Annotated in this window: 99 protein-coding genes, 2 tRNA genes, 10 pseudogenes and 1 riboswitch (2 of these 112 cut by a window edge); of the genes and pseudogenes, 60 read left to right on the top strand and 51 right to left on the bottom strand. The window is 70.2% G+C overall.

What is annotated here, in order from left to right; translation table 11 throughout:
- A protein-coding gene (locus tag StrepF001_RS22000) for a sodium:solute symporter family protein (protein ID WP_129799927.1) crosses the window boundary here: on the bottom strand, positions 1-748 show its start. The gene continues 932 nt to the left of window position 1, outside the view; 748 of the gene's 1,680 nt are visible here — the first part of the coding sequence; the start codon lies at positions 746-748; its stop codon lies beyond the left edge, outside the window.
- 212 nt (positions 749-960) lie between these two features.
- Between StrepF001_RS22000 and galT the strand changes: the two genes are divergently transcribed.
- The 3 genes from galT to galK are packed head-to-tail and all read left to right on the top strand — an operon-like array spanning position 961 to position 4,350.
- Positions 961-2,022, top strand: a complete 1,062-nt coding sequence (gene galT, locus StrepF001_RS21995; RefSeq protein ID WP_129799926.1) for a galactose-1-phosphate uridylyltransferase — start codon at positions 961-963, stop codon at positions 2,020-2,022.
- A complete protein-coding gene (galE, locus tag StrepF001_RS21990; protein ID WP_129799925.1) occupies positions 2,019-2,981 on the top strand; it encodes a UDP-glucose 4-epimerase GalE in 963 nt (320 codons plus the stop codon). The genes galT and galE overlap by 4 nt, the downstream gene beginning before the upstream one ends.
- Before the next feature lie 28 nt (positions 2,982-3,009).
- The gene (gene galK / locus StrepF001_RS21985; RefSeq protein ID WP_240797605.1) at positions 3,010-4,350 is read left to right on the top strand and encodes a galactokinase; all 1,341 of its coding nucleotides are present in this window, start codon (positions 3,010-3,012) and stop codon (positions 4,348-4,350) included.
- Here galK and StrepF001_RS21980 read toward each other — a convergent pair.
- From StrepF001_RS21980 to StrepF001_RS21970, 3 genes are all read right to left on the bottom strand, one after another.
- Positions 4,328-5,056 carry a methyltransferase domain-containing protein gene (locus StrepF001_RS21980; RefSeq protein ID WP_240797604.1) on the bottom strand — a complete coding sequence of 243 codons (729 nt, stop codon included), beginning with the start codon at positions 5,054-5,056 and terminating at the stop codon, positions 4,328-4,330. The two genes, galK and StrepF001_RS21980, sit on opposite strands and share 23 nt — an antisense overlap.
- A 452-nt stretch (positions 5,057-5,508) precedes the next feature.
- The gene (locus StrepF001_RS21975) at positions 5,509-6,144 is read right to left on the bottom strand and encodes a M15 family metallopeptidase (protein WP_129800094.1); all 636 of its coding nucleotides are present in this window, start codon (positions 6,142-6,144) and stop codon (positions 5,509-5,511) included.
- A gap of 17 nt (positions 6,145-6,161) precedes the next feature.
- Positions 6,162-6,626, bottom strand: coding sequence for a GNAT family N-acetyltransferase (locus StrepF001_RS21970; protein WP_129800093.1), 465 nt, complete (start codon positions 6,624-6,626; stop codon positions 6,162-6,164).
- A gap of 295 nt (positions 6,627-6,921) precedes the next feature.
- Here StrepF001_RS21970 and StrepF001_RS21965 point away from each other — a divergent pair, with 295 nt between their 5' ends.
- On the top strand, positions 6,922-7,695 hold the full coding sequence (locus tag StrepF001_RS21965) for a response regulator transcription factor (protein ID WP_129799923.1): 774 nt from the start codon (positions 6,922-6,924) through the stop codon (positions 7,693-7,695).
- Here the strand turns inward: StrepF001_RS21965 and tamR are convergent.
- Positions 7,654-8,151, bottom strand: coding sequence for a MarR family transcriptional regulator TamR (gene tamR, locus StrepF001_RS21960; RefSeq protein WP_129799922.1), 498 nt, complete (start codon positions 8,149-8,151; stop codon positions 7,654-7,656). The two genes, StrepF001_RS21965 and tamR, sit on opposite strands and share 42 nt — an antisense overlap.
- 103 nt (positions 8,152-8,254) lie before the next feature.
- Here tamR and StrepF001_RS21955 point away from each other — a divergent pair.
- Positions 8,255-9,056 (top strand): annotated as a pseudogene (locus StrepF001_RS21955) (trans-aconitate 2-methyltransferase).
- Between the two features lie 27 nt (positions 9,057-9,083).
- On the opposite strand, the gene StrepF001_RS21950 reads toward StrepF001_RS21955, so the two are convergent.
- On the bottom strand, positions 9,084-9,761 hold the full coding sequence (locus StrepF001_RS21950) for a TetR/AcrR family transcriptional regulator (protein ID WP_129799921.1): 678 nt from the start codon (positions 9,759-9,761) through the stop codon (positions 9,084-9,086).
- Complete coding sequence (locus StrepF001_RS21945) at positions 9,758-10,777, bottom strand: fatty acid desaturase (RefSeq protein ID WP_129799920.1); 1,020 nt, start codon at positions 10,775-10,777, stop codon at positions 9,758-9,760. Before StrepF001_RS21945 ends, StrepF001_RS21950 begins: the two co-directional genes overlap by 4 nt.
- A 321-nt stretch (positions 10,778-11,098) precedes the next feature.
- Here StrepF001_RS21945 and ppc point away from each other — a divergent pair, with 321 nt between their 5' ends.
- Positions 11,099-13,840 carry a phosphoenolpyruvate carboxylase gene (ppc, locus tag StrepF001_RS21940; protein WP_129799919.1) on the top strand — a complete coding sequence of 914 codons (2,742 nt, stop codon included), beginning with the start codon at positions 11,099-11,101 and terminating at the stop codon, positions 13,838-13,840.
- A gap of 69 nt (positions 13,841-13,909) precedes the next feature.
- Here ppc and StrepF001_RS21935 read toward each other — a convergent pair whose 3' ends face one another.
- From StrepF001_RS21935 to StrepF001_RS21900, 8 genes and pseudogenes are all read right to left on the bottom strand, one after another.
- The gene (locus tag StrepF001_RS21935; protein WP_129799918.1) at positions 13,910-14,584 is read right to left on the bottom strand and encodes an LPXTG cell wall anchor domain-containing protein; all 675 of its coding nucleotides are present in this window, start codon (positions 14,582-14,584) and stop codon (positions 13,910-13,912) included.
- Between the two features lie 182 nt (positions 14,585-14,766).
- Positions 14,767-15,255 carry a hypothetical protein gene (locus StrepF001_RS21930; protein ID WP_129799917.1) on the bottom strand — a complete coding sequence of 163 codons (489 nt, stop codon included), beginning with the start codon at positions 15,253-15,255 and terminating at the stop codon, positions 14,767-14,769.
- Positions 15,256-15,315: 60 nt separating this feature from the next.
- A complete protein-coding gene (pth, locus tag StrepF001_RS21925; RefSeq protein WP_129799916.1) occupies positions 15,316-15,918 on the bottom strand; it encodes an aminoacyl-tRNA hydrolase in 603 nt (200 codons plus the stop codon).
- A 69-nt stretch (positions 15,919-15,987) separates the two neighbouring features.
- Positions 15,988-16,596 carry a 50S ribosomal protein L25/general stress protein Ctc gene (locus StrepF001_RS21920; protein ID WP_129799915.1) on the bottom strand — a complete coding sequence of 203 codons (609 nt, stop codon included), beginning with the start codon at positions 16,594-16,596 and terminating at the stop codon, positions 15,988-15,990.
- Positions 16,597-16,792: 196 nt separating this feature from the next.
- Positions 16,793-17,773, bottom strand: coding sequence for a ribose-phosphate diphosphokinase (locus StrepF001_RS21915; protein ID WP_129799914.1), 981 nt, complete (start codon positions 17,771-17,773; stop codon positions 16,793-16,795).
- A 134-nt stretch (positions 17,774-17,907) separates the two neighbouring features.
- Entirely contained in the window at positions 17,908-19,356 is a 1,449-nt protein-coding gene (gene glmU, locus StrepF001_RS21910; protein WP_129799913.1) for a bifunctional UDP-N-acetylglucosamine diphosphorylase/glucosamine-1-phosphate N-acetyltransferase GlmU, read from the bottom strand.
- 125 nt (positions 19,357-19,481) lie between these two features.
- Positions 19,482-19,552 (bottom strand) — tRNA-Gln (locus StrepF001_RS21905).
- 11 nt (positions 19,553-19,563) lie between these two features.
- A pseudogene (locus StrepF001_RS21900) lies at positions 19,564-20,435 on the bottom strand (hypothetical protein).
- Positions 20,436-20,601: 166 nt separating this feature from the next.
- Between StrepF001_RS21900 and StrepF001_RS21895 the strand changes: the two are divergent.
- Entirely contained in the window at positions 20,602-21,924 is a 1,323-nt protein-coding gene (locus StrepF001_RS21895; protein ID WP_129799912.1) for a histidine kinase, read from the top strand.
- A gap of 46 nt (positions 21,925-21,970) precedes the next feature.
- On the opposite strand, the pseudogene StrepF001_RS21890 reads toward StrepF001_RS21895, so the two are convergent.
- Together StrepF001_RS21890 and StrepF001_RS21885 are read right to left on the bottom strand one after the other, a co-directional pair.
- Positions 21,971-22,461, bottom strand: a pseudogene (locus StrepF001_RS21890) (SUKH-3 domain-containing protein).
- A 34-nt stretch (positions 22,462-22,495) separates the two neighbouring features.
- A pseudogene (locus StrepF001_RS21885) lies at positions 22,496-23,007 on the bottom strand (YwqJ-related putative deaminase).
- Between the two features lie 314 nt (positions 23,008-23,321).
- On the opposite strand from StrepF001_RS21885, the pseudogene StrepF001_RS50130 reads away from it, so the two are divergent.
- From StrepF001_RS50130 to StrepF001_RS21870, 5 genes and pseudogenes are all read left to right on the top strand, one after another.
- Positions 23,322-23,642, top strand: a pseudogene (locus tag StrepF001_RS50130) (HNH endonuclease); the annotation flags it as partial.
- Positions 23,585-23,809: a hypothetical protein gene (locus StrepF001_RS50125; protein WP_346656963.1), complete on the top strand. Its 225-nt coding sequence runs from the start codon at positions 23,585-23,587 to the stop codon at positions 23,807-23,809. The pseudogene StrepF001_RS50130 and the gene StrepF001_RS50125, both read left to right, overlap by 58 nt.
- Entirely contained in the window at positions 23,721-24,323 is a 603-nt protein-coding gene (locus StrepF001_RS50120) for an SMI1/KNR4 family protein (protein ID WP_346656962.1), read from the top strand. The genes StrepF001_RS50125 and StrepF001_RS50120 overlap by 89 nt, the downstream gene beginning before the upstream one ends.
- Before the next feature lie 7 nt (positions 24,324-24,330).
- Complete coding sequence (locus tag StrepF001_RS21875; protein ID WP_129799910.1) at positions 24,331-27,198, top strand: SUKH-4 family immunity protein; 2,868 nt, start codon at positions 24,331-24,333, stop codon at positions 27,196-27,198.
- 170 nt (positions 27,199-27,368) lie between these two features.
- Complete coding sequence (locus StrepF001_RS21870) at positions 27,369-28,259, top strand: cellulose-binding protein (protein ID WP_129799909.1); 891 nt, start codon at positions 27,369-27,371, stop codon at positions 28,257-28,259.
- 18 nt (positions 28,260-28,277) lie between these two features.
- On the opposite strand, the gene StrepF001_RS21865 is transcribed toward StrepF001_RS21870, so the two are convergent.
- The 3 genes from StrepF001_RS21865 to StrepF001_RS21855 all read right to left on the bottom strand — a co-directional run bounded on the left by StrepF001_RS21865 (position 28,278) and on the right by StrepF001_RS21855 (position 32,085).
- Positions 28,278-29,888, bottom strand: a complete 1,611-nt coding sequence (locus StrepF001_RS21865; protein WP_129799908.1) for a cation acetate symporter — start codon at positions 29,886-29,888, stop codon at positions 28,278-28,280.
- Positions 29,885-30,316: a DUF485 domain-containing protein gene (locus StrepF001_RS21860; protein WP_129800092.1), complete on the bottom strand. Its 432-nt coding sequence runs from the start codon at positions 30,314-30,316 to the stop codon at positions 29,885-29,887. Before StrepF001_RS21860 ends, StrepF001_RS21865 begins: the two co-directional genes overlap by 4 nt.
- Positions 30,317-30,588: 272 nt before the next feature.
- Positions 30,589-32,085, bottom strand: a complete 1,497-nt coding sequence (locus StrepF001_RS21855) for an MFS transporter (RefSeq protein ID WP_129799907.1) — start codon at positions 32,083-32,085, stop codon at positions 30,589-30,591.
- 399 nt (positions 32,086-32,484) lie between these two features.
- Here StrepF001_RS21855 and StrepF001_RS21850 point away from each other — a divergent pair, with 399 nt between their 5' ends.
- Positions 32,485-33,273 carry an ABC transporter ATP-binding protein gene (locus StrepF001_RS21850; RefSeq protein ID WP_129799906.1) on the top strand — a complete coding sequence of 263 codons (789 nt, stop codon included), beginning with the start codon at positions 32,485-32,487 and terminating at the stop codon, positions 33,271-33,273.
- Entirely contained in the window at positions 33,270-35,849 is a 2,580-nt protein-coding gene (locus StrepF001_RS21845; RefSeq protein WP_129799905.1) for an ABC transporter permease, read from the top strand. The genes StrepF001_RS21850 and StrepF001_RS21845 overlap by 4 nt, the downstream gene beginning before the upstream one ends.
- Before the next feature lie 74 nt (positions 35,850-35,923).
- On the opposite strand, the gene StrepF001_RS21840 is transcribed toward StrepF001_RS21845, so the two are convergent.
- The gene (locus tag StrepF001_RS21840; protein WP_129799904.1) at positions 35,924-36,298 is read right to left on the bottom strand and encodes a type II toxin-antitoxin system VapC family toxin; all 375 of its coding nucleotides are present in this window, start codon (positions 36,296-36,298) and stop codon (positions 35,924-35,926) included.
- Complete coding sequence (locus tag StrepF001_RS21835; protein WP_129799903.1) at positions 36,295-36,567, bottom strand: type II toxin-antitoxin system prevent-host-death family antitoxin; 273 nt, start codon at positions 36,565-36,567, stop codon at positions 36,295-36,297. Before StrepF001_RS21835 ends, StrepF001_RS21840 begins: the two co-directional genes overlap by 4 nt.
- Before the next feature lie 214 nt (positions 36,568-36,781).
- Between StrepF001_RS21835 and mfd the strand changes: the two genes are divergently transcribed.
- Positions 36,782-40,315: a transcription-repair coupling factor gene (gene mfd / locus StrepF001_RS21830; RefSeq protein ID WP_129799902.1), complete on the top strand. Its 3,534-nt coding sequence runs from the start codon at positions 36,782-36,784 to the stop codon at positions 40,313-40,315.
- Positions 40,316-40,466: 151 nt separating this feature from the next.
- Here mfd and StrepF001_RS21825 read toward each other — a convergent pair whose 3' ends face one another.
- Positions 40,467-40,652, bottom strand: coding sequence for an antitoxin (locus tag StrepF001_RS21825; RefSeq protein ID WP_129799901.1), 186 nt, complete (start codon positions 40,650-40,652; stop codon positions 40,467-40,469).
- A gap of 251 nt (positions 40,653-40,903) precedes the next feature.
- On the opposite strand from StrepF001_RS21825, the gene StrepF001_RS21820 reads away from it, so the two are divergent.
- The 3 genes and pseudogenes from StrepF001_RS21820 (at position 40,904) to StrepF001_RS21810 (ending at position 42,658) form a co-directional block, all read left to right on the top strand.
- Positions 40,904-41,629, top strand: a complete 726-nt coding sequence (locus StrepF001_RS21820) for an HNH endonuclease family protein (protein ID WP_129800091.1) — start codon at positions 40,904-40,906, stop codon at positions 41,627-41,629.
- Between the two features lie 62 nt (positions 41,630-41,691).
- Positions 41,692-41,841, top strand: a pseudogene (locus tag StrepF001_RS21815) (NTP pyrophosphohydrolase); the annotation flags it as partial.
- A 73-nt stretch (positions 41,842-41,914) separates the two neighbouring features.
- Complete coding sequence (locus StrepF001_RS21810; RefSeq protein ID WP_129800090.1) at positions 41,915-42,658, top strand: N-acetyltransferase; 744 nt, start codon at positions 41,915-41,917, stop codon at positions 42,656-42,658.
- A 206-nt stretch (positions 42,659-42,864) separates the two neighbouring features.
- On the opposite strand, the gene StrepF001_RS45685 is transcribed toward StrepF001_RS21810, so the two are convergent.
- Positions 42,865-43,134, bottom strand: coding sequence for a hypothetical protein (locus StrepF001_RS45685; RefSeq protein ID WP_165396323.1), 270 nt, complete (start codon positions 43,132-43,134; stop codon positions 42,865-42,867).
- A gap of 446 nt (positions 43,135-43,580) precedes the next feature.
- Here StrepF001_RS45685 and StrepF001_RS21800 point away from each other — a divergent pair.
- From StrepF001_RS21800 to StrepF001_RS21745, 12 genes and pseudogenes are all read left to right on the top strand, one after another.
- Positions 43,581-45,037, top strand: a pseudogene (locus tag StrepF001_RS21800) (serine/threonine-protein kinase).
- A 194-nt stretch (positions 45,038-45,231) separates the two neighbouring features.
- A complete protein-coding gene (locus StrepF001_RS21795; protein ID WP_129799900.1) occupies positions 45,232-45,876 on the top strand; it encodes a SurA N-terminal domain-containing protein in 645 nt (214 codons plus the stop codon).
- Between the two features lie 64 nt (positions 45,877-45,940).
- Complete coding sequence (locus StrepF001_RS21790) at positions 45,941-46,975, top strand: nucleoside triphosphate pyrophosphohydrolase (protein WP_129799899.1); 1,035 nt, start codon at positions 45,941-45,943, stop codon at positions 46,973-46,975.
- Between the two features lie 268 nt (positions 46,976-47,243).
- On the top strand, positions 47,244-48,383 hold the full coding sequence (locus StrepF001_RS21785) for a cytochrome P450 (RefSeq protein WP_240797603.1): 1,140 nt from the start codon (positions 47,244-47,246) through the stop codon (positions 48,381-48,383).
- Positions 48,384-48,579: 196 nt separating this feature from the next.
- The gene (locus StrepF001_RS21780) at positions 48,580-49,569 is read left to right on the top strand and encodes a transglycosylase family protein (RefSeq protein WP_129799898.1); all 990 of its coding nucleotides are present in this window, start codon (positions 48,580-48,582) and stop codon (positions 49,567-49,569) included.
- Between the two features lie 182 nt (positions 49,570-49,751).
- A riboswitch (cyclic di-AMP (ydaO/yuaA leader) is annotated at positions 49,752-49,920 on the top strand.
- A 4-nt stretch (positions 49,921-49,924) separates the two neighbouring features.
- Positions 49,925-50,620 (top strand): transglycosylase family protein, encoded by a 696-nt coding sequence (locus StrepF001_RS21775; RefSeq protein ID WP_129799897.1) that lies wholly within the window; start codon positions 49,925-49,927, stop codon positions 50,618-50,620.
- A 352-nt stretch (positions 50,621-50,972) separates the two neighbouring features.
- Positions 50,973-52,253 (top strand): phosphopyruvate hydratase, encoded by a 1,281-nt coding sequence (eno, locus tag StrepF001_RS21770; RefSeq protein WP_129799896.1) that lies wholly within the window; start codon positions 50,973-50,975, stop codon positions 52,251-52,253.
- A 91-nt stretch (positions 52,254-52,344) separates the two neighbouring features.
- Positions 52,345-52,821: a septum formation initiator family protein gene (locus StrepF001_RS21765; RefSeq protein WP_129799895.1), complete on the top strand. Its 477-nt coding sequence runs from the start codon at positions 52,345-52,347 to the stop codon at positions 52,819-52,821.
- A gap of 19 nt (positions 52,822-52,840) precedes the next feature.
- Positions 52,841-53,371, top strand: a complete 531-nt coding sequence (locus StrepF001_RS21760) for a DUF501 domain-containing protein (RefSeq protein WP_129799894.1) — start codon at positions 52,841-52,843, stop codon at positions 53,369-53,371.
- Positions 53,368-54,309 carry a Ppx/GppA phosphatase family protein gene (locus tag StrepF001_RS21755; protein WP_129799893.1) on the top strand — a complete coding sequence of 314 codons (942 nt, stop codon included), beginning with the start codon at positions 53,368-53,370 and terminating at the stop codon, positions 54,307-54,309. The genes StrepF001_RS21760 and StrepF001_RS21755 overlap by 4 nt, the downstream gene beginning before the upstream one ends.
- Before the next feature lie 70 nt (positions 54,310-54,379).
- On the top strand, positions 54,380-55,039 hold the full coding sequence (locus StrepF001_RS21750) for a hypothetical protein (RefSeq protein WP_129799892.1): 660 nt from the start codon (positions 54,380-54,382) through the stop codon (positions 55,037-55,039).
- 501 nt (positions 55,040-55,540) lie between these two features.
- On the top strand, positions 55,541-56,926 hold the full coding sequence (locus StrepF001_RS21745; protein WP_129799891.1) for an NAD(P)/FAD-dependent oxidoreductase: 1,386 nt from the start codon (positions 55,541-55,543) through the stop codon (positions 56,924-56,926).
- A 134-nt stretch (positions 56,927-57,060) separates the two neighbouring features.
- Here the strand turns inward: StrepF001_RS21745 and StrepF001_RS21740 are convergent, their stop codons facing one another.
- Both StrepF001_RS21740 and StrepF001_RS21735 read right to left on the bottom strand, forming a co-directional pair.
- Positions 57,061-57,270, bottom strand: a complete 210-nt coding sequence (locus tag StrepF001_RS21740) for a DUF397 domain-containing protein (RefSeq protein WP_129799890.1) — start codon at positions 57,268-57,270, stop codon at positions 57,061-57,063.
- Complete coding sequence (locus tag StrepF001_RS21735) at positions 57,267-58,139, bottom strand: helix-turn-helix transcriptional regulator (protein ID WP_240797602.1); 873 nt, start codon at positions 58,137-58,139, stop codon at positions 57,267-57,269. The genes StrepF001_RS21740 and StrepF001_RS21735 overlap by 4 nt, the downstream gene beginning before the upstream one ends.
- 206 nt (positions 58,140-58,345) lie before the next feature.
- Between StrepF001_RS21735 and StrepF001_RS21730 the strand changes: the two genes are divergently transcribed.
- The 4 genes from StrepF001_RS21730 (at position 58,346) to StrepF001_RS21710 (ending at position 61,617) form a co-directional block, all read left to right on the top strand.
- Positions 58,346-58,684 (top strand): hypothetical protein, encoded by a 339-nt coding sequence (locus StrepF001_RS21730; protein ID WP_129799889.1) that lies wholly within the window; start codon positions 58,346-58,348, stop codon positions 58,682-58,684.
- A gap of 322 nt (positions 58,685-59,006) precedes the next feature.
- A complete protein-coding gene (locus StrepF001_RS21720; protein WP_240797638.1) occupies positions 59,007-59,462 on the top strand; it encodes an ATP-binding protein in 456 nt (151 codons plus the stop codon).
- A gap of 129 nt (positions 59,463-59,591) precedes the next feature.
- Complete coding sequence (locus StrepF001_RS21715; RefSeq protein WP_129800088.1) at positions 59,592-60,197, top strand: Uma2 family endonuclease; 606 nt, start codon at positions 59,592-59,594, stop codon at positions 60,195-60,197.
- Between the two features lie 118 nt (positions 60,198-60,315).
- On the top strand, positions 60,316-61,617 hold the full coding sequence (locus tag StrepF001_RS21710; protein ID WP_129799887.1) for a class I SAM-dependent methyltransferase: 1,302 nt from the start codon (positions 60,316-60,318) through the stop codon (positions 61,615-61,617).
- Positions 61,618-61,697: 80 nt separating this feature from the next.
- On the opposite strand, the gene StrepF001_RS21705 is transcribed toward StrepF001_RS21710, so the two are convergent.
- Both StrepF001_RS21705 and StrepF001_RS21700 read right to left on the bottom strand, forming a co-directional pair.
- Positions 61,698-64,229 (bottom strand): ABC transporter permease, encoded by a 2,532-nt coding sequence (locus StrepF001_RS21705; RefSeq protein WP_129799886.1) that lies wholly within the window; start codon positions 64,227-64,229, stop codon positions 61,698-61,700.
- A complete protein-coding gene (locus tag StrepF001_RS21700; protein ID WP_129799885.1) occupies positions 64,229-64,999 on the bottom strand; it encodes an ABC transporter ATP-binding protein in 771 nt (256 codons plus the stop codon). Before StrepF001_RS21700 ends, StrepF001_RS21705 begins: the two co-directional genes overlap by 1 nt.
- A 422-nt stretch (positions 65,000-65,421) precedes the next feature.
- On the opposite strand from StrepF001_RS21700, the gene StrepF001_RS21690 reads away from it, so the two are divergent.
- From StrepF001_RS21690 to StrepF001_RS21675, 4 genes are all read left to right on the top strand, one after another.
- Positions 65,422-65,504, top strand: a tRNA-Leu gene (locus StrepF001_RS21690).
- Between the two features lie 188 nt (positions 65,505-65,692).
- Entirely contained in the window at positions 65,693-66,229 is a 537-nt protein-coding gene (locus StrepF001_RS21685) for a DoxX family protein (protein WP_240797637.1), read from the top strand.
- Positions 66,230-66,404: 175 nt separating this feature from the next.
- Positions 66,405-67,580 carry a 4-hydroxybenzoate 3-monooxygenase gene (locus StrepF001_RS21680; RefSeq protein ID WP_129799883.1) on the top strand — a complete coding sequence of 392 codons (1,176 nt, stop codon included), beginning with the start codon at positions 66,405-66,407 and terminating at the stop codon, positions 67,578-67,580.
- Positions 67,581-67,783: 203 nt separating this feature from the next.
- On the top strand, positions 67,784-68,683 hold the full coding sequence (locus tag StrepF001_RS21675) for a Bax inhibitor-1/YccA family protein (RefSeq protein WP_129799882.1): 900 nt from the start codon (positions 67,784-67,786) through the stop codon (positions 68,681-68,683).
- Positions 68,684-68,784: 101 nt separating this feature from the next.
- On the opposite strand, the gene StrepF001_RS21670 is transcribed toward StrepF001_RS21675, so the two are convergent.
- A complete protein-coding gene (locus StrepF001_RS21670) occupies positions 68,785-69,012 on the bottom strand; it encodes a DUF4287 domain-containing protein (protein WP_129799881.1) in 228 nt (75 codons plus the stop codon).
- Positions 69,013-69,115: 103 nt separating this feature from the next.
- Here StrepF001_RS21670 and StrepF001_RS21665 point away from each other — a divergent pair, with 103 nt between their 5' ends.
- Positions 69,116-69,427 carry a hypothetical protein gene (locus StrepF001_RS21665; RefSeq protein WP_206306905.1) on the top strand — a complete coding sequence of 104 codons (312 nt, stop codon included), beginning with the start codon at positions 69,116-69,118 and terminating at the stop codon, positions 69,425-69,427.
- Positions 69,428-69,539: 112 nt separating this feature from the next.
- Here the strand turns inward: StrepF001_RS21665 and StrepF001_RS21655 are convergent, their stop codons facing one another.
- The 4 genes from StrepF001_RS21655 to StrepF001_RS21640 all read right to left on the bottom strand — a co-directional run bounded on the left by StrepF001_RS21655 (position 69,540) and on the right by StrepF001_RS21640 (position 74,155).
- Complete coding sequence (locus StrepF001_RS21655) at positions 69,540-70,319, bottom strand: hypothetical protein (RefSeq protein WP_206306917.1); 780 nt, start codon at positions 70,317-70,319, stop codon at positions 69,540-69,542.
- A 280-nt stretch (positions 70,320-70,599) separates the two neighbouring features.
- Positions 70,600-71,820 carry an acetyl-CoA C-acetyltransferase gene (locus StrepF001_RS21650; RefSeq protein ID WP_129799878.1) on the bottom strand — a complete coding sequence of 407 codons (1,221 nt, stop codon included), beginning with the start codon at positions 71,818-71,820 and terminating at the stop codon, positions 70,600-70,602.
- 40 nt (positions 71,821-71,860) lie between these two features.
- Positions 71,861-73,000 (bottom strand): acyltransferase family protein, encoded by a 1,140-nt coding sequence (locus StrepF001_RS21645; protein ID WP_129799877.1) that lies wholly within the window; start codon positions 72,998-73,000, stop codon positions 71,861-71,863.
- A gap of 135 nt (positions 73,001-73,135) precedes the next feature.
- Entirely contained in the window at positions 73,136-74,155 is a 1,020-nt protein-coding gene (locus StrepF001_RS21640) for an SGNH/GDSL hydrolase family protein (RefSeq protein ID WP_206306904.1), read from the bottom strand.
- Positions 74,156-74,311: 156 nt separating this feature from the next.
- On the opposite strand from StrepF001_RS21640, the gene StrepF001_RS21635 reads away from it, so the two are divergent.
- Positions 74,312-75,700: a cystathionine beta-synthase gene (locus StrepF001_RS21635; protein ID WP_129799876.1), complete on the top strand. Its 1,389-nt coding sequence runs from the start codon at positions 74,312-74,314 to the stop codon at positions 75,698-75,700.
- A 353-nt stretch (positions 75,701-76,053) separates the two neighbouring features.
- Here StrepF001_RS21635 and StrepF001_RS21630 read toward each other — a convergent pair whose 3' ends face one another.
- The 5 genes from StrepF001_RS21630 to StrepF001_RS21610 form a co-directional block, all read right to left on the bottom strand.
- The gene (locus StrepF001_RS21630; RefSeq protein ID WP_165396335.1) at positions 76,054-76,479 is read right to left on the bottom strand and encodes a hypothetical protein; all 426 of its coding nucleotides are present in this window, start codon (positions 76,477-76,479) and stop codon (positions 76,054-76,056) included.
- Positions 76,480-76,552: 73 nt separating this feature from the next.
- Positions 76,553-77,491 carry an ABC transporter substrate-binding protein gene (locus StrepF001_RS21625; RefSeq protein WP_129799874.1) on the bottom strand — a complete coding sequence of 313 codons (939 nt, stop codon included), beginning with the start codon at positions 77,489-77,491 and terminating at the stop codon, positions 76,553-76,555.
- A gap of 13 nt (positions 77,492-77,504) precedes the next feature.
- Entirely contained in the window at positions 77,505-78,167 is a 663-nt protein-coding gene (locus StrepF001_RS21620; RefSeq protein WP_129799873.1) for an ABC transporter permease, read from the bottom strand.
- Position 78,168: 1 nt separating this feature from the next.
- Positions 78,169-78,810, bottom strand: coding sequence for an ABC transporter permease (locus tag StrepF001_RS21615; RefSeq protein ID WP_129799872.1), 642 nt, complete (start codon positions 78,808-78,810; stop codon positions 78,169-78,171).
- Positions 78,807-79,838 carry an ABC transporter ATP-binding protein gene (locus tag StrepF001_RS21610; RefSeq protein WP_129799871.1) on the bottom strand — a complete coding sequence of 344 codons (1,032 nt, stop codon included), beginning with the start codon at positions 79,836-79,838 and terminating at the stop codon, positions 78,807-78,809. The genes StrepF001_RS21615 and StrepF001_RS21610 overlap by 4 nt, the downstream gene beginning before the upstream one ends.
- Before the next feature lie 142 nt (positions 79,839-79,980).
- Here StrepF001_RS21610 and StrepF001_RS21605 point away from each other — a divergent pair, with 142 nt between their 5' ends.
- The 3 genes from StrepF001_RS21605 (at position 79,981) to StrepF001_RS21595 (ending at position 83,020) form a co-directional block, all read left to right on the top strand.
- On the top strand, positions 79,981-81,489 hold the full coding sequence (locus StrepF001_RS21605; protein WP_129799870.1) for an aromatic amino acid ammonia-lyase: 1,509 nt from the start codon (positions 79,981-79,983) through the stop codon (positions 81,487-81,489).
- Complete coding sequence (locus tag StrepF001_RS21600) at positions 81,486-82,340, top strand: MurR/RpiR family transcriptional regulator (protein ID WP_129799869.1); 855 nt, start codon at positions 81,486-81,488, stop codon at positions 82,338-82,340. Before StrepF001_RS21605 ends, StrepF001_RS21600 begins: the two co-directional genes overlap by 4 nt.
- 95 nt (positions 82,341-82,435) lie before the next feature.
- Positions 82,436-83,020, top strand: a complete 585-nt coding sequence (locus tag StrepF001_RS21595; RefSeq protein ID WP_129799868.1) for a hypothetical protein — start codon at positions 82,436-82,438, stop codon at positions 83,018-83,020.
- A gap of 8 nt (positions 83,021-83,028) precedes the next feature.
- Here StrepF001_RS21595 and StrepF001_RS21590 read toward each other — a convergent pair whose 3' ends face one another.
- The 5 genes and pseudogenes from StrepF001_RS21590 to StrepF001_RS21570 form a co-directional block, all read right to left on the bottom strand.
- Entirely contained in the window at positions 83,029-83,403 is a 375-nt protein-coding gene (locus StrepF001_RS21590) for a hypothetical protein (RefSeq protein WP_129799867.1), read from the bottom strand.
- Positions 83,379-83,904 (bottom strand): annotated as a pseudogene (locus StrepF001_RS21585) (roadblock/LC7 domain-containing protein). The gene StrepF001_RS21590 and the pseudogene StrepF001_RS21585 overlap by 25 nt, the downstream one beginning before the upstream one ends.
- Before the next feature lie 66 nt (positions 83,905-83,970).
- Positions 83,971-84,816 (bottom strand): transcriptional regulator, encoded by an 846-nt coding sequence (locus StrepF001_RS21580; RefSeq protein ID WP_129799866.1) that lies wholly within the window; start codon positions 84,814-84,816, stop codon positions 83,971-83,973.
- Positions 84,813-85,205, bottom strand: coding sequence for a hypothetical protein (locus StrepF001_RS21575; protein ID WP_129799865.1), 393 nt, complete (start codon positions 85,203-85,205; stop codon positions 84,813-84,815). Before StrepF001_RS21575 ends, StrepF001_RS21580 begins: the two co-directional genes overlap by 4 nt.
- Before the next feature lie 170 nt (positions 85,206-85,375).
- The gene (locus StrepF001_RS21570) at positions 85,376-86,755 is read right to left on the bottom strand and encodes a diaminopimelate decarboxylase (RefSeq protein ID WP_240797636.1); all 1,380 of its coding nucleotides are present in this window, start codon (positions 86,753-86,755) and stop codon (positions 85,376-85,378) included.
- A 162-nt stretch (positions 86,756-86,917) separates the two neighbouring features.
- Between StrepF001_RS21570 and hutU the strand changes: the two genes are divergently transcribed.
- The 4 genes and pseudogenes from hutU to hutI all read left to right on the top strand — a co-directional run bounded on the left by hutU (position 86,918) and on the right by hutI (position 92,592).
- On the top strand, positions 86,918-88,582 hold the full coding sequence (gene hutU / locus StrepF001_RS21565) for a urocanate hydratase (RefSeq protein ID WP_129799863.1): 1,665 nt from the start codon (positions 86,918-86,920) through the stop codon (positions 88,580-88,582).
- Between the two features lie 179 nt (positions 88,583-88,761).
- A complete protein-coding gene (locus StrepF001_RS21560) occupies positions 88,762-89,964 on the top strand; it encodes an allantoate amidohydrolase (protein WP_206306903.1) in 1,203 nt (400 codons plus the stop codon).
- Positions 89,961-91,300, top strand: a pseudogene (locus StrepF001_RS21555) (formimidoylglutamate deiminase). The gene StrepF001_RS21560 and the pseudogene StrepF001_RS21555 overlap by 4 nt, the downstream one beginning before the upstream one ends.
- On the top strand, positions 91,297-92,592 hold the full coding sequence (hutI, locus tag StrepF001_RS21550) for an imidazolonepropionase (RefSeq protein WP_129799862.1): 1,296 nt from the start codon (positions 91,297-91,299) through the stop codon (positions 92,590-92,592). Before StrepF001_RS21555 ends, hutI begins: the two are co-directional and overlap by 4 nt.
- Positions 92,593-92,647: 55 nt before the next feature.
- Here the strand turns inward: hutI and StrepF001_RS21545 are convergent.
- The 3 genes and pseudogenes from StrepF001_RS21545 to StrepF001_RS21535 form a co-directional block, all read right to left on the bottom strand.
- Positions 92,648-93,663: pseudogene (locus StrepF001_RS21545) on the bottom strand (DMT family transporter).
- An 84-nt stretch (positions 93,664-93,747) separates the two neighbouring features.
- Positions 93,748-95,271, bottom strand: coding sequence for an RICIN domain-containing protein (locus StrepF001_RS21540; RefSeq protein WP_129799861.1), 1,524 nt, complete (start codon positions 95,269-95,271; stop codon positions 93,748-93,750).
- A gap of 200 nt (positions 95,272-95,471) precedes the next feature.
- Positions 95,472-96,419, bottom strand: a complete 948-nt coding sequence (locus StrepF001_RS21535) for an RNA polymerase sigma factor SigF (protein WP_129799860.1) — start codon at positions 96,417-96,419, stop codon at positions 95,472-95,474.
- A 249-nt stretch (positions 96,420-96,668) separates the two neighbouring features.
- Between StrepF001_RS21535 and StrepF001_RS21530 the strand changes: the two genes are divergently transcribed.
- The 6 genes from StrepF001_RS21530 (at position 96,669) to StrepF001_RS21505 (ending at position 102,285) form a co-directional block, all read left to right on the top strand.
- Positions 96,669-97,052 (top strand): STAS domain-containing protein, encoded by a 384-nt coding sequence (locus StrepF001_RS21530; RefSeq protein WP_129799859.1) that lies wholly within the window; start codon positions 96,669-96,671, stop codon positions 97,050-97,052.
- Between the two features lie 257 nt (positions 97,053-97,309).
- Positions 97,310-97,831, top strand: a complete 522-nt coding sequence (locus StrepF001_RS21525; RefSeq protein ID WP_129799858.1) for an ATP-binding protein — start codon at positions 97,310-97,312, stop codon at positions 97,829-97,831.
- A gap of 157 nt (positions 97,832-97,988) precedes the next feature.
- Positions 97,989-98,678, top strand: a complete 690-nt coding sequence (locus StrepF001_RS21520) for an LPXTG cell wall anchor domain-containing protein (RefSeq protein WP_129799857.1) — start codon at positions 97,989-97,991, stop codon at positions 98,676-98,678.
- 315 nt (positions 98,679-98,993) lie between these two features.
- Positions 98,994-99,833 carry a hypothetical protein gene (locus tag StrepF001_RS21515; RefSeq protein ID WP_129799856.1) on the top strand — a complete coding sequence of 280 codons (840 nt, stop codon included), beginning with the start codon at positions 98,994-98,996 and terminating at the stop codon, positions 99,831-99,833.
- Positions 99,830-100,897 (top strand): hypothetical protein, encoded by a 1,068-nt coding sequence (locus StrepF001_RS21510; protein WP_129799855.1) that lies wholly within the window; start codon positions 99,830-99,832, stop codon positions 100,895-100,897. Before StrepF001_RS21515 ends, StrepF001_RS21510 begins: the two co-directional genes overlap by 4 nt.
- Before the next feature lie 80 nt (positions 100,898-100,977).
- On the top strand, positions 100,978-102,285 hold the full coding sequence (locus tag StrepF001_RS21505; RefSeq protein WP_129800083.1) for a hypothetical protein: 1,308 nt from the start codon (positions 100,978-100,980) through the stop codon (positions 102,283-102,285).
- 54 nt (positions 102,286-102,339) lie between these two features.
- On the opposite strand, the gene StrepF001_RS21500 is transcribed toward StrepF001_RS21505, so the two are convergent.
- Positions 102,340-103,851 (bottom strand): peptide MFS transporter, encoded by a 1,512-nt coding sequence (locus StrepF001_RS21500; RefSeq protein WP_129799854.1) that lies wholly within the window; start codon positions 103,849-103,851, stop codon positions 102,340-102,342.
- Positions 103,852-104,308: 457 nt separating this feature from the next.
- Here StrepF001_RS21500 and StrepF001_RS21495 point away from each other — a divergent pair, with 457 nt between their 5' ends.
- Together StrepF001_RS21495 and StrepF001_RS21490 are read left to right on the top strand one after the other, a co-directional pair.
- A complete protein-coding gene (locus StrepF001_RS21495; RefSeq protein ID WP_129799853.1) occupies positions 104,309-104,986 on the top strand; it encodes a response regulator transcription factor in 678 nt (225 codons plus the stop codon).
- Between the two features lie 56 nt (positions 104,987-105,042).
- Entirely contained in the window at positions 105,043-106,311 is a 1,269-nt protein-coding gene (locus tag StrepF001_RS21490) for an ATP-binding protein (RefSeq protein WP_129799852.1), read from the top strand.
- Between the two features lie 96 nt (positions 106,312-106,407).
- On the opposite strand, the gene StrepF001_RS21485 is transcribed toward StrepF001_RS21490, so the two are convergent.
- Positions 106,408-106,944, bottom strand: coding sequence for a GtrA family protein (locus StrepF001_RS21485; RefSeq protein ID WP_129799851.1), 537 nt, complete (start codon positions 106,942-106,944; stop codon positions 106,408-106,410).
- Between the two features lie 172 nt (positions 106,945-107,116).
- Between StrepF001_RS21485 and StrepF001_RS21480 the strand changes: the two genes are divergently transcribed.
- From StrepF001_RS21480 to StrepF001_RS21470, 3 genes are read left to right on the top strand one after another with little or no spacing between them, the layout of a single operon-like run.
- Positions 107,117-108,256, top strand: coding sequence for a 5-(carboxyamino)imidazole ribonucleotide synthase (locus tag StrepF001_RS21480; RefSeq protein ID WP_129799850.1), 1,140 nt, complete (start codon positions 107,117-107,119; stop codon positions 108,254-108,256).
- Positions 108,253-108,777 (top strand): 5-(carboxyamino)imidazole ribonucleotide mutase, encoded by a 525-nt coding sequence (gene purE, locus StrepF001_RS21475; protein WP_129799849.1) that lies wholly within the window; start codon positions 108,253-108,255, stop codon positions 108,775-108,777. Before StrepF001_RS21480 ends, purE begins: the two co-directional genes overlap by 4 nt.
- Before the next feature lie 15 nt (positions 108,778-108,792).
- Positions 108,793-109,971 (top strand): dipeptidase, encoded by a 1,179-nt coding sequence (locus StrepF001_RS21470; protein ID WP_129799848.1) that lies wholly within the window; start codon positions 108,793-108,795, stop codon positions 109,969-109,971.
- 15 nt (positions 109,972-109,986) lie between these two features.
- On the opposite strand, the gene StrepF001_RS21465 is transcribed toward StrepF001_RS21470, so the two are convergent.
- Both StrepF001_RS21465 and StrepF001_RS21460 read right to left on the bottom strand, forming a co-directional pair.
- The gene (locus tag StrepF001_RS21465; RefSeq protein ID WP_129799847.1) at positions 109,987-110,379 is read right to left on the bottom strand and encodes a VOC family protein; all 393 of its coding nucleotides are present in this window, start codon (positions 110,377-110,379) and stop codon (positions 109,987-109,989) included.
- Between the two features lie 168 nt (positions 110,380-110,547).
- Positions 110,548-111,891 (bottom strand): UDP-glucose/GDP-mannose dehydrogenase family protein, encoded by a 1,344-nt coding sequence (locus StrepF001_RS21460; RefSeq protein WP_129799846.1) that lies wholly within the window; start codon positions 111,889-111,891, stop codon positions 110,548-110,550.
- Between the two features lie 189 nt (positions 111,892-112,080).
- On the opposite strand from StrepF001_RS21460, the gene StrepF001_RS21455 reads away from it, so the two are divergent.
- Together StrepF001_RS21455 and StrepF001_RS21450 are read left to right on the top strand one after the other, a co-directional pair.
- On the top strand, positions 112,081-113,238 hold the full coding sequence (locus tag StrepF001_RS21455; protein ID WP_129799845.1) for an acyl-CoA dehydrogenase: 1,158 nt from the start codon (positions 112,081-112,083) through the stop codon (positions 113,236-113,238).
- A gap of 186 nt (positions 113,239-113,424) precedes the next feature.
- Positions 113,425-113,781: a four-helix bundle copper-binding protein gene (locus tag StrepF001_RS21450; protein WP_129799844.1), complete on the top strand. Its 357-nt coding sequence runs from the start codon at positions 113,425-113,427 to the stop codon at positions 113,779-113,781.
- Positions 113,782-113,825: 44 nt separating this feature from the next.
- On the opposite strand, the gene StrepF001_RS21445 is transcribed toward StrepF001_RS21450, so the two are convergent.
- A protein-coding gene (locus StrepF001_RS21445; RefSeq protein ID WP_129799843.1) for an HAD-IA family hydrolase crosses the window boundary here: on the bottom strand, positions 113,826-113,883 show its 3' portion. Its footprint extends 566 nt past the window's final position; only the last 58 of its 624 coding nucleotides appear in the window; its start codon lies off the right edge, out of view; the stop codon is at positions 113,826-113,828.

The raw sequence follows: 113,883 nt of genomic DNA, 5'->3' as shown, positions 1-113,883 counted from the left end.
TCGCGCCGAGCGGGTTGTCGTGGCCGATGCCGGTGCCGCCCCACGCGGTCATGAAGTTCTCGCCGCGGCGTTCGGTCAGCGTGTCGGACAGCCCGTCCCAGCCGCCGACCTTCTTCAGGCCTAGCACCGAGATCGGGATGAGCGCGGCGAGGATCACGAAGAACTGCAGCACCTCGTTGTAGATCGCCGACGACAGACCGCCCAGGGTGATGTACGCCAGCACGAAGAAGCCGGCGATCACGATCGCCACCCACTGCGGCCAGCCGAGCAGCGCCTCGACGACGATCGCGAGGGCGTAGAGGTTGACGCCGGCGATCAGGATGGAGGCGCAGGCGAACAGGATCGAGCTGAGCAGGTGCGCCCCCTTGTCGAAGCGCAGCAGCAGGAACTCGGGAACCGAGCGGACCTTGGAGCCGTAGTAGAACGGCATCATCACCAGACCGAGGAAGACCATGGCGGGGATGGCGCCGACCCAGTACCAGTGGGTGGTGTAGACGCCGTACTGCGCGCTGTTGGCGGCCATGCCGAGGATCTCGGTGGCGCCGAGGTTGGCCGCGATGAACGCCAGACCCGTGACCCAGGCGGGCAGGGAGCGGCCGGACAGGAAGAAGTCGAGGCTGGTCTTGACCGATCGGCGGGCGGCGAAGCCGATGCCGAGGACGACGACGAAGTAGATGCCGAGGATCGTGTAGTCGAGCCAGTTGGTGGGGAGCCGTAGCTCGGCGGCCAGGTATGTGGGGGTTTCCATACGCACTCGCTTCGTTGCGGGACTTCGTTGCGGGAACTGAGCCGAACCGGTTCCTGAACTGATCCAGAGCGGAACCTACGCCTCCGCGTTCGCCAATTGAACACGTCCGATGTCGAGCTTTGATTGATTGTGATGTTGACTGTCGTGGTGAGTTGTGTTTTGGTGTGTTGAGTTCTGTTGATTGCTTGGGTGGCTCGAATGGAGAGTCCGCGGTGAAGAAGACCTCGACCCGTCTCGCCGACGGTCGTGAGCTGATCTACTACGACCTGCGCGACGACGCCGTGCGCGACGCGGTCGACCGCCGTCCGCTGGACCGGACCGTCACGACCTCCGAGATCCGCCGTGACGAGCTGCTCGGCGACGCGGTCGCCATCGCCTCCCACCGCCAGGGCCGCACCTACCACCCGCCGGCCGACGAGTGCCCCCTGTGCCCGACGCAGGGCGACCGGCTGAGCGAGATCCCCGACTCGTCGTACGACGTCGTGGTCTTCGAGAACCGTTTCCCCTCGCTGGCCGGCGACTCCGGCCGCTGCGAGGTCGTCTGCTTCACCTCCGACCACAACGCCTCCTTCGCCGATCTGAGCGAGGAACAGGCCGGGCTGGTCCTGGACGCATGGACCGACCGCACCTCCGAGCTGTCCCATCAGCCCTCCGTGGAACAGGTGTTCTGCTTCGAGAATCGCGGTGCCGAGATCGGCGTCACGTTGGGTCACCCGCACGGGCAGATCTACGCCTACCCCTTTACCACCCCCCGCACCGCCCTGATGCTCCGCTCGCTCGCGGCCCACAAGGAGGCGACGGGCGGGGAGAACCTCTTCGACGCCGTCCTGGAGCGTGAACTCGCCGACGAGCGGATCGTCCTCGCGAGTGAACACTGGGTGGCCTTCGTGCCGTACGCCGCGCACTGGCCGTACGAGGTCCACCTGTACCCGCGCCGCCGGGTGCCGGATCTGCTCGGGCTCGACGAGGCGGCGCGCTCAGAATTCCCCCAGGTTTATCTGGAACTCTTGAGGCGCTTCGACCGGATCTTCGGCGAAGGTGAACCGCCCACGCCGTACATCGCGGCCTGGCACCAGGCCCCGTTCGGCCAGCTGGAGGAGTTCGAGGGCGTCAACCGTGACGACTTCGCGCTTCACCTGGAGCTTTTCACCATCCGCCGTACGTCCGGCAAGCTGAAGTTTCTCGCGGGTTCCGAATCCGGCATGAGCGTGTTCATCAACGACGTGCCGCCGGAGCGCGCGGCCGAGCGACTGCGAGAGGTAGCGAGTTCATGAGCGGGAAGTACCTGGTCACGGGTGGTGCGGGATACGTCGGTAGCGTGGTCGCCCAGCATCTGCTGGAGGCCGGTCACGAGGTGACGGTCCTCGACAACCTCTCGACCGGTTTCCGCGAGGGCGTGCCCGCCGGCGCCGCCTTCGTCGAGGGCGACATCCGGGACGCCGCCAAATGGCTGGACTCCTCGTACGACGCCGTGCTCCACTTCGCCGCGTCCTCCCAGGTCGGCGAGTCGGTCGTGAAGCCGGAGAAGTACTGGGACAACAACGTCGGCGGCACGATGGCCCTGCTCGGCGCGATGCGCGAGGCAGGCGTACGCCGGCTGGTCTTCTCCTCCACGGCGGCCACGTACGGCGAACCGGAGCAGGTCCCGATCGTCGAGACCGCGCCCACCGCCCCGACGAACCCCTACGGCGCCTCCAAGCTCGCCGTCGACCACATGATCACCGGCGAGGCGAAGGCCCACGGCCTGGGCGCGGTGTCGCTGCGCTACTTCAACGTCGCGGGCGCCTACGGCGCGTTCGGTGAGCGCCACGACCCCGAGTCGCACCTCATCCCGCTGGTCCTCCAGGTCGCCCAGGGCAGGCGCGACGCGATCTCCGTCTACGGCGACGACTACCCGACGCCCGACGGCACCTGCGTCCGCGACTACATCCACGTCGCCGACCTGGCCGAGGCGCACCTGCTGGCCCTGACGGCGGCGACCCCGGGCGAGCACCTGATCTGCAACCTCGGCAACGGCAACGGCTTCTCCGTCCGTCAGGTCATCGAGACGGTCCGGCAGGTCACCGGCCACCCGATCCCCGAGGTCGTGGCCCCGCGCCGCGGCGGCGACCCGGCGGTCCTGGTGGCGTCGGCCGACACGGCCCGCGGTCGCCTCGGCTGGAACCCGTCCCGCGCGGATCTCGCGGGAATCGTCGCGGACGCGTGGGACTTCGCGCAGCGGCACGGCAAGTAGAACGTACGGAAGGTCAGGGGTCAGGGGTATGAGCAGCGAGGCCGGCGAGATCGCCGCAGGGACTGTCGCCGAGCGGTTCAAGGAGCTGTACGGGGCCGAACCGGACGGCGTGTGGGCCGCACCGGGCCGGGTCAACCTCATCGGCGAGCACACCGACTACAACGACGGCTTCGTGATGCCGTTCGCGCTGCCGCACACCGCGGTCGCCGCGGTCTCGCGCCGCGCCGACGGCGTACTGCGTCTGCACTCGTCGGACGTCGAGGGCGGCGTCGTCGAACTGGACGTCGACGCCCTGGAGCCGGAGTCGGACAGGAACTGGACGGCGTACCCGGCGGGCGTGGTCTGGGCGCTGCGCGCGGCCGGCCACGAGGTGACCGGCGCGGACGTCCACCTGACCTCCACGGTCCCGGCGGGCGCGGGCCTGTCGTCGTCGGCGGCGCTGGAGGTGGTGATCGCCTTCGCGCTCAACGACCTCTACGAACTGGACCTGAAGGGCTGGCAGTTGGCCCGCCTGTGCCAGCGCGCCGAGAACGTCTACGTCGGCGCCCCGGTCGGCATCATGGACCAGACGGCCTCCGCCTGCTGCACCGCGGGCCACGCCCTGTTCCTGGACACCCGCGACCTCTCCCAGCGCCAGATCCCCTTCGACCTCGCGGCCGAGGGCATGCGCCTGCTGGTCGTCGACACCCAGGTCAAGCACGAACACAGCACCGGCGAGTACGGCAAGCGCCGCGCCGGCTGCGAGAAGGGCGCGGCCCTGCTGGGCGTCGACGCGTTGCGTGATGTGCCGTACGCCGAGCTGGACGCGGCGCTGGCCCGCCTGGGCGACGAGGAGGAGGTCCGCCGCCTGGTCCGCCACGTGGTCACGGAGGACGAACGCGTCGAACGAGTCGTCGCCCTGCTGGAATCGGGCGAGACCCGCGCGATCGGCCCGGTCCTCACCGAGGGCCACGCCTCGCTGCGTGACGACTTCCGCATCTCGTGCCCGGAGCTGGACCTGGTCGTTGACACGGCGTTGTCCGCAGGCGCGCTGGGCGCGCGCATGACGGGCGGCGGCTTCGGCGGCTCGGCGATCGTCCTGGCCGACGTCGCCGACGTGGACACCATCACCAAGGCGGTGGAGGAGGCCTTCGCAGCCGCCGGCTTCACCGCGCCACGGGTGTTCGAGGCGGTGCCTTCGGCGGGGGCGGCGGGTGGGGTGAGGCTCGGGGCGGATTGGTCGGCCTTGCCCGCACAGAGGTCGAGAGCAGGGCTGACTGCTGTGCAGTTCGATGTCGTTGCGGGGGACCTGGACGACGACCGCCCCGAGCAGGTCGGCGTCGCACAGCTCGGATGCCCTGCCCGGGTCAACGGGAGCAGATCACGCTGAACAGCGTGAAGGACGCGAAGAACGGGCCTTCGGCGAGAGACGTGAACCAGCGGTGACCGCGCGATTCGTCGATGCGACCGTCCTGGATCGCCTGCTGCATGTTGCGGCCGAGCCCCAGCATGTGATCGGCATCCGCGAAATCGCGAAAGAGCGGTGTCGTGGCCAGCACGGTCTCGACGACGAAGCCTGCCTGCTCCGCGTGGCGGGCGAGACTGCGGCCGATGGTGGCGTGACGGACCACTTCCGAGGTGGTGTAGCGCGTGAATGCACGGCTTGTGCCGAGGTCTTCCGAGTCGACGATCAAGGTGTCCCAATCCGGTTCGACGAGGCCGATCAGGGCGCCTGGCCGGGTGGCCAGATGCAGTTGTGCAAGCACTTCGGCTGGTTGGGCAACGTGCATGAGGACCCGATCGATCTTGGCCCGGTCCGCTGTTCCCGGTTCGACCGGGAGGGCGTGCGCGTCCCCCTCGCGGACCTCGACCACCGGCAGGCCCTCCGTGCGCCGACGGGCCTGGGCGAGCATGGCCGGATCACGGTCCACACCGATCACGGTGCCGCTGTCGCCGACGCGTTCCGCCAGCGCGGCCAGGTCTGTTCCCGGTCCGCATCCCACATCCAGCACGGTCTGACCCGGCTGAACGTCCAGCAGGTTGATCAGCTCCTGCTTGTATGCGCGGCCGGCACCGCTCGCAGCGGCTCGCAACATGTAGGAAGCCTGGTCAGGTCGGGACACACCAAGGGCCGTTGACATGCGCGAGAGTCAAACACTCCAGTCGCCAACGGCGCTACCCGATCAGAGACACCGGGACGGAAGGCTGCACCCTTCAAACCACCCACTCAGCGGCGGTCCACTGGATCGACCCGGTGAGAGACGCATGCGCTGGCTGGCCGGCACTTCGAGCACCGGCCGGTACGACGCCGTCACGTGGGCGCCGGCGTTTCCCGGAAGACGCTGTTGGCGAATCCGCTGCGGCCGGGTAGTCGGCCGTGGGAATGTGACGCTCTCCGCGAAAGTGTCACATAATCCGGGCCGTACACCGTGGCCCCCTGGGCCGCCGGCCAGTCCGCCACCCCACCGACCGGGAGTCGCCAACAGCATCTTTCCCGGAACGACGGAGGTCATGAAGGCCCAGGGAACGGCCACGAAAGCGGCTTCCGCTACAACGATTCGTACGGCCCGTAGCGAGCTGTCGCGGCGCCCGTCATCAGCGCCCAGTACCGGTCCCCGTAGGACCAGTGCCACCACTCCGTCGGGTAGTTGACCAGGCCGGCGGCGGTCAGGGCCGTGCAGAGGATTCGGCGGTTCTCCTGGGCCGCTGCGGTGATGTCGGTCGCCTGTGTGTAGCAGGCGCCCTTGCTTTCCTCGGGGCTGGCGTTGATCCATGTGCCAAGGTCGAGTTCGTGTCCGTCGGTGTCGGCGAGCGTGAGGTCGACGGCGGCGCCTGCGCTGTGCGGGGCGATGCCGGGTGGGGAGACGTAACGGCTGGCGGCGGTGTGGACCTGGGTTTCCGGCCAGTTCGGGTTGGCGGTGCGGAGCGTGGCCGCGTAGTCCTCGAAGTACGTGCGTTGCAGGGCGAGGGGGCGGTAGCCCTCGACGACGAGGAGGCGAAGTCCCGCTGGGAGCAGAGACTGGGCGGCGCGGAGGCGGTGCAGGACGCCTTCGCGCAGGTGAGCGTACGCTCCCGTCGCGTCCTGGCGCTTCCGGTCGACGAGCAGGGTGGCGTCCTGCCGTACGTCCAGGAGCCGTTGGCCGTCGTCCTCGACGGGGACGGCCGCCACCCGGGCGTCGGACATGAGGATGATGCCGGCCGTCACCGGGGTGTCCCCAAGCGCTTCGTCAGCGTGAACTCCGTGATCCCGGGGGGATAGTCCGGGATCGCGCACACCACGTCGTACCCCTGTTTCTCGTAGAACTTCGGCGCCTGGAAGTCCCACGTCTCCAGCCGGGACGCCGAGCAGCCCCGTTCCGCCCGCGCCACCCGCTCCGCCTCGGACAGCAGTCGCGAACCCAGCCCCGCACCCCGGTGGCGTTCGTCGACCCACAGGTACGTCACGTGCAGCCACGCCGCCCACGTATGCCCCACCAGCCCGCCCGCCAGGGCGTCCGAGCCGTCCAACACCCACACGTGGAGGGGGACTTCGCGTTCGGCGGGGGTGCCGCGCAGGTCGCGTAGGACGGGGGACGCGGCCGTATTGCTGTTGCGGAGCCGGGTGCGGAGAAGATCGCGCCGGGATTTGTCGACTTCTGTCTCCATACGAAACATGCGGCTCACCATAAACGCGTCGGACAACCAGTTCTGCAAATTACCTTCCGCTCCCGGTACCCGGCCGTACCCTGATGAACGGCACCGGTGGGGGCCGGTGCTGTTCAGGGGGCGAGACAAGTCGGGTACGACGCCCGAAGTGGGGGTAGCAGTGTCTGCACGGCGGCGGCCGTGCGGCTGCGGCGACCCCGTCCTGGGGAACGGCAGAAACAACAACCCGGGAGCGCTTCGGGCGTCGTACCCGCACCGGTCGGCGGCTCCCGACGATGGATCCCCTGCTCTTGGAGAGCGTGGGGAAGGGGGTTTTGTGGTTCGCATCCGAGTCCTGGTCGTCGACGACCACCGCATCTTCGCCGAGTCCCTCGCCGCGGCCCTGGCCGCCGAGCCCGACGTCGACGTCTCCGCGGCCGGCAGCGGTCCCGCCGCGCTGCGCAGCCTGGAGCGCGCGGCCGCCGAGGGCCGCCGGTTCGACGTACTGCTCGTCGACGCCGATCTGGGCGGGAACGTACCCACAGTGCGGCCCGCCGTGCCCGTGCCCGTGCAGGAGGGCGGTGTGGACGGGGTGGTGGACGGGATCTCCCTCGTCACGGCGGTCCGGTCGGCACAGCCTGCGGCGCGGATCGTCGTTCTCGCCGAGAAGGACGATCCGCGGCGTGCCGCCCTCGCCCTGCAGGCAGGGGCCGGCGGGTGGGTCGCCAAGGACTGTTCGCTGTCCCGGCTGCTCACGGTCATACGAGGTGTGCTGCGTGACGAGACGCATCTGCCGCCCGCCCTGCTCACCGGGGTGCTGCGCGAGCTGACGGCTGCTCGGAAGCACCGCACCGAGAGCGAGCGGCTGGTGGAGTCCCTCACCCCGCGGGAGCGGGAGGTGCTGCGGTGCATGGTCGCGGGGCTCGGGCGCAAGGCCGTCGCCGAGCGGCTGTATCTGTCCCCGCACACCGTGCGGACGCATATGCAGAACGTCCTCGGCAAGCTCGGCGTCCACTCCACCCTCGCCGCCGTCGCGCTGGCGCGCAGGGCGGGGGTCGGGCCAGTGGACCTAGCCGGGGATGTTGTCGAACGGGGCGGTCAACTGGCGTAGCAGCGCCGCCAGTTCGCTGCGCTGGGCGTGGGACAGCTCCGCGAGGATCGCCCGCTCCTGGTCCAGCAGGCCCGCCAGTGCCTGGTCGGCGCGGTCCCGGCCCTCGTCGGTGAGGCGGACCAGGACGCCGCGCCGGTCGCTGGGGTCGGGCAGGCGTTCCACCAGGCCCTTCTTCGCCAGGCGGTCGATACGGTTCGTCATCGTGCCCGAGGTGACCAGAGTCTGGGTCAGCAGCTGTCCGGGGGAGAGCTGGTACGGGGTGCCCGCGCGGCGCAGTGCCGTCAGGACGTCGAACTCCCAGGGCTCCAGGTGGTGCTCGGCGAAGGCCAGCCGGCGTGCGCGGTCCAGGTGCCGGGCGAGTCTGCTCACCCGGCTGAGCACCTCGAGCGGTTCCACGTCGAGGTCCGGGCGCTCCCGGCGCCATGCTGCGACCAGCCGATCGACCTCGTCCTCCATGGCGATCAGTGTAGTGGTTGTGTCGACGTGAAGTCTCTTGACGTCAAGATACCTTGAGAGGCAAGCTGGGGCCGACCTACGGTGACTTCAAGGAAGGCCCGCCATGTCTGCCGCTGCCACCTGGGACCCCGCCCAGTACCTGCGTCACGCCGGCCACCGCGCCCGCCCCTTCGCCGACCTCCTCGCTCACGTCCCCGACCTCCCGGCCGACCGCCCCCGCATCGCCGACCTCGGCTGCGGCCCCGGCAACGTCACGGCCCTGCTCGCCCGGCGCTGGCCCACCGCGCACATCACCGGCTACGACAACTCCCCGGAGATGCTTACTGACGCCCGGGCCCAGGCGGGCCCCACCCCGGCCGGCGGCCGCCTCGACTTCGCCCACGCGGACGTGCGCACCTGGACGCCGACGGAGCCGCACGAACTGATCATCAGCAACGCCACGCTCCAGTGGGTGCCCGGCCACGCCGACCGCTTCGGCGACTGGATCGCCGCCCTCGCCCCGGCGGCACCTTCGCCTTCCAGGTCCCCGGCAACTTCGACGCCCCAGCCACCGCCTGATGCGCGACCTCGCCGCCGCCCACCCCCGCCTCTCGGGCGTCCTGCGCCACGACGAGGCGGTCCTGGCGCCCGAGACCTACCTGGAGCACCTCACCGCCCTCGGCTGTACGGCCGACGTCTGGGAGACCACGTACATCCATCTGCTGACCGGCGAGGACCCCGTCCTGGACTGGGTGAAGGGCACCGGCCTGCGCCCCGTCCTCACCGCCCTCGCGGACGACCCCGCGGCGAAGGACGAGTTCCTGAACGACTACCGGACCGCCCTGCGCCGTGCCTACCCACCCGGCAGGCACGGCACCCCGTTCCCGTTCCGCCGCATCTTCGCCGTCGCCCGCAAGGAGACGTGATGATCACCGCCATCGGGCGGCCCCGAATCAGCTCTTCCGGTGCCCGATCAACCGCGGCTTCTGCTCCAGCCCGTCCAGGCCGTGCCAGGCCAGGTTCACCAGGTGGGCCGCCACCTCCGCCTTCTTCGGGCGGCGTACCTCCAGCCACCACTGGCCGGTCAGCGCGACCATGCCGACCAGGGCCTGGGCGTAGAGGGGGGCCAGCTTGGGGTCGAAGCCGCGGCTTTTGAACTCGCGGCCCAGGATGTCCTCCACCTGGGTGGCGATGTCCGAGATGAGAGAAGCGAAGGAGCCGGTCGACTGCGGGATGGGGGAGTCACGGACCAGGATGCGGAAACCGTCCGTGTACTCCTCGATGTAGTCCAGCAGCGCGAACGCCGCCTGTTCGCACAGCTCACGCGGATGGCCCGCGGTCAGCGAGCTGGTCACCATGTCCAGCAGGCGCCGCATCTCGCGGTCCACGACCACCGCGTACAGGCCCTCCTTGCCGCCGAAGTGCTCGTACACCACCGGTTTCGAGACGCCCGCCTTCGCGGCGATCTCCTCCACCGACGTGCCCTCGAAGCCCTTCGCGGCGAAGAGGGTGCGACCGATCTCCAGCAGCTGCTGGCGACGCTCCGCACCGGTCATACGGGTACGGCGCGTGCGCCGCGGCTTCTCGTTGCTGGAAGTGCTGCTGGAGTCGGTCGCCACGCCGTCAATCATGCCGCCTCAGCGGTCTCCCGCCCGCGCCGGGAGCCGTCTGCACCGGTGTTCCGGCGGGAATCGATACGCGAGCGTGACGGCCAGCGCACGTCGTAGGCCCACCCGGCCAGCTCGAACCAGCGGATCAGCCGGGCCGAGGAGTCGATCTGGCCGCGCTCCACACCGTGCCGCGCCGAGGTCGGGTCGGCGTGGTGCAGGTTGTGCCAGGACTCGCCGCAGGACAGGATCGCCAGCCACCACACGTTGCCCGAGCGGTCACGCGACCTGAACGGGCGCTTGCCGACCGCGTGGCAGATCGAGTTGATCGACCACGTCACGTGATGCAGCAACGCCACCCGGACGAGTGACCCCCAGAAGAACCCGGTGAACGCGCCCCACCAGGACATCGTCACCAGACCGCCGATCAGCGCCGGCAGGGCCAGAGACACCACCGTCCACAGGATGAACTGACGGGAGATGTTCCGCAGCGTCCGGTCCTTGATCAGGTCCGGCGCGTACTTGTCCTGCGGCGTGCGCTCCTCGTCGAACATCCATCCGATGTGCGCCCACCACAGGCCCTTCATCAGGGCCGGCACGGTCTCGCCGTAACGCCACGGCGAGTGCGGGTCGCCCTCCGCGTCGGAGAACCTGTGATGCTTGCGATGGTCGGCCACCCAGCGCACCAGGGGGCCCTCGACCGCCAGCGAGCCCGCGATCGCCAGTGCGATCTTCAGGGGTCGCTTGGCCTTGAACGAACTGTGGGTGAAATGGCGGTGGAAACCGATCGTGATGCCGTGGCAGCCGAGGAAGTAGAAGAAGACCAGCAGGCCGAGGTCCAGCCAGCTCACGCCCCACCCCCACGCCAGCGGCACCGCCGCGATCAGCGCGAGGAACGGGACGATGATGAAGAGCAGAAGCGCGATCTGCTCCGCCGAACCCTTGCGGTCACCGCCCAGGGTGCCGGCCGGCTGGGAGGCGGAGGTGTCCTGGGAGGTCGCCTTCGGGGCGTCGTCGATCACATCGGAGCTCGTGGTCATGGGGCGTCCCCTGTGGGGTTTCGAGGGTTGAGATAGGTGCCGTGGCTGGGGGAAGTCCGCGAGTGGGGCTCGAAAGAGCCTTCCCTACGGTTCCGTAACCTACGGCGTCGTAAGTATGTCAGTGCGCCGCCCGGCGGCAAGAGCCCGTGAGCTGCGCGTCCCGGCCGACACCTATCCTGGAGTCGGTCGGACAGCGCGGTCCGCTCTGTTTACTTCCCGGATGATCCGGCCCGTATGCGGCACCCCGCCGCGCGAACGGGTCATCGGGTTCCCTCCCTCACGAGCTTCAGACGAGCTTCAACACTGCAAGGAGCCGCACCTGTGAGCAGTGCCGACGACCTGACTACGCGCACCACGGCGACCAGCACCGAGTTGCGTGCCGACATCCGCCGGCTGGGCGACCTCCTCGGTGAGACACTCGTCCGCCAGGAGGGCCCTGAGCTGCTGGAACTCGTAGAGAAGGTGCGCCGCCTCACCCGCGAGGACGGCGAGGCCGCCGCCGAACTGCTGCGTGGCACCGAACTGGAGACGGCGGCCAAGCTGGTCCGCGCCTTCTCCACGTACTTCCACCTGGCCAACGTCACCGAGCAGGTCCACCGCGGCCGTGAACTGCGCGCCAGGCGCGCCGCCGAGGGCGGACTGCTCTCCCGTACGGCGGACCGGCTGAAGGACGCCGACCCGGAGCATCTGCGGGAGACGGTCCGCCACCTCAATGTTCGTCCGGTGTTCACGGCCCACCCCACGGAGGCCGCCCGCCGTTCGGTCCTGAACAAGCTGCGGCGCATCGCCGCGCTGCTGGACACCCCCGTCATCGACGCCGACCGGCGCCGCCACGACATCCGTCTGGCCGAGAACATCGACCTCGTATGGCAGACCGACGAGCTGCGGGTCGTACGCCCCGAACCGGCCGACGAGGCCCGCAACGCGATCTACTACCTCGACGAGCTGCACGCGGGCGCCGTCGGTGACGTCCTCGAGGACCTCACCGCCGAGCTGGAGCGCGTCGGTGTCAGGCTCCCCGACGACACCCGTCCGCTCACCTTCGGCACCTGGATCGGCGGCGACCGCGACGGCAACCCCAACGTGACCCCCGAGGTCACCTGGGAGGTGCTGATCCTCCAGCACGAGCACGGCATCAACGACGCCCTGGAGATGATCGACGAGCTGCGCGGCTTCCTGTCGAACTCCATCAGGTACACGGGCGCCACCGAGGAACTGCTGGACTCCCTCCAGGCGGACCTGGAGCGGCTCCCCGAGATCAGCCCCCGCTACAAGCGGCTGAACGCCGAGGAGCCCTACCGCCTGAAGGCCACCTGCATCCGGCAGAAGCTGGAGAACACCAAGCAGCGCCTCGCCAAGGGCATCCCGCACGAGGCGGGCCGCGACTACCTCGGCACCAGCGAGCTGCTCCACGACCTCAAGCTGATCCAGACCTCCCTGCGCGAGCACCGCGGCGCACTGTTCGCCGACGGCCGCCTGGACCGCACCATCCGCACGCTGGCCGCCTTCGGTCTCCAGCTCGCCACCATGGACGTACGCGAACACGCGGACGCCCACCACCACGCTCTCGGCCAGCTGTTCGACCGGCTGGGTGAGGAGTCCTGGCGGTACGCGGACATGCCGCGCGACTACCGTACGAAGCTGCTCGCCAAGGAACTCAGGTCGCGCAGGCCGCTGGCCCCGACGCCCGCGCCCGTCGACGCGGCCGGCGAGAAGACCTTCGGCGTCTTCCGGACGGTCAAGCGGGCCCTGGAGGTGTTCGGGCCCGAGGTCATCGAGTCGTACATCATCTCGATGTGCCAGGGCGCCGACGACGTCTTCGCGGCGGCGGTGCTGGCCCGCGAGGCCGGCCTGATCGACCTGCACGCCGGCTGGGCGAAGATCGGCATCGTGCCGCTCCTTGAGACGACGGACGAGCTCAAGGCCGCCGACTCCATCCTCGAGGACATGCTCGCCGACCCGTCCTACCGGCGCCTGGTCGCCCTCAGGGGCGACGTGCAGGAGGTCATGCTCGGCTACTCCGACTCCTCGAAGTTCGGCGGCATCACGACCTCGCAGTGGGAGATCCACCGCGCCCAGCGGCGGCTGCGTGACGTCGCCCACCGCTACGGCGTACGGCTGCGCCTCTTCCACGGCCGCGGCGGCACCGTCGGCCGTGGCGGCGGCCCCACCCACGACGCGATCCTCGCCCAGCCCTGGGGCACCCTGGAGGGCGAGATCAAGGTGACCGAGCAGGGCGAGGTCATCTCCGACAAGTATCTGATCCCGTCGCTGGCCAGGGAGAACCTGGAGCTGACGGTGGCCGCGACCCTGCAGGCCTCCGCCCTGCACACCGCGCCCCGCCAGTCCGGGGAGGCGCTGGCCCGCTGGGACGCGGCGATGGACGTGGTCAGCGACGCGGCGCACGCGGCGTACCGCAGGCTGGTGGAGGACCCGGACCTGCCGGCGTACTTCTTCGCCTCCACGCCGGTCGACCAGCTCGCCGATCTGCATCTGGGGTCGAGGCCGTCCCGCCGCCCCGACTCGGGCGCGGGCCTGGACGGACTGCGGGCCATCCCGTGGGTGTTCGGCTGGACCCAGTCCCGGCAGATCGTCCCCGGCTGGTTCGGCGTCGGCTCCGGCCTGAAGGCGCTGCGCGAGGCGGGCCTGGACACCGTGCTCGACGAGATGCACGAGCAGTGGCACTTCTTCCGCAACTTCGTCTCCAACGTCGAGATGACGCTGGCCAAGACGGACCTGCGGATCGCCGGGCACTACGTCGACACCCTCGTCCCCGACGAGCTCAAGCACGTCTTCGACACCATCCGCGCCGAGCACGAACTGACCGTGCGGGAGATCCTCCGCGTCACCGGCGAGGACGAACTTCTCGACGCCCAGCCCGTCCTGAAGCAGACCTTCACCATCCGCGACGCCTACCTGGACCCCATCTCCTACCTCCAGGTCGCCCTCCTGAAGCGCCAGCGTGACGCAGCGGCCGCGGGCGCCGAGCCCGACCCGCTGCTGGCGCGGGCCCTGCTGCTGACGGTCAACGGCGTCGCCGCCGGCCTGCGCAACACCGGCTGACCGGCCCGGACCCGACGGTGCCCCCGTGCTGTACGAGCACGGGGGCACCGCCGGTTTGTGCTACGGCCGTCAGCTCTGGCTTGCCTTCCGGCGCCGGAAGACCAGGTAACCGCCGGCGGCGAGCAGCGCGGCGGCGGCGCCGGACAGCAGGCCCACCGGGGCACCGTTGCCGGTCTCGGCGAGATCGCCCTCGGCGGTGCCACCCTGGGCGGACGGCGAGGAGGACGCGGTGGGAGCGGCACCCTCCTCGGCGGACGTGCTCGGGGAGGCAGCCGGAGCCTCGGTGCCGACCGTCTCCGACGGGGTGGCGGACGGCGTCGTGTCGTCGCTCTCCTCCTCGCAGTCCGTCCAGAACACCTTGTGCTTGGCCGAGCCGTGCTCGCCGTCGAAGTTCCAGAACAGTTTGTAGTGCCCGTCGGGCAGCGACAGGTCGTTCGTACGGCCGTGACCGTCGGCGTCGAGGGTGAGGGCGCCGGCCGTGACCGTCTCGCCCTTGGTGGCGGCGGTCGGGGCCCAGGCCTCGATGTGCCAGTCGATCTGCTGGCCGGCGTCGAAGCCGAAGGCGTCCAGGTAGAACGTGCAGACGTGCGGTTCGTTCTTGCGGAGTTCCTCGCCGGTGGCGGTGTCGTGGATCTTGACGGTGCCGTTGTCGCCCGGGGCGGTCGCGTGGGCGACGGCCGGGGAGGTGAGGAGAGCGGCCGTGGCGACGGCGGACAGGGCGCCGGCGCGAGTGAGGGTACGCATGGGGCAGTCCATCTTCGAGAAACCAATGGGGAAGATGTGGAGGGGGCGGCTCAGCCTCCAGCCCGACCCGCCGGCAGAACAAGCACGAACAGGCAACGCTCAGATCCTTCACAGACGTGGAGATCGGCGATGCCGGCCCAGGCCACTCCGATCCCTCAGATCGCCCGGATCGCTCAGATCGCTCAGATCACGAGAAAAGCCGCCGTGATCAGCGCGAACCCCGACCCGGCCATCACCCACGCCGCCCGCGTCCGCCCCAGCCCGCCCGCGACCACCACCGACGCGAGCAGCAGCGCCCCGCCCAGCGGCACCCAGGAGTAGAGGATCCCGGCGGGACCGGACCGGACGACCTCGCTGCTACCGGGTTTCATCACGACGGTGTACGTCTCGCCGTCCGCCACGGCGGCCGAGTTCTCGATCACGACCCGCTCCCGGGCCTGCGACCCCGCGGAGATCGGCGCGTAGGGCCCGGTGCAGGTGTCCGCACCGCACCCCGTCACCTCGATGGTCCCGCTCTCCCGGCCCTTGGTGAGCATCACGTACTGGGCGGAACTCCAGGACGCCCACACTCCTGCGATCAGGATCAGCGCGGCGACGACCCCCATCGCCGCGAGCCGCCCGAACCGCAGCACCGTGAACGCGCCCTGAGTGGAGACGACGGCAGTAGGCATGGCCGCGATCCTTGGCCATTGCCTAGCCCAAAGTCAATCTCGGCCGGACGGGAACCGACGTCAGGAGTTGTACGTCCCCTGCGCCCGCTCCAACCCCTCGATCACCAGACACTCCACCGCATCCGCCGCCCGATCCACGAAGTAGTCCAGCTCCTTGCGCTCCGCCGACGAAAAATCCTTCAACACAAAATCCGCGACCTGCTGACGACCCGGCGGACGCCCGATCCCGAACCGCACCCGGTGATAGTCCGACCCCATCACCTTCGTCATCGACTTCAGACCGTTGTGCCCGTTGTCACCACCCCCCAGCTTCAACCGCAACACCCCGTAACCGATGTCCAACTCGTCATGCACCGCCACGACATTCGCCACCGGCACCTTGTAGAAATCACGCAGCGCGTTCACCGGACCACCCGACAGGTTCATGTACGACATCGGCTTCGCCAGAACCACCCGACGACTCGCCGGCCCCGGCGGACCGATCCGGCCCTCCACCACCTGCGCCTGCGCCTTCCCCGCCCGCTTGAACCTGCCCCCGACCCGCTCCGCCAGCAGATCAGCCACCATGAACCCCACGTTGTGCCGGTTCATGGCGTACTCCGGCCCGGGATTCCCCAGCCCCACGATCAGCCAGGGCGCACCCGCATCGGTCGTCACGTTCATATCTCCTTGATACGCGCCAGCCGCTGCCCCCACAGGGAACAGCGGCTGACAAAACGAGAAAAGTGAGGATCAGGCCTCGGCAGGCGCCTCCGCGCCCTCACCCTCGGCGGCCTCCACGCCCTCCGGAGCCTCCTCGGCCTGCGCGGCCAGCACCTGCAGGACAACCGCGTCCTCGTCGACGGCCAGCGTCACACCGTTCGGCAGGGTGATGTCCTTCGCGAGGATCGAGGCACCGGCCTCCAGACCCTCCACCGACACGGTGACGGCCTCGGGGATGTGAGTGGCCTCGGCCTCGACCGGCAGCGCGTTCAGCACGTGCTCCAGCAGGTTGCCGCCCGGAGCCAGCTCACCCTCGGTCTGCACCGGAATCTCGACGTTGACCTTCTCGCCACGCTTCACCAGCAGCAGGTCGACGTGCTCCAGGAAACCCTTCAGCGGGTCACGCTGCACCGACTTCGGAATCGCCAGCTCGTTGCTCTTGCCGTCGATGTCCAGCGAAATCAGAACGTTCGGCGTACGCAGCGCCAGCAGCAGGTCGTGACCCGGAAGGGTCAGGTGCAGCGGCTGCGAACCGTGACCGTACAGAACGACGGGAACCTTGTTGTCACGGCGAATACGGCGGGCGGCACCCTTGCCGAACTCGTTGCGCGTCTCGGCGGTGAGCTTCACCTCGGACATGATCACTCCTCGTAGAGGTCAGAAACGGACGGGGTCACCCGGCCACGAACGGCCTGCTACGAAGAGCGCGTCGATAACGGACCGCCGCAACCCGTCCCAGAACGGACCACGGCCTCCCTCGCCGAGCAACTGCAACAGAGTACTCGCCGAAGAAGGCCGTAGTGAAATCGATCAGACGTGATCAGACGTGAGAGGTCTACTGCTCGTCGAACAGGCTCGTCACCGAACCGTCCTCGAACACCTCACGCACCGCACTCGCAATCGTCGGCGCGATCGACAGCACCGTGATCTTGTCCAGGTCCCCGCTCAACTCACCCGGCGTGGGCAGCGTGTTCGTGAACACGAACTCACTCACCCGGGAGTTCTTCAGCCGGTCCGCCGCCGGACCCGACAGCACACCATGCGTCGCCGTCACGATCACATCCTCCGCACCATGCGCGAACAACGCATCGGCCGCCGCGCAGATCGTGCCACCGGTGTCGATCATGTCGTCCACCAGCACACACACCCGGCCCCGAACCTCACCGACCACCTCGTGCACCGTCACCTGGTTCGCGACGTCCTTGTCACGCCGCTTGTGCACGATCGCCAACGGCGCGCCGAGACGGTCGCACCAGCGGTCGGCCACCCGCACACGGCCGGCGTCCGGGGAAACCACCGTCAGCTTCTCCCGGTCCACCTTCGCGCCCACATAGTCCGCAAGCAGCGGCAGCGCGAACAGGTGATCCACCGGACCGTCGAAAAAGCCCTGAATCTGGTCCGTGTGCAGATCCACCGTCAGGATCCGGTCCGCACCCGCCGTCTTCATCAGATCCGCGATCAGACGCGCCGAGATCGGTTCACGCCCCCGGTGCTTCTTGTCCTGCCGCGCGTAACCGTAGAAGGGCACGATGACCGTGATGGAGCGGGCCGACGCACGCTTCAGAGCATCGATCATGATCAACTGCTCCATGATCCACTGATTGATCGGAGCCGTGTGGCTCTGGATCACAAAGCAGTCCGCACCACGCGCCGACTCCTGGTAACGGACATAGATCTCACCGTTGGCGAAGTCGAAGGCCTTCGTCGGGACAACCCCGACACCCAGCTGGTGGGCGACCTCCTCGGCAAGCTCGGGGTGGGCGCGGCCGGAGAAGAACATCATCTTCTTCTCGCCGGTCGTCTTGATCCCGGTCACAGCACTGTCTCCTCAGAGGTGTCTCAGCTGGGTGTTGACACGACGTCTCAACTGGACGAAAGGCGTCGTCTCAGCTGGTGGGGTGCGGGTGTGCACTTATCACGGTACGCCGTCCCAGACGCACCTGTTTCCGGTCAGCCCTCACCATCCGACTTCCGGGACGCCACCTCGGCCGCCTTCGCCGACGCACTCCCCGGCCGCTTACGAGCCACCCAACCCTCGATATTCCGCTGCTGACCACGGGCCACAGCCAACGAACCGGGCGGTACATCCTTCGTGATCACGGACCCGGCAGCGGTGTACGCACCGTCCCCGACCGTGACAGGAGCCACAATCATGTTGTCCGCTCCGGTCTTGCAGTGCGACCCGACAGTCGTGTGGTGCTTGCTCTCCCCGTCGTAGTTCACAAACACACTCGCAGCGCCGATGTTCGTGTACTCACCGATCGTCGCGTCACCCACATACGACAGATGCGGCACCTTCGTGCCCTCACCGATCGAAGCGTTCTTCGTCTCGACGTACGTACCGATCTTGCCCTTCGCGCCGAGACGGGTACCAGGACGGAGATACGCGTACGGCCCCACGGACGCATTCGGCCCCACCTGCGCACCGTCGGCCACAGTGTTGTCCACCCGGGCACCGGCATCGACACGCGTGTCCTTGAGCCGGCTGTTCGGCCCCACCTCCGCGCCCTCGCCCAGATGGGTGGAACCCTGCAACTGGGTGCCCGGGTGGACGACCGCGTCCTGCTCGAAGGTGACGGTGACGTCGATCCAGGTGGTCGCGGGGTCGACGACGGTGACGCCGCCGAGCATGGCGCGGGTGAGGAGCCGGTCGTTGAGAATCCGGCGCGCCTCGGCGAGCTGCACACGGTTGTTGATGCCGGCGATCTCACGATGATCGCCCGCCACGGAGGCACCGACGCGATGACCGGCCTCACGGAGAATCCCGAGGACGTCGGTCAGGTACTCCTCGCCCTGGCTGTTGTCGGTACGCACCTTCCCGAGAGCGTCCGCGAGCAACTGCCCGTCGAAGGCGAACACCCCGGAGTTGATCTCACGGATCGCCCGCTGGGACTCGGTCGCGTCCTTGTGCTCGACGATCGCCGTCACGGCACCGGAGACGTCCTCCCGGACGATCCGCCCATAGCCGGCCGCGTCCGGCACCTCGGCGGTCAGCACGGTGACGGCGTTCCCGTCCTGCTCGTGGGTCGTCGCGAGTTGCTTGAGCGTCTCGCCGGTCAGCAGGGGAGTGTCACCACAGACGACCACGACGGTCCCGTCGACGACACCGCCCAGCTCCTCCAGACCCATCCGGACGGCATGACCGGTGCCGTTCTGCTCCGCCTGGACAGCGGTGCGTACGTCCGGGGCGACCTTCGCGAGATGCTCGGTGACCTTCTCCCGGGCGTGCCCGACGACCACGACGAGGTTCTCCGGCGCCAACTCACCGGCGGCGGCGAGCACATGCCCCACGAGACTGCGGCCGCAGATCTCGTGCAGGACCTTCGGTGTGGCCGATTTCATACGGGTGCCCTCACCCGCTGCGAGTACGACGACGGCTGCCGGGCGAATGGCGCTCACGGGATGCCCTTCGGCTGTGGAGGGGGTGGGTGACATCCGCAGGATACCGGGGTGTTTTGCGGGGGACATGAGAGCGGGCCCTGACTTGGCAGTCAGGGCCCGAACCGAGGTTTTGTGTTCTGTAGCTCCCGGGGAAGGAATCGAACCCTCATTCAAGAGACCAAAACTCTTTGTCCTGCCATTAGACGACCCGGGATAGTTTGCCTGCTATGTCCGATTTCCTAGATCGGCTGCAGGTGCAGCCCCTACTATGCCGCACCAGGCGCCCTCCATGCGACGGTATAGGTCGGCACTCTGTCGGACGTAGATCGCGAGGCATCCGTGATAGGAGTCGGCGGTGTTCTTGCGGACCGTCCGGGGGTTGTGCTTCTTGAGTGTCGCTTTGCTGAACGCTGACACGTCGACGCCCACGATGTCGGCCCAGAAGTTCTCGGCGGCCTTCACGTCCGCGGTCTCGTGAATGCTGACTCGGAGGGTGAGGCGGTCTCGCGTCACATCGAGTAGCTCAAGCCAGCGCAGGAAGAGCTTGATCACGTTGGGGTCGCTGTTGATGAACTGCAGGACCTCGGTGCGCCGGTATGGCTTGTCCTTGGAGCCCTCTGCCCAGTAGAGGGCGACGCCTGCGATGAACAGCTCCCGGTCCGACAGCTCCCCGATGGCTGCTGCGGCTGCCTGCTTGGTTGCTGCACGCTCATGGTCCCGGGAAGCGTGAAATCGTGCGAGCCCTGCATTCATGCGCGCTCGCTGCTCCTCCAGTGTGCACTTGGGCTCTGGGTGCGGCAGATCGCGCACCCACAGTGAGACCGAGCTCTTTGAGCACCCCAGCTCGGCTTGGATCTGGTTGTACGTCCGCCCTGCCTCCGCAGCTCGCGCGCACGCTCCCGCAGGTCGTCCTTGGCGTTCGGTCGCTTCGTCCACTCCGGCGGCGGCTCGCCCTCAACGAGGCGTTGAAGGATCTCCTTGTTGTGGACCTGAAGCGCGTCGCGGATCTGCCGAAGGCTGTAGCCCTCGCGCCGCAGCGCGACCGCCCGTTCCCGCAGCCCCTCGAAGTCCGCGTACTTGCCATGTGAATGTGCCATGTGCATACCGTCCGGCCGGAATGCGTCGTTCCGGGGTCGAACGGGTGTGGTTCAGCAGTTCGAGGGATACCAGCCGGTTTCGCTGTTATTCGATTACGGAGTGTGGTGTGAGCCGGTCGTTGAAACTCGCCGGAAAAGCGCATGCTGCCGCCCGTAGGCTGGAGGCATGACCACGACGGGGGAAGACGGCAAAGGGGACATCAGGGCCTTGACCGGGCCCTGGCGGTGGGCCAGATGGCGTAGCGCGGTGCTCGATGGGTGTCTCGCGCTGGTGTCCGCGGTGGAGTGTGCGGCGGAGGGGATTCCGTTTGCGCGGGATGCGGGGATTCCGCTGGCTGCGGGTGTGGTGTTCGGTGCGGTGGCCGGCTCGACGCTGCTGTTGCGGCGGATGTGGCCGATTGTCGTCGTGCTGGTGTCGGTGGCGATTGCGCCGGCGCAGATGGGTTTTCTGCTGACGGTTGTCGGTCTGTACACGCTCGCCGCGTCGGAGTTGCCGCGTCGGATCATTGCGTCGCTGGCGGGGATGTCGCTGGTGGGGACGTTGGTGGTGACGTTCGTGCGGGCGCGGCAGGACATGACGAATGGCGAGTTGGACATGGGGGACTGGTTCGTCCCCTTCATCTCGATTACCGCGTCTGTTGGTGTGACTGCGCCGCCGTTGTTGTTGGGCCTGTATGTGGGTGCTCGGCGTCGGCTGATGGAGAGTCTTCGGGAGCGGGCGGACAGTCTGGAGCGGGAGCTTCAGTTGCTTGCGGAGCGGGCGGAGGAGCGGGCCGAGTGGGCGCGTAATGAGGAGCGGACTCGGATCGCGCGGGAGATGCATGACGTGGTCGCGCATCGGGTGAGCCTGATGGTGGTGCATGCGGCGGCGCTTCAGGCGGTGGCTCGGAAGGATCCCGAGAAGGCGGTGAAGAACGCGGCGCTGGTGGGGGATATGGGGCGGCAGGCGTTGACCGAGTTGCGGGAGATGCTGGGGGTGCTGCGCAGTGGGGATGGTGCGGGGCCGGCGCGGGAGCGTGCGGCGGTGCCGTTGGCGGCGGTGAAGGTGGCGGCGGCTGCGGCGGCTTCGCGTGCGGCGGATGAGGGGGGCGGTTCCGCGGACGGGCCGTGTCTGTCGGAGCTGGATGAGTTGATCGGGCAGTCGGAGGCTGCGGGGATGGTCGTCCATCTGTCGGTGGAGGGTGATGCGCGGGCGTATGCGCCGGAGATCGAGCAGACCGCGTATCGCGTTGTGCAGGAGGCGTTGACGAACGTGCACAAGCATGCGGCGGGGGCGAAGACGCATGTGCGGTTGGCGCATCGGGTGTCGGAGATCGCGATGCAGGTGGAGAACGAGCCGCCGTCGGAGGTGTCGTCGGCGCGGTTGCCGTCCGGGGGGAACGGGCTGGTGGGGATGAAGGAGCGGGTTTCGGCGCTGGGTGGGGTGTTTGTGTCGGGGCCGACGGATGCGGGGGGTTTTCGGGTGTCGGCGGTGATTCCGGCGTCGTAGGCCTGTCGTGGGTCTGTCGGGGGCGGCCTGTCCTGGGCTGTCGGTCTCAGCCTGCTGTGAGGCGTACGGGTTCTGTGCCGGAGATGAGGCCGGTGAGGGCTTGGTCGATGGTGGGGCCGAGGTACCAGTCGCCGGTGTGGTCGAGGGCGTAGATGCGGCCTTCGGTGTCGATGGCGAGGATGGTCTGGGTGTCGGGTTCGGCGCCGAGGGGGCTGACGTCGGTGTCGAGGGCGCGGCCGAGGTCGGCGAGGGTGCGGGCCATGTGGAGGCCGTGCAGGGGTCGAGGTGGAGGGTTGGGGGCGATCTGGCGGCCGGGTCCGGGGGGGTGATGTGGAGGCTGCCGAATTCGGCCCAGGCTTCGACGGCGGCGGGGAAGACGGCGTGGCGGTGGCCTGCGGGTGAGGTGTGTTCGCGGAGGGTGTCGGCCCAGATTTCGGCTTGTTTGATGCCCCAGCGTCCGGGTTGCCAGCCGGCGGCGCGCAGGGCGGCGTCGACGGGTACGGCGAAGCGTGTGGTGGAGGTGCGGTCGGCGTGCATCTGCCCTCTATCTTGCGTTTGTTCGGGGTGGGGGTCAGGCGTCGGTCGCGGTGGGGTCGATGATGCGGACGCCGAAGTGGGCGCTGAGGGCGGTGCAGGCGCGGCAGGGGGTGGCGAAGCTGCCGTGGAGGGGGTCGCCGTCTTCGCGGATGCGGCGGGCGGTGAGTTTGGCCTGTTTGAGGGCTTTGCGGGCTTCGCCGTTGGTCATGGGTCTGCGGGCGGCGCGTTTACTGCGGGCGGCGTCGGCGTTGGCGATGTGCCGGGAGATGAGGATCGTTTCGGCGCAGCGGCCGGTGAAGCGGTCGCGTTGGGCGCTGGTGAGGGTGTCGAGGAAGTCCTGTACGAGTGGGTGCAGGGTGGGGGGCTGGTCGCCGCGGGCGGCGTGGTGAGGGTGGTGCCGCGGACGGAGAGGGCGGCGGCGACGGTGGGGAGTATGCCGTCGCGGCGGTGGCGGAGGGTGGGTGCCTGGTGGGTTTCGGTGGCGCTCCAGCCGGTGCGGGGGTCGCCGGATGTGCTGGTGTGTGGTCCCGTTTGCGTCGTGTTCATGATCGTATTTCCCCTCCCGTGCATCCCCCCGGCGGACACAGAGTGCCAAATGCCGTGGCTGGTGCGGAAGCTGGGGCGCTGCGACACGCCCGTGTCCGGGCTGGCTGTCACGGGAGGGTGACGGCTGGTCACGGTGGGCGGAGGGTGGGTTTCCGGTGCTGTGACCGGCGCCGGTGACCGGTTTCGTCGTACCGCATAGGCTGTCGGCACCGCGATGCGCGCGGTCAACGCGTTGGAGAGACAGTCGATACGGGGCGTAGTGGGCCTTAGGGGTTGCTACGGGTCGTACCAGAGTGCCGCAGGGGGCTACCGCCATGACGACAGGTCGGCTCGGGCAGCAAGCCGCGCCGCCGAACGCGGCCTATGCCGGGCAGGTCGTGCATTTCCCGGATCCGGTTCGGGCGGCCCGTCATCCGAGAGGGGTGCGGATCGATGAGCACGGTTACCCGGACTTCTCGCCCTATGCGCGTGCGGCGGTGGAGATTGCGGAGCCGCCGGAGGGTTTCGGTGTGGACGAGTTGCGGTTGACGGACTACGTGTCGGCGAACGCGGCGCTTGCGGCTTCGGGGCATGAGTTGTGGGACACGGTGCCGTCGGTGGCGACGCCGCACGGCTGGACGTGGCATCACGTGGTGGGGTCGCGGCGGCTGGACCTGGTGCCGGTCGAGGTGAAGGCGTTGCTGCGGCATCACGGCGGTGTCGCGACGGCGGCGGTGGACCAGAACAAGCGGGGGACGCGGCCGTTGCAGGAGACGCGGCCTGCGCATTTCGGGTTGCCGAAGTCGGGCGTGGCGGTGAGTGAGTCGCAGGTGCTGGGGGTCGAGGAGGACCTGGGGTATCGGCTGCCGGGTGCGTACCGGTCGTTTTTGAAGGCGGCGGGTGGGTGTGCGCCGGTGGGGACGGCGTTGGATGCGGAGTTGGGGCTGCTGATCGATCAGCCGTTCTTCACGGTGCGGGACGAGGCGGCGGTCAATGACCTGGTGTATGTGAACAAGTGTCTGCGCGACCATCTGACCAAGGATTATCTGGGTGTCGGCTTTGTGCAGGGCGGGTTGCTGGCCGTGAAGGTGAAGGGTGACCGGATCGGGTCGGTGTGGTTCTGCGCGTACGACGATGCGCGGGATGTGGATCCTGCGTTGCCGCCGGCGGAGCGGGTGGAGCGGTTGTTGTTGCCGTGCGGTGAGGATTTCGACGCGTTCTTGGCGCGGTTGGCGGGTTCTCCGCCGGAGTTGGAGACCGTGGCGAATCTGATGGTGGACGGTGGGTTCGCGCAGGTGGTGCCCGTCTCTTCGGCCGTGACTGCCGTGGGGGAGTGAGCTGGCGATGGTGACGTTCGCGCAGGCGCAGGAGCGCGCGGAAGAGTGGATCAACGGGGATGTGCCGTCGTACCAGCATCGTGAGGTGCGGGTGCGGGAGTTCGGGCTCGGGTTCGTGGTGTGGGCCGAGGACCGTGCGGACGGGCCGCGTTCGGACGGCGGTGCGCAGCGGCTGGTGATCGCGCGGGACAGCGGTGAGGCGACGCTGTGGCCGTCGCTGCCGGTGGGTGAGGTGATCCGCCGGTACGAGGAGGAGTACGGGGGGCGTGCGGACGCGGCCGCGGATGCGGCGCCGGCTGCTGCGGCTCGGGTGGATCTGAATCAGACGTCGTTCTTGCTGAGTCCGCCGGAGTGGTTGCAGGAGGCGGCGGACAAGTTGGGGATTCCGGAGCGGCGGACGGGTGCGGGTACCAGTGCTGGTTCCGGTGCCGGTGGGGCCGGTGCGGCTGGTAGTGGTACGGCGTGGCCGGCGGCCGGCTCCGGTGGTGACAGTGAGGCGGGCGCAGGGGCGCGTGCCGAGGGTGCCAGGGTGCCGGGTGCGCCGGCGGGGGCGACTCCGTGGGCCGGGACGGACACCAACGCGGATGCAGGTGAGGACCGTTCCGTGCCGTTGCCGGAGACGGTTTTCGCGCCGCCGTTGAGTGACGCGGACGTTGACGAGACGCCGCCCGCGACGGCGCCGGACGCGAAGACGGCGCTGATGTCGGGCGGCAGCCAGCTGCCGCCGACGGCGGTCGCACCGGCCCTCGACGATGCGCAGGCGCCGGGCGCGCAGGGTTCGCAGGGGGCGGGTGCGCCGGGCGGCGTCCCGCAGGGCAGCACGCCGCCGCCGGGGCCGGGTGCGCCGACTTACGGGTATCCGCAGGGGTCGGGTGCGGCAGGGGTTCCGGGGACGCCGCCGCCGGGGCCGTCGACTTACGGGTATCCGCAGGGTTCGGGTGCGGGGGCTGTTCCGGGGACGCCGCCTCCGACGCCGGGAGCGGGTACGCCGGCGCCGGGTGGTGCACAGGCGTACGGGTATCCGCAGGCGCCGGGCGCGCCACAGCCGCCGGTCGCTCCGGGTGGACCGGCCGGGCAGCCGCTCGCGCCGAGCGCCGGGGACATCGCCGATGCCGCGACGAGCAAGGCGGCGCCTCCGCCACGCCGTGCGCGGGGCGGCGGCGTGACTCCTCCGCCTCCGCCGGGGGCGCCCGGGGTTCCGGGTGCGCGGTCTGGGAGCACGCCTCCGCCGTCGGGTGCGCCGGGTGGGCCCGGTGCGTCGGCAGGTGGGTATGTGCCGACGCAGCTCGTGTCGGCGATCGGCCCCGACGGTCCTGAGGTGCCTGGCGTGCCGGGCGTGCCGCAGCCGCCGGGTGCCCCGACTCCTCCGGGTGCCCCGACTCCGCCTGGGGCTCCCCATCCGCCCGGGGCTCCGGGTGCGCCGGGCGGCACGCCTCCCGGTGGTGTCCACCACGCCGCCACGGTGCTGGCCGATCCGGCCCGGATGGGCCCGGGTGGAGGCGCACCGCAGCCTCCGGGTGCCCCTGGTGCGCCGGGGACCCCGCAGCCACCCGGAACCCCCGGTGCACCGCAGCCTCCCGGCACCCCGGGCACACCGCAGCCCCCCGGCGCGCAGGGCTCCGCAGGCGGCGCGCGAGGTGCCGTGCACCACGCGGAGACCGTGCTGGCCGCGCCCCCGGTCGGCGGCCCCGGTGCACCTCCGCCGCCAACTCCCGGCGCACCCGGCGTTCCAGGCGCCCCCGGCATGCCCCCCGGCGCCCCGCAGCCGATGCCCCCGGCACCGGGTGCGGTCGCGCCGCCCCCCGGCCAGCCCATGCCCGGTGCGCCTGGCCACCCCGTACCTGGCCAGCCCATGCCCGGCCAGCAGCCGCCGGCGTACGGCTACCCGCAGCCGGGCGGTCAGCCGACCGTGGGCCCCGGTTATCAGGCCGTGCTGCGCTACCGCGCGCAGGACGGCTCTGAGCAGCAGCTGATCCGGCGTTCCGCGCCGGGTACGCCGCACCCGGAGTGGCAGATCTTCCACGAGCTGCGGGCGATGAACGTGCCGCCGGGCCAGGTGCTCGAGCTGCACACCGAGTTGGAGTCGTGTGAGCTGCCGGGCGCGTACTGTGCGCGGATGATCCGGGAGCAGTGGCCGCAGGCGCGGATCACGAGCATCGCTCCGTACGGCACGGATCACGCGAGCCGGCAGCAGGGCATGCAGCAACTCCTCGTCCACCAGGGCGAGTTGCACCAGGTCGCGGACGGTCCCGCGCGGCCGGCCCCGGTACGGGCGCCGCTTTTGCCGGTGCAGCCGGCGCCGCCGGTTCCGCCGGAGGGTGTGGCGCAGGAGCTGGCGGGGGCGTTCGGGCCGGGGGTGTTCCGGTTCGAGCAGGCGGCGGTGTCCCGGCAGGGGGTGCCGCCGGTGGTGGCGCAGACGCTGGTGATGGCGGGGCTGCCGCTGGACATGGGCCCGTTCTTCTGGGCGCAGGCCCAGCCGGGGCGGCCGGTGCCGACGCTGGCGGAGCTGGCTGCCGAGCGCGGGGTGCAGCCGGCGTCGGACGCGGGCTCGTACCTGGTGATGGGCAGCGATTTCGGCAAGGCGATCTGTGTGCAGTACGGCACGGCGAACATCGTGGCGGTGCCGGTGGAGGCCGGGCCGGGTGGTGCGCCGGTGCCGCCGCAGTTCGTGAACACCGGGCTGCCGGAGTTCGTGCGCTGTCTGGCGCTGCTCGGGCGGATGTGGCGGCTGCGGTTCGGGCTGAACCAGGAGCAGGCGGGCCGTTGGACCGTCGATTTCCAGGCCCAGTTGGCCTCACTCGATCCGGCGGCGCTGGGTTCGCCGGAGAGCTGGTGGTCGGTGCTGCTGGAGCAGATGTGGGACGGCTTGCTGTGACCCTGGGGTGACGACAGGACGTGTGAAAGGGCCGGGCCCGGTCGTGTGACCGGGCCCGGCCCTTTGTTTACGTACCTTGTGCGCGGAGTGTCGCGTTATGAACGCTTCCGTCTGATCCATCAAGATGTGCGCGACATGGACGTCTTTCAAGGGGTTCGAGGGGTTCTGGAATGAGTAGTGCATCGGTGTCGTCGCATGGCTTCGTGATCGTCCGGGGGCGCGGTTATCGCCCCGAGCAGGTCGACGCGTACGCCTTCGCGCTCTCCGTGGATCGTGACGGTGCCTGGGAACGCGCGGCCCGCCTCACCGTGCTCGCCCGGGAGATGGAGGCGGAGGTGGAGCGGCTGCGGGAGACGGTCGAGCAGCTCCCTCCGCAGACGTACGAGGCGCTCGGGGAGCGCGCTCGGCTTCTTTTCCAGCTCGCGCAGGAGGAGGCGGCGGTCCTGCGCGAGGAGGCGCGGAGTGCGGTGGACGAGTGGGTTGCGGATGCCGAGTCGCACGCCCTGGAGGTGCGCCGGACCGCGCAGGAAGAGGCCGATGCGCTGCGCGCGGACGCCGAGGAACACGCCCGTCAGCGCTTGCTCGCGGCGCAGGCCGAGGCCGACGAGCTCCGGGGCACTGCCCGGCGTGAGGTGAAGGAGAGCCGTAAGGAAGCCGTCGCCGCGTTGCGTGAGGTGCGGCAGCGCACGGCGGCGATGCTGGCCGAGCAGGAGAAGGAGCACGCCCAGCGGTGGGCGTCCGCCGAGCAGGAGGCCGAGGACAGCACGGCAGCGCTGGATGCGCACTTCGCCGAACGGATGGCCCGCGCCGAGGCCGCGCTGTCCGAGGCGGAACAGGACCTGGCCGCCGCCGCGGAGTCCGACCGGCAGTGGCAGGAGCAGGCCCAGGCCCGGGCCGAGGAGGTTCTCGCTCAGGCCCGGGCCGAGGAGGACCGTATCGAGCGGGAGACGGAGGGGGTGCTGCGGGAGCACGGGGAGCAGTGGGACAAGGTGCAGGCGCACATGGACTACGTACGCAGCAGTCTCGCCAAGCTGATGGGGAACCGTGCGCAGGCGGAGTGACGTGGGGGCCGGCCGGTCTCACCCCCTGCGCCGCACCGCGCCGGCCAGGATCCACCCCTCCACCGCCTCGTACTGCCGGCGCTGCTCGTCCGACTTCTGCCGGCCGGAGGCGAGCGTGCCCAGCCAGCCGAAGGCGAAGCCGAGGGGGACGGAGATCAGGGCGGTCGTGGTGAACGGGAAGTAGTTGAAGTCGGCCTCGGGGAAGGCGGAGGCGGGGGACCCGGAGACGAGGTTGGTGCCCGGCATCAGCAGCAGGACGGACAGGGAGCCGCCGATGAGGGTGCTCAGCAGACCGGTGCGGGTGTAGCGGCGCCAGAACAGGCTGTAGACGAGGGCGGGGGCGAGGGCGGAGGCGCCCAGGGAGAAGGACAGCGTCACCAGGGGTTGCAGGCTGCGGTGCTGGACCAAGGTCGCCAGCAGGATGGCCGGGACGCCGACGGCCAGGGCGGAGATGCGGGCGAGGGCCATCTCACGGCGGGGCGACATCTCCTGTACACGGCCGGCGAAGACGTCGTGGGCCAGGGAGTTGGCGCAGGCGAGGATCATGCCCGCGACCGAGGCGAGCACGGTCAGGAACACCGCCGTGGTGATCGCTGTGAACAGGAACGTCTCGGCCGTGGACACCTCCGCGCCGAACGCGGCCTGGGAGCCCAGCAGATACGCCGAGTTCCCCTGAGGGTCCGCCCCGGCGATCGTCTCGCGGCCGATCAGCGCGGTCGCGCCGACGCCGACGACCGTGATGATCAGGACGAAGACGACGACACTCGACACCGCCCAGGACATGGACCGGCGCACCTGGCGGGCGCTGGACGCCGTGTACATGCGCATCGTGACATGCGGCAGGCAGGCCGCACCGAGGACGACCGCCAGCTGGGAGGTGATCATGTCGAGGCGGGGGGCCGGGCCGCCCGCGAACTGCAGCCCGGAGCTGAGGAAGTCGGACCCCACGCCGCTCTGCTGCGCTGCCCGGTCGAACAACGCGGCCGGATTCCAGTCGAACTTGTTCAGGACGAGTACGGCCACCACCGCGCCGGACCCGAGCAGCATCACCATCTTCAGTGTCTGGATGAGAGCGGTGCCCTTCATCCCGCCGATCGCCGCGTAGCTGATCATCAGGACGCCCAGCCCGATGATGCAGCCCGTCTTCAACTCCTCGCCGGAGAAGCCCAGCAGAAACGCCATCAACTGCCCTGTACCCGCGAGCTGCACCAGCATCATCGGCATCAGTGCGGCCAGCGTCACCGCACAGGCGGTCACCCGCACACACCGCCCCGGCATACGGCGCGCGAAGGCATCGCCCATCGTGAAACGCCCCGCGTTCCGCAGAGGTTCCGCCAGCAGGAACATCAGCAGCATCAACGACAGCGCCGTACTCAGCGCGAGGACGATCCCGTCGTAGCCGTACAGCGCGATCACCCCGCCGGTGCCCAGCACGGTCGCGGCGGAGATGTAGTCTCCCGCGATCGCCAGGCCGTTGCGCATGGGGGACAGAGAGCTGTAGCCGGTGTAGAACTCGTCGAGGTCGTCCCGGTCCGGGCCGGTCATCACGCACAGCAGCAGCGTGATCGTGACCACGGCGGAGAAGGCGACGAGGGACATCGTCTCCGCCGACTCGCTGAATCCGGTCATCGTGCCGTCCCTCGCTTCGCGTCCAGCCGGGCCTGGTGGCGGATGCGCTCCGCGAGCGGGTCGACGCGGCGCCGCGCGGTGTGCTCGTACAGCCATATCGCCAGGCAGGTGACCGGCAGTTGGGCCAGCCCGAGCAGCAGCCCGACCGGCAGACCGCCGATCCCCTCGCCCGTCATGAACCCCGGCGCGTACGCCGAAAGGACCAGGAACAGCACGAAGTAGCCGAGCGCGGTGAGCGTCGCCACGCGCCGCTGCCAGCGGTAGGCGCTGCGCAGAATGCGCAGGTCGCTGTGGTGCCCCAGCGGGGCGTGGACCGGCCTTCGCCGGGGCTCGGGTTCGGGTTCGGGCGGGGCGGCGGGTTGCCACCGGGTACTCGGGACGAGTACCGGCGGGTGCGGGGGGTTCGTCGGGTACGGGGACTGGGGCAGGTGCGAGGTGCGGCGGGTACGACGAGTACGGGTCGGACGACATCCCGTTGCTCCTTGCGTGGCTCGGGCCCGTGGCGGCGGACCGCAGGGAGTGGGGGGTGAGCGGGCCACGCACGCTACTCGGAGGGGCGGGGACGCGCGACGCTTTGGCCAAACTGAGTGGTCGGTATGCGCTTACTTCGATGAACTGCACGGTTCCCCACGCTGTTACCCGCGTTAACTCCGACGTTTGCCGGCCGGGGCGAGGTCCTGAACGAGCGAGCCCGGTGTCTTCAGTGGTCCTTGAGGACCGGGAAGCGGCGCGGCGCCAGCACCAGCAGGACCAGGAAGGCGAGTGCCGCCGCGCACGCCGCACCCAGGTAGACCGCGTGGACCGCGTCCGCGACGGCCCGTCGGGTCGTTTCGGACGCGGCGCCCGTGCCGAGGCCGTGGGCGACGGCGTCGAGGTCGCCGGCGTCGCCGAGGCGGCCGGCGAGGACGCCGTTGGCGACGGCGCCGAAGACGGATGCGCCGAGGGTCTGGCCGGTCTGGCGACAGAAGAGGACGGACGCGGTGGCCGTGCCGCGTTCGTCCCAGCCGACGGTCGACTGGACGCCGACGATGAGGGGGAGCTGGAAGAGGCCGAGTGCGGCCCCGAGAAGGAGCATCAGGAGGGCCGGCTGCCAGGCCTCGCCGGGGTACGGCAGCAGGGGGAAGGCCAGCAGGATCAGGGTCGCCGTGCCGATGCCGAGCATCGCCGTGTTGCGGAAGCCGATCCTGCGGTACACGTGCTGGCTGAGCGCGGCGGAGACGGGCCAGCTCAACGTCCAGACGGACAGGACGAATCCGGCGGCCACGGGGCCGAGGCCGAGGACGGACTGCGCGTACGTCGGCAGGAACACGGCGGGCGCCACCATGAGCAGGCCCAGCGCCCCGAGGGCGAGATTGACCGCGGCGATCGTACGGCGGCGCCAGACCCAGCCCGGGATGACCGGTTCGGCAGCCCGGCGTTCGACGAAGAAGACGAGGACGACGAGGGCAAGTCCCGTACCGAGCAGGGCGATCGACGGCGGCGACAGCCATGCCCAGGCGACTCCGCCCTGCACCAGCGCCGTGAGCAGGACTCCGCCGCACGCGAACACCACAAGGGCGCCCGCCCAGTCGACACGCGCGCGTGCGTCCGTTTTCCGCTGGGGCTCGTGGAGGTGGCGGACGATCAGCCAGAGGGCGAGTCCGCCGATCGGCAGGTTGACGAGGAAGATCCAGCGCCAGTCGGCGTACGCGGCGAGAACACCGCCCACGGCGGGGCCGGCGACCGCGGACACCGCCCACACCGTGGAGAGCTTGGCCTGGATCTTCGGACGTTCCTTCAGGGGGTACAGGTCGGCGGCGAGCGTCTGGACCGTGCCCTGGAGGGCGCCGCCGCCGAGGCCCTGGACGATACGGAAGGCGATGAGTGCCCACATGTTCCAGGCGAGGGCGCACAGGAGCGAGCCGAGCAGGAAGACGCTCGCGCCCACCACGAGGACCGGTTTGCGGCCGAAGGTGTCGGAGAGCTTGCCGTAGACGGGCAGGGTGACGGTGACGGCCAGCAGATAGCCGGAGAAGAGCCAGGAGAAGACGGAGAAGCCGCCCAGGTCGCCGACGATCTGCGGTACGGCCGTGGAGACGACGGTGGAGTCGAGTGCCGCCAGTGCCATCGACAGCATCAGCGCGGCGACGACGGCTCCGCGCTTGTCGGTCCCGGTGCGCTGTGCCGTGCCGCGTATCGCGGGTCTGGTGCTGCCCACGCAGATTCCTTCCCCTTGCAGCTATCTGCCGTCGGACAGCTTCCCACTTGACCTTCACGCAGCGGGAGGGTGGAGGCTGAGTGGGCCGATGGGTGGAGTCGACCCTGAGAAGAACTCCGCCTGAGGGCGGACTGCCCCTAGGGGTACCTCCGTACCAGGGCTTGGGGAGGGTTCGTCCCGGCGGAGGACGAGGCGGTACGGGGGGCGTCCTTAACCTGGCTTTACGTCGCGGGGGGCGGTGCGCCGCACCTTCGGGGGTGGGGTTTTCCTCAGTGCAAGACGGGGTTGAACACCATCGAACGTCACCCCTGCTTGCCGCGAGACTCATCGGCGTAGCACTTCGCTCGACTTCACGCGACTCGGCACGAGTCAACTGCTGACCGGCATAGGAGACATACCGTGACATCGGCTGTAACCATTCCCAGGCACGGGGGCACTGGAGGGCGTACGGCCGTTGCCGCGCGGGCGCGGCAGGTCGTCAAGGCCTACGGGGCCGGGGAGACCCGCGTCGTTGCCCTCGACCATGTCGACGTGGACATCGCCCGCGGCCAGTTCACCGCCATCATGGGCCCCTCGGGGTCCGGCAAGTCCACGCTGATGCACTGCCTGGCCGGGCTCGACACCGTCACCAGCGGGCAGATCTACCTCGACGAGACCGAGATCACCGGTCTGAAGGACAAGAGGCTCACGCAACTGCGCCGGGACCGGATCGGGTTCATCTTCCAGGCGTTCAACCTGCTGCCGACGCTGAACGCGATCGAGAACATCACCCTGCCCATGGACATCGCCGGCCGTAAGCCCGACAAGGAGTGGCTGCAGCGGGTGGTGGAGACCGTGGGGCTCGCCGACCGGCTCAAGCACCGGCCGACGCAGCTCTCCGGCGGACAGCAGCAGCGCGTCGCCGTGGCCCGGGCACTGGCCGCGCGGCCCGAGATCATCTTCGGTGACGAGCCGACCGGAAACCTCGACTCGCGCGCGGGCGCCGAGGTGCTGGGCTTCCTGCGCCGGTCCGTGGACGAGTTGGGGCAGACCATCGTGATGGTCACGCACGACCCGGTGGCCGCCTCGTACGCCGACCGTGTGCTGTATCTCGCCGACGGCCGGATCGTCGACGAGATGTACAACCCGACGGCCGATCAGGTCCTGGACCGCATGAAGGACTTCGACGCCCGGGGGCGCACGTCATGACCGTGCTGAAGACGTCGATGCGCAACTTCTTCGCGCACAAGGGGCGCATGGCCCTGTCGGCCGTCGCCGTGCTGTTGTCGGTGGCGTTCGTGTGCGGCACGCTCGTGTTCACCGACACGATGAACACGACGTTCGACAAGCTGTTCGCGGCCACCGCGTCGGATGTCACGGTGAGCCCGAAGGGCGCCTCGGACACCGGTGAGACCACCGCCGACAACGGCAAGCCGCCGGTCATGCCGGCCTCCGTCGTCGACGAGGTCCGCAGGACGGAGGGCGTGAAGTCGGCTCAGGGCACCGTCTTCTCGACGTCGGTGACGGTCGTCGACGCCGACAAGGACAGCCTCTCGCCGTCCGGCGGCGGGCCGACCATCGTCGGCAGCTGGAACTCCAACGAGGCCCGCACGATGAAGATCACCTCGGGGTCCGCGCCCGAGGGTTCCGACCAGGTGATGATCGACGCGGACACCGCGGACAAGCACGGCCTGGAGCTCGGCGACGGGATCGGCGTCATCACCGCCGTCGGCACGCACCGGGCGAAGATCTCCGGCATCGCCGACTTCACCGTCACCAACCCCGGTGCCGCGATCTTCTACCTGGACACGAAGACCGCCCAGCAGACCCTCGTCGGTGAGACCGGCGTCTACACGAACGTCAACGTCACCGCCGCGTCCGGCTTCACCGACGCCCAGGTGAAGAAGAACGTCGCCACCGCGCTCGACGGCGGCTTCAAGGTGCAGACGGCCAAGGAGGTCGCCGACGCGAACGCCGAGGACGTCCAGGAGTTCATGGGCGTCATCAAGTACGCGATGCTCGGCTTCGCCGGGATCGCCTTCCTCGTCGGCGTCTTCCTGATCATCAACACGTTCTCGATGCTGGTCGCCCAGCGGACCCGCGAGATCGGCCTGATGCGGGCCATCGGATCCAGCCGCAAGCAGGTCAACCGGTCCGTGCTGGTCGAGGCACTGATGCTCGGTTTCGTCGGCTCCGTGCTCGGTGTGGGCGCGGGCGTCGGGCTCGCCATCGGGCTGATGAAGCTCATGGGTGCCATGGGCATGAACCTCTCCACGGACGACCTGACGGTCGCCTGGACGACCCCGGTGGTCGGACTGGTGCTCGGCGTCGTCGTCACCGTCCTCGCCGCCTACCTCCCGGCCCGCCGCGCCGGCAAGGTCTCGCCCATGGCCGCCCTGCGCGACGCGGGCGCCCCGGCCGACGCGAAGGCGGGTGTCGTACGGGCCGTGCTGGGCCTGCTGCTGACCGGTGCCGGTGGGTTCGGGCTGTATCTGGCGGCCGCCGCCGACAAGGCGAGCGAGGGCGCGCTGTGGCTGGGCGCGGGCGTGGTGCTGTCGCTGATCGGCTTCGTCGTCATCGGTCCGCTGCTCGCGGGCGGAGTCGTCCGGGTGCTCGGCGCGATCGTGCTGCGGATGTTCGGGCCCGTCGGCCGGATGGCCGAGCGCAACGCGCTGCGCAATCCGCGCCGTACCGGTGCCACGGGCGCGGCGCTGATGATCGGGCTGGCCCTGGTGGCCTGTCTGTCGGTGGTCGGCTCGTCGATGGTCGCCTCGGCGACGGAGGAACTCGACAAGAGCGTGGGGACGGACTTCATCATCCAGTCCGACAGCGGGCAGCTGATCACGCCGCAGGCGGTCACGGCCGTGAAGGACGCCGACGGCGTGGACCGCGTCACCGAGTACAAGTGGACCAAGGCCGACTTCAAGACCCCCGATGGCAAGACGTCCAAGGACACCGCCATCACGGCCGCCGACCCGACGTACGCGCAGGACCTGCGGGTCGAGACCGTCGCCGGCAACCTCGACGACGCCTACCGGCCCGACTCCATGTCCGTCCACGAGGAGTACGCCAAGGACCACGGCATCCGCCTCGGCTCCGAGATCGCCGTCGACTTCAAGGACGGCTCCACCGGCCGGCTGACCGTCCGCGCGATCACCAGCAGCGACGCGGTCATCGACCAGGGCGCGATGTACACGTCGATCGACACGCTGGCCATGTACGTCCCCGCCGACAGGATCCCGCTCGACACGGTGCTGTTCGCCTCGGCGAAGGACGGCCAGGAGGCGGCGGCGTACACGGCACTGAAGGCGGCTCTGGACGACTATCCGCAGTACACCGTGCGCGACCAGACCGACTACAAGGAGGCCCTGAAGGACCAGATCGGCCAGCTCCTGAACATGATCTACGGCCTGCTGGCCCTCGCGATCATCGTGGCCGTCCTGGGCGTCGTGAACACCCTGGCCCTGTCGGTGGTGGAGCGGACCCGGGAGATCGGCCTGATGCGGGCGATCGGCCTGTCGCGCCGGCAGCTGCGCCGCATGATCCGTCTGGAGTCGGTCGTGATCGCCCTCTTCGGTGCCCTGCTGGGCCTGGGGCTGGGCATGGGCTGGGGCGCCACGGCGCAGCAGCTGCTCGCCCTGGAGGGGCTGAACGTCCTGGAGATCCCGTGGCCGACCATCGGCGGGGTGTTCATCGGCTCGGCCTTCGTCGGCCTGTTCGCCGCGCTGGTTCCCGCCTTCCGGGCGGGGCGGATGAACGTCCTGAACGCGATCGCGACCGAGTAGCCACCGCATACGGGGGTTGCGGGGGAAGGCCCGGCGCCGGGGAGTCTTGGGGACTCGCCGGCGCCGGGCCCGCTTCATGCCCGCAGGAGTGGGACGTCGTACTTCTGGATCCAGGTGTCGCGGGTGATGAGGGTCAGGCCTTCCAGCTGGGCCTGGGCGACGAGTATGCGGTCGAAGGGGTCGCGGTGGTGGAGCGGCAGCCGTGCCGCGTGGATGCCGTGTTGCGCCGTGATCGGGAGTTGCTTCAGCTGACAGTCCCGGACACGCTCCGGCAGGTCGGCGGGGGCGTCCAGCTTCCCGAGCGTTTGCTTTACGGCAACCTCCCACGGGGTCACCGCGCTGACGTAAGCCTCCACTTCCGTGTCGAGCAGATCCTTGATGTCGTCGGGCAGCTCCGAGGAATCGAGCAGCCACCAGATCACGACGTGAGTGTCGGCCAGTACTTTCACGCGTGCTCCCCCTGCCGCAGCCCGAACGCCTCGGCGAACCCTTCGTCGGTCGACATGTCGTCGAAGTCGTCGTGGAAGACCACGGGCTCCCGAAGGGAGCCTCGCGCTGTGCGCCGGAGTGCGGCTCGCAGTGGCACGACCTTGGCTACCGGCTGCCCTGCCCTGCTGATGACGACCTCTTCCCCGGTCTCGACCAGTTGCAGTATCCGGGAGAAGTTGGTCTTGGCCTCGTGGACGTTGTACTGCCGCTGGGCTTCGACTGCGTTCATGGCTGCCGGCCTCTCGATCAAGAGATGGACTAATGTGGGACTAGATATGGGTCCATGTTAGCCCACCCCTCTCCTCCCGGCCCAGCGTGTTCACTCCCCCGGGTGACAGCCCCGGCGGCGACGTACTCTGGAGACCCCCGGCCCGCCACGCGTGTCGGGCGGTTCGCGTTGCCCACCCCAGTCACCCCTGTCATCCAGGACGGAAAGCCTCTCCATGAGCCTGCACGGTCTGCTCGACGCCGTCGTCAAGGACGCCGCACTCGCGGAAGCGATCAAGGCGGCCTCGGACGGCAACCAGATGCACGTCGATCTGGTCGGCCCCCAGGCGGCCCGCCCCTTCGCTCTCGCGGCCCTCGCCCGCGAGAGCGGCCGCCCGGTGCTGGCGGTGACGGCCACCGGGCGCGAGGCGGAGGACCTGGCGGCGGCGCTGCGCTCGCTGCTGCCGCCGGAGGGAGTCGTCGAGTACCCGTCCTGGGAGACGCTGCCGCACGAACGGCTGAGCCCGCGCAGCGACACCGTGGGCCGGCGCCTCGCCGTGCTGCGCCGACTCGCCCACCCCAGCCCCGACGACCCCGAGACCGGCCCGGTCTCCGTCGTCGTGGCCCCCGTGCGATCCGTGCTCCAGCCCCAGGTCAAGGGCCTGGGCGACCTGGAGCCGGTGGCGCTGAGGACCGGGCAGACCGCCGACCTGAACGAGATCGTCGACGCCCTCGCCGCCGCCGCGTACGCGCGCGTGGAGCTGGTCGAGAAGCGCGGCGAGTTCGCCGTGCGAGGCGGCATCCTGGACGTCTTCCCGCCCACCGAAGAGCACCCCCTGCGCATCGAGTTCTGGGGCGACGACGTCGAGGAGATCCGCTACTTCAAGGTGGCCGACCAGCGGTCGCTGGAGGTCGCCGAGCACGGCCTGTGGGCCTCGCCCTGCCGTGAACTTCTGTTGACGGAAGACGTCCGCACGCGCGCGCGTGCCCTCGCCGAGGCGCACCCCGAGCTGGGCGAGCTGCTCGGCAAGATCGCCGAGGGCATCGCGGTGGAGGGCATGGAGTCGCTCGCGCCCGTCCTCGTCGACGACATGGAGCTGCTGCTCGACGTACTGCCGAAGGGCGCCATGGCCGTCGTATGCGATCCGGAGCGGGTACGCACGCGTGCCGCGGATCTCGTGGCGACCTCGCAGGAGTTCCTGCAGGCCTCCTGGGCGGCCACCGCGGGGGGCGGGGAGGCGCCGATCGATGTCGGCGCGGCCTCGCTGTGGTCCATCGCCGACGTCCGCGACCGGGCCCGCGAGCTGGACATGATGTGGTGGTCGGTGTCGCCGTTCGCCGCCGACGAAGAACTCGACGCGGACACGCTCAAGCTCGGCATGCACGCCCCGGAGACCTACCGCGGCGACACCGCCAAGGCGCTCGCCGACACCAAGGGCTGGCTCGCCGACGGCTGGCGCACGGTCTTCGTCACCGAGGGCCACGGCCCGGCCGCCCGCACGGTCGAGGTGCTCGGCGGCGAGGGCATCGCCGCCCGCCTGGACACCGACCTGGGGGAGATCTCCCCCTCCGTGGTGCACGTGGCGTGCGGCTCGATCGACCACGGCTTCGTCGACCCGGCGCTCAGGCTCGCGGTGCTCACCGAGACCGACCTGTCCGGCCAGAAGGCGGCCGGCCGCGACGGCGCCCGCATGCCCGCCCGCCGCCGCAAGACCATCGACCCGCTCACCCTGGAGGCGGGCGACCACATCGTCCACGAGCAGCACGGCGTGGGCCGCTACATCGAGATGGTGCAGCGCACCGTGCAGGGCGCCACACGCGAGTACCTCGTCGTGGAGTACGCCCCCGCCAAGCGCGGCCAGCCCGGCGACCGCCTCTACATCCCCACCGACCAGCTGGAACAGATCACCAAGTACGTCGGCGGCGAGGCGCCCACGCTGCACCGCCTGGGCGGCGCGGACTGGACGAAGACCAAGGCACGCGCGAAGAAGGCCGTCAAGGAGATCGCGGCGGACCTCATCAAGCTGTACAGCGCGCGCATGGCGGCCCCCGGGCACACCTTCGCGCCGGACACCCCGTGGCAGCGCGAGCTGGAGGACGCCTTCCCCTACGCGGAGACGCCCGACCAGCTGACGACCATCGCCGAGGTCAAGGAGGACATGGAGAAGTCGGTCCCGATGGACCGTCTGATCTGCGGCGACGTCGGCTACGGCAAGACGGAGATCGCGGTCCGCGCCGCCTTCAAGGCCGTACAGGACGGCAAGCAGGCCGCGGTCCTCGTACCGACGACGCTGCTGGTGCAGCAGCACTTCGGGACGTTCAGCGAGCGGTACGCGCAGTTCCCGGTGAGCGTGAAGGCGCTGTCCCGGTTCCAGACGGACACCGAGGCGAAAGCGGTCCTGGAGGGCCTGCGGGAGGGCTCGGTGGACGTCGTCATCGGCACGCACCGCCTCTTCTCCTCCGAGACGAAGTTCAAGGACCTGGGGCTCGTCATCGTCGACGAGGAGCAGCGGTTCGGCGTCGAGCACAAGGAGCAGCTGAAGAAGCTGCGGGCCAACGTCGACGTGCTGACCATGTCGGCCACGCCGATCCCGCGCACGCTCGAGATGGCGGTGACCGGCATCCGCGAGATGTCCACGATCACGACCCCGCCGGAGGAACGGCATCCGGTGCTGACCTTCGTCGGGCCGTACGAGGAGAAGCAGATCGGCGCGGCGATCCGGCGTGAACTGCTGCGCGAGGGCCAGGTCTTCTACATCCACAACCGGGTGGAGTCCATCGACCGCGCGGCGGCCCGGCTCCGCGAGATCGTCCCCGAGGCGCGCATCGCCACCGCCCACGGGCAGATGTCGGAGTCGGCGCTGGAGCAGGTCGTCGTCGACTTCTGGGAGAAGAAGTTCGACGTGCTCGTGTCGACGACGATCGTCGAGTCCGGCATCGACATCTCCAACGCGAACACGCTGATCGTCGAACGAGGGGACACCTTCGGTCTGTCGCAGCTGCACCAGCTGCGCGGGCGCGTGGGGCGTGGGCGTGAGCGCGGGTACGCGTACTTCCTGTACCCGCCGGAGAAGCCGCTGACGGAGACCGCGCACGAGCGGCTCGCCACCATCGCCCAGCACACCGAGATGGGCGCGGGCATGTACGTGGCGATGAAGGACCTGGAGATCCGGGGAGCCGGAAACCTCCTCGGCGGCGAGCAGTCGGGGCACATCGCGGGCGTGGGATTCGATCTGTACGTCCGGATGGTCGGCGAGGCGGTCGCGGACTACCGGCGTCAGCTGGAGACCGGCGAGATCGAGGAGGAGCCGCCGCTCGAGGTCAAGATCGAACTGCCCGTCGACGCCCACGTACCGCACGACTACGCGCCGGGTGAGCGCCTCCGGCTGCAGGCCTACCGCTCCATCGCCTCCGCCAACACGGAGGAGGACATCAAGGCCGTACGGGAGGAACTCGTCGACCGCTACGGCAAGTTGCCGGAACCGGTGGAGAACCTCCTCCTGGTGGCGGGCCTGCGCATGCTCGCACGCGCGTGTGGCGTCGGCGAGATCGTCCTCCAGGGCAACAACATCCGCTTCGCACCGGTGGAGTTGCGGGAGTCGCAGGAACTGCGGCTCAAGCGGCTGTACCCGGGGACGGTCATCAAGCCGGCGGTCCACCAGGTGCTGGTGCCGCGGCCGAAGACCGCGAAGGTGGGCGGGAAGCCGCTGGTCGGGCGGGAGCTGCTCGGGTGGGTCGGGGAGTTCCTGGCGTCGGTTCTGGGGTCTTAGCGGCGGCGGTGATCGAGGGGCGAAGGGCGCACGAAGCCGTCCGCGGGTGGTGGAGTACCGCGGACGGCCTCTGTTCCAAGGTGGTTCAGGGGGCTGCCATCAGGGAGTTGTGCCCCGTGGCCGGCCAGGTGTCCTCCGTGGGTCTGCCGGTCTACGGCTGCTCGGGCGGCCGGTCGCGGTCCATGCCGAGCTGACCCTCGATCTTCTGCTGGGCAGTGTCGACTTGGCCCTCGTACTTGTTGCCCGTCTTCTCGTTGACCTTCTTCTCCGCGGCGTCGGACATTTGCTTGGCCCTGTCCTGGGCCCCCTTGTGCCTGAACCTGTCGAAGATGCCCATCCAGAGCTCCTTCCGGAGGTGACTCAGAACCGACGATACGCCCGACTTGCGAGGAATGCAGGGTTGGGGCTGCTGTGGTCTGGACCTCTCGGCCGCTACCGTGGGACCGGGCACAGCCCGCCCCTACGGGCGGCCAGGGCAGGCAAGGAAAGGGGCGCACCGTGACGCGTCTGAGAGGCGGGGCCGCGGCCGCCGCTGTGGCGCTGCGCGCCGGGGGAGCAGGGAACGCGCGCTTCTTCCGCGCGGCGACGGTGCTGGCCACTGCCGTGCTCCTCGTCTCGGGATGCGAGGGTCTCGGCGAAGACGACTCCTCGGCGGGATCCGGACGGGCTGCGCAGGCCGGGCAGGCGGTCAGTCCGCTCAAGAATCCGGACGGTACGAAACCAGGGCTCGCGCCCCTGACGACGGACGTGGACAAGGCCGCGGCCCGCAACCTCATCGAGGAGCTGTCCACGAAGGGGCGGGGGGCGAAGACGGGCTACGACCGTGACGAGTTCGGCTATGCCTGGATGGACACGGCCGACGGGGTGCCGCTCGCGAGGAACGGCTGCGACACGCGTAACGACTTGCTGAAACGCGATGGTCAAAGCATCCGGTTCCGCGCCGGTTCCGACTGCGTGGTCGTCTCGATGAAGCTGCACGACCCGTACACGGGCAAGGACATCGCCTGGAAGAAGGCGAAGGCCACCGAGGTGCAGGTGGACCATGTCGTGCCGTTGTCGTACGCCTGGCAGATGGGTGCGGCTCGCTGGGACGAGGAGAAGCGGCAGCGGGTGGCCAACGACGCGCTGAATCTCCTGCCGGTCTCGGGCTCCACGAACTCCGCCAAACGCGACTCGGGACCAGCGTCATGGCTGCCGCCCAGCAAGGCGATCCGCTGCTCGTACTCGGCGCGGTTCGCGCAAGTGGCGCTCAAGTACGAGCTGCCTGTCACGGCGGCGGACAAGAACATGATGCTCCAGCAGTGCGGCGCCTGAGCTTCCCCATGTTTCGCGGCCTGCGGGCACCGCTGTCAGAGCGGTGTGGAACGGTGTGGGTCATGGGCGAACTGGTGGAGCAGGTCGACGATCAGGACCGGGTGCTCGGAGTTGTCGAGCGGGGCGAGGCGGTGCGAAGTGGATGGCTGCACCGCGTCGCGACGACCGTCTGCCGTCGCCCCGACGGGCGGATCCTGGTGCACCGACGGCCGCAGCGGACTGAGTGAGGCCGGGGTGCGCGAAAATCCGTTCCCCCGCCGCCGGGCCGCCGCCTGGCGTGGCCGTATGGAGCTGAAGGTATCGAGTCTCGCCGAACGGCCGGACATGCTCGACCGGGTGGCCGGGATGGCCAACACCTGGCCGAAGTTCGTCATCAACGACCCGGTGGGGGACGCCTACTATCCGCAGATCGCCGCCGAACTGCCGCAGTACGTGCAGTTCGCCGAGGACGAGAACGGTGAGGTCGTCGCGCACGCTCACAGCGTTCCCTTCGCGCTCGCCGCCGAGGGCCGTGGTGAACTGCCCGCCCGTGGCTGGGACGAGGTGCTTCTGTGGGCGTTCGCCGACCTGCGTCACGGTGTCCGCCCCGACACGGTCAGCGCGATCTCGATCACCGTCGCCCCGCACGCCCAGGGCCTCGGCCTGTCCGGCCGCATGCTCACGGCGATGCGCGACAACGCCCGCGCCCTCGGCTTCAACGAGGTCGTCGCCCCCGTGCGCCCCAGCGCCAAGCACCTGGAACCCCGTACGCCCATGGAGGAGTACGCCCGCCGAGTGCGCCCCGACGGGCTCCCGCACGACCCCTGGCTGCGCGTCCACGCCCGGGCGGGCGCCACCGTCCACTCCGTGGCGCCGGCGTCGATGGCGGTGGCCGCCTCGCTGCACGACTGGCGCCGCTGGACCGGGCTGCCCTTCGACGCTGCAGGCGACATCGAGGTGCCCGGTGCCCTGGTGCCCGTGCGCTGCGAGCCGGAGCACGGGTTCGCGGTGTACGTCGAGCCCAACGTGTGGATGCGGCACCGACTGTGAGCGGCACGGGCCGGTACAGGGCGTGAGATCGCACGCGGCGTGAACGACGGCAGTGATCAGTGCGACAACGGTTCGATACAACCCGGGACCGCTTGTCGGTGTCGACCTATACGCTCGATGCGACAATCGCACGACTGGCGTTGCCCGACGCCGGCCGGCCTCGTCCGCCCACCTCAGGCACCAGGAGCAGCCATGCATGGCCACGGCTACACGCAGCCGGTGAAGCAGCCGCCCCCGACGGCGTGGCTGGTCCTCCTGCGTGTGCTGTTCGTGGCGATCTCCGTCCTCAGCCTCGGGTTCCTGACCTGGACGATGCTGCTGCGCCTGGCGATCGTCACCCGCAGGTCGCTGGACTGGGGCCTCTTCGTGGCGGTGCTGGCCATCGACATCCTGGCCGTGGTGCTGCTCGGCAGCGAACCCGGCGAAGAGATCCACACCGCGGGCGGCTGGACCGGCCTCGCACTGCTGCTGGGCACGCTCGTGGCGGTGATCGCGTACTACCTCGCCGCGGACGTACGCCACTTCCACCAGCTCCGCTACGGCGGCGGCTACGCCCCGCAGCCCACCGCGGCGTACGGCTATCCGCAGCCGCCGGCCCAGGCTTCGTACCACACGGCGACGACCGTCCCGCAGCCCCCGCTCACCCGAAGCGCGCCCACCCCGCCCGATATCCCAGGCCGCCACGCCCGCCACGCCGCCACCCCCGGCCCGCCGATACCGCCTCGCCGCCCCAGCGCCCCGCGCCGGCCCGGATCGACCAGGTGCGTGCCGAACTCGACGAGCTCAGCGACTACCTGCGCAAGCAGGGCGGTCAGCGCGAGGGCTGGCCCGACGGCAACCACGAGGGCGGACGGTGACCGTGACGACAGCACGCGTCGTCGCCGGCCGCTACGAACTGGCCACGCTCATCGGACAGGGCGGCATGGGCCAGGTCTGGACGGCCTACGACCAGCGGCTCGACCGGCGCGTGGCGGTGAAGCTGCTGCGCCCCGACAAGGTGGCCGGGCAGGAGGCCGACGAGTTGCGCCGTCGTTTCGTGCGCGAGTGCCGGGTGACCGCGCAGGTCGACCACCCCGGGCTCGTCACCGTGCACGACGCGGGCAGTGCGGGCGAGGAGCTGTTCCTCGTCATGCAGTACGTCGACGGCGCCGACCTCTCCGACCATCTCGCCGAGCACACGCCGTACCCGTGGCAGTGGGCGGTCGCGGTCGCCGCGCAACTGTGCGCCGTACTGAGCGCCGTGCACGCGGTGCCGATCGTGCACCGCGACCTGAAGCCGCGCAACGTGATGGTGAAGCAGGACGGCACGGTCACCGTCCTCGACCTGGGCGTCGCCTCCGTCATGGACACCGACACCACGCGCCTGACGCACACCGGTTCGCCCATCGGCTCGCCCGCCTACATGGCGCCCGAGCAGGCGATGGGCGGCGCGGTCGGCCCGTACACGGACCTGTACGCACTCGGTGTACTCCTGCACGAACTCCTCAGCGGCGACGTCCCGTTCGCGGGTTCCACGGCGCTCGGTGTGCTGCACCGGCACCTGTACGAGCCGCCGCTGCCCGTGCGCCGGATCCGGCCCGAGGTTCCCGAGGCGCTCGAAGCCCTCGTCCTGCGCCTGCTCGCCAAGGACCCACAGCACCGGCCCGCCTCCGCGCAGGAGGTGTACGAGGACCTGGCGCCGCTCCTGCCCGCGCGCGGCACGCCCACCGGGGCGCCCCTCGACCCCACGCGCCCCTTCCTGCGCCCGCACGCCCCGTGGCCGGACGCGCGCGCACGCCCGCTCCCCAGCCCGCCCCCGTCACACCGGTCGCCGAGCAGCCGGACGTCGCGAGCGCCGTCGACGAGGTCAAGCGTCTCCTGGGCGAGGGACGCATCACCCAGGCCGTGGACATCCTCGGCGCGATCCTGCCCGCCGCCGCGCAGCAGCACGGTGAGCACTCACCGGTCGTCCGCACCCTGCGCAAGCAGTACGCGGCCACGCTCATGGACGACGGCCAGTACCGGCGCGCGCTCCCCGAACTGCGCCGCCTCGCCGACGAGCGCGCCGCCGAGGCCGGCCAGGCCGACCCGCAGTCCCTGCGGTTCCGCTACGAGGCCGCCCAGTGCCTCGAACAGCTCGGCGAACCGGCGGCGGCGCTCGCCGCGTACCGGGCGCTGCTGCCGTACTACGAGAACCAGTACGTCTCCGGCGACCCCGAGCTCTCCCACGACGTCCGCCGCCGCATCGGCCACCTTCTCCTCGCCGTCGGCGACCGTGCCGCCGCGCACGACACGCTGGCCCGGCTCCTGCACGACGTGGAACGGCTGAACGGCCCCGGGCATCCGCTGGCGGTGGAGGTACGCCGGACGCTGCAGTGGCTGGGCCAGGTACGCGGGTAGTCCTCCTGCGGCCGGGTGGCGCGGCGGTGCCCGAAGTCCTGGTGAATCGTTGGTCGAATGGGTTGGCCAAAGCTGGGCCGCTGCCTACTATCGATCACCGCAAGACTTTGTGCGCCCGCCCGTCGCCCGACCACCACCCCTGGTGGAGGCGCTGCGCGCCGCACCTGTTATTGCAATCTCCTCGGGAGGTTTCCTTGCACCGCCGTCGTCGCACCGCGCTCCTCCTGTCCGCCGCGATCGCCGCGGGCCCGCTCCTCACCGCCTGCGGAAACGATGCGCACCCCGGTGCGGCGGCCGTCGTCGGCGGTCAGCGGATCACCGTGTCCCAGCTCGAGAGCAGGGTGAACGAGGTGCGCGCGGCGCAGCGGACGGCGGTGAACGGCGAGGCGCAGTACGCGCAGGCCATCGCCAACACCGGCACCCTGTCCCGCGACACCCTGCACAACATGGTCCTGGACCGGGTGCTGCACCGCGCCGCCCAGGACGCCGGCATCACCGTCAGCCGCAAGGAGGTCCAGGAGATGCGGGCCGGCCTGGAGGAGCAGGTCGGTGGCCCCGAGGCGCTGCAGACGGCCTGGCTGCAGCAGTACAGCATTGCGCCGGAGCGGCTGGACGAGAATCTCCGTCTCCAGCTCGAGGCCCAGAAGCTCGCCGCGAAGCTCGGCACCGACACCAGCCAGCCGGCCTTCTGGGACGCCCTGTCCAAGGCTTCCGAGAAGCTGAACGTCGACCTCAACCCGCGCTACGGCGCCTGGGACGTCGAGCGGAGCAGCCGCGTCGACCAGCAGGCGCCGTGGGTACGGGACGTCTCGACGGCGCAGGCACAGCAACCGGCGTAACGGTGCGGCGGCCTGCCTGTGGACAACTCGAGGGCTTGTCGGCGACGTGGGTTACGTTCGGATCGTGAACGCAACCAGCTTCGAAGGCGCCCCGGACACGAGCCCCGACCTCGCCCCCGGCCGGATCGTCCTGCTCACCACCAGTCACCGTGTCGCGCCCGGCCTGCTCTCCTGGCCGGCGTGGCAGGCGTTGCGCACCGCCGACCGGGTGCTCTGCGGGGACGGGGCACATCCGCAGCTGCCGTATCTGCGGGAGGCGGGGATATCCGTGGCCGAGGAGTCCCCGACCGCCGAGGAACTGGTCGACGTGTGCGCCGACGGGCACACCGTGGTGGTCGTCGCCACGGGTGAGGGCGAGCCCGCGCTGACCGACGGCCTGGCCCGCCTCGCCGGCACCGGACGCGTGCAGATGCCGGAGCTGGAGCTGCTCCCCGCCTCCTACGACCTGCCGGGCGCCCGCCTCCTCGACCTCGTGCAGGTCATGGACCGTATCCGCGCCGAATGCCCGTGGTCGTCCCGGCAGACCCACCAGGGCCTGGCGAAGTACGGCATCGAGGAGGCGTACGAACTCGTCGAGGCGATCGAGGACGGCGACCGCGAGGAGCTGCGCGAGGAACTCGGTGACGTCCTCCTCCAGGTCGTCTTCCACGCCCGGATAGCCGAGGAGGACCCGGACGCGCCCTTCTCGATCGACGACGTGGCGGCCGGCATCGTCGCCAAGCTCATCCACCGCCATCCGCATGTCTTCGGGGACGAGACGGCCTCGACACCCGAGGAGGTCAAGGAGCACTGGCTGCGCACGAAGGCACAGGAGAAGCGGCGTACGTCGGTGACGGAGGGCATCCCCCTGCACCAGCCGGGCCTGGCCCTCGCGGCGAAGCTGGCGTCCCGGGTGCGTACGGCGGGCCTGGAGGTGCCCCTGCCGAAGACCGAGGGCGTCGGGTACGAGCTGCTGGCGCTGGCGATACGGGCCGAGGCGGAGGGCGTCGACCCGGAAGCGGCGCTACGGGCGGCGGCGCGGGCCTACCGGGATGCGATCAGGGAGACCGAGAGCCGGGGACAGCGGACGGATTCCGACACAGCCGGGACCGGCGACTGACGTCACCCGCCGACCGGCGACCGATGTCACCCGCCGACCGGCGACCGATGCCGACCGACGACCGATGCCGACCGATGCCGACCGGCGACCGATGTCACCCGCCCCTCCGCCTCCGGATACCGTCAACAGGTGACCAGCCAGCCCCACCGCCCGAGCCCCACCAGGACGCCCCGAGCTCTTCACGTGGGAGTTCGCCACCAACCCCTACCCGGCCTACGCCTGGCTCCGTGAGCACGCCCCCGTCCACCGGACACGGCTCCCCAGCGGTGTGGAGGCCTGGCTGGTCACCCGTTACGCCGACGCCAAGCAGGCCCTCGCCGACCAGCGGCTCAGCAAGAACCCCGCCCACCACGACGAGCCCGCGCACGCCAAGGGCAAGACGGGTATCCCCGGTGAGCGCAAGGCGGAGCTGATGACGCATCTGCTCAACATCGACCCGCCGGACCACACCCGCCTCCGCCGGCTCGTCTCCAAGGCCTTCACGCCCCGCCGCGTCGCCGAGTTCGCGCCCCGGGTGCAGGAGCTCACCGACGACCTCCTCGACCGGTTCGCCCGCAACGGCTCCGCCGACCTCATCCACGAGTTCGCCTTCCCGCTCCCCATCTACGCCATCTGCGACCTGCTCGGCGTCCCCCGCGAGGACCAGGACGACTTCCGGGACTGGGCGGGCATGATGATCCGGCACGGGGGAGGCCCGCGGGGCGGGGTCGCGCGGTCGGTGAAGAAGATGCGCGGCTATCTTGCCGACCTCATCCACCGCAAGCGCGAGTCGCTCTCCGCCGAACCGGTCCCGGGCGAGGACCTCATCTCCGGCCTCATCCGCGCCTCCGACCACGGCGAGCACCTCACCGAGAACGAGGCCGCGGCGATGGCGTTCATCCTGCTGTTCGCCGGGTTCGAGACCACCGTCAACCTGATCGGCAACGGCACCTACGCCCTGCTCACCCACCCCGAACAGCGCACCCGCCTCCAGCAGGCCCTCGCCACCGGCGACCGTGGCCTCCTGGAAACCGGGGTCGAGGAACTCCTGCGCTACGACGGCCCGGTGGAGCTGGCCACCTGGCGGTTCGCCACCCAGCCGCTCACCATCGGCGGGCAGGACATCGCGCCCGGCGACCCCGTGCTCGTCGTACTCGCCGCCGCGGACCGGGATCCGCAGCGGTTCGCCGATCCGGACACCCTCGACCTCGCCCGCCGTGACAACCAGCACCTCGGCTACGGGCACGGCATCCACTACTGCCTCGGCGCGCCGCTCGCCCGCCTGGAGGGGCAGACCGCGCTCGCGACCCTCCTCACCCGCCTCCCGGACCTCCGACTGGCCGTGGACCCGAGCGAGTTGCGCTGGCGTGGCGGCCTCATCATGCGCGGACTGCGCACGCTGCCCGTGGAGTTCACGCCCATTTCGTAAGGCAACTCCCCGGATTCGACCGGAACTCTCCACTCCGGCACCGAAAACGTGACACGACCTCAACTCTGTGATCTTCACGTGATCTGCGCGGCATTAACTTGTGACAAGTGATCGACTGCCGATACGTTCACCCATCAGCGCGACGTCGAACACCAGTCGCCGCGCCGGTCACTGCTGTCTCGTGAAAGGTCCCCGCATGCTCTCCGGGAACGGTCGTCACCGTCGCCCCCGCCAGGTTCCGGCCCTCGTGGTCGCGGCCGGCGTGACCGGGTCCGCCATCGCCATCCCACTCCTCGGCGCCACCGGCGCGAGCGCGGCCAGCGGCACGACGTGGGACCGGGTGGCGGAGTGTGAGAGCGGCGGCTCCTGGAGCGCCAACGCGGGCGACGGGTACTACGGAGGGCTGCAGTTGTCCCAGGAGGACTGGGAGCGGTACGGCGGCCTCGCGTACGCGGCCAGCGCCGACCAGGCCAGTCGTTCGCAGCAGATAGCCGTCGCCGAGAAGGTGCTCGCGGACCAGGGCGTGGGCGCGTGGGGCACCTGCGGGCTCACCGCCGGTCTCAACGCCGACAAGAGTTCGGCCGATGTGGACACGGGTGTGGCCGGTGACACCTCGTCGGACACTTCCGAGAGCCTGCGCAACTCGCTCGGCTTGTCCGGTTCCTCCAACTCATCCGGTTCGCCTGATTCAGCAGGGTCTTCGCCTGAATCCACCGCGCCGTCCCCGTCGTCTGACTCGGCATCGAATGCGACGGACGGTTCCGCGAGCCCGACGCCCACCGACTCCACCTCGGACAAATATCAGGAATCCGACAGCTCACCCAAGGCCACCTCGAAGTCCACGGACTCGGACAACTCGGGGCAGAGTGAAGGCGATTCCGGTCTGATCGACACCGGTACGGGCAAGCATCGCGGCGACAGTGCCGACGAGGACGCCACCGACGCTCGTACGGCCGAGTCCTCGGGCCGCCACGCCTCGCGCGACAGCGCCTCCGCCCGCGATGCCGCCGACGGGTCGTACACCGTGCGCGAGGGGGACAGTCTCTGGGGCATCGCCGACTCCCTTGGCGTCCAAGAGGGATGGCCTGTGCTCTATGCGGACAACAAGGAGATCATCGGCGCCGACCCCAACCACATCATCCCCGGTCAGACGTTGGATGTCGGGGTCGAACCGGGCGAAAAGTAGCGGGAGTTCACGTCACACTTCGCACCTAATGTCCGGTTTAGTGAAAGTGTGGGATGAGTCTCAGAGGCCCTGATCCTCTTTGAAATTCCGCCAATCGCGTGTCTACGGTCATGACCGCTCGCCAATGCGAGCCCCGGCTGCCGCAACGCCGAATCCTGCCAGCGGCCGTTCGGGAACAGTCGTCGCGTCAAGCGCCGTAGGCAGGAGCGGGGGACCCAAGGTAAGCGCCGCACCGGACAGTTGAGCCGGTACGGCTTGGGGTGAAGTCACGCCTCCCCACAGGGGCGTGGCCGGGCAACTCAACCGGCCCGAACCCGACAGCTCACCTCGCAGGCGTCGGTGAGGGGATCTCTCCATGCTGTTTTCCAGCAAGGGCAAGCACCGTCGTCCGTCCAAGGCCGCTCGCGCCATAGCCGTCGTCGGCGTCACCGGCGCCGCCGCCGTCGCCGCCCCGCTGATGGCGGCCGGCAGCGCCTCCGCCGCCACCGCCTCCGAGTGGGACGCCGTCGCCCAGTGCGAGTCGGGCGGCAACTGGTCCATCAACACCGGCAACGGCTACTACGGCGGTCTGCAGTTCTCCGCCTCCACCTGGGCCGCGTACGGCGGCACGCAGTACGCCGCCACGGCCGACCAGGCCACCAAGGCGCAGCAGATCCAGATCGCCGAGAAGGTGCTCGCGGGTCAGGGCAAGGGCGCCTGGCCGCACTGCGGCACGGGCCTGTCGAACGCCACGTACACCGGCGGCGGCGCGAGCGACTCCTCCTCGGAGGGCTCCTCGCAGAGCAGCACCGAGACCACCACTCGCTCGACCGAGCAGCAGCCGGCCTCCCGTTCGCAGGAGCGCCCGGCGCAGAAGACCGTCACCACCCCGACCGGTGAGAAGGTCGAGAAGGGTGACGGCGAGTACAAGGTCGTCACCGGCGACACGCTCAGCACCATCGCCGCGGAGCACGACGTCAAGGGCGGCTGGGAGAAGCTGTTCCAGCTGAACAAGGACATCGTCGAGGACGCCGACCTCATCTACCCCGGTCAGCAGCTGCACCTGAAGTGATCCGGATCCACCCGGGTCGGCAGCTTCACCTGACCTGAAGTGATCCGGGCTTCGCAGACCCCGTGAGGGTCCCCGTCCCCACGGGCCCCCGCCCCGGTGCGTGTTCCCCCGTACGCGCCGGGGCGGGTCTTTTGTGTCACCGCTCGCGCCTCGTTCTTCGCTCGGAGCCCCCGTTCTTCGCTCGGGCCCTCATTCTTGAGGAACCGTCTTTGTTCCGTTCGGAAACAATTTACGATCGGTTTCGTCCACGGGGTGGGCGACCGGCTGGCCGATCCCACGGAGCCGGTTAGGCTCGTCTCGCAGAGCCGCTGCGGTCCTGCTAAACCGCGTCACATCCACGAAGGAGATGCTCGTGCCGTCCATCGACGTCGTCGTAGCCCGGGAAATCCTGGACTCCCGAGGCAACCCCACGGTCGAGGTCGAGGTCGGCCTCGACGACGGCAGCACGGGTCGTGCCGCCGTCCCGTCCGGCGCCTCCACGGGCGCCTTCGAGGCCATCGAGCTCCGCGACGGCGACCCCAACCGCTACCAGGGCAAGGGCGTCGAGAAGGCCGTCCTGGCCGTCATCGAGCAGATCGGCCCTGAGCTGGTCGGCTACGACGCCACCGAGCAGCGCCTGATCGACCAGGCGATGTTCGACCTGGACGCCACCGACAACAAGGGCTCCCTCGGCGCCAACGCCATCCTCGGCGTCTCGCTCGCCGTCGCGCACGCCGCCTCCGAGGCCAGCGACCTGCCGCTCTTCCGCTACCTGGGCGGCCCGAACGCGCACCTGCTGCCGGTGCCGATGATGAACATCCTGAACGGCGGCTCGCACGCCGACTCCAACGTGGACATCCAGGAGTTCATGATCGCCCCGATCGGCGCGGAGTCCTTCTCCGAGGCCCTGCGCTGGGGCACCGAGGTCTACCACACCCTCAAGAAGGTCCTGAAGAGCAAGGGCCTGGCCACCGGCCTCGGCGACGAGGGCGGCTTCGCCCCCAACCTCGGCTCCAACCGCGAGGCCCTCGACCTCATCCTCGAGGCGATCAAGGAGGCCGGCTACACCCCCGGCGAGCAGATCGCCCTTGCGCTCGACGTCGCCGCGTCCGAGTTCTACAAGGACGGCTCCTACCTCTTCGAGGGCAAGGCGCGCTCGGCCGCCGAGATGACCGAGTACTACGCCGAACTGGTCGACGCCTACCCGCTGGTCTCCATCGAGGACCCGCTGTTCGAGGACGACTGGGAGGGCTGGAAGACCATCACCGCGGGGCTCGGTGACAAGGTCCAGCTCGTCGGCGACGACCTGTTCGTCACCAACCCCGAGCGCCTGGCCAGGGGCATCGAGGAGGGCGCCGCCAACGCCCTGCTGGTCAAGGTCAACCAGATCGGCTCGCTGACCGAGACCCTGGACGCCGTCGAGATGGCCCAGCGCAACGGCTTCAAGTGCATGATGTCCCACCGCTCCGGCGAGACCGAGGACGTCACCATCGCCGACCTGGCCGTCGCCACCAACTGCGGTCAGATCAAGACCGGTGCCCCGGCCCGCTCCGAGCGCGTCGCCAAGTACAACCAGCTGCTGCGCATCGAGGAGATCCTCGACGACGCCGCGGTGTACGCCGGCCGCTCGGCGTTCCCCCGCTTCAAGGGCTGAGCAGAGCCTCGTAGGAAGCGTCGTACGTACGTCCCCGTACTCGGTCCCGTACCGTGTGCGGGGACGTACGCGCGTGTGACGGGAGTGGGAGATGGCCGCCAAGGACCGGGACCGTTTCTCCACCACGACCAGGATCCGGCTGCTCGGCGAGCAGACGGCCGCCCGCGTCTACCGCTCCCAGACCCGGCGCCAGGCCCGCCGCTCCCGGCTGACCGGCCGCGCCGCACTGCTCGCGCTCGTCGTCTGCTCGCTGGTGGTCGCCCTCGCCTATCCGATAAGGCAGTACGTCGCCCAGCGCGCCGAGATCGCCGACCTCCAGCGGCAGCAGGAACAGGCCCGGCAGCAGGTCGAGGAACTGCGCGACCTCAAGGCACGCTGGCAGGACGACGCGTACGCGGAGCAGCAGATCCGGCAGCGACTGCACTATGTGATGCCGGGGGAGACCGGTTACGTCGTGATCGACCCGGACGCGGCACGGCAGTCGCACGCCGACTCCGGGGCGGCCGACCGCCCCTGGTACGCGAACGTCTGGGACGGCGTCGACAAGTCCGACGCCTCCGACCAGTGAACACAAGAGAAAGAACGTCATGGAGACCCCCCCGCGCCACCCCGGCACCGAGCCCACCGACGCGGACGTCGAGGCCTTCAAGCAGCAGCTCGGCCGGCCGCCGCGCGGGCTGCGCGCCATCGCGCACCGGTGCCCGTGCGGGCAGCCGGACGTCGTGGAGACCGCCCCGCGGCTGCCCGACGGCACGCCCTTCCCGACGCTGTACTACCTGACCTGCCCCAAGGCGTCCTCGGCGATCGGCACCCTGGAGGCGAACGGCGTGATGAAGGAGATGACGGCCCGCCTGGAGACCGACCCCGAGCTCGCCGCCGCCTACCGCGCCGCGCACGAGGACTACATCCGGCGCCGGGACGAGATCGAGGAGCTGAAGGGCTTCCCGAGCGCCGGCGGCATGCCGGACCGGGTGAAGTGCCTGCACGTCCTGGTCGCCCACTCGCTGGCCGCCGGACCCGGCGTGAATCCCCTCGGCGACGAGGCCCTCGCCATGCTGCCGGAGTGGTGGCGCAAGGGCGCCTGCGTGACCGTACCGAACGAGGAGAACGACCAGTGACCCGAGTCGCCGCCGTCGACTGCGGCACGAACTCCATCCGGCTGTTGGTCGCCGACGCCGACCCGGCCACCGGCGAACTCGTCGACCTGGACCGCCGCATGACGATCGTGCGGCTCGGCCAGGGCGTCGACCGCACCGGCCGCCTGGCCCCCGAGGCCCTGGAGCGGACCTTCGCGGCCTGCCGCGAGTACGCCGCGATCATCAAGGAGCACGGCGCCGAACGGCTCCGCTTCGTCGCCACCTCCGCCTCCCGGGACGCCGAGAACCGGGACGACTTCGTGCGCGGGGTCATGGACATTCTGGGCGTCGAGCCCGAGGTCATCACCGGCGACCAGGAGGCCGAGTTCTCCTTCACCGGCGCGACCAGGGAACTGGCGGAACACGACCATCTCCCCAAGCCCTACCTCGTCGTGGACATCGGCGGCGGCTCGACCGAGTTCGTCGTCGGCGAGGACCACGTCCGCGCGGCGCGCTCGGTCGACGTCGGCTGTGTGCGGATGACGGAACGGCACCTGGTCCGCGACGGCGTGGTCTCCGACCCGCCGACCGAGGAGCAGATCGCCGCGATGCGGGCGGACATCGAGGCGGCGCTCGACCTCGCCGAGGAGACGGTGCCGCTGCGCGAGGCGCACACGCTGGTCGGCCTGGCCGGCTCGGTGACGACGGTGTCGGCGATCGCGCAGAACCTGCCCGAGTACGACTCGGCCCGCATCCACCACTCCCGTGTCTCCCACGACAGGGTCCGCGAGATCACCGACTGGCTGCTGCACTCCACCCACGCCGAACGCGCGGCCGTCCCCTCCATGCATCCGGGGCGGGTGGACGTCATCGCCGCGGGGGCTCTCGTCCTGCTGTCGATCATGGAGCGGATCGGCGCGGACGAGGTCGTCGTGAGCGAGCACGACATCCTCGACGGTATTGCCTGGTCCGTTGCCTGAACCGGCACATCCTGGGACTGGGGAGACTGACGGGGGAGCGTCATTGGGGAGCCGAGAGCAGCGGCCGGCCGTGACAGCCCACACCGGCGCCGTCTTCGACAACGGGATGGTGGCGAGGCTCCTCGACATCCTCGCCTCGGCACGCGAACGCGGCGGGACGACACCGTTCGCCGACGAGGTCGCGCGCATCAACCGAACACTGGACAGCAGCGCCACAGCGAGGTGGGCCATGCCGAGCGCCACGCTGGCAGCCCTCCTCGACCTCATCGCCGAGGAGCTGAGGACATCCCCGGACCGGGACCTGCCGCCGGGTTTTCTCACGAGGCTGGATGCGGCCGCCGGGGATCAGGGCTGGCTGGAGTTCCTGGCACACACCGCCTCATCGCTGCGTACGTCGCAGCGAGAAGGGATCGCCCGCTTCGAGGCACTCCCCATGTCTCCCTGGGAGGCGGAGCTGCGGTATGCCCGCCTGCGGGACTTCTCCTGGTGGGTCGAGTCGGACGAGCACGACACCTTCGAAGAAGGCGTGCTCGCCGGTGTGACCAGCGAGCACCCGGGCGGCTGCGCGCACCTGCTCCCTCCCCTGATCGCGGAGCTGCACGCGGCTCTGCTGCTCGACAAGGACGCCCGCTCCGCCGCCTGCCTCCGGTCCGTGGTCCCCTGGGCCACGCCGCCGATCCTGCGGGAAATCCTGCGGGCCGCCTCCACCCACCTCCTCGAAGCGCACTGAGGGCCGTTCGGTGACGGCGCACGGTCGGTGGCGCAGATCGCTCGCGCAGGGTGTTCCGGGTCTCGTTTACTACTGGCCAGTAGTCATCAGTTGAGCAGGTCGGCTAGCGTATGAGCTCATCCGAAGGGTCTCCGTGAGCACCTTCGCGACGCTCCGTCGGAAAACTTCGTGAAGTTCTTCACAAGGAATTTGGCCCTGCTGGAGCGCGGAAAGGGTCCAGTTACCCCTTCCAGGGGTCCAACAGCCCTTGAACGCGTTCAGAAGGCTGCTGTAGGGGTGCACTGGAAGGCTCTCGCGGAAGCGTGTTTCGACCGGCTCACGGGGGGGCCGGCGACCCAGAGAGGCAGCTCACGCGGCATTGACAACGGGTCGTACCGCCCCTCGGTTCCGGGCGTGACCATGACCTGCGTCACGCGGGCGGGGGAGTGTAACACAGGGCCTGCAAGAGCTTGTGAAGGGGCGCACGAACTACCCCCCTGAGGCGGGTGGATACTCGATGGCATGAGCACCACGGAGCGTCCCAGGATCCTCGTAGTAGGCGGTGGGTACGTAGGCCTGTACGCAGCTCGGCGCATTCTCAAGAAGATGCGCTACGGCGAGGCGACCGTCACGGTCGTCGACCCCCGGTCGTACATGACCTACCAGCCCTTCCTTCCCGAAACCGCCGCCGGCAACATCTCCCCGCGACACGTCGTCGTCCCGCTGCGACGCGTGCTTCCCAAGGCGGAGGTGCTCACCGGCCGGGTCACCACCATCGACCAGGACCGCAAGGTCGCCACGATCTCCCCGCTGGTCGGTGAAGCGTACGAGCTCCCCTTCGACTACCTCGTCGTCGCGCTCGGCGCGGTCTCCCGCACCTTCCCGATCCCCGGCCTCGCCGAGCAGGGCATCGGCATGAAGGGCATCGAGGAGGCCATCGGTCTGCGCAACCACGTCCTCGAGCAGCTCGACAAGGCCGACTCCACCACCGACGAGGAGATCCGCCGCAAGGCGCTCACCTTCGTCTTCATCGGCGGTGGCTTCGCGGGTGCGGAGACCATCGGCGAGGTCGAGGACCTGGCCCGCGACGCGGCGAAGTACTACAACAACGTGTCCCGTGAGGACATGCGCTTCATCCTCGTCGACGCCGCCGACAAGATCCTCCCCGAGGTCGGCCCCAAGCTCGGCCAGTATGGCAAGGAGCACCTGGAGAGCCGCGGCGTCGAGATCTACCTGTCCACCTCCATGGACTCCTGCATCGACGGCCACGTGGTGCTGAAGAACGGCCTCGAGGTCGACTCCAACACCATCGTGTGGACCGCGGGCGTCAAGCCCAACCCGGTCCTGGCCCGCTACGGCCTCCCCCTCGGCCCGCGCGGCCACGTCGACACGGCGGCGACCCTCCAGGTCCAGGGCACCGACTACATCTGGGCCGCGGGCGACAACGCCCAGGTGCCGGACGTCGCCGCCCGCAAGGCCGGCGTGGAGAACGCCTGGTGCCCGCCGAACGCCCAGCACGCCCTCCGCCAGGCCAAGGTCCTCGGCGACAATGTGATCTCCGGCATGCGGGGCTTCCCGCAGAAGGAGTACTCGCACGCCAACAAGGGCGCGGTGGCCGGGCTCGGCCTCCACAAGGGCGTGGCGATGATCGTCATGGGCAAGATGAAGATCAAGGTCAAGGGCCGTCTCGCCTGGTACATGCACCGTGGCTACCACGGCATGGCCATGCCGACCTGGAACCGCAAGATCCGGGTCTTCGCCGACTGGACGCTGGGCATGTTCCTCAAGCGCGAGGTCGTCGCCCTCGGCGCGCTGGAGTCCCCGCGCGAGGAGTTCTACGAGGCGGCCAAGCCGGCGCCGCCGGTCGCTGCCGCGACCAAGACGGAGGAGAAGGCCAAGGCCTCCTGACCTCCGGTCACTTGAACACCCCGAAGGGGCCACCTGCCGTCCGTGGTGTGGGTGGTCCCTTCGGCGTTTACTCGGCCAACTCGTCGGCCTGAGCCGGACGTAAGACGGCTCCACCGCTCGACCTCGAAGAGCCGCTACCCCCCTGTGATGCCTTCGACGAACGCGGCAAAGGCATCGGCCGAGACAACGAGCGTGTCCCCATGGGGAACTTTCGAGTCGCGTACGGCCACTTGGGTTCGGAGGGCGGCGATCTCCACGCATTCGTTGCCTTCGCCGCCGCTGTAGCTGCTCTTGAACCATGTCGCAACTGTCTGCTTCTTCAGGGAAGTTGCTATGCCGGTCATGAGGACAGCTCCTGTCGTGCTCTGGTGATCAGCCGTGATGAGGCGGTCGTGTCCAGGGCTTGGGAACGAAGGTAGTCGAACGTCAACTTATAGGCACTCACGTCCTCCGCGTCATCGAGGTACAGCCCGCGGCGGCGCATCTCGATGTACACGACGGCCATCGAATTCAGGGGCTCCCGCTCGTCGTCCCGCCCCAGGACCACGAAATGGCTGGCTCCCGCAGCATGGGCCCCGGCGCTGAACGGCAGGATCTGGACGTCGACGTTGGGGCTCTTTGCTACCTCGTGGAGGTGCTCGAGCTGGCGAATCATGACCTCCGTGTCTCCTATGGTCCTGCGGAGGACCGCCTCGTCCAGGACCACCCACAGATGCAGGGCCGGGTCGCGCCGCAGGATGCTCTGGCGCTGGACGCGCGCGTCCACCATCCGCTCGATCTCCTCGTTCGAGCTGCGTACTTCCCGCGCCTGGTGGACGGCGAGGGCGTACTCCTTCGTCTGAAGCAGACCGGGAACCACCGAATTGGCGAACACGTGCTCGTACGCGGCTGCGTACTCGAAGGAGACGAGCGGGTCCATCCACTCCGGCACCGCGTCATTGCCCACCCACCAGCCGTCTGCTTGTGACTTGGCGATGGTTACGAGGGCCTCGCATTCCTGGGGCGTGGCCTCGCAGGCGTCAGCCAAGGCCTTGACCGTTGCCCACCGGATGCGGGCTCGGTCCTGCCACGTTTCGTACCGGCTGACTGTTGTGGTGCTGACGCCTGCCTTCTGGGCCACTTGAGTCTGGGTCAGCTCGCATCGCTCGCGCAGCGAGATCAGCCCTCGCGCGATCTGCATGCGGCCGGCTGGTCCCGTCTGCGTGGCGGTCATGTCGCTGATCCCTCCCTGGGGCCAGCCCTTTCGGCCCCTTCTGTAAGCCAACGGCGCCTGACTTTATGGGCTGCTTCGGCGAATCGGACGTGGATCCGAAGCCCGTCACCCACATTGATGAACTCCCTTTACGGTAGATCCTTCCATGGGATTCCCGTGACAGGCTTCCCTCGACTGGTTCGATCGTTCTTCGAGGAGTTGAGGACGTGATCAACTACATGGAGCACATGGCTCGTTGGCTGCGGAGAGTCGTCACGGCCTCGGGTCGTCACCGAGCGGATCGGCGGCCGGTGGTGCGGTTTCCGTCCCACTCGCCGTACGAGCGGCCCGCGCTGCCCCGCCCCATCCCCGCCCCCACTGTCCGCCACTGGTACGCCCTCATCGACGGCACCGGCACCGCCCTCGTCCGCCCCTACCTCACCGCCCACGAGCGGGAGGAGAAGGCCCGGATCCAGCGCCTGCGCCGGGACATCCTCTGGTGTGCCACGTACGGAGTCGATCTCGACGCCCGTGACATCCACGCCTGCCTGGGAGCGGCTTCATGAGCGACCATGTACGGCTGCTGCCCTGGACCGGTGCCCACGGTCAGCCCTGTCTGCTGCTCACGGACGGCGACGGCGGCCCCGCCTCCCGGCTTGCCGACCGGATCGAGGACGTGCAGCTCGGGCTCGCGGAGCGACTGCTGGGGCGTGCGCGTGAGGTGCTTCCTGGGTGTGGCCCAGGTGGTGGCGCGGAATTCGCCGGTCTCGCCGATCAGTTGGCGGATGCGCTCCAGGACGTGTTGCTCATCGCCGTATCGCGGGGTGCCCTGCTCGCCAGGGATCGGCGGGCCCGAGGGGCTGGCCGGCCTCCGCGTCGTTGCCGACTGTGCTTTACGACGCCCTGGCGCGCAGCCCCACCGAACTCCGCGCGTTCGGTCTGCTCACACTCCGCGGTCGCGACCTCACCTCCGCAAGCGCCGCCCGGCGCTATGTGCGCGAGACGGCCCGGTCGTGGGGTGTGCCAGCCGGTACGACGGACGATCTGGAAACGATCACCGGAGAGCTCGTCGCCAATGCCCTGGAGCACACCGACAGCCACACCATCACGGTCACCTGCGCTCTCACCTCCCGGATGGTCACGATCAGCGTCACCGACGAGGGCAAGGAGTACTCGCCGATGCCGTCCCCGGGCACGGCAGGGCTGCCAGTCCTGGAGCAGGAGCACGGCCGCGGACTGCTGATCACCGACGCACTGGCCGACCGGTGGGGAACGCGGCGGGCGGGTAGGGGACTGACCGTCTGGGCCGATGTCGTCGTCGCTGGTGCGGAGGCTGCCGGATGACCGTGCCAAGGACGTGGGCCTGGCCCCCGAAGCCCGAAGAGTCCTGACGTCACTCTTTGTGATGACGATCATCCATTCCGGCGGCTACCGTGGACGGGCAGGCCGAGAATCCCGCCCATGGGAGGAATCATGACCGCCGAGCCGACCGCTGAGCCCGGCTGCCGCTGGCCGGTGCCGCCCCGGGACGGATACACCGTGGACGACCTGTTCACGCTGCCCGACCTCCCGCCGCACACCGAGCTGATCGACGGGAGCCTGGTCTTCGTGAGTCCGCAGCGCCGCTTTCACGCCAAGATGATCGAACTGCTGCTGAACGGCCTGCGTCGGACGGTCCCGAAGGAACTGAAGGTCGAGCGCGAGATGACCGTCGTCCTCGATCGCCGCAACGGCCCCGAGCCCGACCTCTCCGTCGTTCGCGCCGAGGCCGTCGTCGACGACCTGGAACAGACTCGCTTCCAGGCCGCCGACGTCCTGCTCGCCGTCGAGGTCGTTTCCCCGGACTCCGAAGCCCGTGATCGCGACACCAAGCCCCACAAGTACGCCGCCGCGGGCATCCCGCACTACTGGCTCGTCGAGCTGGGTGGTGCGAACAAGCATCCTGTGGTCCGAACCTATGAACTCGACCCCGTGTCCAAGACCTACGACCTGACCGGCACTCACCGCGACCTGCTCAAGCTCAGTGCGCCGTACGACATCGACATCGACATCACTCTGGACGCTCTCAGGGAACTCTGACAACTCCCCCTGACAGGGATTTGCTCAGCCGTAACGCGCGTGGGGGACTGCCAGCAAGCCCCGCAGGTGTTTACGTGGTGTTGGACATTCCGGGATGACCGTCACGGAGGTGTGCGCCATGGCTGACGCCGCGCCGCGGCTGAAGGGGCTGCTCGAACAGGTGCTGGGAACTCCGATCCTGGTGCGCATTCGCGCCTGGGACGGTACGCAGGCGGGCCCGCCGGGCGCGCCGGTGCTCGTCGTACGCAACCGGCGGGCCTTGCGCCGGCTGCTGTGGAAACCGGGCGAACTCGGACTCGCCCGCGCCTGGGTCGCCGGGGACGTCGATGTGGACGGTGACCTGTACACCGCCCTCGGCCTGCTCGCCGGGCTGCTCTGGGAGCGCGGTGAGGACGCCCGCGGTCTCGGTGAGGCGCTGCGCGACCCCGAGGTGCGCGCCGCCGTCCGCGGCCTGGTGCGGCTGGCCGGGCCCGCGCTGCCGCCCGCCCCACCGCGGGAGGAGGTCCGCAGACGACGTCATCTGCACACCCGGCGCAGCGACAGGCGGGCCATCAGCCACCACTACGACGTCGGCAACGACTTCTACGAGCTCGTGCTGGGCCCGTCCATGGTCTACTCCTGCGCCTATTGGGAGGACGCCGGTACTCTCGAGGACGCCCAGCGCGACAAGCTCGAACTCGTCTGCCGCAAGCTCGCTCTGAAGCCCGGTCAGCGGCTCCTCGATGTCGGCTGCGGCTGGGGTTCGATGGCCATCCACGCCGCCCGAGAGCACGGCGTGAGCGTCGTCGGCATCACACTGTCGCAGGAGCAGGCGGCGTACGCCCGTAAGCGTGTCGCCGACGAGGGGCTCACCGCCATGGTCGAGATCCGAGTGCAGGACTATCGGGATGTCACCGACGGGCCGTACGACGCCGTCTCGTCCATCGGCATGGCCGAACACGTCGGCGCCGAGCGGTACCTGGAGTACTGCGACGTGCTGTACCGGCTCCTGAAGCCCGGTGGGCGGCTGCTCAACCACCAGATCGGGCGGCGGCCGCAGCGGGACGAATCCTCGTACCGGGTCGACGAGTTCATCGACTCCTACGTCTTCCCCGACGGCGAGCTCCAGCCCATCGGCACCACCGTCACCCAACTCGAACGTGCGCAGTTCGAGGTGCGCGACGTGGAGTCGATCCGCGAGCACTACGCCCTGACCCTGCGTCGCTGGGTCGCCAACCTGGAGGCCGACTGGGCCCGGGCCGCCAAGCTCACCAGCCCCGGCCGCGCCCGCGTCTGGCAGCTGTACATGGCCGCCTCCGCGCTCGCCTTCGAGCGCAACCGCATCGGGGTCAACCAGGTGCTGGCCGTCAGAACGCCCGATTCCGGTGACTCGGGGATGCCCTTGCGGGCCCGCACGTGGAGTGAGCCCGAGGGCCGTTGAGCCGTTGATGCGGGCACAAGCGGAAGGGCCGGGCTCCCCGGTCGCGGGGAGGCCCGGCCCTTCGGTGTGGCGGGACGTGGTCACTCGGCCTTGATCGCGTTCAGCATGTTCAGCCGTGCGGCGTTGCGGGCCGGCCACATCGCGGCCAGGACGCCCACCAGTCCGGCCAGCACCAGGAAGATCCCGATCCGGTCCCAGGGCAGGACCAGCGCGTAGCCCGGGATCTGGTCCGCGATCGTCTCGCCGATCGCCCAGCCGAGGAACGAGCCGAGACCGATGCCGACCACCGCGCCGAACACCGAGATGACCACGGCCTCCAGCCGGACCATCCGCTTCACCCGGCGCCGGTCGAGACCGATCGCGCGCAGCATGCCGATCTCCTGCTGCCGTTCGAAGACCGACATCGCGAGGGTGTTGACGACACCCAGCACCGCGATGATCAGGGCCATCGCCAGCAGGCCGTACATGATGTTCAGCAGGGTGTTGATGGCGCCGCCGAACTCGTCGCGGATGTCCTGCCGGTCCATGACCGTGATCGCGGGGTTGTCGCCCAGCGCGTCGATGAGGACCTTCTCGTTCGCCGAGGACTGGCCGCCGTCCACCTTCACGAAGATCTGCCGGATGTACGGCTTCGCCTCGTGCGCGTCGACGACCTTCCTGTCGACGAGGACGGGGGAGAGGAACTCGCTGTCCTTGTAGACGGCGCCTACCGTCAGCGTGCCCTTCTTCTCGTCGCCGAAGGTGACGTTGAGAGTGTCACCGGGCTTCCATCCCTTGCTCTTGGCCGTCTTCTCGGCCACCGCGATCCGGCCCTCGGCGAGCGAGTCGACGTTGCCGCTGACGACGTCGACGTTCAGGACGCGCTGGATGTCGCCCGGGGTGACCGCGGAGGCGGAGACGTAGTCGTCGTCGACCTGGAGGTAGGCGTCCTGCTGCGGTGAGACCGCCGAGACGCCCTTGGCCTTCTCCAGCGCCGTCAGCGCGGACTGGTCGAGGTCGCCGCCGTTCGCCATCGAGACCATGTAGTCGGCCTTGATGTTGTCCGTGGTCATCTTGTCGATGGCCGTGCCGACCGTGATACCGAGCACCGACAGGCCGGTCACCAGGGTCAGCCCGATCGCCAGCGCGGAGGCGGTGGCTCCGGTACGGCGCGGGTTGCGGACCGCGTTCTGGCCGGCCAGCTTTCCGGCCACCCCGAAGGGGCCGACGAGCAGCGGACGGACGAGCGCGATCACGGGCCGGGACAGCAGCGGGATCAGGATGATCACACCGATCAGCGCGAAGAACGCGCCCGCCCCGATGTACATCCGGCCGTCGTCGCCGCCGGTCGAGGCACCCAGCACGATGCCGGCCGCGCCGAGTGCGGTGATGGCCGTACCGATGGAGTTGCGCACCACCAGCGACTTGGTGGTGGCCACCGCGTGGACGCTGTTCATGGCCGCCACCGGCGGGATCTTCGCGGCCCGGCGGCCGGGCAGCCAGGCGGCGAACGTCGTGATCAGCACACCGACGCCGATCGCGGCGAGCACCGGCGTGGCGGAAATGATCAGCGGGCCGTCCGGAAGCTTCATCTCGAACGCGGCCATGCCGGAGCGCAGGCCGACCGCCAGGCCGATGCCGAGGACGAAGCCGATCACCGAGGCGACCAGGCCCACCACCGCGGCCTCGGCGAGCACCGAGCGGGTGATCTGCTTGCGCGACGCACCGACGGCGCGCATCAGGGCGATCTCCTTCGTGCGCTGGGCGACCAGCATCGTGAAGGTGTTGGAGATCAGGAAGATCCCGACGAACAGTGCGATGCCCGCGAAGCCGAGCAGGACCTGCTTGAGGTTGCCCAGACCCTGCTCGATCTGCTCGGCCTGCTCGTCCGCGAGCGCCTTACCGGTCTGGGCCTCGGCGGACTCGGGCAGCAGCGGCTTGACCGCGTCCAGGATCTTCGCGTCGTCCGCGCCGGAGGCGGCGGTGACGGTGACGCTCTCGAAGTAGCCCGGCTTGAGGTACTGCTTCTGGGCGACCGCGGTGTCGAAGAGCACGAGGCTGCCGCCGGCGTTCACGGCGCCGTCCTCGGTGGTGAACACACCGCTGAGGGTGAACTCCTTGACCGGCCCGTTGGTCGCGACGCGGACCCGGTCGCCGACTTTGTACTCGCCCTTGGCCGCGGACTCCTCATCCAGGGCGATCTGATTGTCCTTCACCGGGCCAGAGCCGTCGGTGAACGTGTAGGCGGTGTCCTTGCCGTCCTTGCCGGGGGCGAAGTTGGAACCCTTGTTGGACCAGCCGACGCCGATCAGCTTGCCGTCGGGGTCGGCGACCCCGGCGAAGCCCTCGACGCGGCCGTACGCGCCGGCGACGCCGTCCACGGCGGAGATCTTGTCGAGGGTCTTCCGGGGGATGCCGGGCTCTTCCTCGGGGTTGTCCGGGTCGGCGTGCGAGGTGACGGCGACGGCGACGTTGTCGTAGCTCTTCGCCGACTGGTTGCGGAAGGCGTTGGAGAGGGTGTCGGCGAAGACCAGGGTGCCGGAGACGAACGCGACGCCGAGCATCACGGCGAGCACGGTCATCAACAGGCGGGCCTTGTGCGCGAGTACGTTGCGCAGGGCGGTGCGGAACATCAGCTGGTGCGGCCCTTCGCGTCGAACTGCTTCATGAAGTCGAGGACGTTGTCCGCGGTGGGCTTGTACATCTCGTCGACGATCCGGCCGTCCGCCAGGAACACCACCCGGTCCGCGTACGCCGCGGCCACCGGGTCGTGGGTGACCATCACCACCGTCTGCCCCAGCTCCCGTACGGAGTTGCGCAGGAAGCCCAGCACCTCGGCACCGGAACGGGAGTCGAGGTTTCCGGTGGGCTCGTCACCGAAGACGATCTCGGGCCGGGAGGCGAGGGCGCGGGCGACGGCGACGCGCTGCTGCTGGCCGCCGGAGAGCTGGGACGGGCGGTGACCCAGCCGGTCGGCGAGGCCCACCATTCCGATGACGGTGTCGAGCCACTGCTTGTCCGGCTTGCGGCCCGCGATGTCCATCGGGAGGGTGATGTTCTCCAGGGCGGTCAGTGTCGGCAGCAGGTTGAACGCCTGGAAGATGAAGCCGATCTTGTCGCGGCGCAGCTTGGTGAGCTGCTTGTCCTTCAGGGAGCCCAGCTCGGTGTCGCCGATGCGTACCGAACCGGAGGAGAAGGAGTCCAGTCCGGCCACACAGTGCATCAGCGTGGACTTGCCGGACCCGGAGGGGCCCATGATCGCGGTGAACTCGGCCTGCCGGAAGTCGACGGAGACCCGGTCCAGGGCGACCACCTGGGTCTCGCCCTGTCCGTAGATCTTCGAGAGATCCGTGGCGCGTGCGGCCACGGCGGTGGCCCGGTCGGCGACGGGTGTGGTGGTCACGGAAAGGTGCTCCTGTCGGACGACGGTGTGGGGATGCGATCCATCGTCTCGGCCGTACGGCGCCCTGTAGTCACCCGCTGTTCCGGTTCCGAAGGCAGACTGCGGTCGGACCCTGGGTGCCGGTGTCATACCTGGGGATGACGGACGACCCCGAGGGGACGCCGCGTCGAGCCCGGTGCGAAGGCCGGTGCGAAGGCCTTGTCGAGAACGGGTGGATCCCCCTCGTTCGGGCGGTGAAATTCCGTCATTCCGCATGCACGGCCGACTGTCGCACGCAAGGCTACTGGCAAGTGCTGACGGCGCTTACCCAGTGCTGATGCACCCTCAGACGTCAATAAAATAAGACAACATCGGTCCGTGCTTCCGCTGTTCGGGGGAAGCGTCCCGATAGGCTCGGAACCTCGATGCGGAGCCCATGGCCTGCCCGGATGGTGGAATGCAGACACGGCGAGCTTAAACCTCGCTGCCCCTTGCGGGCGTACCGGTTCAAGTCCGGTTCCGGGCACTTCCGCCTGCACTGACGTCTGGGTGAGAGCCCCCCGCTGTCCCGCATGATCGGATGCCCGTCGGGCTGCACCCGGGGCGGTGAGCGGGGAGTATCGGTGGTGAGGGTGGTGTGAGCCGACGCGCTCCCCCCGAGGCGTCGACGCCGTTCGCCGCCCGGCATCCCACGGGAGGGAGCCGACCATGAACATGCCCGGTATGCGTACCTCCGCCGACACCGGCGCCCGTCCTGCGCCGCGGGTGGTGAGCGCCGGCGATGTCGGCATACTCCTGCTGCGGCTGGCAGTGGGTGTGATCCTGGCCGGCAGTGGAGCCCAGAAGCTGTTCGGCTGGTTCGGCGGGGCGGGCCTGGACGCCACGGGGAAGTACTTCACCGATCTCGGCTACGACCCCGGTGTCTTCTTCGCCGGCCTGGCGGGCGTCTCCGAAGTCCTCGGCGGGCTGGGGCTCGCCGTCGGCCTGCTGACCCCGCTCGCCGCGGCGGCCGCGGTCGGGGTCATGATCAACGCGATGGCGGTCGCGCCCGATGTGACGCTGTGGTCCGCCGAGGGACCGGCCTTCGCCTACCCCATGACCTTTGCCGTCGCCGCGCTCGCCATCGCTGCGGTGGGGCCGGGGCGTCTGTCGCTCGACGCGTTCTTCCCCTGGAGGGACGGTGGGTGGGTGCCCGCGGCGGTCGCGCTGGTCCTCGGTGTCGCCGGGGGAGTCGTCATCCTGGCGCTGTAGCTTTCGCGCCCTGCTGCTGCTCCTCTTGTCGGCGACTTCGGCGCGGGGCCGTTGACACTCGGCGGACGGGGGCGGAGACTCATGAACGGAAATCGGTGAATTAATTTTCACTATACGAACAGCCGTCCATGGCTGAAACGACGCGGCAAAGACGCCCACCCGAAGGGAACGCCCGATGCGCACCACCGTCGGCATCATCGGAGCCGGCCCCGCCGGCCTGCTCCTCGCGCGGCTGCTCCACAACGCCGGTATCGAATCGGTCGTCCTGGAGAGCCGGGACCGTGCGTATGTCGAGCGGCGGCAGCGGGCCGGGATCCTGGAGCAGGGGACGGTGGACGTACTGCGTGCGGCCGGGGCCGCGGCGCGCATGGACCGGGAGGGGCTGCGGCACGACGGCATCGAACTGCGCTTCGACCGCCGCCGTCACCGCATCGACTTCCCCGCCCTGACGGCCGGGCGCTCCGTGATGGTCTACGCCCAGACCGAGGTCTGCAAGGACCTCATCGCCCTTCAGCTCAAGGAGGGCGGACCCCTGTTGTTCGAGGCGGAGGCGCTCGCCGTCGAGGGGGCCGAGAGCGAGCGGCCGTGCGTGCGCTTCCGGTACGAGGGGCGTGAGGACGTCCTCGAGTGCGACTACGTCGTCGGTTGCGACGGGTTCTGGGGTGTCTCCCGGCCGGCGGTGCCGGCCGCCCTGTCCCGAGTCTTCGAACGGACGTACCCGTTCGGGTGGCTCGGTGTCCTCGCCGACGTACCGCCCTCGCACGACGAGCTCGTCTATGCCCACCACGACCGCGGCTTCGCCCTGCTGTCCATGCGCTCCCCGTCCGTCTCCCGCCTCTACCTCCAGGTGCCCGAGGGGACCGACGCCGAGGACTGGAGCGACGACGAGATCTGGGCGGAGCTGGAACAGCGCTTCGAGACAGCCGACGGCTGGCGCCTGGAACGCGGGCCCATCACCCAGAAGTCGGTAACGCCGATGCGTTCCTTCGTCCACGAGCCGATGCGGCACGGCCGCCTCTTCCTGGCCGGCGACGCCGCGCACATCGTGCCGCCGACCGGCGCCAAGGGACTCAACCTGGCCGTCGGGGACGTCGTCACCTTCGCGCGGGCCCTGACGTACCAGAAGGAGACGGGATCCACCGAGCTGTTGGACGCCTACTCGGAGACCTGTCTGCGCCGGGTCTGGCAGGCCGAGCGGTTCAGCTACGACATGACGACGCTCCTGCACCGTGCGCCCGGCGCCACGCCCTTCGAGGAGCGGCTGCAGCTCGCCCGGCTGGCGCGGATCACCTCGTCCCGCGCCGCCGAGACCGACCTCGCCGAGGCGTACACGGGCTTCCCCCACGACTGATCAGCGGCCGGTGATCACCGGCCGGTTCCGGCCATGTTCCGAGTTCGTCATGAATGAGGCCCTCCGCTGCCGGGAATCACGGACCCGGCTAGCGTGTTGGCCAGCACGAGGAGGGAAAGATCCTCCCCAAGCACTAGGGTCATTCCTTTGCCTGTCCATTACTCTTGAGCCAAGGCTACGCAGGGTGGCCATGGAGGAGTGAAATGAGGAGCAGCAACCCGGTCTTCTCGCGACGGGGGTTCAGCCGCGACAACGGCTACGCGGGCTTCAACACCGCGCCGCAGGCCGGGGGCGCAGCTGTGGGCACGCAGGGCAACCCGTACGCGCAGCCCGGCGCCGGTAACCCCTACGCCCAGAACCCTTACGCCCAGAACCCCTACGCCCAGCAGGACCTTCAGTACGGCGCGCCGCCGCAGGCACCGGTCACCACCGACCGGATGACGATGGACGACGTCGTCATGCGCTCGGCGATGACGCTGGGCACGGTCGTCGTCGGCGCCGTGCTCGCCTGGGCCGTGCTGCCGGTGTCGTCCAGCAGCTTCGGCCTGGCGATCGGTGCCGCGCTCATCGCCTTCGTCCTGGCGATGGTCCAGTCGTTCAAGCGCAACGCCTCGCCCGCGCTGATCCTGTCGTACGCCGCCTTCGAGGGCGTCTTCCTCGGCGTGATCAGCGAGATGTACAACAGCCGGTGGTCCGGCGCGCCCTTCCAGGCCGTGCTCGGCACCATGGCGGTCTCGGCCGCGACGCTGCTCATCTACAAGGCCGGCTGGATCCGCGTCACCGCGCGCTACGCCCGCATCGGCATGGCCATCGCCATCGCCTTCGTCCTGGTCATGGCGGTCAACCTGCTGCTCGTCGCGTTCGGTGTCGCCGAGGACGGCGGACTGCGCAGCATGGGCCCGCTCGGTGCGATCGTCGGCATCCTCGCGATCGTGCTCGGCGCGTTCTTCCTGACCCTCGACTTCAAGCAGATCCAGGACGGCATCGCCTACGGCGCGCCCCGCAAGGAGGCCTGGCTGGCCGCGTTCGGCCTGACCATGACCCTGGTGTGGATCTACGTCGAGATGCTGCGGCTGGTCGCCATCTTCAGCGGCGACGACTGATCGACGCGGCGCGCTTCGCTGGTGAGCGCGTAAGTGTGAAAGGGCCCCGGGTTCCCCCCGGGGCCCTTTGTCGTGTCCGGTGGGTTGACGGTGGTGCGCGCTCAGAGCAGTTTGCGCGCGGCCCTCCTCAGGTCGTACTCGTGAATGATCGCCTTGGCGTGGCCGTACGCGAGATTGTGCTCGTGGCGCAGCCAGCTGACCTTCTCCTCGAAGCGGAGAGCGGGGCCTTCTTCGACGGTGCGCAGCCAGTCGGCGACTTCACGACCGGTGCAGTGGGGGATACGGGCGAGCAGATTGCGATGGGTCTCCTCGGAGAAGACTTGGGACATCGGCGCCTCCGGACGCAATCGGGTGTAAGCCGGTCCTTCAGGTCACCGTGCCTGAGCGTTCGCCCGTTGGCAACAGTGCGGGAGCTGCGCGTAGTCTCGCGGCGTGGTGGATACGACGCGTCTGATCGGTGCGGTGGACCAGTTTGCTGATCGGTTGAGGGCGGCACCGCAGAGCCGGTTGCAGCGGGGCGCTGCCGCGGAGGCGCTGGCGCTGGCCCGGGCATTGGCTCGGTGGGCGCAGGAGTTGGAGGCGCCCGGGGTGGAGCCTCGGGAGATGCCGGATGCGGGGATGTTCGCGGCCGCGGATCAGATCACCGTGGCGGGGCGGGACTTGGCCGCTGTGCTGACGAGTGAGGCTGAGGTGGAGGAGGCGCTGCGGGTGGTGGGGGAGGCGCAGAAGCGGGCTGGGGTGTGAGGCTGGTTGGCGGGTGCGGGTTCGTTGTGGGTGGTCGCACCCAAGCGGCGGAGCCGCATATCGACACAGCCCCGCGGCCCTGAAGAGGCGCTCCCGTGCCCGGCGTCCCCGGTCAGAAGGACGCTATGACCCTGTCCGCCAGGATGTAGACGTTCTCCTCGCCGCACGCGAACGTCAGGGTGTAGGCGCCTGAGATGCCCGAGCCGCCCAGGAGGTACGGGGATTCGCCGGAGCGGAGGGCGGTGGCCAGGTGGTCGGCGGTTTCGCGGTGGCCGGGGGTCATGCACAGGGTCGTGCCGTTGGCGAAGACGTAGACGTCGAGGGTGCCCAGCGGGCCGGGGCGGACGTCGGTCAGCTCGACACGGGAGGCGGCCAGTTCCTCGAGGGTTTCGACCGTGCGCTCATGGTCGTTCACGACCGGTGAGGCGGTCGGCGTGAAGTCCGGGTGAGAAGGATGGCGGCGGCGGGCCGCGGCCAGCTCCGCGGATTCCCCGGCGAACTCGTCGACCTCGGGGCTCGGCTCGGACACCGGCTCCAGCGGCTCCAGGGCCGCGAAATCGGCCTCTCGCGGGAGGAAGAGGTCGCTGTCCGTCAGGCCCAGCAGCGACGGTGCGTCGGAGACGTCACGGGCCTCCTGGGCGGCCCAGAAGGCACGTGCCTCGGCCAGCTCCCGCTCCCGCTCCTCGGCCAGCGCCTCGGCCACGGCCGTGCGTATCTCGTCGGTATCGGCGGCCGTGCGGGCGGCGGGCACGAGGGGGCGCACGGCGGCGCGGCCCTCAGCGAGCTCGGCGTGCAGGTTCGCGACCTGGCGGCGCAGCTGCATGAGGGTGCGCAGGACGGCGACGCCCACGGCGCCCGTGGCGGCCGTGGTGACCAGCAAGGCGATCGGCATGGGGCTCACTGACGTACTCCCGGTTCAAGGTCGACCCCCGACTTCCTACATCAGCTTGATGGGTGAACTAACCAGCTGTCAGTGCGTAACGTCACGAAACGGACAGGGAATTCTGTCTGACGTTTCTGGTGGGGATGCGCTGACCTGCGGTGATCTCTGTTGCGAGGGAGATAGGTCACATCCTCGGAGAGATTGGGTCACAAACCGGCCCAGAACCCCGGTGGTGACGAGGTTCTGGGCCGGTGGGTGACGGCGGGTGCCGGTGGGGCTACCCAGGGGTTCAGCTGAGGCGCTCGATGACCATCGCCATGCCCTGGCCGCCGCCGACGCACATCGTCTCCAGGCCGAACTGCTTGTCGTGCCACTGGAGGGAGTTGATGAGCGTGCCGGTGATGCGGGCGCCGGTCATGCCGAAGGGGTGGCCGACGGCGATGGCGCCGCCGTTGACGTTCAGCTTCTCCAGCGGGATGTTCAGGTCGCGGTAGGAGGGGATCACCTGGGCGGCGAACGCCTCGTTGATCTCGACCAGGTCGATGTCGTCGATGGTCAGGCCGGCGCGGGCCAGGGCCTGCTTGGACGCCTCGACCGGGCCGTAGCCCATGATTTCGGGGGACAGGCCCGAGACGCCGGTGGAGACGATGCGGGCGAGGGGGGTCAGGCCCAGCTCGCGCGCCTTCGTGTCGGACATGATGATCAGGGCCGCGGCGCCGTCGTTCAGGGGGCAGCAGTTGCCGGCGGTGACCAGGCCGTCGGGGCGGAAGACGGGCTTGAGGCCGGCGACGCCCTCCAGGGTGACGCCGGGACGCGGGCCGTCGTCCTTGCTGATCACGGTGCCGTCGGGGAGGGTGACCGGGGTGATCTCGCGCTCCCAGAAGCCGTTCTTGATGGCTTCCTCGGCGAGGTTCTGCGAACGGACGCCGAACTCGTCCATCTCCTGGCGGCTCACGCCCCAGGAGCGGGCCAGGTTCTCGGCGGTCTGGCCCATCGCGATGTACGGGTCGGGGATCAGACCGTCCTCGCGCGGGTCGTGCCAGGTGGTGCCCTCCTGCTCGGCGACCGCGGCGGTGCGGGCCTCGGCCTCGGCGAACAGCGGGTTGCGGGTGTCGGGCAGGCTGTCGGAGTTGCCCTTGGCGAAGCGGGAGACCGTCTCGACGCCGGCCGAGATGAAGACGTCGCCCTCGCCGGCCTTGATGGCGTGCAGGGCCATGCGGCTGGTCTGGAGGGACGACGAGCAGTACCGGGTGATCGTGCAGCCGGGGAGGTGGTCCATCCCCATCTGCACGGCGACGACACGGCCGAGGTTGTTGCCCTGCTCGCCGCCGGGGAGGCCGCAGCCGAGCATCAGGTCGTCGATGTCCTTCGGGTCCAGCTCGGGGACCTTGGCGAGGGCGGCCTGGATGATCGTGGCGGTGAGGTCGTCGGGGCGCAGGTCCTTGAGGGAGCCCTTGAAGGCGCGGCCGATGGGGGAGCGGGCGGCTGAGACGATCACGGCTTCGGGCATCACGGCTCCAGACGACGACGGTGGGCTCTTACGCGGGAAATTACCCGTAAGTAGGCTGTCGGTCACCGGCATCCGGGTGTGATGCAGACCTCTTTTCCAAGCGCTTGCTTAGGAGCTCCGCGGTGATCGGCGCCGCGGGCGCCGGTGCCGGCGCGAGCAGCAGGCCCACCGGGGGCCGGGTCAGCGGCCGGGCCAGGCGGCGTATGAACGGCGACGCGAGCACCGCAGTGAGTACGACCCCGCCCACCATCAGGGCGGCCACCTCCAGATGGGTGTCGGCCCGGGCGATCAGGCCGCGCTCCCGAAGCGGCAGGATGACCAGCGGATGCAGCAGGTAGACGGTGAAGCCACCGGCCCCGAGGGCGGAGATCAGCGGCAGCCGCCGCTTGGGCATCACTCGCAGCAGGCACAGTACGAGCGCCGCGGCCGAGGCCAGGACGAGCAGCCGGATCAGCCAGGCGCCCTCCATGCCCAGCGGGTTGTCGGCGGTGTACGCATGGCGCATCGAGAGCCACTCGCCCTTGACGTCCCGGCTCCACAGCCATCCCACCGCACCCGAGGCGAGGATCCCCGCCCCCGCGACCGGCAGGCTCCACCGGCTCTCGAACCACTCCCGGAGCATGCCCCGGCCCAGCCGCCAGCCGAGGTAGAACAGCGGCAGGTACACCAGGGTCCGGCTGGCCGAGAACATCAGCCCGAACTCCTCCACGTACCCGAGCCCGAGCGCCACGACCGTGGTGACCAGCAGCGGATGGCGCAGCTGGACCACGAGCGGCAGCAGTAGCCGCCAGAAGAAGAGCGACATCAGGAACCACAGCGTCCACGGCAGCTGGGCGATGTGCAGGTCGAGGGGGCCGCCCAGCGCGTATGTCTCCACTGAGAACAGCAGGCTGAACAGGAGGGCGGGCACGGCGATGCTGCGGATCAGGTTGCGCAGGTGGCGCGGGCCGAGCGGCCCCGCGCTGCTGAAGACCCCGGCCAGGACGACGAAGGCCGGGACCCGGAAGGCCCAGGTCGCGACGTGGAAGGCGTGCAGCGCGTCGTACTTGCTCATGATGCTGCCGATGGAGTGCAGGACCACGATCAGCGCGGCGGACACGAACCGGGTGTTGTCCCACCAGGGGTTTCGGACCCGGGTCGGGCCGGCGGTGTCGGTGGGTCTCGGGGGCGGGTTTTCCATCGCGGCGGGGTGCTCCTGACAGCAAAGTGACAGCGGAAAGAAAGGGGCCGCTCACCTTCGCGAGTCCAGGGGATGCCCCGGTTACGCAATGCCGCTGGAACGGTGAATGCCAGGTGTATGAAAAGGGTTGCGCGGCTATGTCGGCTGTGGTGCCGGCTCCGTCGCGGTGACCCGACGGCGGCGGCGCCTCTTCAGGAGGGCCCACGGGCCCCGTGGCCCCGTCGGCATGGCTGCCGTGACTTCCGTGCCGGCCTCCGAGGCGGCCTCGGCGGCGGCGCGGGCGACGGGGAGGTAGCCCTCGTGGCGGGTGACGTCGGGGCGTTCCTCTTCCGCCGGCCAGAGGCCCAGCGCGGCGCAGAGGGTGGGGAGGACCGCCATCGCGGCGGTGGCGTAGCCCTCGGCCGAGGGGTGGTAGTTGTCGGGGCCGAAGAGTTCGCGCGGGTTGGCGGCGAACTCGGGGCCCAGCAGGTCACCCAGCGACACGGTGCGGCCGCCCTGTTCGACGACTCCGATCGTCTGGGCGGCCGCCAGCTGGCGTGATGCCCGTCGGGCCAGCCAGCGCAACGGCTGCTGCACCGGCTCGATGGTGCCCAGGTCGGGACAGGTGCCGACCACCACCTCCGCGCCGACCGTGCGCAGCCTGCGTACCGCCGCCGAGAGATGACGCACCGACTGGGTCGGCGGCATGCGGTTGGTGACGTCGTTCGCGCCGATCATGATCACGCAGACGTCGGGGACCAGGCCCGGGTCGGACAGGGCCAGCGTCACCTGGCGGTCCAGGTCGTCCGACCGGGCGCCGGGCAGGGCGACGTTGCGCAGCCGTACGGGGCGTTCCGCGACGGCGGCGAGGCCCGAGGCGAGCAGCGCGCCCGGAGTCTGGCCGACCCGGTGTACGCCCTGGCCCGCGGCGGTGGAATCGCCGAGGACGGTGAGGCAGAGGGGCGGATCACCCTGGGTGTCGTACGTACGGCCGTACAGCCCGTCCGCGTTCGGCACATGGGGCTCCGCGCCGTTGCCCACATGGCGCCTGGCCAGCCGGACCTCGGCCAGCACCAGACCGACGACCGCGGCACCGGCCAGGCCGATACCGCCGCCGCCGTACGCCGCACCGGCCGCGATACGCCGGGCCACCCTCGCCCTCGCCATCCTCGTCATGCGTCGCCGACACCTCCTCGTACCCGTTCAACCACTTGCTTGCCCCGAAGCGACCGCCCCCCAATCTCAACGGCGAGTGAACGCCGGTCGCAGGTGGCAGGCCATAGGCTGGCGGCATTACCACGACCACCTCTTCTGCAGCATCCGGAGACAACGGTGCAGTTCCACGACTCGATGATCAGCCTCGTCGGCAACACCCCGCTGGTGAGGCTCAACAACGTCACCAAGGGGATCAGGGCGACCGTCCTGGCCAAGGTGGAGTACTTCAACCCGGGCGGTTCCGTGAAGGACCGCATCGCCCTGCGCATGATCGAGGCGGCCGAGCAGAGCGGGGAGCTCAAGCCCGGCGGCACGATCGTGGAGCCAACCAGTGGGAACACGGGCGTCGGGCTCGCCATCGTGGCTCAGCAGAAGGGGTACAAGTGCATCTTCGTGTGCCCCGACAAGGTGTCCACGGACAAGATCAACGTGTTGCGGGCGTACGGAGCCGAGGTGGTCGTCTGCCCGACCGCCGTCGCGCCCGAGCATCCGGACTCCTACTACAACGTCTCCGACCGGCTGGTGCGCGAGACGCCGGGTGCCTGGAAGCCCGACCAGTACTCCAACCCGAACAACCCCCTTTCGCACTATCACTCCACCGGCCCCGAGCTGTGGGAGCAGACCGAGGGGCGGATCACGCACTTCGTGGCCGGTGTCGGCACCGGTGGCACCATCTCCGGAACCGGTCGGTACCTGAAGGAAGCCAGTGACGGGCGCGTCAAGGTCATCGGCGCCGACCCCGAGGGCTCGGTGTACTCCGGCGGCTCCGGGCGGCCGTATCTCGTCGAGGGCGTCGGTGAGGACTTCTGGCCGACGGCGTACGACCGTACGGTCGCCGACGAGATCGTCGCCGTGTCCGACAAGGACTCCTTCCAGATGACCCGGCGGCTGGCCAGGGAGGAGGGGCTGCTGGTCGGCGGGTCGTGCGGCATGGCCGTCGTGGCCGCGCTGCGGGTGGCCGAGCGGCTCGGACCGGACGACGTCGTGGTGGTGCTGCTGCCGGACAGCGGGCGTGGGTACCTGAGCAAGATCTTCAACGACGAGTGGATGGCCGACTACGGCTTCCTCGAGGACGAGGGCCCGAGCGCGCGCGTCGGCGACGTGCTCAACGACAAGGAGGGCGGCGCCATCCCCTCCCTCGTCCACATGCACCCGGACGAGACGGTCGGTCAGGCCATCGAGGTGCTGCGCGAGTACGGCGTCTCGCAGATGCCGATCGTGAAGCCGGGCGCCGGGCACCCGGACGTGATGGCCGCCGAGGTCGTCGGCTCGGTCGTCGAACGGGAGCTGCTCGACGCGCTGTTCACCAAGAGCGCCTCGCTGGAGGACCCGCTGGAGAAGCACATGTCGCCGCCGCTGCCGCAGGTCGGCTCCGGCGAGCCGGTCGGGGACCTGATGTCCGTGCTCGGCGAGGCGGACGCAGCGATCGTGCTGGTCGAGGGCAAGCCGACCGGAGTGGTCAGCCGGCAGGACCTGCTGGCCTTCCTCGCCAAGAGCGCGAAGTAGGGCCGGACGGCAAACCTGCGGTGAACGGACCGTGCCGACGGCGAACTTGCGGCGACGTGCGTGTTTGTTGCTCTTCTCGGAAGTGGTACGAGCGTGTCACGTCCGCGCAGCACCCGCTTAACACAGGTCCGGCACATTAGGGGGTGTCGGCAGGGCGGGAGCGGCTCCCCGCCCCGGCCGGCACCGAACGGCGCCAAGGACCTCCGGAGCGGCTCCCGGACCTCCATGGACGCCACGGACGCGCAAGCCCGGCCCTGACCCGGCCCGCGTCCCTCGCGGGGACCGCCGTCGTCCCGCCCCCCGTCAAGGGGGTGCGGCGGTCCCCGCGCATGATTTTTCTGGCGCGGAGCTCCTCAGTCCTCCCAGTCGCTGTCCTGATCCGACTTGCGGCGCTTGCCGAAGAGTCCGGGGTTGACGCGGGCCGCCTGGAAGGCGTTGACGCCCACGATGCCTGCCCAGGCGACGAGGAGGCCGGGGAGGTCGGCCACGCCGCCGCCGATCGCGGAGAGCGGGACCGCCAGGACCAGCGAGACGATGCCGAAGCCGAAGCGTTCGCCCCAGGAGTCCGTCGGCTTCGGTGACCGGGAGTCCCGGGCCACCATCATCTGCTGCTCGGCCAGCTGCCGGCGCACCCGGCGCTCGACGGCGCCGTCGATGCGCTGGTCGACCTTCTCCAGGAACGAGTCGACCAGCGCGGACTCGTACTCCTCGCCCAGTTCCCTGCGGGCCTGCAGGGTGGCGTTGAGTTCCTTCTTCAGCTCGGCGTCCCGCGCGTCCATTCCGCTCATGCGGTCCACGGTAGGGAGCGGGCACGCGGCCCGCACTGGGGTTAGCCCCCCTGTCGCGAGCGGGTCAGCCGGTGGCCGTCAGCCCCTTGCGCTCCGCGTACGCCCGCGCCACGTCCTCCGGGTCCTTCTTGTCCTTGTCGACCTGGCGGTTGAGTTCGGTGAGGTCGGCAGTAGTGAGGGCGTTGCCGAGCCCGGCGAGCGCCTTGCGGACGGTGGAGTCGGCCTTGCGGTCGGCGATCAGAGGGACGACGTGCTGGCCGGGGATCAGGTTCTTGGGGTCCGTCAGCACCACCCAGCCCTCCGCCTGGATGTCGGTGTCGGTGGTGAAGAGGTTGGCCACGTCGACATCGCCCTTCTTCAGGGCGCCCTTGACCAGTGGGCCGGAGGAGTCGAGAGACTTGAACTCCTTGAACTCCACTCCGTACACGTCCTTGAGTCCGACCGCGCCGACCTGACGCGTCTTGACCTCCGCGGCCGCGCCGATGACCAGCTTGCCGTTCTGCTTCTTCAGGTCGGCGAGGGAGGTCAGGCCGTACTTCTCCGCCGTCTCCCGGGTCACCGCGAAGGCGTCGGAGTCCTCGGCCATGCCGTACGGCAGGACCTGGAGGCCGGCGGGGAGGGCCATGGTCAGGGCGTTCTGCATCTCGCCCTCCTCCGTCGCGGTGGCCTTGGGGGCGACGTAGTGCAGCAGGGCGCCCTGGTACTCCGGGAGGAGGTCGATGTCGCCGCCCTTGATGGCGGGGATGAGGATCTCGCGGGTGCCGAGGTTGGGGCGGACGGTCGTCTTCACTCCGGCGGCGTCGAGGACGGCCGCGTAGAGGTAGCCGAGCACCTGGTTCTCGGTGAAGTTGGCGGTGCCGATAGTGAGGCCGCCCTTGCTGGAGCCACCGCCGGAGGTGGTCGTGCCCTCGCTGTCGAGGGAGGTGATGCCGCTGGAGCACGCGGAGAGAGCGGGGACGGAGGCTGCGGCGAACAGGCCGCCCAGGAGGGTACGTCGGTTCATGTGGGTGGGTTCCCTATGCAGTGCGGTGGCGGAAGAGGACGCGCTGGAGGGCAGACAGCGCGAGGTCGAGGGCGATGGCGACCACGGCGACCAGCACCGCGCCGCCCATCACCTGCACGAGGTCGCGCTGGGCCAGGCCGTCGAAGACGTACCGGCCGAGGCCGCCGAAGGAGACGTACGCGGCGATCGTGGCCGTGGCCACCACCTGGATCAGCGCGAGACGCAGGCCCGTCATGATCAGGGGGAGGGCCAGCGGGAGCTCCACCTGGAAGAGGACCTGGTGGCCGCGCATGCCCTGGCCCCGCGCCGCGTCCTTCACGTCCGGGTCGACGGCGGTCATCCCGGCGTAGGTGTTGGTGACGATCGCCGGGACCGCGAGGGCGACCAGTGCGACGTAGACGGGCCACATCGAAAGGCCGCTGGCGAGGAAGACCAGCACGACCAGGCCGACGGTGGGCAGGGCGCGGCCGAAGGACGACAGGTTGATCGCGACGAACGCGCCTTTGCCGGTATGGCCGATCAGCAGGCCGAGCGGGAGGCCGATCGCGGCCGCGATGAGGGTGGCGAGCAGCGAGTACTGGAGGTGTTCGGCGAGGCGGGTGGCGATGCCGTCGGGGCCGGCCCACTGCTCGCCGCTGGTCAGCCAGTCACCGAGGTTCTTGAAGAGTTCGTACATCTCAGGCTCGCCGCCTCGTCCACGGGGTGAGTGCGTACTGGACGGCGACCAGAGCTGCGTCCGCCACCACGGCCAGCAGGAGGGTGAGGACCACGCCCACGATCACCGGGGTCGGGAAGTTGCGCTGGAAGCCGTCGGTGAAGAGCTGGCCGAGGCCGCCGTCGCCGATGTAGGTCGCCACGGAGACGAGGGAGATCGACATGACCGTGGCGATCCGGACGCCCGCCATGATCACGGGGAGGGCCAGCGGGAACTCGACGGTGAGGAGGGTGCGCAGGGGGCGCGTCCCCATGGCCTTCGCCGCCTCCTTGGTCTTCGTGGGGACCGAGTCGAGGCCCTCGACGGTGTTCCGGAGCAGGACGACCAGGGTGTAGATCGTCAGGCCGATGACCGTGGTGGTGCGGGTCAGACCGGAGACCGGGAGGAGGAGCACGAAGACCGCGATCGACGGGATGGTGAACAGGACGTTCGACAGGCCGAGCAGGAAGCCGCGCAGCGGGCGGACGCGGTGGGCGACCACCGCGAGCGGGAGCGAGATCAGCAGGCCGAAGAGGACGGCGCTGAGTGCTGCCTGGAGGTGGGAGACCGTCAGGGTGGTCAGGTCGTCGGTGTGGTCGGATATCCAGGACCAGTCGATGGTCATGCGGCCACGACCTCGGTGTGCGCCCGGTTCGCGTGCTCGTGGATGTCGTCGCGGGAGGAGACCCCGGTGAGTACGCCGGCCGTGTCGACGCGGGCGATCAGGCCGGTGGGGGAGGCGACCGACTCGTTGAGCGCCGACAGCAGGGAGTCGGTGTCCTGCAGCGGTCGTACGGGGAGTTCGGCGTCCTTCGACGCCCAGTGCAGCGGCTTGCGCCCCTCGTCGAGTACGAGCGTCCAGGTGCCGCCCTCGGGGGCCGGGCCCTGGGGGACCTCGGCGAGGGTCCTGAGCGAGAGGAGCTTCAGGCCGCGCTCGGCGCCGAGGAAGTCGGCCACGAAGTCGTCGGCCGGGCGGGCGAGGAGTTCGGCGGGCTCGGCGCACTGGACCAGGTGGCCGCCGGTGCGGAAGATCGCGATCCGGTCACCGAGCCGGACGGCCTCGTCGATGTCGTGGGTGACGAAGACGATGGTCTTGCTCAACTCCTTCTGGAGCCGGAGCAGTTCGTCCTGGAGCTGGGTGCGGACCACCGGGTCGACCGCGCCGAACGGCTCGTCCATCAGCAGGACGGGCGGGTCGGCAGCGAGGGCGCGGGCGACGCCGACGCGCTGCTGCTGGCCGCCGGAGAGCTGGTGCGGGTAGCGGCGGCCGGCCTCGGGGGTGAGGCCGACGGTCTCGAGGAGTTCCGCGGCCCGGGCGCGGGCCTTGCGGCGGCCCCAGCCGAGCAGCAGCGGCACGGTGGCGATGTTGTCGAGCACCGTGCGGTGCGGGAAGAGGCCCGACTGCTGGATGACGTATCCGATGGACCGGCGCAGCTCGGCGGCGTCCTGCTGCTGGACGTCCTTGCCGCCGACCCGGATGGTGCCGGAGGTCGGTTCCACCATCCGGTTGATCATCCGCAGGGTGGTCGTCTTTCCGCAACCGGAGGATCCGACGAGGACGGTCACGCCGCCCTCCGGCATGGCGAGGGAGAGGTCGTGGACTGCTGTCGTGCCGTTGGGGAAGCGCTTGTGGACCGCGTCGAACTGGATCATGAGTTGTCCCTTGCCCGGCCTGTATAACGTCATGCAGAGTTCTTGGTGTCTGAATAGCTTGTCAATGCTCCGGCGTTAATCCGCGGTTACGGATGGCCGATGGGCAAGATCAGGTGTCCGATTTGAGGAGGGTATGCGCGTGATGTCGTCTCGGATCGTGGACGCCCCGGAGGGTGTGGCCCCCGGCCTCGTCGTTCTCGACGGGCGTGGGCTCGGCGTCGCGGATGTCGTCCGGCTCGCCGACGGGGCCGCGCGGCCGGTGCCGGGGACCGAGGCGATGAAGCGCGTCGAGGAGTCCTGGGACGTCGCCCGCCGGATCGCCGCCACCGGTCGCGTCTACGGCCGCTCCACCGGCGTCGGCGCCAACCGGAACGAGGACGTGCCCACCGATGCGGCCGCCGGCCATGGCCTGAGGCTGCTGCGCAGCCACGCCGGCGCCATCGGGGAAGAGCTGCCCGCCCGGCAGGTACGGGCGATGCTCGCCGTACGCGCCAACCAGCTGCTGGCCGGGGGTGCCGGGCTGCGGCCGTCCGTCGTCACCGCGCTGTGCGAGGCGCTGGAGACCGGGGCGTACCCGGTGGTGAACGAGTTCGGGTCGGTCGGCACCGGGGACATCGCCGCGCTCGCGCAGGTCGGGCTGGCGCTCGCCGGGGAGCACCCATGGCGGGGAACGGCTGCACCAACGCCCCAACCCCTCGACAACAACGACGCGTTGGCCCTGATCAGCAGCAACGCCCTCACCCTGGGTCAGTCCGCGCTCGCCCTGCACGAACTGCGCGGGCTGCTCGCCGCCACCCAGGTCGTTGCCGCACTGTCCCTGCTGGCCGTCGACGGCTCCCACGAGGCGTACGCCGCCCCCGTGCACGCCGCCCGCCCGCACCGCGGCTCCGCCGAGGTCGCTCGGCGGATGCGGGAGCTGATCGGTGCCGCCGACCGGCCCACCCCACCGCTCGGCCGGATCCAGGACCCGTACGGCTTCCGCTGCCTGCCCCAGATCCACGGCCCGGCGCACGACGCCGCCGACGCCCTGGAGGAGGTCCTCGCCGTGGAGATCAACGCGGCTGCGGAGAACCCGCTGATCTCCCCCGAGGACATGGCGGCGTACCACCACGGCGGCTTCTACCAGGCTCAGCTCGCCCTCGCCCTGGACCACTTCAGGCTGGCCATAACCCAGGTCGCCCGCCTGTCCACGTCACGGCTGTCGACGCTGAACGAGCCGGCCTACACCCGCCTGCGCCCCTTCCTCGCCGACCACGAGCCCGCCTCCTCCGGCGTGATGATCCTGGAGTACGCCGCCGGTGCCGCCCTCGGCGATCTGCGCGCGTTCTCCGCGCCCGCCTCGCTCGGCCACGCTGTACTCTCCCGAGGCGTCGAGGAACAGGCCAGTTTCGCCTCGCTCGCCGCACGGCAGACGCTGCGGGCGTGCGGCGCGTACCGTCTCGTCGTCGGCTGCGAACTCGTAGCCGCCGTACGGGCGTTGCGGCAACGCGACCTCCGCCTCGAGCCGGAGCTTCCGGCGGGCCGGGCGCTGGAGCTCGCCGAGTCGGTGCTGGACGCGGACCCGGCCGACCGGCCGCTCACGCCCGATGTGACGGTGGCGTCCGAACTGCTCGACCGGTTCACGGACATCTGGAGGGGGAGCACGTCATGAGCGGTACCGAGGGGCGGGGCGACAGCCCTGCCGCGCGGCTGCAGGCGCTCTTCGAGGGGCACCGGCTCACGCCGACCCAGCGGCGCATCGCGCACAGCATGGTGCGGCGGGCCGCCGACGTGCCGTTTCTGTCCAGCGTCGAGCTCGCCGAACTCGCCGGGGTCAGCCAGCCGTCCGTCACCCGCTTCGCGGTCGCCCTCGGCTTCGACGGCTACCCGGCCCTGCGCAAGCACCTGCGCGAGGTGGCGCCCGCCGAACAGAGCGCGGACTCGGCTTCGTACAACGAGTACCAGCAGGCCGTCGAGGCCGAGATCGAGAACCTGAAGCACCTCGCGGAACTGCTCGCCGATCCGCGGCCGGTGCAGGAGGCGGGCCGGCTGCTGGCCGCTTCCCGCCCGCTGCCGGTGCTCGGCCTCAGAGCAGCGGCCTCCCAGGCGTACGGCTTCGCCTACTTCGCCGCCAAGGTCCATCCGGACGTACGGCTGCTCCACGAGGGCGGCACGATGATCCACGACCGGATCGACGGAGCCGTACGGGCCGGCGCCTCGGCGCTGCTCTGCTTCGCGCTGCCCCGGCATCCGCGCGAAGTCGTGGACACGCTGGCGTATGCGAAGGAGGCGGGCCTGTCCGTCGTGACCGTCGCCGACTCCGCCTTCGCGCCCGTCGCGAAGGTGTCCGACCTGCTGCTGCCGGCCGCCGTCGGCACGGGGCTCGCCTTCGACACGGCCTGTGCGCCGATGCTGCTCGGGCGGGTCCTGCTGGAGGCGATGTGCGACGACCTGCCGGACGCGCAGGCCCGGTTGGAGGAGTTCGACGCACGGGCGGCGGCGCGGGGGCTGTTCGTGGAGTAGGGCCTGTATGGGGGCTGGTTCTCAGACGCGTCTCACTTTCACTCGCTAATCTGCACGGCCGACAGGAATGTGCCAGGGCGACAAGGAGGCGGAACGTGGCACGCGGAGGTCAGGGGCTGGCTCGGGTGGCCTGTGTCGTACGGGCGGGAGCCGCACCACTGTGGTGGCTCGGAGTGTTCGCGGCCGGCATCGGCGTACTGGTCCCCGGCGTCACCGGGCGCAGGATCGGTGTGCTCGCCGGGGCGGCGCTGTTCATCGTCGCCGCCGTCACGGTGGCCTTCCGCCGCCGCAGGCGCTACGCCGCCCTCGCCGACGGGGCCGCCCGCGCCGGCAAGCACGACGTGCTCCAGGACCGCGCGGTGACCGTCCGCAACTGGCGGCGCGGGCACCGCTGGTGGTTGCTGCTCGCCTTCCTCGCCGCGCTCGGCAGCTCCTACGCCGTGCCCGCGGCGGGCGGCATGCTGCTTGCCGGGACCGGTGCGGGACTGTGGCTGAAGGCCGCGTGGCTCGGGCGGCGCGAACGGGCCGAGGAGGCGCTGCTGTGGGTGCGCGTCGACTGGCTCGCCCGCGACGGCGGCCGCCCGGCCGGCAAGGCGGTCAGGGCGTACCGCAGCACGGGCATCGCGGCGGGCGACGCAGCCCCTGGCGGCTCCCGCCGCCGCACCGCCGCGCTGGTCTGACCGGCCCCTCAGACCTCCAGCTCTTCCTCGATCCGTCGCAGCTGGTGCCGGGCCATGGCGAGGTTGGACCGCTTGGCGTCCAGCACCAGGTAGATGAAGAGCCCGTTGCCGCCGCGGCCGCTGAGCAGCCGGATCAGGTGGTACTGGTCCGACAGTGTGATCAGGATGTCCTCGATCTGGCCCTTGAGCCCGAGGTGTTCCATCGTGCGCATCTTCGCGCGGACCACGTCGGTGTTGCCGGCGGCGGCGACGTTGAGGTCGAAGCTCTTGCTGCCGCCCATCGTGCCCAGGGCCATGCCGCTGGTGTAGTCGACGAGGGCGACTCCGGTCGCGCCCTCGATGGAGGCGAGTGCTTCTTTCAGCGCGGTCTCGGTGTTGGCCATGGCTGCGGTTTCCTCTCAACTTTCCGTGGTGGTGGGTGTGTTGGTGCGTGGGGGGTGGGGTTCGGGGCGTGCGGACGGCCTTCTGACGGGCGGGGACGGGCTTGGCGGGGGCTCGGGGCCGTGTCCCGTACGGCGTCGCCGACCAGTTCGCCGATGCGGGCGCCGGTGCGGCGGCCTTCCAGGTGCAGGCGGCCGACGTTGACGCGGTCCTCGGCGAGCAGCGTCAGTACGGCGGTACGTCCCGCCGCGTACGTCGCGACATAGCCGTCCACCCCGCGCACGAAGCAGTTCCCGGAGGTCGCCCTGACCGGTCACGTCGGCCATCCGCACGGCGACGCCGAGTGCGGCTGCGGTGAGCGCGGCCAGGCCCTCCGGCTCCACACCCGGGGTGTCGTGGGCGATGACCAGGCCGTCCACGCCGGCGGCGAGGGCGCCGGTCAGCTGGGGCACGCGGGTTCTCAGCCGGTGGAGTTCGTCGAGAATCGGGGGTTCCACCGCCATCAAAGGTTCCTTTCAGCGGGCGGGTGGGGTGGGTGGTGCGGCGCCCGCTGCTGCGGTTGCTGTCGTTCAAAGGGCCTCCAGCGCATCCCTGACCCTCTTCAGCAGCGCAATGTCGGGAGCGGCGGTCCTGAGACCGTCGGGGGCGGCGATTCCGGTTCCGGCGCGGTCGGCCGACGCGGCCCCGGCGGGAGTCGGCGGCGTCCGTGGAGCCACCAGCCCAGCTGCTGCCAGTCGCCGTACCGCCACCAGGGTGTGGAACGCCGGCCTGCCCAGTTCGCGGGCGATGTCCGCCGCGGTGCGTATGCCGTCCACCCGGCCCAGCACCGCGCTCTGCCGGGGCGCGACCGCGGGGGCCGCGGCCGTGTCGACCCGTTCCAGGGGTGCGCTGTCGCTCGCCGGGTCCGGCCAGATGCGGTGCAGCAGGCTGCGCCGGCGGAGCGTCTCGTGCTCCACGGCGGCGACCGGGACGGGGTGGACCGATCCGAGCCAGTGCGTGGTGCCGTAGTGGAAGTGGCCCGGCGTGCGGCTCGGGGCAAGGGCGAAGTACGCGGCGTCGTACAGCGCGCTCAGATGGCACAGCTCCAGCGCGCCCGGGGCGAGACGGCCGCCGTCGAGCAGCAGGCGGTCGGCGTCATGCCGCTGGTCGGCCCGGTCGACGGCGTCCTGCCAGGCCCGCGCGTCGAGTGTGCCGTGCGCCGTGAGGATCACGTCGAGTCCGGGGGCGAGGGGGCTCTCGGCGTGCACCACCCGGCCCTCGGTGAGGTACAGCGTGCCGCACTCACGGACCAGGACTCCGGTGGCCCGCTCGGCGGCGAGCCGGGTCAGCATCGGCGAGACGCCGCCCGAACGGCTCCCGGCCGCCTTGTTCCGCACCGGCAGCCGGGGCGGTGGGGTCGTGCCGACCATCGTCATCCCAGCACCAGCCGTCCGGCCATCTCGCCCAGCCGGATACGGGCCAGTGCGAGGTTGCCGTCCGCCCGGGCCAGCCAGAGGTGCAGGAACACGCTGCTGTCGAACGATGTCCGCACGAACCGCAGCACGTGATAGCTGTCCCGGTTGCTGAGGATCAGGTCCTCGACCGGCGGGTCGGCCGCCTCCTCCCCGTCGTCGGGTGCGAACGCCCGCTGCTCGGCGGCCAGGCGGGCCAGCTCCGCGGCCTCGGCGGCCGCCGTTTCGTGGTCGCCGCCCGGCGGTTCACCGACGGTGCCCAGGGCCAGTCCGCTGGTCCAGTCGACCAGTGCGGCCCCCCGCGCACCGGGCAGCCGCATGGCCTCCAGCAAGCACTCGTCGATTCCGGGCACCCTGACTCCCCTCCCGCCTGGGTTCGGCTGAGTAACCCTGAGGCTACGCAACGTGTGTGCGGCGGGTGAGAGTTCTGGCATTTTCCAGTGGAACTTGCCCCGGGGCTACTAGGGTGGGTCAACTGGCCCTGCTTTCAGACCAGTTGATCAACCACGTCCACCGGCCGGCGTCAACGGCGGTCCGGCGTGCGCAGGGTGGTGAGCGCCGTCGCGTGCGCCCCTCCCGACTCCGCCACGATCTCCTCGAGGGTCTGCGGAGTGCGTACGGTCGCGAAGGCCACGCCCCCGGCACCGTCCGGGGCGAAGCCGTGAATGCCCGGCCGGGCGAGCGAGTTGTAGGCGTAGTGGTGGGCGAAGTAGTACGCCCCCGTGTCCAGCGCCGCCGCGTAGTCCCCCTGCTCCAGCAGCGGCAGCGCACGACCCTCGGCCAGCAGGTCCCCCGCGAAGCAGGCCGGTCCCGCCACGTCCTGCACCACCGCCGGCCCCTCCTTCGGCCGCCCCTTCGCGTCGTACGCGGCGATCCTCAGCGGCCACGCCCCCGGCGCGTACACCGTCCGCGTCGCGACCTGCACGCCCGCGTGCGTCACCGCGACGGGCCGCCCGCCCGCGCTCTTGGCGTACTCGACCCGCGCCACCACCGTCCCGTGCTTGGCCAACAGGGACCGCCCGAACTCGGTCACCAGCCCGTACCGCCCGTCGAACAGCCCCGGCACCGTCTCCCTCAGCATCCGCGCGTACTGCGCGTACGACGGTGTCGTCGCCTCCGAGGCGAAGTTCACCGGCAGTCCCCCGCCGATGTCGATCGTGTCGACCTGCCGACGGCCGATCCGCCGGTTGATCTCCTCCGCGAGCGCGTACGTCTGTGCCACGCCGTCGGTCATCCGGGACAGCGGGATGCCCTGCGAGCCGGTGTGCGCGTGCAGCCGGGTCAGCCAGGGGCGCTCCGCGTACGCCCGCACCACCCACTCGCGCGCCCCCTCGTCCCGCAGCGCCACCCCGAACTTCGAGGTTGCCGTGGCGGTCGAGAGCGCTTCGATGGAACCCCCGCCGACCTGCGGGTTCACCCGTATTCCGATAGGGGAGCGGCTCGGCGCCGACCGCATGAGACCGTCGATGCGATCCAGTTCCTGTGGGTTGTCCGCGTTGACCGCGATGCCCAGCGCCAGCGCCTCGCGCAGCTCCGCCGGAGTCTTCGCGGGCGAGTCCAGCACCGTCCGCTCCGGCGCCACGCCGGCCGCCCGTGCCAGCGCCAGCTCGCCCGGGCTCGCCACCTCCGCGCCGATGTCCTCGTCGCGCAGCAGCCGCAGCACCGGCACCAGCGGGGTCGCCTTCACCGCGAAGGCGTGCAGCACCGGCGTGCCGGGCGCCACGACGGCGTCGAACGCAGCGCGCAGCTCGGCCGCCGACTCCCGGATGCCGGTGATGTCGAGCAGGCCCACGATGGGGGTGCCGGGTCCGAGCAGCCCCTGCTCCACCGCCGCCCGTACCGCCTCGTCACGCCGGGCCGCCCGCTCCCCGCCACCCACGTGGTCCTCGTGGCCGTTGTCCATGCCGTCCCCCGTTCTGCCGATGTCCGAGCCCATGCATCCAGCCAAACATCCACTGTGCCCCCGCGCCGAGGGGCCAAGGTATTGACTAGGTCTATTCAGAAAGTCAGGATGTGAATAACCGCAGCAACAATCCGCCGGGAGCAATCCACCAGGAGGCAGACCATGTCAGGACCCCGCCCCGTACGAGCGCCGCGCGGTACGGAACCGAGCGCCCTGGGATGGCAGCAGGAAGCCGCTCTGCGGATGCTGCAGAACAACCTCGACCCGGAGGTCGCCGAGCACCCCGACAAACTCGTCGTGTACGGCGGGACCGGCAAGGCGGCGCGTGACTGGCGCTCCTTCGACGCGATGGTCCGCACGCTGAGGACCCTCAAGCAGGACGAGACGATGCTCGTCCAGTCCGGTCGCCCGGTCGGCGTCATGCAGACCCACGAGTGGGCCCCGCGCGTCCTCATCGCCAACTCCAACCTCGTCGGCGACTGGGCCAACTGGGAGGAGTTCCGGCGCCTGGAGCAGCTGGGCCTGACCATGTACGGCCAGATGACCGCCGGCTCCTGGATCTACATCGGCACCCAGGGCATCCTCCAGGGCACCTACGAGACCTTCGCCGCCGTCGCCGCGAAGAAGTTCAACGGCACTCTCGCCGGGACGATCACCCTCACCGCCGGCCTCGGCGGCATGGGCGGCGCCCAGCCGCTCGCCGTGACCATGAACGACGGTGTGGCCATCTGCATCGACTGCGACCCGCGGGCCATCGAGCGGCGCATCGAGCACCGGTACCTCGACGTGCGCGCCGACTCGCTGGAGCACGCCCTCCAGCTGGCCGTCGAGGCCCGTGACGCCCGGCGCCCGCTGTCCATCGGCCTGCTCGGCAACGCGGCGGAGCTGCTGCCGCGCATGCTCGCCGAGGGCGCGCCCATCGACATCGTCACCGACCAGACCTCGGCCCACGACCCGCTGGCGTACCTGCCGCTGGGCGTCGACTTCGACGACATGGCGTCGTACGCGGCGAAGGACCCGGCCGGTTTCACCACCCGCGCGCGTGAGTCCATGGCCCGGCACGTCGAGGCCATGGTCGGCTTCATGGACGCCGGAGCGGAGGTCTTCGACTACGGCAACTCCATCCGCGGTGAGGCCCAACTCGCCGGGTACGACCGGGCGTTCGCCTTCCCCGGCTTCGTCCCCGCGTACATCCGGCCGCTGTTCTGCGAGGGCAAGGGTCCCTTCCGCTGGGCCGCGCTGTCCGGCGAGGCCTCCGACATCGCGAAGACCGACAAGGCGGTCCTGGAGCTCTTCCCGGAGAACGAGTCCCTGGCCCGCTGGATCAAGATGGCGGGGGAGCGGGTCCACTTCCAGGGACTCCCGGCCCGTATCTGCTGGCTCGGCTACGGCGAGCGCGACAAGGCCGGTGAGCGGTTCAACGACATGGTCGCGAGCGGTGAGCTGGCCGCGCCGATCGTCATCGGACGCGACCACCTCGACTGCGGTTCCGTCGCCTCCCCGTACCGGGAGACCGAGGCGATGCTGGACGGGTCCGACGCGATTGCCGACTGGCCGCTGCTGAACGCGATGGTGAACGTGGCGTCGGGCGCGTCCTGGGTGTCCATTCACCACGGGGGCGGCGTCGGCATGGGGCGGTCGATCCATGCGGGGCAGGTGACGGTGGCGGACGGCACGGCACTGGCGGGCGAGAAGATCCGGCGCGTGCTGACGAACGACCCGGGCATGGGCGTGATCCGGCATGTGGACGCCGGGTACGACATTGCGGAGTCGGTGGCGGGGGAGCGGGGCGTGCGGGTGCCGATGCGTGAGGGTGACGACGCGTGATCCAGGAGCAAGGCGGGCGCGGCAACCGTCCGGTGGGGGATGAGGTCTCGTCGCCGGGTGCGGGTCCGGCTGTGCCCACCCGCCCCCACTCTCAACTTCGTTCGAGCGGGGGGACCCCCATCGCCCTGCGGAACGACTGCCCACAGCCTGTACGGGGCCAGGGCGGCTCGTTTCATGAGATGTGGCGCGAGTTGCGTCCCATCGGTCGGCATCCCGATACCGGTGGCTACCGGCGCTTCGCCTGGACCGGTGCTGATGGTGAGTGTCGGGAGTGGTTCAAGGCGCAGACGGAGTCGCGTGGGCTGACGTACGAAGTCGACCGGAACGGCAACCAGTGGGCATGGCTCGGGGACCCCGCCCAAGGGGACGCCGTCGTCACCGGGTCGCATCTGGACTCCGTGCCCGATGGCGGGGCCTTCGACGGGCCCCTCGGGGTCGTCTCCTCCTTCGCCGCGCTCGACGAACTGCGCCACCGCAACGCCCGGTTCACCAAGCCCCTCGCCATCGTCAACTTCGGTGACGAGGAGGGCGCCCGCTTCGGGCTCGCCTGCGTCGGGTCGCGGCTGACCGCCGGGCAGCTCACTGTCGAGCAGGCGCATCGGCTGACCGACGGCGACGGGGTCACGTTGCCGCAGGCCATGGAGGCCGCCGGGTACGACCCCGGTGCCATCGGACCGGACCCGGAGCGGCTTGCGCGCATCGGTGCCTTCGTCGAGCTGCACGTCGAGCAGGGGCGGGCGCTGGATCTGTCCGGCGACCGGGTGGGCATCGCCGGCGCCATCTGGCCGCACGGGCGGTGGCGGTTCGACTTCCGGGGCGAGGCCAACCACGCGGGGACCACGCGGCTGGTGGACCGGCGTGACCCCATGCTGTCGTACGCCGAGACCGTGCTGGCCGCCCGCCGGGAGGCGCAGCTCGCCGGTGCCGTCGCCACCTTCGGCAAGATTGCCGTCGAGCCCAACGGCGTCAACGCCATTCCCTCTCTGGTGCGCGGCTGGCTCGACTCCCGCGCCGCCGACCAGACGAGCCTCGACGCGGTGGTCGGCGGCGTCGAGAAGGCTGCCCGTGAGTACGCCGCCGCGCACGGCGTCGACCTCGACGTCGTCCGGGAGTCCTTCACACCCGTCGTGGAGTTCGACCACGCCCTGCGCGACGAACTGGCCCGCATCCTCGGCAAGGACCCCGACCTCACGGTCCCCGTCCTGGGTACTGGTGCCGGACACGACGCCGGGATCCTCTCCGGGAGCATCCCGACCGCCATGCTGTTCGTGCGCAACCCCACGGGCGTCTCGCACTCCCCGGCCGAGTTCGCGGCCGAGGACGACTGCGTGGCCGGGGTGACCGCACTCGCCGACGTACTGGAAGGGCTGGCCTGCTCGTGACGCAGACGCAGACGTACTGGCTGGAGCACGCCTGGCTCGGCACGCACGTCGAGCCGGGCGTGGCCGTGGACACGGACGACGGCCGTATCACCGCCCTCCGCACCGACGTCCCCACCCCGCCCCCCGGCGCCGAGATCCTCCGCGGGCTCACCTCCCCGGTCTCGCGAACGCGCACTCGCACGCCTTCCACCGCGCCCTGCGCGGCACCGTCCAGGTCGGCTCCGGGACCTTCTGGACCTGGCGCGAGGTCATGTACTCGTTCGCCGACAGGCTGACCCCGGAGACCTATCACGCCCTCGCCCGCGCCGTGTACGCCGAGATGGCACTGGCGGGGATCACCGCGGTCGGCGAGTTCCACTACGTCCACCACGCCCCGGGTGGCACCCCGTACGCCGACCCCAACGCCATGGGCGAGGCCCTGATCGCAGCCGCCGCCGAAGCCGGCATCCGTATCACCCTCCTCGACACCGCCTACCTGTCCTCCGGCTTCGGACAGCCCCCCAACGCCCACCAGCTCCGTTTCTCCGACGGCAGCGCGGAAGCCTGGGCGGAACGCTGTTCAGTTCTCAAGGAACGGGATCATGCGCGGATCGGGGCGGCGATTCACTCCGTACGGGCCGTGCCCGCCGACCAGTTGGCAACGGTGGCGCGGTGGGCCGAGGAGCGGCGGGCCCCGCTCCATGTGCATCTGTCCGAGCAGACCGCCGAGAACGAGGCGTGCCTGGAAGTCCACGGCTGCACCCCGACGCAGCTCCTCGCCCTGCACGGCGTGCTCGGGCCGCGTACCACCGGCGTCCACAACACCCACCTCACCGCCGAGGACATCTCCCTCATCGGTGGCAGCGGCACCGGCACCTGTATGTGCCCGACGACCGAGCGGGACCTCGCGGACGGCATCGGGCCGGCCGTCGCCCTGCAGAACGAAGGCTCCCCGCTCTCCCTCGGCTCCGACAGCCACGCCGTGATCGACCTGCTGGAAGAGGCGCGCGCGATGGAGCTGAACGAGCGGCTGCGCACCCGTACGCGAGGTCACTGGACGGCGGCGGCCCTGCTGCGGGCGGCCTCGGCCGACGGCCACGCGGCCCTCGGCTGGGACGACGCGGGCACCCTGGAGCCGGGTGCACGCGCCGACTTCGCGACGATCGCGCTCGACTCGGTCAGGACGGCAGGGCCGCTTCCGCGGCTCGGGGCCGAGACGGCCGTATTCGCTGCGTCGGCAGCAGACGTGTCGCATACGGTCGTGGGCGGTCGGCACGTCGTACGGGACGGGGTTCACACTCTCGTACCGGATGTGCCGAAAGCCCTCGCGGACGCCGTCGAAGCCCTGCGCGGATGACGCCGGGCCGCCCACCCGAGCGGCCCGCCTCCGCCCCCGAACCCGACCCCACCGCCGACCAGGCCAGCAAGGACGCCATGAGCAACGCGACGACCGTCAGCCCCGCCCACTCCGCGAGCACCGCAAGCACGCTCATCACCAACATCGCCGCCCTGGTCACCAACGACCCCTCCTCCGGTGACAATTCCCCCCTCGGACTGATCCAGGACGCGGCCGTCGTCATCGAAGGCGACCGCGTCGTGTGGACCGGTGATCAAAGCAAAGCACCCGCCACTGACAATCGGGTCGACGCAGCCGGCCGGGCGGTCATCCCCGGCTTCGTCGACTCCCACTCCCACCTCGTCTTCGCGGGCGACCGGACGCAGGAGTTCAACGCCCGGATGTCGGGGCGGCCGTACAGTGCGGGCGGCATCCGTACGACGGTCGCCGCCACCCGGGCCGCGAGCGACGAGGAACTCGAGGCGAACCTCACCCGTTACCTCGAAGAGGCCCTCCGCCAGGGCACCACCACGTTCGAGACGAAGTCCGGCTACGGCCTGACCGTCGAGGACGAGTCCCGCGCCCTGCGCATCGCCGCCGCCCACACCGACGAGGTCACCTACCTCGGCGCCCACATCGTCTCCCCGGACTACGCCGACGACCCCGCCGCCTATGTCGCCCTGGTCACCGGCGAGATGCTCGACGCCTGCGTCCCGCACGCCCGTTGGATCGACGTCTTCTGCGAGAAGGGCGCCTTCGACGGCGACCAGGCCCGCACGATCCTCACCGCGGGCAAGGCCAAGGGCCTGCACCCCCGCGTCCACGCCAACCAGCTGTCGTACGGCCCCGGAGTCCAGCTCGCCGTCGAACTGGACGCCGCCAGCGCCGACCACTGCACCCACCTGACGGACGCGGACGTGGACGCCCTCGCGAACGGCAACACCGTCGCCACCCTCCTCCCCGGTGCCGAGTTCTCCACCCGCGCCGAGTGGCCGAACGCCCGCCGCCTTCTCGACGCGGGCGTCACCGTCGCCCTCTCCACCGACTGCAACCCGGGCTCGTCGTTCACCTCCTCCGTCCCCTTCTGCATCGCGCTCGCGGTACGGGACATGGGGATGACGCCGGACGAGGCGGTCTGGTCGGCCACGGCGGGCGGCGCGGCAGCCCTCCGCCGCGACGACATCGGCCGGCTCACCCCGGGCGCCCGCGCCGACCTCGTCCTCCTCGACGCGCCGAGCCATGTGCACCTGTCCTACCGGCCCGGCGTGCCCCTGGTCACCGGCGTGTGGCGGCGGGGCGAGCGGCTGGTCTGAGCGACCTGCGCCCGGCGCCAGGCGCGCCCCGCGATTCCGGCATGATCCGCCGGCCCTAGGTTGCAGGGGCCCCGGCCCTCGCGGACTCGGCGGCTTCCCCGGACTCGGTACGCCCTGCGGGAGCGGCCCCGGCAGCCGGTGTGGAAGCCACCGGAACGGAAGCCTCCGCCGCCTGCCCCCGATCGGCCACCACTCGCCCCCAGGCCGTGCCCACGAGGACCAGCACCGCGCCCACCAGCCCAGCCACCCCGGCCGGTCCCCGGCCAGGGCGATGCCCACGGCCGCCGCCCACACCGGCTCCGTGCCGAGCAGCAGGCTCACCCGGGACGGCGAGGTACGCCGGACCGCCCACATCTGCACGAAGAACGCGAACAGCGTGCAGAACGCGGACAGGTACAGCAGCCCCAGCCAGTCCCCGACACCGAAGTCCGCCGCGGCCGTCCACGGCGACGCCCCCGTCCCCGGCAGCGCGAAGAGCACGCCGAACACCACCACCGCGCCACCCAGCTGGACCGTGGTCAGCGACAGGGCGTCGGCGCCGCGCACGGAGCCCATGCGTGCCATGGCGAGCACATGCACGGTACGGGCGACGGCGGCCCCCAGCATCAGCAGATCGCCCACGGACGGGGCGGTGAACCCGGCGCCCTGGGTCAGCAGCGCGACGCCGAGCACCGACACCGCCGCGGCCGCCATGAAGGAGCCCGGCAGCCGCGTCCCGCGCACCCGGCTCTCCGCGAGCGGCGTGAACACCATGGTGAGGCTGATGATCAGCCCCGCGTTCGTCGCCGAGGTGTGCACCACGCCGTACGTCTCCAGCAGGAAGATCCCGGCGAGGATCAGCCCCAGCACCCCCGCGCCGCGTGTCTGAACGGCGCTCAGCGCCCGCAGCCGCCGCCACCCCGCCACCACGAGAACGGGCAGCGCCACGGCGAACCGCAGCACCAGCACGGCCAGCACGGTCTGCGCCGTGGTGACTTCCTTGGCGGCGAGGTAGCTGGAGCCCCACACCACCGCGACCAGCAGGACGGGAAGATCGGCCAGTCGGCCGAGGCGGGCCGCGGCGCTGCTCATGGGTACTCCTCCTGGTGCGAAGCGGAGGGGCAGCGTAGTCATGAGCAGGTGAACACCGGTGTCGGCGATCACCATCCGGTCAGTTCACGGCGCGCCCGCCCGCCACCGCTGTCCGCTTCCCCCGTTCACCGGCAGCAGCGCCAGGCCGCCGTCCCCGTCCGGTGTCACCGCCGTCTCGACCGCGACCGCCGGACGGATCACCCCGTCACCGCCCACCGCGAACTTCAGGTTCTGCCCGTTGCTCCCGTCGACCGACGCGCACTCCCAGATGCCCACGCCCTTGTCGGTGGAGCCGCGGCTGTCCAGGCAGTAGTCGGGGTCGGCGGCCGACTGGACGACACCCCGTCCCGCATCGACCCGCCACCGCTGCGTAGAAGACGCGCCGCACGGCGCCGTGACGACATCCGTGCCCTTCTCCATCACCCCGTCGCGGATGTCCAGGCACAGCCCGGAGGCGACGTTCACGACCTGGGCGTAGGAGCCGCTCGGCGGATGGGTCGGCGGAGGCGTGGGGGAGGGCTTCGGGCTCGGAGTGTGCGGCGGGGTCGAACTCCTCGTCGGTGACGGGGACTTCGTGGTGGGCGTCGGCGGACTTGCCGACACCGTCGCCGTGACCGTTACGGGGGGCGGGGCCACCGGTGTGGTGACGGGGCCGGGGTCGGTCCTGTCCTGGGAGACAGTCTCGCCCGGTGCGAGCAGGACGACCAGCAGCGGCACCAGGACCGCGCCGAGTACCGCGGAGGTCAGCGCGAGGCGGCGGTAGGGCGGCCGGTTCCGTTGCCGGATACGGAGGTGGACGCCCGGCTCGCCGTCGCGTGTGACGTACGCCGTGCCCGCCCACGGCAGCAGCCCCTCGGCCAGCGCGGTGCGCGGGGAGTCGCGCAGGGCGGTCAGCTCCTCGTACGCCGTGGCGCAGTGCACGCAGCGCGCCATGTGGGCGTCCAGGTCGGGGCTGTGGCGTGGGCCGTCGGGCCGTACCGCCTCCTCGATGAGCCGGCGGAAGTCCCGGCAGTGCGGGTCGTCGGAGGCCACGAGCCGGGACGTCAGACAGGCCCGGCCCAACGCCTGGAGGGCCGGTTCTGTGCCGTATGTCACGTCCTCGCGGGTGCGGCCGAGCAGGGTGGCCGTGCGCTCGTCGGGTTCCTGCTCCACCATCGCGTACCAGAGCTGTCCCTGGGTGCGGGACGGCAGGGACTGGTACGCCGCGAGCATGGGCGGGACGGGGCCCACCGGGCCTGCCGTGTTCAGGACCAGCAGCAGACCCGCGTCGAGACCGGCGGACCGTTCGTCCGCGGCCCAGTCCGTGGCCACCCGCACAGTGAGCAGCAGGAGGTGGTGCCGCAACGGCACGGCGGGGTCGGTGCCGCGGGCCGTCTCGCGGGCCGCGAGCGTGAAGGCCTGTGCCGCGAGCTGCCGGGCGGTGGACTCGCTCGTCGTGCACAGCCGGGCGTAGGCGAGAACCGATGCGCGGTGGCGGGCACGCAGTTCCTGGAGGGCCGGATACGCGGTGGCGGTGTCGGCGCGCAGCAGTTCCGTCAGCCGTGCGTCGGACGCGCCGGAGTGCGGTGCCGCTCCGGCATCCTTGCCGGTCCCGTCGGCCCGAGCCATCCACCCGCCTCCTCGTGACCCCGTGACAGGTCAAGATCCCTGACGTACCGGCCAGTTTGCGGGTGACCATAGTGGTGGAAGGCGGCCCGTGGGGAGGTCTTTCCGCCAACAACCCGGTAACCGAGAGGTTTCCGGGCATGGCTCGTCCGGCGCCCCGGAAGGCGCCGGACGACGAGCCGTTGCTTACTGCGGGACGGTCGTCACTCCTCGACCGTCAGCGCCTTGCGCAGTCGCCCCAGCGTGCGTGACAGCAGCCGCGACACGTGCATCTGCGAGATACCGAGTTCTTCGCCGATCTCGGACTGGGTCATGTTGGCGACGAAGCGGAGGGAGAGGATCTTCCGGTCCCGGTGCGGGAGTTCGGCGATCAGCGGCTTCAACGACTCGACGTACTCGATGCCTTCGAGCCCGTGGTCCTCGTAGCCGATCCGGTCCGCGAGCGCACCCTCGCTGTCGTCCTCCTCGGGCTGGGCGTCCAGCGACGAGGCGGTGTACGCGTTCGACGCGGCCATGCCCTCGACGACCTCGTCGTGGGAGATACCGAGGCGCTCGGCCAGTTCCCCCACCGTGGGGGCGCGGTCCAGCTGCTGGGCCAGTTCGTCACCGGCCTTGGCCAGGTCGAGGCGGAGTTCCTGCAACCGGCGCGGCACGCGCACCGACCACGAGGTGTCGCGGAAGAAGCGCTTGATCTCGCCCACGATGGTGGGCATCGCGAAGGTCGGGAACTCGACGCCGCGGCTGAGTTCGAAGCGGTCGATCGCCTTGATCAGGCCGATCGTGCCGACCTGGATGATGTCCTCCATCGGTTCGCTGCGGGAGCGGAACCGGGAGGCGGCGAACTTGACCAGGGCGAGGTTGAGTTCGACGAGCGTGTTGCGGACGTACGAGTACTCGTGTGTGCCTTCCTCGAGGGATTCCAGCCGCTCGAAGAGGGTCTTGGACAGGGCCCGTGCATCGACGGGGCCGACCTCGTCGTACGGGGGGATCTCCGGAAGTCCGGCGAGTACGTCGTCCTGCAGGGCGAGTACGTCGTCCCTGACGGCGAGTGTGCCGGAGTGATCGCCGTTGTGCTCGATGGGATCCAGATGTTCCGGAGGGGGTGTCGACGTCGCCGTCCGGGTATGCGATGCGTCGAGCCGGGGTGACATGATGTCCTCCATCGTTCTCGGCATATGGCTGCCGAAGCCAGTACGTGCACTGCGGTGTGCGGCGCCTCCAAAGCCGGCCGTGTCGGTTGCGTGTCTCTACTAGCCCTACCCGCTTTCCCGAGCCGATCGCAAGTCCGCTCTGTGTGGAAATGTCCGTTTCTGGGCGGATGTTCGGCTGTCGAAGGGCGAAGGGAAGGCGTAGTGTTCGAGGGCAAACGTCAGCAGCCACGACCTCGGGAGAGAGACGGCATGGACCACGGGACGGTCGGCAGCGCACAGTCGGGCCGGCTTCTGGTGGAGGTGCGGGAAGAGGGCCCCAGCGCCGTCGTGACTCCGGCAGGTGAGTTGGATCACCACACTGCCGATCTGTTGCGTGAACCACTCGAGGAATGCCTTGCCAAGGGTTTCAGCCGGCTTGTCGTCGACTGTTCCCGGCTGGAGTTCTGCGACTCCACCGGGCTCAACGTGCTGCTGGGTGCCCGGCTCAAGGCCGAGGCCGCCGGGGGCGGGGTGCATCTGGCGGGCATGCAGCCCGTGGTGGCCCGCGTCTTCGAGATCACCGGAGCCGAGGCGGTCTTCACCGTCCACGATTCGGTGGAGGCAGCCCTGGCCGGTGAGGACGAGTCCGACTGAGCGCGCCGGTCGTGCCGAACAAGGGGGTGTCCCGACGGTCGGGCCGGGCAGGAGACATCCTGAACATGTCGGCGGCAATCATGACGGGGGTGGCACGGCGGACCGGGCGAACCGGTCACTTTCCCGCGTGCGGTGTACGGGCCGTGTGTACCCGTGCCGACCGTGTGACCCACACTGAGTACCGAACACTGAGCACACCGCGTGTTCGGAAAGCACTCTTGAAACGTGAACCGGTGAATCGGTGAGGTGAAGCGCTGATGAGCACCACCCGGTCCTACTCGCCGGGCGACCGCGGCCCGGAGCCCAGCGGTGCTTCCGGGGCGTCCGAGGGGGGCGCGTCAGGGGCCGGGGCGTCCGTGTCGTCGGCGGGGCCTCAGGCCCGCAGGCTGAGTTTCGACGGCGCGAGCGGCGTCGTCCCGCTCGCCCGCGACTTCGCCCGCCAGGCGCTGTACGCGTGGGGCTGGCTGCCGGCCGCCACCGCGGACCAGCGGGCCGCCGCCGAGGACGTGCTGCTCGTCGTCTCCGAGCTGGTCACCAACGCGTGTCTCCATGCGGAGGGCCCGGACGGGATGTGGATCGCCTGCGACAACAAGGTGATCCGTATCGAGGTCTCCGACCGGGGGACGGGGCAGCCGGCCCCGCGCACCCCGCACCGCGCCGGCCGTCCCGGCGGCCATGGCATGTTCATCGTCCAGCGCCTGTGCCTGGACTGGGGGGTCGTGCGCACGCCCGGCGTCGCAGGCAAGACGGTGTGGGCCGAACTCGGAGCGCCCGCGTAACGCCCGTCTGGGGTTACCCGGGGTTCGAACCCCTCTTCGTACGTCACCACACGCACGCCGGATCGTCACAACTCCGGCGTGCTCCGCGTCTTCCCTCCTCAACTCCCCGGGCGTACCTTGACGGCCGATCTGATGTGCCGTCAGGAATGAGGGGACGATGTCGTACCGGAAACGAACCGCCGCGCTCGCGTCCGCCGCGGCCCTGGCCGGCTCGGCGGTGCTGCTCGCCGCCCCGACGGCCCACGCCGAGGTCGTCGACGTCAACTACCAGTGCAAGACGCCGATCGGTGACAAGAGTGCCGTCTCGCCGATCGACATCAAGGGCGTCAAGAGCGGCAGCGGCTACAAGATCACCATGTCCTGGCAGAAGGGCGTCTCCTCCAGCCCCGTCGAACTGGGCAAGGGTGCGATGAACCCGAGCGCCACCATCGAACTCGGCGGCGCCGACAGCGGCACCATGAAGGTCACCGGCCCCGCCAACCAGGAAGCGATCCCCGCCGACACCCCGATCAAGATCAACGACCTGTCCGGCACCTACACCCCGAAGAAGACGGGCAAGGTCACCTTCACGGCGGGCGTACTCACCATCAAGGCCCTCGGTACGACCACCACCTGCACGCCCAGCAACGATCCCGGACCGTCCCTGACCCTCGAGGTCACGGCGGCGGCCGGCGGTGGCTCGACCGGCACCCAGAGCGGCAGCGACTCCGGAGCCGAGCTCCCGCAGACCGGCCCCGAGGACTCCGCGATCGCCCTCGGCACGCTCGGCGGAACGGTCCTGCTCGCGGGCGCGGCGGGCGCGCTGTGGCTGACACGCCGGAACCAGGCGGTACGCGTCCGCCGCTGACCGTGCCGGTATGCCGCCCGTCACCCGACCCCGCCCTCAACGAGGCGCTCCGCGCCGCACCTGCTTGATCGTCACCCGACCCCGCCCCTCAACGAGGCGCTCCGCGCCGCACCTGCTTGATCGTCACCCGACCCCCCTCAACGAGGCGCTCCGCGCCGCACCTGCCACGTCACCGACCCCGCCCCTCAACGAGGCGCTCCGCGCCGCACCTGCCCACCCGTCACCGACCCCCGCCCCTCAACGAGGCGCTCCGCGCCGCACCTGCTTGATTGCCACCCGCCGCCGCTTCTCAACGAGGCGTTGAGGGAGCCGCCGATGTCGTATGCCGCCCGTGCCGTGTGCCTGTCCCTCCTCGCCCTGCTGTGCGCCGCCCCGACGGCGACCGCTGCCGGCGGCTGGTCCGTCGCGCCCGCCGGCGGCGGCCGCCCGTCCTTCTACGCCGAGGGCACGCCCGGAACCGCCCTGCAGGACACGGTGTCCGTGACCAACCGTGCCGGACGCCCGGTCACCGTACGGCTGCGCGGCACCGGTGTCCCGGTCACCTTCGCCGACGCCGAGGTGCGCGTGCCCGCCCGTACCCGCGCCGACATCCCGTTCACCGTGACCGTTCCCGAGGGGGCCGTGCCGGAGGACCGCGCGGGCACGATCGTCGTACGCGACGGCGACGGCCGCTCCCGGTCCGTCCCCCTGCGGCTGCGCACCGACGGTCCGACGCTGTCCGCGCTGACCGTCGAGCACCTGGCCGTGGACGGTGACCGCATCACGTACGACCTGGTCAACCGGGGTACGACGGTCCTCGTACCGACCCTCGCCGTGCACGCCGACGGCGTCCTCGGCACCGTCCTCGACCGGTCCCCGCGCACCCTGCCGCTCCAGCTGCCGCCCGGCCACCGGGTGCGGCTCGACGAACCGTGGCCCGACCGGCCCGCCCTGGACGCGGTGGACGTCCGGCTGACGGTGACCGCGGCGGGCGGCGCGCGCGACACGGCGCAGGCGTCGGCGCGGTTCGTGCCATGGGGCGGCGTGGCAGGGGTCGGCGCGCTGATCGTCGTAGCGGCGGCCGGGGCGGTCGTACGACGTCGAAGGCGTCGTACGACCGAGAGTGAGCCGGAACACCAGTGGGACCAGGCCGAGTTGACGGGAGCGATGCGGTGAAGACGCGGATCCCTGTGCTGATTGCGGCACTTGCGCTGCTCCTCGTGCCCCTCGCGCCGGCCACTGCCGCCGACGGGCCCACCGTGAAGCTGTCCAAGTCCCAGACAGGAACCGGCGGTTCGGTCACCGTGACCGGCAGCGGGTGGCGGGAGCGGGCGCTGCTGATGATCCTGGTCTGCGGGCAGTCGGTGCCGTCCCGGGGCGTGATCGGCGGCACCAACTCCTGCGCCAACGCCGACGGCCGGGCCGTCACGACCGACGCCGAGGGCCGCTTCCGCAAGGAGCTGCCGGTCGCCGAGCCGCCGGTGCCGTGCCCGTGCGTGGTGCACGTCGCCACCGTGACCGGGGCGAAGGCGCAGGCCGACGCGATCTTCCAGGTCGCCGGGCACGCCGTCGAACCGCTGCCCGCGGAACCGGCGGGTGGCCGGCTGTCGGTGCTCAACGACACCCGGCTGGACGGCTCCAGCGGACTGCTCACCTGGTTCGGGGCGCCCCCCGCCCGCACCCTCGTCTTCACCGTCGGCAACGTCGGCACCTCGGCGATCAGGAACCCGGTCTTCCAGGTCGGCACCTCGCACGGTGTGTTCGCCCCGCAGTGGGAGGAGCAGCAGTGGCGGGGCACCATCGAGCCCGGCCGCAAGGCGCAGATCAGGCTGCCGGTGGAGCTGGCGGCCGGGGCGCACGGCGACTACACCGTCTCGCTGAAGTACGGCGGCAAGGTGCTCGCCGAGCAGCCCTGGGGCGTGGGCCGGCCGTGGGGCGTGACCCTGTTCTGGGTCCTGGTGTGCCTGGTCGTACCGGCCGCGGTGTTCCGCATCGGGATGGCCGTGGTGGACCGGGTCCGCCCACCCCGGCCGGGCGGCGCCCGTCACCGGGGCCTGCGACTGCCCGAACTCACCTTGCGCCTGCCGCGGTTGACCTCGCGCGAGCAGGCGCCCGTATCGACCTCGACCCTGCCGTGGTTCACCCCGGACGCCGATCCGGGCACGGCCGGTCGGCTCTCCGCACCGCACGACGACAGCCCGACGAGTCCTACGACTCCCTCCAGGAAGGGAACGACGTGAGCGAGAGAAGGAGAGTCACACCGGTCGGCCGACGTGGTCGTCCTCGGGGAAGCAGAACGTCAGCGGTGGGCGTCGCCCTGATGCTGGGCGGGGCGGGTGTCCTGCTCGGCGTGGCCGCCGGGCCCGCGCAGGCCGCGGAGGTGTCGTACGCGACCGAGTGCATCCCGCCCTCGATCTCCGGGCTGCCGCCGGTCCAGGGGACGACGAAGGTGGAGATCACCGCCCCCGCGGAGGCGAAGGTCGGGGACGAGGTGGAGATCGTCTGGAAGTTCGTCCAGGCGGCGTCCAAGAACCCCGACATCCTCGATCTGGAGAAGGACACGGTCCAGCCGACCGGCACGCTGAAGGCGGCCGGCGCGCAGACGGCCGAGGTCGCGATGGAGGGGCCCCGGCAGAATCCGCCGATCCCCAAGAACAGCGACATGAAGCTGTCCGACATGAAGGGCAGACTGAAGCTGACGGCGCCGGGCGAGGTGTCCCTGACCCCGGACGCGTACAACATCAACGTAAACAAGCCGATCTCGACGGACACCAAGTGCTCCCCGAAGGAGACGGTGCAGCCGGCGGCGACCATCAAGGTGACGGACGGGGGCGGGACTTCGGGCGGTACGACGGGAGGCCTGCCGACCGTCGTCCCGACACTGCCGACGAGTGTGCCGACCGGTCTGCCGACGGGGTCGTCGAGCCCGACGCCGACGCCGACGCCCAGCGAGAGCGAGACGGGCGGAGGCAGTTCGTCGGGCACGGGCGGCGGAGGCGGCGGCCAGACCGACTTCACCGGCAAGGAGGTCCAGGTCCCCTACGAGTGCAAGACGCCCATCGGCGACAAGAACGCGACCTCGCCGGTGCAGATCAACGCGAAGAAGGACGGCGGGAGTTTCGACCTCACCGTGCAGTTCAAGAAGTCGGTGATGGACAGCCCGGCCGACATCCCGAAGGACTCGGTCAAGCCGTCCATGGAGGTGGTGCTCGGCGGTGCCGACACGGGCACGGTCCATGTCGAGGGCCCCACCAACCCCGAGGCCATCAAGGCGGGTGACCCGATCGAGATCCCCGACCTGACCGGCACCTACAAGCCGGGCGCGAGCGGTGAGTCCACCCTGTCCCCCGGCGTTCTGACGATCGAGGCGCTGGGCACCACCACCACGTGCACACCGGCCAAGACCGAGGTCTCGCTGACCCTGGACACCACCGAACAGGCAGGCGGTGCCTCCGGCGGCGGTTCGACATCCGGCGGCACGTCGGGCGGCACCTCTCCCGACGGCGGCCTCGCCGAGACAGGCGCCGAGGACCACGGCGGCCTGAAGGCTCTCGGCCTGGTGGCGGGCACGGTGATCCTGCTGGGCGGCGCGGTGCTCACGTTCCTGCCGGGACGGCGGGTGCGCTGACGCGGAAGGGCCGCCGCACCGTGGGGTGCGGCGGCCCTTCCCAGGGGCGTACGGCTACTTCACATCGCCCATGAGCGCGCGGATCTTGCGGCCCGCCGTCATGAAGGCCAGTCCGGCCGCGACGGCGATGATGGCCCACATCGTGTAGTAGACCGCGTCGCCCAGCGGCGCGTTGAGCTTGGTGGTCCAGCCGTTGAGGGCATTGCCCGTCGCGGTGGCCAGGAACCACAGACCCATGATCTGGCCCACGAACTGCTTCGGCGCCAGCTTCGTCGACAGGGACAGGCCCACCGGCGACAGGCACATCTCGCCGAGGGTCTGCACCAGGTAGACGCTCAGCAGCCAGAAGACGGTGACCTTGCCGGTGTCGCTGTTCGCGGCGGCGGCGCCGGCCAGGCCCATGATGCCGAACGAGCCACCGATGAGGAGCATCGCCAGGGCGAACTTCATGGGCGTGCTGGGCTCACGGTTGCGCTGGGCCAACTTCACCCACAGAGCGGCGAAGAGCGGGGCGAGCACGATGACCATGGCCGGGTTCACGGACTGGTACCAGGACGCCGGGAACTCCCAGCCGCCGATCGTACGGTCGGTCTTGGTGTCCGCGAAGATCGTCAGCAGCGAACCGGACTGGTCGTAGATCATCCAGAACAGCACGGCGGTGGCGAAGAACCAGGCGAAGGCCTGGATCTTGGGCTTGTCCTCGCTGGTCAGGGCCGGGTTCCGGTACATCGTCACGAAGTAGACGATCGGGATCACAATGCCGAGGACCGCGAGCACGTTGACAATGTGCTCGATGTCGTACGTACCCAGCGCGATGTCCAGGACCAGCGCCGCGACGGCGATGCCACTCCACAACGCGACCTTGCGCAGCACGGCGCGCTTCTCCTCCGGGGAGGCCGGGGTGCCGGGCTGCTTGCCGATGTCGCCGAGGTGGCGGCCGCCGAGGACGTACTGGATCACGGCGAGGGTCATACCGATACCGGCGACACCGAAGCCGAGGTGCCAGTTGACGTTCTCGCCGAGGTAACCGACGACCAGCGGGGCGGCCATGCCGCCGATGTTGATCGCCATGTAGAAGAGCGTGAAGCCGGCGTCGCGGCGGGCGCTGGGCTGGCCCTCGTAGAGGCCACCGACCATCGCGGAGATGTTCGGCTTCAGCAGACCGGTGCCGATCGCGATCAGGCCGAGACCGCAGAAGAAGGCGGCGTCGGAGGGGATCGCCAGCGTGAAGTGGCCCAGGGCGATGACGATGCCGCCGACCAGCACGGCCTTGCGGGCACCCCAGAGGCGGTCCGCGACCCAGCCGCCCGGCATGGCGGCCATGTACACGACCGCGTTGTACACACCGTAGATCGAGGCGGCCAGGGCCTCCCGGCCCGCCAGGGGGCCGTCGAGGACACCCGCGATCAAGTAGAGGACGAGAATGCCGCGCATTCCGTACCAGGAGAAGCGCTCCCACATCTCCGTCATGAAAAGCGTGGCCATACCGCGGGGGTGGCCGAAGAAGGTCTTCTCGGAGCCGGGGTTGCCCGGGGAGGCCGAGTCCTTCGTCAGGCTGGACGCCATGGTCGATCCTTGCTGGTCGGGACGCGCTCGAAGAGCGATGCGCGCCCGGTGGGGGGCGGCCGGCACCGGCGGGGGCGCCCGTCCGCCCCACGCCCACGGGGAGTCCGCTCCGGATCACGGAACGGTGGACGGCGCCCACCGGGATCCACGCCCCGCGCGTGGTGCGCGCAAGGGCCCGGCCACAGGTCATTCCTCACACAAAACGGACCCTCAGCGTCACTTCGCCGAAGGTCCTGGGTGTTACAGGCGTTCCATCACCATACGTCATGACACTACCGGATATGGAAGGACTTGAGACAGGGATCACAGGTGTCGGTGGAACCGCAGGCACCCATTCGAAGGTCCTTTCCAGGATCGCACCCTTCAGTCATAGGTTCGTACCAGTACGCCCGAAGGTAAGAATCCGGGCCCTGCGATCGGCCTCCGGCACTTGTCGGGCGCGGACTACCATCTCCTCATGACCCGAGTACTGCTCGCCGAGGACGACGCTGCCATCTCGGAACCGCTGGCTCGTGCGCTGCGCCGGGAGGGCTACGAGGTCGAGGTGCGTCAGGACGGCCCCACCGCGCTCGACGCAGGACTCCAGGGCGGCGTCGACCTGGTCGTGCTGGACCTCGGCCTGCCCGGGATGGACGGTCTCGAGGTGGCCCGCCGACTGCGTGCCGAAGGCCACACCGTGCCGATCCTGATCCTGACCGCACGCGCCGACGAGGTCGACACCGTCGTCGGGCTCGACGCGGGCGCCGACGACTACGTCACCAAGCCGTTCCGGCTGGCCGAGCTGCTCGCCCGGGTCCGGGCCCTGCTGCGGCGCGGCGCCGCCGAGCCCCAGCAGCCGCCCGCCACGCACGGCGTGCGCATCGACGTCGAGTCGCACCGCGCCTGGATGGGCGAGGAAGAGCTCCAGCTCACCGCCAAGGAGTTCGACCTGCTGCGGGTCCTGGTCCGGGACGCCGGGCGGGTGGTCACCCGCGACCAGCTGATGCGCGAGGTCTGGGACACCACCTGGTGGTCGTCCACCAAGACCCTCGACATGCACATCTCCTGGCTGCGCAAGAAGCTGGGCGACGACGCGGCCAACCCCCGGTACATCGCGACCGTGCGCGGGGTGGGCTTCCGTTTCGAGAAGAGCTGAGCCGCGGCTTCCACATGAGGCCGAGCTACAGCTTTCCCTACAAGTAAGTAAGAAAAATGCGCCGTCGACTGATCCAGTCCACGCTCGCCGTGGTGCTCGTCGTGATCGCCGTCTTCGGCGTCTCCCTCGTCGTGGTCGAGACCAAGACGATCAGCACCACCGCCCAGGAGCGCGTGGAGTCCGAGGCCGTGCAGCTGGCCAGCATCGTGGACAGCCGGATCCTCGGCGCCGAGCAGATCACCTCGGAGATACTCGCCGACCAGGTCGGCGACGAACGGTACGCGGTCGTCCGTATCCCCGGCCAGAAGCCGATCGAGGTCGGCGAGAAGCCCTCGGGCGACGTCATCGAGGCGACGCGCACCGGCGAGGAGGGCGAGACGGTCACCGTCCAGGAGCCGCGCTCGGCGGTGACCCGGGAGGTCGGCCGGACGCTGATGATCATCGGGGCGGTGGCGCTGCTGGCCGTGATCGCCGCGGTGCTGCTCGCCCTGCGCCAGGCCAACCACCTCGCCTCACCGCTCACCGACCTCGCCGAAACCGCCGAACGCCTCGGCTCCGGCGACCCCCGGCCCCGCCGCAAGCGGTACGGCGTCCCCGAGCTGGACCGCGTCGCCGACGTTCTCGACGCCTCCGCCGAGCGCATCGCCCGCATGCTCACGGCGGAGCGCCGGCTGGCCGCCGACGCCTCCCACCAGCTGCGCACCCCGCTCACCGCGCTGTCCATGCGCCTGGAGGAGATCACCCTCACCGACGACCCGGACACCGTGAAGGAGGAGGCGACCATCGCGCTCACGCAGGTGGAACGCCTCACGGACGTCGTCGAGCGGCTGCTGACCAACTCCCGCGACCCGCGCACCGGCTCCGCCGTCACCTTCGACCTCGACGAGGTCATCCAGCAGCAGGTCGCCGAGTGGCGCCCGGCCTACCGCAGCGCCGGCCGCGCCATCGTCAGCTCCGGCAAACGGCACCTCCAGGCGGTGGGCACGCCGGGCGCGGTCGCGCAGGTGCTGGCGGCGCTGATCGAGAACTCCCTCATGCACGGCGGCGGCACGGTGGCGCTGCGCACCCGCGTCACCGGCAACCAGGCGGTCATCGAAGTCACCGACGAGGGTCCCGGCGTCCCGGCCGACCTGGGCGCCCGGATCTTCGAGCGGACGATCAGCGGCCACAACTCCACGGGCATCGGCCTGGCCGTGGCCCGCGACCTGGCGGAGGCCGACGGCGGCCGCCTGGAAATGCTCCAGGCCAAGCCTCCGGTGTTCGGCCTGTTCCTGTCACGGACACCGGTGAAGAAGAAGGGGGACGGGGACCGGACGGTCCGCTGAGTCCGTACGCCGCCTGCGGGTGCGTTGTGGCTGGTCGCGCCCACGGTGGGGGAGGAGCCGCAGGTCGATACAGCCCCGCGCCCCTTTCGGGGCGCGTCAGACGCGGGCGCGCTGCGGAGGCCGGGCTCGTTCCGCCTCCAGGAACGATTCCGCGTCGACGATCGCCTCCCGGCCCGGGAGCGCGCGGAACACCCAGGTGCGGTAGGACCAGAAGCGGAACAGCGTCGCGATGCCGATGCCGAGGAACTTGAAGATGTTGCTCTGCAGCGGGCTGTCCCAGTCGAAACCGTACGTCGCCGTGTACAGCACGCCGTTCTCGATCACCAGGCCGACCGCGCTGAACAGCCCGAACAGCGACATCTCCTTCGTACGGCCGCTCTTGTCGCGGTCGCGGTACGTGAAGTAGCGGAAGCCGACGTAGTTGAAGGCGATCGCCACGACCGTCGCGATCACGCTGGCGCGCACCACCTGGAGGCCGGTCACATGCCGTACCAGGTTGAACACGAGGAGATTGACGAGCAGTCCCGCCCCACCCACCGCGCCGAACTTGGCGACCTCACGCACGAGCCGTTCGATGCGCTGCCGCAGCGCGCTGGGGGGCGCCGGTCGGAGCCCCGATGAACCACGTCCCATGGCCGTGCAGGCCCCCACTCGTCGGTGTCGTCAGCCCAACCATGCTAACCACCGCCATTCTGTGATCGCTTGTGGAAGAGCTCACCGTGACGAGAGAGGCCGGAACCGGCCGGGAACCGGTGCGGAAAGAGGCGGAATCCGGCCGACCTGGCGCGGCCGATACCCTGGGGGCGTGACGTTCCCGGTAGTCGGCATGGTCGGCGGGGGTCAGCTCGCTCGTATGACACACGAGGCGGGCATCCCGTTGGGCATCAGGTTCAAGCTCCTCAGTGACACCCCTCAGGATTCCGCGGCGCAGGTCGTGAGCGAAGTCGTCATCGGCGACTATCGCGACCTCGACACGCTGCGCGCCTTCGCACGCGGTTGTGACGTGATCACCTTCGATCACGAGCACGTACCCACCGAGCACCTCCGGGCCCTGGAGGCGGACGGCATCCCCGTGCGCCCGGGCCCGGACGCGCTCCAGCACGCCCAGGACAAGGGTGTGATGCGCGCCAGGCTCGACGCGATCGGCGTGCCCTGCCCACGGCACCGCCTCGTGAGCGACCCGCAGGACGTCGCTTCGTTCGCGGGGGAGGGCGACGGTTTCCCTGTCGTCCTCAAGACCGTTCGCGGCGGCTACGACGGCAAGGGCGTATGGGTGGTCGACTCCGTCGAGGAGGCCGAGGCCCCCTTCAAGGCGGGTGTGCCCGTGCTTGCCGAGGAGAAGGTCGACTTCGTGCGGGAGCTCGCGGCGAACGTCGTCCGCTCCCCGCACGGTCAGGCGGTTGCGTACCCTGTGGTCGAGTCCCGCCAGGTGGACGGCGTCTGCGACACGGTCATCGCCCCGGCCCCCGACCTCGACGAGGCCCTCGCCCTGCAGGCGGAGGAGCTCGCCCTGCGCATCGCCAAGGAGCTGGACGTCGTCGGCCACCTCGCCGTCGAGCTGTTCCAGACCCGCGACGGCCGCATCCTCGTCAACGAACTGGCGATGCGCCCGCACAACTCGGGCCACTGGACCCAGGACGGCGCGATCACCTCTCAGTTCGCCAACCACGTCCGGGCCGTCCTCGACCTCCCGCTCGGCGACCCGCGCCCGCGCGCCAGGTGGACCGTCATGGTCAACGTCCTCGGCGGCGACTACCCCGACATGTACTCCGCGTACCTGCACTGCATGGCCCGCGACCCCAAACTGAAGATCCACATGTACGGCAAGGACGTGAAGCCCGGCCGCAAGGTCGGCCACGTCAACACCTACGGCGACGACCTGGACGACGTGCTGGAGCGCGCCCGTCACGCTGCCGGATACCTGAGAGGCACGATCACCGAATGAGCCCAGTCGTTGGCATCGTCATGGGGTCGGACTCCGACTGGCCCGTCATGGAGGCCGCCGCCAAGGCCCTCGACGAGTTCGAGATCGACTACGAGGTCGACGTCGTCTCCGCGCACCGTATGCCGCGCGAGATGGTCGCGTACGGCGAGCAGGCCGCCGACCGCGGACTGAAGGTGATCATCGCGGGCGCGGGCGGCGCCGCCCATCTGCCCGGCATGCTCGCCTCGGTCACCCCGCTGCCGGTCATCGGCGTCCCCGTGCCGCTGAAGTACCTCGACGGCATGGACTCGCTGCTGTCCATCGTGCAGATGCCGGCCGGTGTCCCGGTCGCGACCGTCTCCGTCGCCGGTGCCCGCAACGCCGGCCTGCTCGCGGCTCGTATCCTCGCCGCCCACGACGACGAACTCCTCACCCGTATGCGGGAGTTCCAGCAGGAGCTGAACGACCAGGCCACCGAGAAGGGCAAGCGTCTGCGCGCCAAGGTCGAGGGTGCGGCGAGCGGCTTCGGCTTCGGCAACTGACGGGAGGGTACGGCGATGACCGCGCTGGACGAAGCCCGGGAACTGCTGCGCGAGTTCCCGGTGATCGACGGGCACAACGACCTGCCCTGGGCGCTGCGTGAGCAGGTCCGCTACGACCTCGACGCCCGGGACATCGCCGTCCCCCAGGGCGCCCACCTGCACACCGACATCCCGCGGCTGCGGGCGGGCGGGGTCGGCGCGCAGTACTGGTCGGTGTATGTCCGCTCGGACCTGCCCGACCCGGTGCCCGCGACGCTGGAACAGATCGACTGCGTACGGCAGTTGCTCGCCCGCTACCCGCGCGACCTGGCGCCCGCGCTGACGGCCGCGGACATGGAGGCGGCGCGTGCGGAAGGGCGTATCGCGTCGCTGATGGGCGCGGAGGGCGGCCACTCCATCGCCAACTCCCTCGGCACACTACGGCAGTTGTACGCACTCGGCGTCCGCTACATGACCCTCACGCACAACGACAACGTGGCGTGGGCCGACTCGGCGACGGACAAGCCGGGCGTCGGCGGCCTGTCGGCCTTCGGCCGGGCGGTGGTGCGGGAGATGAACCGCGAGGGCATGCTCGTCGACCTCTCGCACGTGGCGGCGACGACCATGCGGGACGCGCTGGACGCCTCCCTGGCGCCGGTCATCTTCTCCCACTCCTCCTCGCGCGCGGTGTGCGACCACCCCCGCAACATCCCCGACGACGTGCTGGAACGGCTGCCCGGCAACGGCGGCATGGCCATGGTGACCTTCGTACCGAAGTTCGTGCTCCAGGCCGCCGTCGACTGGACGGCCGCGGCGGACGACAACATGCGCGCGCACGGCTTCCACCACCTCGACACCACCGCCGAGGCGATGAAGGTCCACCACGCCTTCGAGGAACGCAATCCGCGCCCGGTCGCCACGGTGGCCACCGTCGCCGACCACCTGGACCACATGCGCGAGGTCGCCGGCATCGACCACCTCGGCATCGGCGGCGACTACGACGGCACGGCCTTCACCCCCGACGGCCTCAGCGACGTCTCCGGCTACCCGAACCTCATCGCCGAGCTCCTCGACCGCGGCTGGTCGAAGTCCGACCTGGCCAAGCTGACCTGGCAGAACGCGGTACGGGTGCTGGGCGCGGCGGAGGACGTGGCACGAGAGCTCAAGGCGAGACGCTCCCCGTCGAACGCCACCCTGGAGGACCTGGACGGATAGGCCGCCTTACGGCTCCTACGGGTGCTCGATCCGGCAGAGGCAGAACGGATGCCCCGCCGGATCGGCGTACACCCGGAAGTCCTTGGTCTCGTAGTCCTCCGAGTCCAGGACGCGGGCGCCCAGCCCCAGCACCCGCTTCTCGACCAGGTCGACCTGCTCCCAGGTGGAGCCGGCGTCGAGGTCGAGGTGGAACTGCTGCGCGTTCCGGTCGGCGCGCGGCCACTCCGGCGGGGTGTGGCCCTCCGACCGCTGGAAGGCGAGCCGCGGACCGCCGGGGACCTGGAGCACCACCCAGTCGTGCTCCTCGTCGTCGGGGGTGCCGCCGATGATCTCGGCGTAGAAGCGGGCGAGTGCGCGCGGGTCGGGGCAGTCGAGGACGACGTTGAGCAGGCGTGCCACGGGCGCCATGGACCTCACCTCCGGGCTCGGCAGGCGCAGCGACAGAACGGGTGCCCCCGCCTGGCGGGCGTCAACCGTACCCGGGGAAGCGGGCGTGCGGCCCCCGCGCGTGGTGCAGAATGCGGGAAGACGCCGGTTCGGCCGACTGAGCCTCGGCCGAACCGGCGTCGCCGTGCGCTACGCGGTCGGGCGGCCCATCGCCCGGTACGTCCAGCCGGCCCGCCGCCACAGCTCCGGGTCGAGGGCATTGCGCCCGTCCAGGATCACGCGGGCCTTGACGGCCTCGCCCAGCGCCGCCGGGTCCAGCTCGCGGAACTCCCGCCACTCCGTCAGGTGCAGTACGACGTCCGCGCCGCGCACCGCCTCCTGCGCGGAGTCGGCGTAGCCCAGTGTCGGGAAGATCCGGCGGGCGTTGTCCATGCCCTTCGGGTCGTACACCGTCACCTGCCCGCCCTGCAGATGGATCTGCCCGGCCACATTGAGCGCGGGCGAGTCCCGTACGTCGTCGGAGTCCGGCTTGAACGTCGCGCCGAGCACCGCGACCCGCTTGCCCAGGAAGGGGCCGCCGCCCAGCGCCTGCCGGGCCAGCTCCACCATCTGGCCACGCTGGCGCATGTTGATCGAGTCGATCTCGCGCAGGAACGTCAGCGCCTGGTCGGCGCCCAGCTCACCGGCCCGCGCCATGAACGCCCGGATGTCCTTCGGCAGACAGCCGCCGCCGAAGCCGATCCCGGCCCGCAGAAACTTCTTCCCGATCCGGTCGTCGTACCCGATCGCCTCGGCGAGCTTGGCGACATCGCCACCGGCGGCCTCGCACACCTCCGCCATGGCGTTGATGAACGAGATCTTCGTGGCGAGGAAGGAGTTCGCGGAGGTCTTCACCAGCTCGGCGGTCGGGAAGTCGGTGACGACGAAGGGCGAGCCCTCGGCGACCGGCGTGGCATACACCTCCCGCAGCAGCTTCTCGGCCCGGTCACTGACCACGCCGACCACGATCCGGTCCGGGCGCAGCGTGTCCTGCACGGCGAAGCCCTCGCGCAGGAACTCCGGATTCCAGGCCAGCTCGGCGTCCGCACCGGCCGGCGCGTGCTCGGCGAGGTAGGCGGCGAGGCGGTCGGCGGAGCCCACGGGCACGGTCGACTTGCCGACGACCAGGGCCGGACCGGTCAGATGCGGGGCGAGAGAGGCGAACGCGGAGTCGACGTACGACATGTCGCAGGCGTACTCGCCGTGCTTCTGCGGAGTGTTCACACACACGAAGTGCACATCGCCGAACGCGGCGACCTCCGCGTAGTCCGTGGTGAACCGCAGCCGCCCGCTGGATCCCTCGATCCCGACGACGTGCTTGCGCAGCAGCTCCTCGAGACCCGGCTCGTACATCGGGACCTCACCGCGCCGGAGCATCTCGATCTTCTCAGGCACGACGTCCAGGCCGAGCACCTCGAAGCCGAGTTCGGCCATGGCCGCGGCGTGCGTGGCGCCGAGATAACCGGTACCGATCACGGTGATCTTGAGGGCCATGGGTGCTCCAGAGGTCTACGGCAGGGCGGTGCGCGCCCGAGCATAGCCGGGGCATGAGAACGTGCTTCACCGGGCAACTTTCCCGCTGTCGCCAAGCTCACGTATCACTCGAGTGGGCGACCCCATAAAATTTGGGTTACTTAACGGTAGTTAGCGCCACCATCGCAGCGTTTTGGAGCGTGAGAGACCTTGGCCGGATCGGCTGACTTCGACCTGTACCGCCCGTCCGAGGAGCACGACATGCTCCGTGACGCCGTCCGCTCGCTGGCCGAGGCGAAGATCGCGCCGTTCGCCGCCGCGGTGGACGAGGAGGCCCGCTTCCCGCAGGAGGCGCTCGACGCCCTGGTCGCGAACGACCTGCACGCCGTGCACGTCCCCGAGGAGTACGGCGGCGCGGGCGCCGACGCGCTGGCCACGGTGATAGTCATCGAGGAGGTGGCCCGCGTCTGCGCGAGCTCCTCCCTCATCCCCGCCGTGAACAAGCTCGGCTCCCTGCCCGTGATCCTCTCCGGCTCCGAGGAGCTGAAGAAGAAGTACATGACCTCGCTCGCCAAGGGCGACGCGATGTTCTCGTACTGCCTCTCCGAGCCGGACGCCGGCTCCGACGCCGCCGGCATGAAGACGAAGGCGGTCCGCGACGGCGACCACTACGTCCTCAACGGCGTGAAGCGCTGGATCACCAACGCGGGCGTGAGCGAGTACTACACCGTCATGGCGGTCACGGACCCGTCCAAGCGCTCCAAGGGCATCTCGGCGTTCGTCGTCGAGAAGTCCGACGAGGGCGTCTCCTTCGGCGCCCCCGAGAAGAAGCTCGGCATCAAGGGCTCCCCGACCCGCGAGGTCTACCTCGACAACGTCCGCATCCCCGCGGACCGCATGATCGGCGAGGAGGGTACCGGCTTCGCGACGGCGATGAAGACCCTCGACCACACCCGCATCACCATCGCCGCCCAGGCCCTCGGTATCGCCCAGGGTGCCCTCGACTACGCCAAGGGCTACGTCCAGGAGCGCAAGCAGTTCGGCAAGCCGATCGCCGACTTCCAGGGCATCCAGTTCATGCTCGCCGACATGGCGATGAAGATCGAGGCCGCCCGCCAGCTCACCTACGCGGCGGCCGCCAAGTCGGAGCGGGGCGACAGCGGCCTCACCTTCCAGGGTGCCGCCGCCAAGTGCTTCGCCTCGGACGTGGCAATGGAGGTCACCACGGACGCCGTCCAGCTGCTCGGCGGCTACGGCTACACCCGTGACTATCCGGTCGAGCGGATGATGCGCGACGCGAAGATCACGCAGATTTATGAGGGCACGAATCAGGTCCAGCGGATCGTGATGGCGCGGAACCTGCCGTAGTCGTGCCGTAGGCACTCGGCGTACCGGCGACAAGCCCCCGGAGCGGATCCGGGGGCTTTTGTCGCTTTGGCGGCATGGCATTCGTGGTGGATTGTGGGTGTCCGCCGGATGGCGCGGCGCGTCGGCAAGGCGTACCACGGAAGGGCGCGGGGTCCGACCCGGACTCCACTCACCCCAGGAGGAGCCATGACCGGAACCATGCCCGCGATGAGCAAGCAGATGCAGGACTGCGTCGACGCGTGCATGTCCAGCCACAGCATCTGCGAGGAGACCATGAACTCCGTCATGCAGATGGGCGGCCAGGCTCAGATGCAGATCATGCGGGCGCTCATGGACTGCGCCGAGACGACTCGTATGTGTGCGGACATGATGATGCGCCGCTCGCCGATGTCGGCAGACATGTGCGCCATGTGTGCCAAGGCGTGCGACACGTGTGCCGAGGCGTGTATGTCCATGCCGGACGACCCGCAGATGATGCGGTGCGCCGAGGCGTGTCGCCGCAGTGCCGAGACGTGCCGCGTGATGGCGGGCGCCACGATGTGAAACCCGGCCGCCGCCAAGGGCTCTGCGGCCCTTGGCGGCGGGCCTCAGAACAGCGGCGCGAGCGCCCGTTCCAGGTCGGCCGGTGCGCGGAAGTGGACCGTC

Source organism: Streptomyces sp. F001, assembly GCF_004187715.1.
Classification (GTDB): domain Bacteria; phylum Actinomycetota; class Actinomycetes; order Streptomycetales; family Streptomycetaceae; genus Streptomyces; species Streptomyces flavusporus.
Note: the sequence above shows the minus strand (reverse complement) of the source record. Positions and strands in the feature narration are given on the sequence as shown.

Bases quoted from the DNA above. Each gene is read 5' to 3' on its own strand.
- galE (WP_129799925.1), top strand. From the start codon at position 2,019: ATGAGCGGGAAGTACCTGGTCACGGGTGGTGCGGGATACGTCGGTAGC.
- galK (WP_240797605.1), top strand. From the start codon at position 3,010: ATGAGCAGCGAGGCCGGCGAGATCGCCGCAGGGACTGTCGCCGAGCGG.
- StrepF001_RS21980 (WP_240797604.1), bottom strand. From the start codon at position 5,056: ATGTTGCGAGCCGCTGCGAGCGGTGCCGGCCGCGCATACAAGCAGGAG.
- StrepF001_RS21975 (WP_129800094.1), bottom strand. From the start codon at position 6,144: ATGTCCGACGCCCGGGTGGCGGCCGTCCCCGTCGAGGACGACGGCCAA.
- StrepF001_RS21970 (WP_129800093.1), bottom strand. From the start codon at position 6,626: ATGGTGAGCCGCATGTTTCGTATGGAGACAGAAGTCGACAAATCCCGG.
- tamR (WP_129799922.1), bottom strand. From the start codon at position 8,151: ATGGAGGACGAGGTCGATCGGCTGGTCGCAGCATGGCGCCGGGAGCGC.
- StrepF001_RS21950 (WP_129799921.1), bottom strand. From the start codon at position 9,761: ATGATTGACGGCGTGGCGACCGACTCCAGCAGCACTTCCAGCAACGAG.
- StrepF001_RS21945 (WP_129799920.1), bottom strand. From the start codon at position 10,777: ATGACCACGAGCTCCGATGTGATCGACGACGCCCCGAAGGCGACCTCC.
- StrepF001_RS21935 (WP_129799918.1), bottom strand. From the start codon at position 14,584: ATGCGTACCCTCACTCGCGCCGGCGCCCTGTCCGCCGTCGCCACGGCC.
- StrepF001_RS21930 (WP_129799917.1), bottom strand. From the start codon at position 15,255: ATGCCTACTGCCGTCGTCTCCACTCAGGGCGCGTTCACGGTGCTGCGG.
- pth (WP_129799916.1), bottom strand. From the start codon at position 15,918: ATGAACGTGACGACCGATGCGGGTGCGCCCTGGCTGATCGTGGGGCTG.
- StrepF001_RS21920 (WP_129799915.1), bottom strand. From the start codon at position 16,596: ATGTCCGAGGTGAAGCTCACCGCCGAGACGCGCAACGAGTTCGGCAAG.
- StrepF001_RS21895 (WP_129799912.1), top strand. From the start codon at position 20,602: ATGACCACGACGGGGGAAGACGGCAAAGGGGACATCAGGGCCTTGACC.
- StrepF001_RS21875 (WP_129799910.1), top strand. From the start codon at position 24,331: ATGGTGACGTTCGCGCAGGCGCAGGAGCGCGCGGAAGAGTGGATCAAC.
- StrepF001_RS21870 (WP_129799909.1), top strand. From the start codon at position 27,369: ATGAGTAGTGCATCGGTGTCGTCGCATGGCTTCGTGATCGTCCGGGGG.
- StrepF001_RS21865 (WP_129799908.1), bottom strand. From the start codon at position 29,888: ATGACCGGATTCAGCGAGTCGGCGGAGACGATGTCCCTCGTCGCCTTC.
- StrepF001_RS21845 (WP_129799905.1), top strand. From the start codon at position 33,270: ATGACCGTGCTGAAGACGTCGATGCGCAACTTCTTCGCGCACAAGGGG.
- StrepF001_RS21835 (WP_129799903.1), bottom strand. From the start codon at position 36,567: ATGAACGCAGTCGAAGCCCAGCGGCAGTACAACGTCCACGAGGCCAAG.
- mfd (WP_129799902.1), top strand. From the start codon at position 36,782: ATGAGCCTGCACGGTCTGCTCGACGCCGTCGTCAAGGACGCCGCACTC.
- StrepF001_RS21825 (WP_129799901.1), bottom strand. From the start codon at position 40,652: ATGGGCATCTTCGACAGGTTCAGGCACAAGGGGGCCCAGGACAGGGCC.
- StrepF001_RS21810 (WP_129800090.1), top strand. From the start codon at position 41,915: ATGGAGCTGAAGGTATCGAGTCTCGCCGAACGGCCGGACATGCTCGAC.
- StrepF001_RS21780 (WP_129799898.1), top strand. From the start codon at position 48,580: ATGCTCTCCGGGAACGGTCGTCACCGTCGCCCCCGCCAGGTTCCGGCC.
- StrepF001_RS21775 (WP_129799897.1), top strand. From the start codon at position 49,925: ATGCTGTTTTCCAGCAAGGGCAAGCACCGTCGTCCGTCCAAGGCCGCT.
- StrepF001_RS21765 (WP_129799895.1), top strand. From the start codon at position 52,345: ATGGCCGCCAAGGACCGGGACCGTTTCTCCACCACGACCAGGATCCGG.
- StrepF001_RS21760 (WP_129799894.1), top strand. From the start codon at position 52,841: ATGGAGACCCCCCCGCGCCACCCCGGCACCGAGCCCACCGACGCGGAC.
- StrepF001_RS21745 (WP_129799891.1), top strand. From the start codon at position 55,541: ATGAGCACCACGGAGCGTCCCAGGATCCTCGTAGTAGGCGGTGGGTAC.
- StrepF001_RS21740 (WP_129799890.1), bottom strand. From the start codon at position 57,270: ATGACCGGCATAGCAACTTCCCTGAAGAAGCAGACAGTTGCGACATGG.
- StrepF001_RS21735 (WP_240797602.1), bottom strand. From the start codon at position 58,139: ATGACCGCCACGCAGACGGGACCAGCCGGCCGCATGCAGATCGCGCGA.
- StrepF001_RS21715 (WP_129800088.1), top strand. From the start codon at position 59,592: ATGACCGCCGAGCCGACCGCTGAGCCCGGCTGCCGCTGGCCGGTGCCG.
- StrepF001_RS21710 (WP_129799887.1), top strand. From the start codon at position 60,316: ATGGCTGACGCCGCGCCGCGGCTGAAGGGGCTGCTCGAACAGGTGCTG.
- StrepF001_RS21705 (WP_129799886.1), bottom strand. From the start codon at position 64,229: ATGTTCCGCACCGCCCTGCGCAACGTACTCGCGCACAAGGCCCGCCTG.
- StrepF001_RS21685 (WP_240797637.1), top strand. From the start codon at position 65,693: ATGCCCGGTATGCGTACCTCCGCCGACACCGGCGCCCGTCCTGCGCCG.
- StrepF001_RS21680 (WP_129799883.1), top strand. From the start codon at position 66,405: ATGCGCACCACCGTCGGCATCATCGGAGCCGGCCCCGCCGGCCTGCTC.
- StrepF001_RS21675 (WP_129799882.1), top strand. From the start codon at position 67,784: ATGAGGAGCAGCAACCCGGTCTTCTCGCGACGGGGGTTCAGCCGCGAC.
- StrepF001_RS21670 (WP_129799881.1), bottom strand. From the start codon at position 69,012: ATGTCCCAAGTCTTCTCCGAGGAGACCCATCGCAATCTGCTCGCCCGT.
- StrepF001_RS21655 (WP_206306917.1), bottom strand. From the start codon at position 70,319: ATGCCGATCGCCTTGCTGGTCACCACGGCCGCCACGGGCGCCGTGGGC.
- StrepF001_RS21650 (WP_129799878.1), bottom strand. From the start codon at position 71,820: ATGCCCGAAGCCGTGATCGTCTCAGCCGCCCGCTCCCCCATCGGCCGC.
- StrepF001_RS21645 (WP_129799877.1), bottom strand. From the start codon at position 73,000: ATGGAAAACCCGCCCCCGAGACCCACCGACACCGCCGGCCCGACCCGG.
- StrepF001_RS21640 (WP_206306904.1), bottom strand. From the start codon at position 74,155: ATGACGAGGATGGCGAGGGCGAGGGTGGCCCGGCGTATCGCGGCCGGT.
- StrepF001_RS21630 (WP_165396335.1), bottom strand. From the start codon at position 76,479: ATGGACGCGCGGGACGCCGAGCTGAAGAAGGAACTCAACGCCACCCTG.
- StrepF001_RS21625 (WP_129799874.1), bottom strand. From the start codon at position 77,491: ATGAACCGACGTACCCTCCTGGGCGGCCTGTTCGCCGCAGCCTCCGTC.
- StrepF001_RS21620 (WP_129799873.1), bottom strand. From the start codon at position 78,167: ATGTACGAACTCTTCAAGAACCTCGGTGACTGGCTGACCAGCGGCGAG.
- StrepF001_RS21615 (WP_129799872.1), bottom strand. From the start codon at position 78,810: ATGACCATCGACTGGTCCTGGATATCCGACCACACCGACGACCTGACC.
- StrepF001_RS21610 (WP_129799871.1), bottom strand. From the start codon at position 79,838: ATGATCCAGTTCGACGCGGTCCACAAGCGCTTCCCCAACGGCACGACA.
- StrepF001_RS21605 (WP_129799870.1), top strand. From the start codon at position 79,981: ATGTCGTCTCGGATCGTGGACGCCCCGGAGGGTGTGGCCCCCGGCCTC.
- StrepF001_RS21600 (WP_129799869.1), top strand. From the start codon at position 81,486: ATGAGCGGTACCGAGGGGCGGGGCGACAGCCCTGCCGCGCGGCTGCAG.
- StrepF001_RS21590 (WP_129799867.1), bottom strand. From the start codon at position 83,403: ATGGCCAACACCGAGACCGCGCTGAAAGAAGCACTCGCCTCCATCGAG.
- StrepF001_RS21580 (WP_129799866.1), bottom strand. From the start codon at position 84,816: ATGACGATGGTCGGCACGACCCCACCGCCCCGGCTGCCGGTGCGGAAC.
- StrepF001_RS21570 (WP_240797636.1), bottom strand. From the start codon at position 86,755: ATGGACAACGGCCACGAGGACCACGTGGGTGGCGGGGAGCGGGCGGCC.
- hutU (WP_129799863.1), top strand. From the start codon at position 86,918: ATGTCAGGACCCCGCCCCGTACGAGCGCCGCGCGGTACGGAACCGAGC.
- StrepF001_RS21560 (WP_206306903.1), top strand. From the start codon at position 88,762: ATGTGGCGCGAGTTGCGTCCCATCGGTCGGCATCCCGATACCGGTGGC.
- hutI (WP_129799862.1), top strand. From the start codon at position 91,297: ATGACGCCGGGCCGCCCACCCGAGCGGCCCGCCTCCGCCCCCGAACCC.
- StrepF001_RS21540 (WP_129799861.1), bottom strand. From the start codon at position 95,271: ATGGCTCGGGCCGACGGGACCGGCAAGGATGCCGGAGCGGCACCGCAC.
- StrepF001_RS21535 (WP_129799860.1), bottom strand. From the start codon at position 96,419: ATGTCACCCCGGCTCGACGCATCGCATACCCGGACGGCGACGTCGACA.
- StrepF001_RS21530 (WP_129799859.1), top strand. From the start codon at position 96,669: ATGGACCACGGGACGGTCGGCAGCGCACAGTCGGGCCGGCTTCTGGTG.
- StrepF001_RS21525 (WP_129799858.1), top strand. From the start codon at position 97,310: ATGAGCACCACCCGGTCCTACTCGCCGGGCGACCGCGGCCCGGAGCCC.
- StrepF001_RS21520 (WP_129799857.1), top strand. From the start codon at position 97,989: ATGTCGTACCGGAAACGAACCGCCGCGCTCGCGTCCGCCGCGGCCCTG.
- StrepF001_RS21515 (WP_129799856.1), top strand. From the start codon at position 98,994: ATGTCGTATGCCGCCCGTGCCGTGTGCCTGTCCCTCCTCGCCCTGCTG.
- StrepF001_RS21505 (WP_129800083.1), top strand. From the start codon at position 100,978: ATGCTGGGCGGGGCGGGTGTCCTGCTCGGCGTGGCCGCCGGGCCCGCG.
- StrepF001_RS21500 (WP_129799854.1), bottom strand. From the start codon at position 103,851: ATGGCGTCCAGCCTGACGAAGGACTCGGCCTCCCCGGGCAACCCCGGC.
- StrepF001_RS21495 (WP_129799853.1), top strand. From the start codon at position 104,309: ATGACCCGAGTACTGCTCGCCGAGGACGACGCTGCCATCTCGGAACCG.
- StrepF001_RS21490 (WP_129799852.1), top strand. From the start codon at position 105,043: ATGCGCCGTCGACTGATCCAGTCCACGCTCGCCGTGGTGCTCGTCGTG.
- StrepF001_RS21485 (WP_129799851.1), bottom strand. From the start codon at position 106,944: ATGGGACGTGGTTCATCGGGGCTCCGACCGGCGCCCCCCAGCGCGCTG.
- purE (WP_129799849.1), top strand. From the start codon at position 108,253: ATGAGCCCAGTCGTTGGCATCGTCATGGGGTCGGACTCCGACTGGCCC.
- StrepF001_RS21470 (WP_129799848.1), top strand. From the start codon at position 108,793: ATGACCGCGCTGGACGAAGCCCGGGAACTGCTGCGCGAGTTCCCGGTG.
- StrepF001_RS21465 (WP_129799847.1), bottom strand. From the start codon at position 110,379: ATGGCGCCCGTGGCACGCCTGCTCAACGTCGTCCTCGACTGCCCCGAC.
- StrepF001_RS21460 (WP_129799846.1), bottom strand. From the start codon at position 111,891: ATGGCCCTCAAGATCACCGTGATCGGTACCGGTTATCTCGGCGCCACG.
- StrepF001_RS21450 (WP_129799844.1), top strand. From the start codon at position 113,425: ATGACCGGAACCATGCCCGCGATGAGCAAGCAGATGCAGGACTGCGTC.